Annotated in this window: 110 protein-coding genes and 2 tRNA genes (2 of these 112 cut by a window edge); 50 read left to right on the top strand and 62 right to left on the bottom strand. The window is 40.5% G+C overall.

What is annotated here, in order from left to right; translation table 11 throughout:
* Positions 1-50 carry the 5' portion of a 7-carboxy-7-deazaguanine synthase QueE gene (queE, locus tag MMO42_RS04300; RefSeq protein ID WP_241319441.1) on the bottom strand. The gene continues 661 nt to the left of window position 1, outside the view, so 50 of the gene's 711 nt are visible here — the first part of the coding sequence; its start codon is at positions 48-50; its stop codon lies off the left edge, out of view.
* Positions 51-186: 136 nt separating this feature from the next.
* Positions 187-1008, bottom strand: a complete 822-nt coding sequence (dapD, locus tag MMO42_RS04295; RefSeq protein ID WP_004654550.1) for a 2,3,4,5-tetrahydropyridine-2,6-dicarboxylate N-succinyltransferase — start codon at positions 1006-1008, stop codon at positions 187-189.
* 574 nt (positions 1009-1582) lie between these two features.
* Between dapD and carO the strand changes: the two genes are divergently transcribed.
* Complete coding sequence (gene carO / locus MMO42_RS04290; RefSeq protein WP_241319440.1) at positions 1583-2332, top strand: ornithine uptake porin CarO; 750 nt, start codon at positions 1583-1585, stop codon at positions 2330-2332.
* Positions 2333-2435: 103 nt separating this feature from the next.
* On the opposite strand, the gene MMO42_RS04285 is transcribed toward carO, so the two are convergent.
* The 6 genes from MMO42_RS04285 to MMO42_RS04260 form a co-directional block, all read right to left on the bottom strand.
* Positions 2436-3359, bottom strand: coding sequence for a CysB family HTH-type transcriptional regulator (locus MMO42_RS04285; RefSeq protein WP_241319439.1), 924 nt, complete (start codon positions 3357-3359; stop codon positions 2436-2438).
* 76 nt (positions 3360-3435) lie between these two features.
* The gene (locus MMO42_RS04280; RefSeq protein WP_241319438.1) at positions 3436-4506 is read right to left on the bottom strand and encodes a TOBE-like domain-containing protein; all 1071 of its coding nucleotides are present in this window, start codon (positions 4504-4506) and stop codon (positions 3436-3438) included.
* Positions 4507-4518: 12 nt separating this feature from the next.
* The gene (gene cysW / locus MMO42_RS04275) at positions 4519-5403 is read right to left on the bottom strand and encodes a sulfate ABC transporter permease subunit CysW (protein ID WP_241319437.1); all 885 of its coding nucleotides are present in this window, start codon (positions 5401-5403) and stop codon (positions 4519-4521) included.
* Positions 5400-6233, bottom strand: coding sequence for a sulfate ABC transporter permease subunit CysT (cysT, locus tag MMO42_RS04270; RefSeq protein ID WP_241319436.1), 834 nt, complete (start codon positions 6231-6233; stop codon positions 5400-5402). Before cysT ends, cysW begins: the two co-directional genes overlap by 4 nt.
* A 75-nt stretch (positions 6234-6308) precedes the next feature.
* Positions 6309-6911 carry an alpha/beta hydrolase gene (locus MMO42_RS04265; protein ID WP_241319435.1) on the bottom strand — a complete coding sequence of 201 codons (603 nt, stop codon included), beginning with the start codon at positions 6909-6911 and terminating at the stop codon, positions 6309-6311.
* Between the two features lie 31 nt (positions 6912-6942).
* On the bottom strand, positions 6943-7950 hold the full coding sequence (locus MMO42_RS04260; RefSeq protein WP_241319434.1) for a sulfate ABC transporter substrate-binding protein: 1008 nt from the start codon (positions 7948-7950) through the stop codon (positions 6943-6945).
* 251 nt (positions 7951-8201) lie between these two features.
* Here MMO42_RS04260 and pabC point away from each other — a divergent pair, with 251 nt between their 5' ends.
* From pabC to MMO42_RS04240, 4 genes are all read left to right on the top strand, one after another.
* Complete coding sequence (gene pabC, locus MMO42_RS04255) at positions 8202-9014, top strand: aminodeoxychorismate lyase (protein WP_241319433.1); 813 nt, start codon at positions 8202-8204, stop codon at positions 9012-9014.
* Position 9015: 1 nt separating this feature from the next.
* Positions 9016-10095: an endolytic transglycosylase MltG gene (gene mltG / locus MMO42_RS04250; protein WP_241319432.1), complete on the top strand. Its 1080-nt coding sequence runs from the start codon at positions 9016-9018 to the stop codon at positions 10093-10095.
* The gene (tmk, locus tag MMO42_RS04245) at positions 10095-10700 is read left to right on the top strand and encodes a dTMP kinase (protein ID WP_241319431.1); all 606 of its coding nucleotides are present in this window, start codon (positions 10095-10097) and stop codon (positions 10698-10700) included. Before mltG ends, tmk begins: the two co-directional genes overlap by 1 nt.
* A gap of 104 nt (positions 10701-10804) precedes the next feature.
* Positions 10805-11209 (top strand): hypothetical protein, encoded by a 405-nt coding sequence (locus MMO42_RS04240; RefSeq protein ID WP_241319430.1) that lies wholly within the window; start codon positions 10805-10807, stop codon positions 11207-11209.
* A 103-nt stretch (positions 11210-11312) separates the two neighbouring features.
* On the opposite strand, the gene nadB is transcribed toward MMO42_RS04240, so the two are convergent.
* Positions 11313-12944, bottom strand: a complete 1632-nt coding sequence (gene nadB / locus MMO42_RS04235; RefSeq protein ID WP_241319429.1) for an L-aspartate oxidase — start codon at positions 12942-12944, stop codon at positions 11313-11315.
* A 381-nt stretch (positions 12945-13325) separates the two neighbouring features.
* Between nadB and MMO42_RS04230 the strand changes: the two genes are divergently transcribed.
* From MMO42_RS04230 to MMO42_RS04180, 11 genes are all read left to right on the top strand, one after another.
* On the top strand, positions 13326-14702 hold the full coding sequence (locus MMO42_RS04230) for a Do family serine endopeptidase (protein WP_005151869.1): 1377 nt from the start codon (positions 13326-13328) through the stop codon (positions 14700-14702).
* A 125-nt stretch (positions 14703-14827) separates the two neighbouring features.
* The gene (locus MMO42_RS04225) at positions 14828-15283 is read left to right on the top strand and encodes a thioesterase family protein (protein ID WP_241319588.1); all 456 of its coding nucleotides are present in this window, start codon (positions 14828-14830) and stop codon (positions 15281-15283) included.
* A 162-nt stretch (positions 15284-15445) separates the two neighbouring features.
* Entirely contained in the window at positions 15446-17263 is a 1818-nt protein-coding gene (gene lepA, locus MMO42_RS04220; protein ID WP_241319428.1) for a translation elongation factor 4, read from the top strand.
* Positions 17264-17336: 73 nt separating this feature from the next.
* Complete coding sequence (lepB, locus tag MMO42_RS04215; RefSeq protein ID WP_241319427.1) at positions 17337-18200, top strand: signal peptidase I; 864 nt, start codon at positions 17337-17339, stop codon at positions 18198-18200.
* A 28-nt stretch (positions 18201-18228) separates the two neighbouring features.
* The gene (locus MMO42_RS04210) at positions 18229-18606 is read left to right on the top strand and encodes a DUF4845 domain-containing protein (protein ID WP_005151873.1); all 378 of its coding nucleotides are present in this window, start codon (positions 18229-18231) and stop codon (positions 18604-18606) included.
* The gene (gene rnc / locus MMO42_RS04205; protein WP_005151874.1) at positions 18575-19270 is read left to right on the top strand and encodes a ribonuclease III; all 696 of its coding nucleotides are present in this window, start codon (positions 18575-18577) and stop codon (positions 19268-19270) included. The genes MMO42_RS04210 and rnc overlap by 32 nt, the downstream gene beginning before the upstream one ends.
* A 4-nt stretch (positions 19271-19274) precedes the next feature.
* On the top strand, positions 19275-20300 hold the full coding sequence (gene era, locus MMO42_RS04200) for a GTPase Era (protein ID WP_005161120.1): 1026 nt from the start codon (positions 19275-19277) through the stop codon (positions 20298-20300).
* A 26-nt stretch (positions 20301-20326) separates the two neighbouring features.
* Positions 20327-20524, top strand: coding sequence for an NF038104 family lipoprotein (locus tag MMO42_RS04195; protein ID WP_005292893.1), 198 nt, complete (start codon positions 20327-20329; stop codon positions 20522-20524).
* 9 nt (positions 20525-20533) lie between these two features.
* Positions 20534-21241: a DNA repair protein RecO C-terminal domain-containing protein gene (locus MMO42_RS04190; protein WP_005292896.1), complete on the top strand. Its 708-nt coding sequence runs from the start codon at positions 20534-20536 to the stop codon at positions 21239-21241.
* 55 nt (positions 21242-21296) lie between these two features.
* Positions 21297-22025: a pyridoxine 5'-phosphate synthase gene (gene pdxJ / locus MMO42_RS04185; protein ID WP_241319426.1), complete on the top strand. Its 729-nt coding sequence runs from the start codon at positions 21297-21299 to the stop codon at positions 22023-22025.
* A 4-nt stretch (positions 22026-22029) separates the two neighbouring features.
* Entirely contained in the window at positions 22030-22686 is a 657-nt protein-coding gene (locus MMO42_RS04180; RefSeq protein ID WP_241319425.1) for a tRNA-(ms[2]io[6]A)-hydroxylase, read from the top strand.
* A gap of 109 nt (positions 22687-22795) precedes the next feature.
* Here MMO42_RS04180 and MMO42_RS04175 read toward each other — a convergent pair.
* The 10 genes from MMO42_RS04175 to gloB form a co-directional block, all read right to left on the bottom strand.
* Positions 22796-22871, bottom strand: a tRNA-Asn gene (locus MMO42_RS04175).
* A 9-nt stretch (positions 22872-22880) separates the two neighbouring features.
* Positions 22881-22956, bottom strand: a tRNA-Asn gene (locus MMO42_RS04170).
* Positions 22957-23102: 146 nt separating this feature from the next.
* Positions 23103-24326, bottom strand: coding sequence for a multifunctional CCA addition/repair protein (locus MMO42_RS04165; RefSeq protein WP_241319424.1), 1224 nt, complete (start codon positions 24324-24326; stop codon positions 23103-23105).
* 96 nt (positions 24327-24422) lie between these two features.
* On the bottom strand, positions 24423-26693 hold the full coding sequence (locus MMO42_RS04160) for an NADP-dependent malic enzyme (protein WP_241319423.1): 2271 nt from the start codon (positions 26691-26693) through the stop codon (positions 24423-24425).
* A 191-nt stretch (positions 26694-26884) separates the two neighbouring features.
* Positions 26885-29761: an EAL domain-containing protein gene (locus tag MMO42_RS04155; RefSeq protein ID WP_241319422.1), complete on the bottom strand. Its 2877-nt coding sequence runs from the start codon at positions 29759-29761 to the stop codon at positions 26885-26887.
* 116 nt (positions 29762-29877) lie between these two features.
* Entirely contained in the window at positions 29878-30597 is a 720-nt protein-coding gene (locus MMO42_RS04150; RefSeq protein WP_241319421.1) for a 16S rRNA (uracil(1498)-N(3))-methyltransferase, read from the bottom strand.
* Between the two features lie 22 nt (positions 30598-30619).
* Entirely contained in the window at positions 30620-31456 is an 837-nt protein-coding gene (gene metF / locus MMO42_RS04145) for a methylenetetrahydrofolate reductase [NAD(P)H] (RefSeq protein WP_241319420.1), read from the bottom strand.
* Positions 31457-31529: 73 nt separating this feature from the next.
* Entirely contained in the window at positions 31530-32912 is a 1383-nt protein-coding gene (gene ahcY / locus MMO42_RS04140; RefSeq protein WP_241319419.1) for an adenosylhomocysteinase, read from the bottom strand.
* 561 nt (positions 32913-33473) lie between these two features.
* On the bottom strand, positions 33474-33680 hold the full coding sequence (locus MMO42_RS04135) for a hypothetical protein (protein WP_241319418.1): 207 nt from the start codon (positions 33678-33680) through the stop codon (positions 33474-33476).
* A 298-nt stretch (positions 33681-33978) separates the two neighbouring features.
* Positions 33979-34710 (bottom strand): hydroxyacylglutathione hydrolase, encoded by a 732-nt coding sequence (gloB, locus tag MMO42_RS04130; protein WP_241319417.1) that lies wholly within the window; start codon positions 34708-34710, stop codon positions 33979-33981.
* Positions 34711-35078: 368 nt separating this feature from the next.
* On the opposite strand from gloB, the gene MMO42_RS04125 reads away from it, so the two are divergent.
* The gene (locus tag MMO42_RS04125) at positions 35079-36065 is read left to right on the top strand and encodes a hypothetical protein (RefSeq protein WP_241319416.1); all 987 of its coding nucleotides are present in this window, start codon (positions 35079-35081) and stop codon (positions 36063-36065) included.
* Positions 36059-36928 carry a histone deacetylase gene (locus MMO42_RS04120; protein ID WP_241319415.1) on the top strand — a complete coding sequence of 290 codons (870 nt, stop codon included), beginning with the start codon at positions 36059-36061 and terminating at the stop codon, positions 36926-36928. The genes MMO42_RS04125 and MMO42_RS04120 overlap by 7 nt, the downstream gene beginning before the upstream one ends.
* A gap of 51 nt (positions 36929-36979) precedes the next feature.
* Here the strand turns inward: MMO42_RS04120 and MMO42_RS04115 are convergent, their stop codons facing one another.
* The 9 genes from MMO42_RS04115 to MMO42_RS04075 form a co-directional block, all read right to left on the bottom strand.
* On the bottom strand, positions 36980-37675 hold the full coding sequence (locus tag MMO42_RS04115) for a methionine ABC transporter permease (RefSeq protein ID WP_241319414.1): 696 nt from the start codon (positions 37673-37675) through the stop codon (positions 36980-36982).
* A complete protein-coding gene (locus tag MMO42_RS04110; protein WP_241319413.1) occupies positions 37672-38700 on the bottom strand; it encodes an ATP-binding cassette domain-containing protein in 1029 nt (342 codons plus the stop codon). Before MMO42_RS04110 ends, MMO42_RS04115 begins: the two co-directional genes overlap by 4 nt.
* 71 nt (positions 38701-38771) lie before the next feature.
* On the bottom strand, positions 38772-39647 hold the full coding sequence (locus MMO42_RS04105) for a MetQ/NlpA family ABC transporter substrate-binding protein (protein ID WP_005292925.1): 876 nt from the start codon (positions 39645-39647) through the stop codon (positions 38772-38774).
* 608 nt (positions 39648-40255) lie between these two features.
* Complete coding sequence (purD, locus tag MMO42_RS04100) at positions 40256-41542, bottom strand: phosphoribosylamine--glycine ligase (RefSeq protein WP_241319412.1); 1287 nt, start codon at positions 41540-41542, stop codon at positions 40256-40258.
* A gap of 185 nt (positions 41543-41727) precedes the next feature.
* Positions 41728-43302 carry a bifunctional phosphoribosylaminoimidazolecarboxamide formyltransferase/IMP cyclohydrolase gene (purH, locus tag MMO42_RS04095; RefSeq protein ID WP_005151921.1) on the bottom strand — a complete coding sequence of 525 codons (1575 nt, stop codon included), beginning with the start codon at positions 43300-43302 and terminating at the stop codon, positions 41728-41730.
* An 82-nt stretch (positions 43303-43384) separates the two neighbouring features.
* Positions 43385-43654: a DNA-binding transcriptional regulator Fis gene (gene fis / locus MMO42_RS04090; RefSeq protein WP_001086304.1), complete on the bottom strand. Its 270-nt coding sequence runs from the start codon at positions 43652-43654 to the stop codon at positions 43385-43387.
* Between the two features lie 375 nt (positions 43655-44029).
* Positions 44030-44890, bottom strand: coding sequence for a DUF3426 domain-containing protein (locus tag MMO42_RS04085; RefSeq protein WP_241319411.1), 861 nt, complete (start codon positions 44888-44890; stop codon positions 44030-44032).
* A gap of 14 nt (positions 44891-44904) precedes the next feature.
* Entirely contained in the window at positions 44905-45810 is a 906-nt protein-coding gene (gene prmA / locus MMO42_RS04080; RefSeq protein WP_005151926.1) for a 50S ribosomal protein L11 methyltransferase, read from the bottom strand.
* A 185-nt stretch (positions 45811-45995) separates the two neighbouring features.
* A complete protein-coding gene (locus tag MMO42_RS04075; protein ID WP_005292937.1) occupies positions 45996-46364 on the bottom strand; it encodes a hypothetical protein in 369 nt (122 codons plus the stop codon).
* A gap of 251 nt (positions 46365-46615) precedes the next feature.
* Between MMO42_RS04075 and mnmG the strand changes: the two genes are divergently transcribed.
* On the top strand, positions 46616-48496 hold the full coding sequence (mnmG, locus tag MMO42_RS04070) for a tRNA uridine-5-carboxymethylaminomethyl(34) synthesis enzyme MnmG (protein WP_241319410.1): 1881 nt from the start codon (positions 46616-46618) through the stop codon (positions 48494-48496).
* Between the two features lie 107 nt (positions 48497-48603).
* Positions 48604-48936, top strand: a complete 333-nt coding sequence (locus MMO42_RS04065; RefSeq protein ID WP_241319409.1) for a multidrug efflux SMR transporter — start codon at positions 48604-48606, stop codon at positions 48934-48936.
* Between the two features lie 66 nt (positions 48937-49002).
* Here the strand turns inward: MMO42_RS04065 and MMO42_RS04060 are convergent, their stop codons facing one another.
* From MMO42_RS04060 to MMO42_RS04050, 3 genes are all read right to left on the bottom strand, one after another.
* On the bottom strand, positions 49003-49626 hold the full coding sequence (locus MMO42_RS04060) for a sterol desaturase family protein (RefSeq protein WP_241319408.1): 624 nt from the start codon (positions 49624-49626) through the stop codon (positions 49003-49005).
* Positions 49627-49722: 96 nt separating this feature from the next.
* Positions 49723-50724, bottom strand: coding sequence for an AraC family transcriptional regulator (locus MMO42_RS04055; protein WP_241319407.1), 1002 nt, complete (start codon positions 50722-50724; stop codon positions 49723-49725).
* Between the two features lie 122 nt (positions 50725-50846).
* Positions 50847-51734 (bottom strand): DUF4198 domain-containing protein, encoded by an 888-nt coding sequence (locus MMO42_RS04050; RefSeq protein WP_241319406.1) that lies wholly within the window; start codon positions 51732-51734, stop codon positions 50847-50849.
* A gap of 314 nt (positions 51735-52048) precedes the next feature.
* Here MMO42_RS04050 and MMO42_RS04045 point away from each other — a divergent pair, with 314 nt between their 5' ends.
* Genes MMO42_RS04045 through MMO42_RS04035 form a run of 3 tightly spaced genes read left to right on the top strand, consistent with a single transcriptional unit; the run spans position 52049 to position 55723 of the window.
* Positions 52049-53620 (top strand): DUF2271 domain-containing protein, encoded by a 1572-nt coding sequence (locus MMO42_RS04045; protein WP_241319405.1) that lies wholly within the window; start codon positions 52049-52051, stop codon positions 53618-53620.
* Positions 53621-53653: 33 nt separating this feature from the next.
* Entirely contained in the window at positions 53654-54244 is a 591-nt protein-coding gene (locus tag MMO42_RS04040; RefSeq protein WP_241319404.1) for a PepSY-associated TM helix domain-containing protein, read from the top strand.
* 9 nt (positions 54245-54253) lie between these two features.
* Entirely contained in the window at positions 54254-55723 is a 1470-nt protein-coding gene (locus tag MMO42_RS04035; protein ID WP_241319403.1) for a sulfite reductase flavoprotein subunit alpha, read from the top strand.
* Between the two features lie 9 nt (positions 55724-55732).
* On the opposite strand, the gene MMO42_RS04030 is transcribed toward MMO42_RS04035, so the two are convergent.
* The gene (locus MMO42_RS04030; RefSeq protein WP_241319402.1) at positions 55733-55954 is read right to left on the bottom strand and encodes a DUF6500 family protein; all 222 of its coding nucleotides are present in this window, start codon (positions 55952-55954) and stop codon (positions 55733-55735) included.
* Between the two features lie 170 nt (positions 55955-56124).
* Complete coding sequence (locus MMO42_RS04025; protein WP_241319401.1) at positions 56125-58197, bottom strand: TonB-dependent receptor; 2073 nt, start codon at positions 58195-58197, stop codon at positions 56125-56127.
* A gap of 282 nt (positions 58198-58479) precedes the next feature.
* Here MMO42_RS04025 and MMO42_RS04020 point away from each other — a divergent pair, with 282 nt between their 5' ends.
* The 4 genes from MMO42_RS04020 (at position 58480) to MMO42_RS04005 (ending at position 63973) form a co-directional block, all read left to right on the top strand.
* Positions 58480-60711, top strand: a complete 2232-nt coding sequence (locus MMO42_RS04020; protein ID WP_241319400.1) for a TonB-dependent receptor — start codon at positions 58480-58482, stop codon at positions 60709-60711.
* Between the two features lie 316 nt (positions 60712-61027).
* Positions 61028-61213 (top strand): hypothetical protein, encoded by a 186-nt coding sequence (locus tag MMO42_RS04015; protein ID WP_005151956.1) that lies wholly within the window; start codon positions 61028-61030, stop codon positions 61211-61213.
* 326 nt (positions 61214-61539) lie between these two features.
* Positions 61540-62859 carry an NCS2 family permease gene (locus MMO42_RS04010; protein ID WP_004805960.1) on the top strand — a complete coding sequence of 440 codons (1320 nt, stop codon included), beginning with the start codon at positions 61540-61542 and terminating at the stop codon, positions 62857-62859.
* Between the two features lie 115 nt (positions 62860-62974).
* The gene (locus MMO42_RS04005; protein WP_241319399.1) at positions 62975-63973 is read left to right on the top strand and encodes an adenosine deaminase; all 999 of its coding nucleotides are present in this window, start codon (positions 62975-62977) and stop codon (positions 63971-63973) included.
* 42 nt (positions 63974-64015) lie between these two features.
* Here MMO42_RS04005 and MMO42_RS04000 read toward each other — a convergent pair whose 3' ends face one another.
* Positions 64016-64570: a cytochrome b gene (locus MMO42_RS04000; RefSeq protein WP_005211622.1), complete on the bottom strand. Its 555-nt coding sequence runs from the start codon at positions 64568-64570 to the stop codon at positions 64016-64018.
* A 224-nt stretch (positions 64571-64794) separates the two neighbouring features.
* On the opposite strand from MMO42_RS04000, the gene MMO42_RS03995 reads away from it, so the two are divergent.
* Together MMO42_RS03995 and rnhB are read left to right on the top strand one after the other, a co-directional pair.
* A complete protein-coding gene (locus MMO42_RS03995; RefSeq protein WP_005292968.1) occupies positions 64795-65178 on the top strand; it encodes a hypothetical protein in 384 nt (127 codons plus the stop codon).
* A gap of 38 nt (positions 65179-65216) precedes the next feature.
* A complete protein-coding gene (gene rnhB, locus MMO42_RS03990) occupies positions 65217-65783 on the top strand; it encodes a ribonuclease HII (RefSeq protein ID WP_241319398.1) in 567 nt (188 codons plus the stop codon).
* Between the two features lie 57 nt (positions 65784-65840).
* On the opposite strand, the gene csrA is transcribed toward rnhB, so the two are convergent.
* The 3 genes from csrA to alaS all read right to left on the bottom strand — a co-directional run bounded on the left by csrA (position 65841) and on the right by alaS (position 70380).
* A complete protein-coding gene (gene csrA, locus MMO42_RS03985; protein ID WP_005151969.1) occupies positions 65841-66104 on the bottom strand; it encodes a carbon storage regulator CsrA in 264 nt (87 codons plus the stop codon).
* Positions 66105-66342: 238 nt separating this feature from the next.
* Positions 66343-67623, bottom strand: coding sequence for an aspartate kinase (locus tag MMO42_RS03980; protein WP_005151971.1), 1281 nt, complete (start codon positions 67621-67623; stop codon positions 66343-66345).
* A gap of 66 nt (positions 67624-67689) precedes the next feature.
* Positions 67690-70380 carry an alanine--tRNA ligase gene (alaS, locus tag MMO42_RS03975; protein ID WP_241319397.1) on the bottom strand — a complete coding sequence of 897 codons (2691 nt, stop codon included), beginning with the start codon at positions 70378-70380 and terminating at the stop codon, positions 67690-67692.
* 257 nt (positions 70381-70637) lie between these two features.
* On the opposite strand from alaS, the gene MMO42_RS03970 reads away from it, so the two are divergent.
* From MMO42_RS03970 to MMO42_RS03945, 6 genes are all read left to right on the top strand, one after another.
* Positions 70638-71663 (top strand): glyceraldehyde-3-phosphate dehydrogenase, encoded by a 1026-nt coding sequence (locus tag MMO42_RS03970; RefSeq protein WP_241319396.1) that lies wholly within the window; start codon positions 70638-70640, stop codon positions 71661-71663.
* 41 nt (positions 71664-71704) lie between these two features.
* Entirely contained in the window at positions 71705-72010 is a 306-nt protein-coding gene (locus MMO42_RS03965) for a hypothetical protein (RefSeq protein ID WP_241319395.1), read from the top strand.
* An 85-nt stretch (positions 72011-72095) separates the two neighbouring features.
* Positions 72096-73160, top strand: coding sequence for a hypothetical protein (locus tag MMO42_RS03960; RefSeq protein ID WP_241319394.1), 1065 nt, complete (start codon positions 72096-72098; stop codon positions 73158-73160).
* 204 nt (positions 73161-73364) lie between these two features.
* Positions 73365-74531, top strand: a complete 1167-nt coding sequence (locus MMO42_RS03955) for an ATP phosphoribosyltransferase regulatory subunit (RefSeq protein ID WP_241319393.1) — start codon at positions 73365-73367, stop codon at positions 74529-74531.
* A 60-nt stretch (positions 74532-74591) separates the two neighbouring features.
* Positions 74592-75911, top strand: coding sequence for an adenylosuccinate synthase (locus MMO42_RS03950; protein WP_005292983.1), 1320 nt, complete (start codon positions 74592-74594; stop codon positions 75909-75911).
* Positions 75912-75991: 80 nt separating this feature from the next.
* Positions 75992-76309 carry a putative quinol monooxygenase gene (locus tag MMO42_RS03945; RefSeq protein WP_241319392.1) on the top strand — a complete coding sequence of 106 codons (318 nt, stop codon included), beginning with the start codon at positions 75992-75994 and terminating at the stop codon, positions 76307-76309.
* Positions 76310-76634: 325 nt separating this feature from the next.
* Here the strand turns inward: MMO42_RS03945 and MMO42_RS03940 are convergent, their stop codons facing one another.
* Entirely contained in the window at positions 76635-77645 is a 1011-nt protein-coding gene (locus MMO42_RS03940) for a WYL domain-containing protein (protein WP_241319391.1), read from the bottom strand.
* Positions 77646-77857: 212 nt separating this feature from the next.
* Between MMO42_RS03940 and MMO42_RS03935 the strand changes: the two genes are divergently transcribed.
* The 4 genes from MMO42_RS03935 (at position 77858) to MMO42_RS03920 (ending at position 81605) form a co-directional block, all read left to right on the top strand.
* Positions 77858-79408, top strand: coding sequence for a circularly permuted type 2 ATP-grasp protein (locus tag MMO42_RS03935; protein WP_241319390.1), 1551 nt, complete (start codon positions 77858-77860; stop codon positions 79406-79408).
* Between the two features lie 67 nt (positions 79409-79475).
* Positions 79476-80078, top strand: coding sequence for an alpha-E domain-containing protein (locus tag MMO42_RS03930; RefSeq protein ID WP_241319389.1), 603 nt, complete (start codon positions 79476-79478; stop codon positions 80076-80078).
* On the top strand, positions 80075-80854 hold the full coding sequence (locus MMO42_RS03925) for a transglutaminase family protein (protein ID WP_241319388.1): 780 nt from the start codon (positions 80075-80077) through the stop codon (positions 80852-80854). The genes MMO42_RS03930 and MMO42_RS03925 overlap by 4 nt, the downstream gene beginning before the upstream one ends.
* Positions 80855-80870: 16 nt before the next feature.
* Positions 80871-81605 carry a proteasome-type protease gene (locus MMO42_RS03920; RefSeq protein WP_241319387.1) on the top strand — a complete coding sequence of 245 codons (735 nt, stop codon included), beginning with the start codon at positions 80871-80873 and terminating at the stop codon, positions 81603-81605.
* A gap of 59 nt (positions 81606-81664) precedes the next feature.
* On the opposite strand, the gene MMO42_RS03915 is transcribed toward MMO42_RS03920, so the two are convergent.
* The 7 genes from MMO42_RS03915 to rpsF all read right to left on the bottom strand — a co-directional run bounded on the left by MMO42_RS03915 (position 81665) and on the right by rpsF (position 86447).
* Positions 81665-82129 carry a DoxX family protein gene (locus MMO42_RS03915; protein WP_241319386.1) on the bottom strand — a complete coding sequence of 155 codons (465 nt, stop codon included), beginning with the start codon at positions 82127-82129 and terminating at the stop codon, positions 81665-81667.
* A 61-nt stretch (positions 82130-82190) separates the two neighbouring features.
* Positions 82191-83264 carry an alanine racemase gene (alr, locus tag MMO42_RS03910; protein ID WP_241319385.1) on the bottom strand — a complete coding sequence of 358 codons (1074 nt, stop codon included), beginning with the start codon at positions 83262-83264 and terminating at the stop codon, positions 82191-82193.
* A 57-nt stretch (positions 83265-83321) separates the two neighbouring features.
* Positions 83322-84767, bottom strand: a complete 1446-nt coding sequence (dnaB, locus tag MMO42_RS03905; protein ID WP_005152008.1) for a replicative DNA helicase — start codon at positions 84765-84767, stop codon at positions 83322-83324.
* A 183-nt stretch (positions 84768-84950) separates the two neighbouring features.
* Complete coding sequence (locus MMO42_RS03900) at positions 84951-85250, bottom strand: TM2 domain-containing protein (protein ID WP_241319384.1); 300 nt, start codon at positions 85248-85250, stop codon at positions 84951-84953.
* A 115-nt stretch (positions 85251-85365) separates the two neighbouring features.
* The gene (gene rplI, locus MMO42_RS03895) at positions 85366-85812 is read right to left on the bottom strand and encodes a 50S ribosomal protein L9 (RefSeq protein WP_005152015.1); all 447 of its coding nucleotides are present in this window, start codon (positions 85810-85812) and stop codon (positions 85366-85368) included.
* Positions 85813-85824: 12 nt separating this feature from the next.
* The gene (gene rpsR, locus MMO42_RS03890) at positions 85825-86052 is read right to left on the bottom strand and encodes a 30S ribosomal protein S18 (RefSeq protein WP_004278792.1); all 228 of its coding nucleotides are present in this window, start codon (positions 86050-86052) and stop codon (positions 85825-85827) included.
* An 11-nt stretch (positions 86053-86063) separates the two neighbouring features.
* Positions 86064-86447, bottom strand: a complete 384-nt coding sequence (gene rpsF / locus MMO42_RS03885) for a 30S ribosomal protein S6 (protein ID WP_005293014.1) — start codon at positions 86445-86447, stop codon at positions 86064-86066.
* A gap of 174 nt (positions 86448-86621) precedes the next feature.
* On the opposite strand from rpsF, the gene MMO42_RS03880 reads away from it, so the two are divergent.
* Positions 86622-87116, top strand: coding sequence for a hypothetical protein (locus tag MMO42_RS03880; protein ID WP_241319383.1), 495 nt, complete (start codon positions 86622-86624; stop codon positions 87114-87116).
* Between the two features lie 143 nt (positions 87117-87259).
* On the opposite strand, the gene cyoE is transcribed toward MMO42_RS03880, so the two are convergent.
* The 7 genes from cyoE to ppsA all read right to left on the bottom strand — a co-directional run bounded on the left by cyoE (position 87260) and on the right by ppsA (position 95652).
* Positions 87260-88138, bottom strand: a complete 879-nt coding sequence (cyoE, locus tag MMO42_RS03875; protein ID WP_241319382.1) for a heme o synthase — start codon at positions 88136-88138, stop codon at positions 87260-87262.
* Positions 88139-88148: 10 nt separating this feature from the next.
* Complete coding sequence (locus MMO42_RS03870) at positions 88149-88478, bottom strand: cytochrome o ubiquinol oxidase subunit IV (protein WP_005293023.1); 330 nt, start codon at positions 88476-88478, stop codon at positions 88149-88151.
* The gene (cyoC, locus tag MMO42_RS03865; RefSeq protein ID WP_005293026.1) at positions 88478-89098 is read right to left on the bottom strand and encodes a cytochrome o ubiquinol oxidase subunit III; all 621 of its coding nucleotides are present in this window, start codon (positions 89096-89098) and stop codon (positions 88478-88480) included. The genes MMO42_RS03870 and cyoC overlap by 1 nt, the downstream gene beginning before the upstream one ends.
* Positions 89099-89102: 4 nt before the next feature.
* Positions 89103-91094 (bottom strand): cytochrome o ubiquinol oxidase subunit I, encoded by a 1992-nt coding sequence (cyoB, locus tag MMO42_RS03860; RefSeq protein WP_241319381.1) that lies wholly within the window; start codon positions 91092-91094, stop codon positions 89103-89105.
* Positions 91095-91097: 3 nt separating this feature from the next.
* Positions 91098-92144, bottom strand: a complete 1047-nt coding sequence (gene cyoA, locus MMO42_RS03855; protein WP_005293031.1) for a ubiquinol oxidase subunit II — start codon at positions 92142-92144, stop codon at positions 91098-91100.
* 299 nt (positions 92145-92443) lie between these two features.
* A complete protein-coding gene (locus MMO42_RS03850; RefSeq protein WP_241319380.1) occupies positions 92444-93205 on the bottom strand; it encodes an RDD family protein in 762 nt (253 codons plus the stop codon).
* A gap of 68 nt (positions 93206-93273) precedes the next feature.
* Entirely contained in the window at positions 93274-95652 is a 2379-nt protein-coding gene (ppsA, locus tag MMO42_RS03845) for a phosphoenolpyruvate synthase (RefSeq protein WP_241319379.1), read from the bottom strand.
* Between the two features lie 158 nt (positions 95653-95810).
* Between ppsA and MMO42_RS03840 the strand changes: the two genes are divergently transcribed.
* Together MMO42_RS03840 and MMO42_RS03835 are read left to right on the top strand one after the other, a co-directional pair.
* Positions 95811-96647, top strand: coding sequence for a pyruvate, water dikinase regulatory protein (locus MMO42_RS03840; RefSeq protein WP_005152027.1), 837 nt, complete (start codon positions 95811-95813; stop codon positions 96645-96647).
* A 277-nt stretch (positions 96648-96924) separates the two neighbouring features.
* Positions 96925-99009: an EAL domain-containing protein gene (locus MMO42_RS03835; RefSeq protein ID WP_241319587.1), complete on the top strand. Its 2085-nt coding sequence runs from the start codon at positions 96925-96927 to the stop codon at positions 99007-99009.
* Between the two features lie 60 nt (positions 99010-99069).
* On the opposite strand, the gene MMO42_RS03830 is transcribed toward MMO42_RS03835, so the two are convergent.
* Both MMO42_RS03830 and MMO42_RS03825 read right to left on the bottom strand, forming a co-directional pair.
* Entirely contained in the window at positions 99070-100071 is a 1002-nt protein-coding gene (locus tag MMO42_RS03830; protein WP_241319378.1) for an LLM class flavin-dependent oxidoreductase, read from the bottom strand.
* A 136-nt stretch (positions 100072-100207) separates the two neighbouring features.
* Positions 100208-100720, bottom strand: a complete 513-nt coding sequence (locus MMO42_RS03825; protein WP_005293046.1) for a glycine zipper 2TM domain-containing protein — start codon at positions 100718-100720, stop codon at positions 100208-100210.
* A 246-nt stretch (positions 100721-100966) separates the two neighbouring features.
* Here MMO42_RS03825 and MMO42_RS03820 point away from each other — a divergent pair, with 246 nt between their 5' ends.
* On the top strand, positions 100967-101680 hold the full coding sequence (locus MMO42_RS03820) for a pseudouridine synthase (RefSeq protein WP_241319377.1): 714 nt from the start codon (positions 100967-100969) through the stop codon (positions 101678-101680).
* Here the strand turns inward: MMO42_RS03820 and MMO42_RS03815 are convergent, their stop codons facing one another.
* From MMO42_RS03815 to MMO42_RS03805, 3 genes are all read right to left on the bottom strand, one after another.
* Positions 101681-102124, bottom strand: a complete 444-nt coding sequence (locus MMO42_RS03815; RefSeq protein WP_005152043.1) for a GNAT family N-acetyltransferase — start codon at positions 102122-102124, stop codon at positions 101681-101683.
* Between the two features lie 99 nt (positions 102125-102223).
* Complete coding sequence (locus MMO42_RS03810) at positions 102224-102532, bottom strand: type II toxin-antitoxin system RelB/DinJ family antitoxin (protein WP_005152044.1); 309 nt, start codon at positions 102530-102532, stop codon at positions 102224-102226.
* 67 nt (positions 102533-102599) lie between these two features.
* Positions 102600-103550 (bottom strand): pseudouridine synthase, encoded by a 951-nt coding sequence (locus MMO42_RS03805; protein WP_241319376.1) that lies wholly within the window; start codon positions 103548-103550, stop codon positions 102600-102602.
* A gap of 117 nt (positions 103551-103667) precedes the next feature.
* On the opposite strand from MMO42_RS03805, the gene tsaE reads away from it, so the two are divergent.
* The 5 genes from tsaE to MMO42_RS03780 all read left to right on the top strand — a co-directional run bounded on the left by tsaE (position 103668) and on the right by MMO42_RS03780 (position 108574).
* Complete coding sequence (tsaE, locus tag MMO42_RS03800) at positions 103668-104144, top strand: tRNA (adenosine(37)-N6)-threonylcarbamoyltransferase complex ATPase subunit type 1 TsaE (protein WP_016164161.1); 477 nt, start codon at positions 103668-103670, stop codon at positions 104142-104144.
* The gene (gene mutL / locus MMO42_RS03795; RefSeq protein WP_241319375.1) at positions 104134-106074 is read left to right on the top strand and encodes a DNA mismatch repair endonuclease MutL; all 1941 of its coding nucleotides are present in this window, start codon (positions 104134-104136) and stop codon (positions 106072-106074) included. The genes tsaE and mutL overlap by 11 nt, the downstream gene beginning before the upstream one ends.
* A gap of 6 nt (positions 106075-106080) precedes the next feature.
* Positions 106081-107025: a tRNA (adenosine(37)-N6)-dimethylallyltransferase MiaA gene (miaA, locus tag MMO42_RS03790; protein WP_241319374.1), complete on the top strand. Its 945-nt coding sequence runs from the start codon at positions 106081-106083 to the stop codon at positions 107023-107025.
* Between the two features lie 91 nt (positions 107026-107116).
* Positions 107117-107635 (top strand): RNA chaperone Hfq, encoded by a 519-nt coding sequence (gene hfq / locus MMO42_RS03785; protein ID WP_005211687.1) that lies wholly within the window; start codon positions 107117-107119, stop codon positions 107633-107635.
* A gap of 81 nt (positions 107636-107716) precedes the next feature.
* Complete coding sequence (locus MMO42_RS03780; protein ID WP_241319373.1) at positions 107717-108574, top strand: EamA family transporter; 858 nt, start codon at positions 107717-107719, stop codon at positions 108572-108574.
* Between the two features lie 41 nt (positions 108575-108615).
* Here the strand turns inward: MMO42_RS03780 and MMO42_RS03775 are convergent, their stop codons facing one another.
* The 3 genes from MMO42_RS03775 to MMO42_RS03765 form a co-directional block, all read right to left on the bottom strand.
* Positions 108616-109269 carry an oxygen-insensitive NAD(P)H-dependent nitroreductase NfsB gene (locus MMO42_RS03775; RefSeq protein WP_005293069.1) on the bottom strand — a complete coding sequence of 218 codons (654 nt, stop codon included), beginning with the start codon at positions 109267-109269 and terminating at the stop codon, positions 108616-108618.
* Positions 109270-109484: 215 nt separating this feature from the next.
* Entirely contained in the window at positions 109485-110201 is a 717-nt protein-coding gene (locus MMO42_RS03770; protein ID WP_241319372.1) for a UDP-2,3-diacylglucosamine diphosphatase, read from the bottom strand.
* 88 nt (positions 110202-110289) lie between these two features.
* The gene (locus MMO42_RS03765) at positions 110290-110799 is read right to left on the bottom strand and encodes a peptidylprolyl isomerase (RefSeq protein WP_004661403.1); all 510 of its coding nucleotides are present in this window, start codon (positions 110797-110799) and stop codon (positions 110290-110292) included.
* A gap of 167 nt (positions 110800-110966) precedes the next feature.
* Here MMO42_RS03765 and MMO42_RS03760 point away from each other — a divergent pair, with 167 nt between their 5' ends.
* Complete coding sequence (locus MMO42_RS03760; protein ID WP_241319371.1) at positions 110967-112694, top strand: glutamine--tRNA ligase/YqeY domain fusion protein; 1728 nt, start codon at positions 110967-110969, stop codon at positions 112692-112694.
* A gap of 99 nt (positions 112695-112793) precedes the next feature.
* On the opposite strand, the gene MMO42_RS03755 is transcribed toward MMO42_RS03760, so the two are convergent.
* Positions 112794-113510 (bottom strand): glutamine amidotransferase, encoded by a 717-nt coding sequence (locus MMO42_RS03755; protein WP_241319586.1) that lies wholly within the window; start codon positions 113508-113510, stop codon positions 112794-112796.
* 30 nt (positions 113511-113540) lie between these two features.
* Positions 113541-114506 carry an alpha/beta hydrolase gene (locus MMO42_RS03750; RefSeq protein WP_241319370.1) on the bottom strand — a complete coding sequence of 322 codons (966 nt, stop codon included), beginning with the start codon at positions 114504-114506 and terminating at the stop codon, positions 113541-113543.
* A 195-nt stretch (positions 114507-114701) separates the two neighbouring features.
* Here MMO42_RS03750 and MMO42_RS03745 point away from each other — a divergent pair, with 195 nt between their 5' ends.
* On the top strand, positions 114702-115343 hold the beginning of the coding sequence (locus MMO42_RS03745; protein ID WP_241319369.1) for an AAA family ATPase. Its footprint extends 1071 nt past the window's final position; 642 of the gene's 1713 nt are visible here — the first part of the coding sequence; its start codon is at positions 114702-114704; the stop codon falls past the right edge of the window.

Raw genomic sequence — 115343 nt, 5'->3', positions numbered from 1 at the left:
CCCGCTGCAGGATCGGAAACAGGAATTGCAGAAGAACGTAAGGAAGCCATAAACAGTTACCACAAACAGGTGCCACACAAGCAGCATGCTATATAAAAAAACAAAATCTCTACGACCATGACTGATCGTAGAGACGAGGAGCGACAGAAGCTCCGAGGAACCATCAAGTTCCGTATATATTACAAATTAGTCAGCGCGTAATAAATCGTTCAAGCTGGTTTTTGCACGTGTTTTTGCATCAACTTTTTTCACGATGATTGCAGCGTAAAGGCTGTAAGTACCGCATTTTGAAGGAAGGCTACCTGCAACAACCACAGAACCTGCTGGTACGCGGCCATAATGCACTTCACCTGTTTCACGATCAAAGATTTTGGTTGATTGACCAATGAAAACACCCATTGAAATCACAGAACCTTCTTCAACAATCACGCCTTCAACGATTTCAGAACGCGCACCGATGAAACAGTTGTCTTCAATAATGGTTGGGTTCGCTTGTAATGGCTCTAAAACACCACCGATACCTACACCACCCGATAAATGAACGTTTTTACCGATTTGTGCACATGAACCGACTGTTGCCCATGTATCAACCATGGTGCCTTCATCTACATAAGCACCGATGTTGACATACGAAGGCATCAAAATCACATTTTTTGCTTGGAAGCTACCGCGACGAGCGACAGCAGGAGGTACAACTCGTACACCTGCGGCTTTAAATTGCTCTTCAGTCCAACCTGCATATTTCGTATCTACTTTGTCATAGAAACGGAGATCACAAGCTTCAATCGGCTTATTGTCATTGAGTTTGAATGAAAGTAAAACTGCTTTTTTTAACCATTGGTGAACAACCCACTCACCATCGATTTTTTCCGCTACACGAAGTGTACCGTTGTCTAATCCAGTCAATGCTTCTTCTACAGCTTGACGGATTTCTGTTGGGCAGTCCGTTGCGCTATAGTTGGCACGGTCTTCAAATGCTTGCTCAATGATTGTAGAAAGCTGAGACATGATCTTCGTTCTTCCAAAAAAATTTTGAAGATTTTACACTAATTTTGTAGGGTCTGTTGCCATTTTATAAATAGGTTGCGTTATAAGCTAAAATTTTATCAGACGAGGCATGAAACGTAGGGAATGGCTATTCCCTTGCCAAGTTTCATAACGAAGTATGAGGAAATTTTAGTCATAACCCTTGGGGATAAGGAATTTTTTTGTCGCTATATCGTTATGTCTTGTTCATTTAGAAAGCCTAAATTTCGCAAGCTATGCCTTGTATCGCCTAAAAATCTTTCGCCGTATACGGCTCATGTCGCAACCATAGATAAAGTGGCAGCAGACCCTCAGAATCTTTGAAAAAAGTAGTTACAATATATTGTTTTAAATTTAAGCAATAAAAATGTAATAAAAACGGAGCCTATTGTTTTTTATCTATAATTTAGGAATACATAATTCCTTCGAATTTGTATCAAAAAATAACAAAAAGTAATCAGTTTCTGTATAAAAAGTTGGCGATCATTCTTTTATGCTTATTCCACAAGCAACAATTATATTTATTTAAATAAAAGCGTTTTGTGAGGAGACTTCAATGAAAGCTTTGCGTGTTATGTTAGCAGCAGGTGCTTTAACAGCGATTGCAGGTACTGCATTTGCAGCAGATGAGCAAGTTGTGAAGGAATCAGTTTATGCATTCCCTTCATACTTGGATCCAGTTTCAGTTCGTGCTGAAGTAGGTACAACAGGCTACGGTGGTGCAATTTCATATCGAGTTAACCCATACGTGAGCTTGAGTCTTGGTTATAATGGTGGCGACATTTCTTGGTCAGATGACCTTAAAGTAAATGGCTCTAAATATGACGTTGATATGGACAATAAAACAGCATATTTAAATGCTGAGATTCGTCCTTGGGGTACAAGCGCAAATAACTTTGCAAACTCAGTTTACGTGGCAACAGGTGTTGGTTATTTAGATAACGATTACGCACTTGATCGTCGTGTAAGTCAAGGTCGTAACTTCTCTGTAAACAATACTGACTTCAATGCAACTTCTGAGGTTCATATCGCAGGTAAAATGCGTTATAAAGATGATATCGCGCCATATTTAGGTGTTGGTATCGCGCCACAAGTGTATAAAAACATTGGTGTATTCGGTGAAGTCGGAGCTTACTATACAGGTAATCCAACTGCGACATTGCAAAATGTGAATGGTGGTACTGCTTCTAATGGTAGTGGTGCTAACCTCAACGATGAAATTGCAAAAGAGCAAGGCAAAATTCAAGACAAGAGTCGTTACGAGTGGATGCCAGTTGCAAAAGTGGGTGTAAGCTTTAACTTCTAAGCCATGCATTCAACATAAAAAAACGAGTGTCACGCTCGTTTTTTTATGCCTGAAAATAGGCAAAATAAAAGGCTCTTGATGAGCCTTTTATTTTCTCGAGGATTTATTCGTCAGGGTACGCGACTCTTTTTAGCGCTTTGATATCTGTTTCAGGAGAGCATAGCGAAATAAATTCGTAACCATAGCCGCGGAGTAGGTGTCCTTTACGCACCGCGATCCATGTGGTGTTGACCCCAAATACATCGGTTTTGATTTGCTGTAAACGGTAATCACGCTCTGCATCGTAAGCGACATCATTGACAATCCCAACTCCCATGTTTAGTTCAACATAGGTTTTAATCACATCGGCATCTAGGGCTGACATCACAATATCAGCATGTAATTGTGCATCTTCAAATGCTTTGTCAATTTTCGAACGTCCTGTAAAGCCACCATGATAGGTAATCAATGGATATTCAGCTAATACGTCTAGATTGATTTTATCTAGTTTTGCTAAAGGGTGGTCTTTGGGCGTGATAATGCTATGGTGCCATTCATAGTACGGCACGCTTGCCAAGTTATCTTCTGTTGTTAAAGACTCGGTTGCAATACCGATGTCCGCTTCACCTTGCAGCAACATTTCTGCAATTTCGACAGGGCTTGCTTGTTGTAAAACCAAATGCACTTTTGGAAATAATTTTTTAAACTGATTCACAATCGGTGGCAGTACATAACGTGCCTGAGTGTGGGTTGTTGCAATGGTCAGTGTACCTTCATCAACTTTATTAAAATCATCGGCGAGACGTTTAATATTGTCAGCATCGACCAACATACGCTCAACAATGCTTAATAATGATTGACCCGGTTCAGTCAAGCCTAATAGGCGTTTCCCTTTACGCACAAATAGTTGCACGCCTAATTCATCTTCTAAATCTTTGATATGTTTACTGACACCTGATTGGGAGGTATAAAGTGCAGCAGATGCTTCGGTTAAATTAAAGTTTTGGCGAACAGTTTCTCGAATAATTCTGAGTTGTTGAAAGTTCATAATCGTTTTTCCACATAAAAAGTGAGCAACGGCTAAATTTTCACGAGGATATTTTAGCCGTCCTCAAGATATTATTCTAAGCAACTTGCGTTGTTTGATCTGCAAATAAATGAAGTTGAGCCGCACTAATCCAAACCGTTTGATTGGGTTTGAATTGATGTAAGTTCGCCTCTTCTACACTTAATAAAATTTCAATCGTTCGTCCACTACGATCTTGTAATTCAGCTACAACTCGACCTGCAATCCATACCTCACGTAAGAACGTTGCCTCAATGGTATTGGCTTGAGGTTGAGTATGAATATGTAATTCATTTGGTCGTGCAAATGCAATCACTTTACCCTGTGGTGCATTTAATAGACTTGGTAGCTGAATACGATCATCACCGATACGGATAATACCGCCAGTATGCTCGCCTTCAAAACGATTTGCTTGACCAAGGAAATCAAAAACGAATGGTGTCGCCGGTTTTTCATACACTTGACGCGGTGAACCAATTTGTTCGACATCACCTTTGTTCATGACAATGATTTGATCTGCGACTTCCAATGCTTCTTCTTGGTCATGGGTGACAAAGATCGAAGTGATATGCAGCTCATCATGCAAGGTACGTAGCCAACGACGTAATTCTTTACGGACTTTCGCATCAAGCGCACCAAATGGTTCATCCAGTAACAAAACACGTGGTTCAACTGCGAGCGCACGAGCTAATGCAATACGTTGACGTTGGCCACCAGAAAGCTGAGCAGGATAACGATCCGCCAAGAAACCAAGTTGTACCAGATCAAGCAGACGCGTCACACGCTTCTTGATTTCAGCTTCAGAAGGGCGCGTTGCACGTGGGCGAACGCGTAAACCAAAGGCAATGTTGTCAAAAACAGTCATGTGGCGGAACAGGGCATAGTGCTGGAATACAAAACCGACTTGACGTTCACGCACGTGGATGTCAGTTGCATCTTCACCTTCAAGTAAAACCTGACCACCATCTGCAGATTCTAAACCTGCAATGATGCGTAATAATGTTGTTTTCCCACAACCTGAAGGACCAAGTAGCGCAACCAATTCACCTTCAGGAAAGTCCAAAGAGATATTTTTCAGCGCGTGGAATGCACCAAAGTGTTTTTCAATATTTTTAACTTGAATACTCATTTTGTTTATTCCTTAGTGATTCGGCTGATGTTTATTTGCTTGGTCTTGGCGCACTTCGAGCCAAGTTTTCAAAATCAAAGTGATGATCGCTAAAAATGCCAGTAATGAAGACACAGCAAATGCAGCACTAAAGGTATATTCGTTATAAAGAATCTCAACATGTAACGGTAGCGTATTGGTTTGGCCGCGAATATGACCTGAAACCACGGATACCGCACCGAATTCACCCATTGCACGGGCATTACACAGAATCACGCCGTAAATCAGACCCCATTTGATATTAGGTAAAGTCACTCTCCAGAAGGTTTGCCAACCTGAGGCACCGAGTACAATGGCAGCTTCTTCTTCCTCAGTCCCTTGTGCTTCCATTAAAGGAATTAACTCACGTGCTACGAAGGGAACAGTAATAAAAATGGTAGCTAATACAATCGCAGGTACGGCATACAAGATTTTGATGTCATGGTCCATTAACCAACTGCCCATCCAACCTTGCGTACCAAAAATCAGAACCAACATTAAACCTGCAATTACTGGTGATACCGAGAAAGGCATATCAATAATCGTGGTTAAAATGGCTTTACCGCGAAACTGGAATTTCGCAACGGCCCATGCGGCTGCAACACCAAACACGACATTAATGGGCACGGCAATCGCTGCTGTAAGTAAGGTTAACTTCACTGCCGATAACGTATCTGAATCGGTTAAAGCGTTGATATAAACGGTCAGACCTTGTTTGAAGGCTTCAACAAAAACCAAAATCAGCGGTAGGATTAAGCAGCTTAGGAAAAAGATCAATGCAACACTAATCAAGGTATAACGGACCCAAGTCGGTTCGCGAGTCGCATCTCTGGCTTGTAATTTGAGTGCTAAAGCATTGCTGTTGGTGTTTAAGCTCATTGTGCAACTCTCCCTGTACGGCGGCTTGCCCATGCTTGTACTAAGTTAATTAAAAATAGAATGGCAAAAGATAGAACAAGCATGACAACAGCAATGGTGGTTGCACCTGCGTAATCATATTCCTCTAAGCGAGAGATGATCATCAACGGCGCAATTTCTGTTTTATAAGGCTGGTTACCTGCAATGAAAATCACCGAACCATATTCACCGACACCGCGTGCAAATGCTAAAGCAAAACCTGTCAGCAAGGCTGGGAATAAAATTGGCAAAATGATTTTAGTAATGGTCTGCCAGCGATTGGCGCCTAGTGCAGAAGCCGCCTCTTCCAGTTCAGTTTCAATATCACTCAGTACAGGTTGTACGGTACGAACCACGAAGGGTAAACCAATAAAGATTAAAGCCAGTGTGATACCAATCGGGGTATAAGCCACTTCAATTCCAAGAGGAGTCAGATATTGTCCGATCCAACCTGTTGGTGCATACAAAGAGGTTAGTGCGATACCTGCAACGGCAGTGGGTAATGCAAAAGGCAAATCAACTAATGCATCGACAATGCGTTTACCTGGAAAGGTATAACGAACCAAGCACCATGCAAGCAAGAGACCAAAGACAACGTTGACCAACGCGGCAATCAATGCGGCACTAAAGCTCAGTTGTAAGGACTTTAAAATTCGTTCTGAAGTTAAGATTTCCCATAAACCATCCCATCCAATCCCTAAAGATTTGATAAAGACAGCAGATAAAGGAATAAGCACAATCAAAGACACGTAAGCGAGGGTGAAGCCTAATGAGAGACCAAACCCAGGCAGCACTCGGGAACGCTGCGACATGATATTTCCTCAAAGAGAAATGTTTGCTAAAACAAGCAAATAAATAATGCGAATACTAAAAATACGGGGGTGGTGTTAGGCAAATTTTAGATTAAAATTTGCCTGACTCATTCGGGCGACGAGCTGAGTCTTTTTTTCAGGCAGCAAGTAGTTCAGGATTTCTGGGAAAGGACCAAATCCCGAAGCAACATTAATATGGCCAACAGGACCTAAATTGATGGGTGTCAATTTCCAAGCCTGTGCCAGTTGTAATGCATCGACATAACCTAACCAAGGATCATTTTCACTGATCAATAATGTGGTTGGCACGTCAATTTTGAGTTGTTGAAAATACTGTTTATAGTCTGTCAAGCTGTGGCGGGCAAAGCCTGCTTCACCAAACCGTGCAGGATTTGCAGGGGCAACCAAGACCAGATTTTTCACTTTAGCTCTGAGTTCAGAATGTTCCGCGAGCGCAGCAACACTGGTTAAGCAACCAAAGCTATGAGCAACGATTTGAACAGGCGCTGGGGCAGCAGCAACAGTTTTTACAAATTGGGCAATCCATTCACTCAGCACAGGGCGATCCCAATGTTTCTGTTGAACGCGAGAGCTAGACACGAGTTGCTGTTGTAACCAAGACTGCCAATGCTGCGCTTCGCTACCGCCTACACCTGGAACAATTACAGTATGAATCATGTCCGCTCTCCCTATTTACCCGCTGAGTAAATTATTTCGCTGAGTTGTTGAGCTTGACGATCTGGTCAAACACACCGCCATTATCAAAGTGAGTTTTTTGTACTTTGGTCCAGCCACCGAACTCTTGGTCAATCGTGACCAATTTAAGTGGTTTAAATACATTGCTATATTTTTTTAATACTGCTGCATTACGTGGACGGTAGAAGTTACGTGCGGCAATTTCTTGGCCTGCTGGTGAATACAGATAGTTCAAGTAACCACGAGCAATTTGTAAGTTACCTTTTTTCTCAGCATTCTTTTCAACCACAGCAACTGGTGGCTCTGCAAGAATTGACAGAGAAGGAGTTACGATTTCGAATTTACCTGGTTGTTCACGTACAGCAAGATAAGCTTCATTTTCCCAAGCCAGTAATACGTCACCAATACCGCGCTCAGCAAATGTCGTCGTTGCACCACGTGCGCCAGAATCAAGTACTTTGGTTTGCTTGTAAATTTGACGAACAAACTCTTGAGCTTTAGCGTCGTTACCACCTTTTTGATGTTTTGCCCACGCCCATGCACCTAAGTAGTTCCAACGCGCGCCGCCTGATGTTTTCGGGTTTGGCGTAATAATTTCTACACCTGGTTTTACTAAATCACCCCAATCTTTGATTTGTTTTGGGTTGCCTTTACGAACTAGAAATACAATTGTTGATGTATATGGCGTAGAGTTGTTCGGTAATTTCTTTTGCCAGTCAACTGGAAGTAATTTTGCATTTTCAGCAATTTCATCAATATCTGCTGCAAGTGCAAGTGTTACCACGTCTGCATTTAAGCCATCAATCACGGCACGCGCTTGTTTACCCGAGCCGCCGTGTGATTGTTTAAAGTCGATGTCTTGACCAGTACGCTGTTTCCAGAATGTACCAAATTGTTTGTTGAAATCTGTATATAACTCACGAGTCGGATCATAAGAAACGTTTAAGAATTCTTGTGCCGCAAATGAAGAAACTGAGAGCAATGCGGCAATGACACCGACTTTAACTTGAGAAAAACGCATGAGAAACCCCTTAAAACTAAATCACTGTTTGGAATATGTACGCAGCATAACGCCAGTTTTTTTGCAAAAAAAATAATTAAAATCGAATTTGTTATGAAAAAAATAGAAATAGATAAAACAGATAAGCTTTGCTGAATTATTGATAAATAAGAAATTTTTAATTCTCGGTTTAAGTTGCTATACTTATTTAAAATCAATGGCTTATTTGTTTTGATGGTAGGTCTTATACAGAGTGGGTAGGTGCTTAAATCATGCAGTGTTATAAAAATGGACAGTTGATTGACTCCATTCCTTTATTAGACCGAGCTTTTCACTATGGAGATGGTTGCTTTACCACCGCACGTATTTTTCACGGAAATTTTGAGCTAAAAGAACTTCACTTTGCACGTTTAAAATTGGCGTGTAATAGCCTCAGTCTCGATGCGGATTTATCCTTTATTGAAAAGTCTTTTGTGCACTTACAACAGCAACATCCAAATCTGAATGGCACTTTAAAAGTTGTGATTAGCCGTGGTGAAGGCGATCGAGGTTATAGCCTGCCTTTGCATGCTGCTGACGTCTACGTCTGGTATTACCCAAGAGTGACACAGGCATTTCAACCTGAATGGATTGAAAGTGGTATGTTAAATCATGCGTTAGGGTTGAACATGCCACATCTGGTTGGATTAAAAACATTAAATAGATTAGAACAAGTATTGCTTAAGCAAGAGGCAGATCAACAAGGCTGGCTGGAAGCATTGGTCAGTGATGTACAGGGCGCTATTGTTGAAGGGGTGAGCAGTAATTGTTTTATTCGTATAAATGATCGGTGGATTACGCCAGAACTTCGCTATAATGGCGTCCACGGTGTGATGCGTGCCAAAATTTTATCGAGAATGCAGCAATATCAGGTGGAATGTGAGGAGCGTTGTATTGATATGAGTGAGATTGGGCGTATTCAGAGTTTATTTTTCTGCAATGCGTTACACCCAATGAAAGCGGTGATTCGATTTCATGAACGTTGTTTAGAGCAACAACCTTATCTTGATTTATTTGAAACTTTAAAACTTAGCCAGATTGATTAATATGCCAAAGCCGCCTAGTTCCAGCAAAAGTAAGAAAAAGCCAAAAGCTAAACCGAAATCTAGATTTTCTTTTTTTAAAGCCTTTTTGATCGCCATTGTTATTTTTGTTTTGGTGATCTTTGGCATTGTATGGTCGAGTTTATTTAAAAATTATCCTGTAGAAAGTAAAAAACAACTTTTGGTGATTTCTTCTGGTGATACGTACTCACGATTTATTGATCGTTTAGCCAAAGAAAATAAGGTGAACTTTCCAATTATTTTAAAGCTCTATCAGAAGTTTATGATTCACGACACCATGAAAGCAGGTGTTTACGAAGTAACTGAAGGTATGAGTATCCGTCAAGTGATGGATATGTTGTCTGATGCAGATAATGCACAGATGAATCGTATTTTGGTGATTGAAGGAACCACTTTTTCACAATTGATTCAGAGTTTGCGAAAAGATTCGAATGTCACCAATACATTGCTTGATCTTCCTCAAACTGAATTGTTAAAACAATTAGATATTCCTTATACGCATCCAGAAGGTTTGTTTGCGCCTGATACGTATTTCTTTGCCAAAGGTGAAACGGATAAAAAAATCTTAACTGATTTGTATCGCAGTCAAATGAAATCTTTAGATGACGCTTGGGCCAAAAAAGCACCGAACTTACCGTATAAAGATAAGTATGAAGCGTTAATCATGGCTTCGATTATCGAGAAAGAAACTAGTCTTGATAGCGAGTTAGAACAGGTTTCAGGTGTATTTGTGCGTCGTTTGAAAATGGGGATGCGTTTGCAAACTGATCCAACTGTGATTTATGGTATGGGTGAAAGTTACAAAGGCAATATCACCCGTAATGATTTACGTACGCCGACTGCGTATAACACCTACACCATTAATGGTTTACCACCGACACCAATCGCTTTGCCAAGTAAGAAGGCAATTGAAGCAGCGATGCATCCTGATGATGCTAAAAATATCTATTTTGTTGCCACAGGTAATGGTGGGCATAAGTTTACCGCGTCTTTAGAAGACCATAACCGTGCAGTGCAAGAATATTTAACTGTGCTACGTTCAAAGAAAAAGCAGGGCGAATAATGTTTATTAGTTTTGAAGGGACGGAAGGCGTTGGGAAGACCACGCTGATTCGTAAAATTCATCAGTACTTTGAACAGCAAGGTAAAGAAGTGGTGTTAACCCGTGAACCGGGTGGAACACCATTGGCTGAGCAGATTCGTTCACTACTATTGGCCGTGAATCATGAAGAGCAAATGAGTCATGATACTGAGCTGTTATTGATATATGCTGCGCGTGCACAGCATTTACAGCAAGTCATTTTACCTGCATTAGCGGCTGGGAAAATTGTGTTGAGCGACCGTTTTACCGATGCCAGTTTTGCGTATCAATGTTCTGGACGCGGTTTAAGTGAGGAAAAGCTTCAACTCTTGAATCAAACTTTTGTCGCGAAAATGCCGAATATTACATTTTGGTTAGATGCACCGATTGAGTTGGGCATGACCCGTGCGCGAGAGCGTGGTGCACTGGATCGTTTTGAGCAAGAGAAGTTGAGTTTCTTTGCCAAAGTGCGTGCGGGTTATGAAACTTTATGGCAGGCAGAGCCTGAACGGATGAAGCGATTGGATGCAACACAGAATGCGGATGTAGTGTTTGAAGAGGCATTGAATTATATAAAACAGCTCTAAGAGCTGTTTTATATAATTCAAATCTAACAAAATATAATGGTTAAGGGGAAAAAGTAATCATTGATGAGTTGTAAAAACTTAAAAAAACCTAAAGGATAAATAATTTGAATTTTTTAAAAAAGTCGGAATTTCTAAATATTATTGCTCAGGAGTTGGCTTATGTAGCCCCAGCAAGTTGGAAACGGATTGTATATTACACAGAAAGATTACCTGATTTAGAAATTGGTTTGCGCAATGCTTCTATCAGTAAATGTTGGGTTGGAGTTGAAGAAAAACTTTTTGATACTTCTAATGGCCCTGCTTTAAGAGTTTCTGTTGAGCTAGGTGATGCGATAGATGAGTTATACAAATTGAGCGAAAGCATGACTGATCAATGGTGTGGTTTCGGTATCATAATGACAAATGATGGTAAATTTACGACAAATTTTTATTATGACACCACACCATTGATTCATAATATTTTTGAAGACTATACTCAGAGAATGGAAATTTTAACAAAGATGCGTTGAGTATTTAATAGAATTTTTTAATTAAATATATGATTCTATTAGGCTGCATTACATATATTTAGTAATGCAGCCTAATTATTAATATTTATATCGAGTTATTTTATTACTCATTCACCAGCGGTTGTTCCACTTTAAAATTAGGTGGTGTTAAAACTGTCTTGCGAATTTCATTTGAGAGTTCTGGATAATCCAGCGTGTAATGCAAACCACGTGATTCTTTACGCTCCATCGCACAACGTACAATCATTTCCGAAACCAGAACGAGGTTACGCAATTCAATCAAGTTCTTACTGACACGATAATCCTGATAGTACTCAGTGATTTCACGCTTCAACATTTCAATGCGATGTAGAGCACGTTGCAAACGCTTAGTGGTACGTACAATACCGACATAGTTCCACATGGTCGAACGAAGTTCATCCCAGTTTTGTAAGATGACGACATCTTCATCTGCATCTGTCACTTGTGTTTCATCCCAAGAAGGGACGTCTGGCAGTTTAAAATCTGCATCAAACTTTTGTTCGATATCTTCTGCTGCACTCATACCGTAAACGAAGCATTCGAGTAATGAGTTACTTGCCATACGGTTAGCGCCGTGTAGGCCTGTATAAGAGGTCTCACCAATCGCATATAAACCGTCTAAATCAGTTTGGCTATGCTCATCGACGACTACACCGCCACAGGTATAGTGCGCCGCAGGCACAACAGGGATCATATCTTTGGTGATATCAATGCCGAGTTCGAGCAAACGTGCATAGAGTGTCGGGAAATGTTCAATAATAAATTCTGGGGATTTATGCGTGATGTCTAACCAGACATGGCGAATCCCCAAGCGTTTGATTTCATGATCGATGGTGCGTGCCACAATATCTCGTGGCGCAAGTTCAGCGCGTTCATCAAAACGCAGCATAAAACGTTCACCATCTGGTAGGCGTAAATAAGCACCTTCACCACGCATTGCTTCGGTAATTAAGAATGAGCGTGCTTTGGGATGATATAAACAAGTTGGATGGAATTGGTTAAATTCCATATTGGCGACACGACAACCTGCACGATAGGCCATGGCAATCCCGTCACCTGTTGCGATGTCTGGATTTGATGTATAGAGATAGGCTTTCATTGCACCACCACAGGCAAGGGCAGTGAATGGAGCCAAGAAAGTATGAACCTGTTCGGTGGATTCATCTAAAGCATAAAGACCAATTGAACGATTAGCTTGGTTTTGATGCCCCAGCTTGTGTAGGGTAATTAGATCAATCGCAATATAATTTTCAAAAATCGTAATATTTTTTCGTTCTTTAGCACGTTCAACCAAAGTGGTTGAAATGGCTTTTCCTGTTGCATCGGCAGAGTGAATGATACGACGTTGTGAGTGACCACCTTCACGAGTGAGATGGAGTTGTTCATCATCATCCAGCGTAAATTGCACGCCTTGCTTAAGCAGGAAGTCAACTGAAGGTTTACCACCTTCAACAGTATGTTTTACCGCATCCAACTCACAAAGATGACCGCCTGCAATCATAGTGTCATTAATGTGTTGTTGAATAGAATCTGTTTCGTCTAATACTGCAGCAACACCGCCTTGCGCATAGTAGGTACTCGCCTCTGTCAATGCTGCTTTGGCTAAAATTGCAATGTTGTAATGACTTGGTAAAGAGAGTGCGAGGCTTAAACCTGCACCACCACTGCCCACAATAATCACATCAAAATGGTGAATTGTTTTTAAATCAGGCATGTCGTCGATCTGCTTCAGTTTTAAACGTTCGCTAATGACACCGCTTTTTTATCAAAAAGGCAAGGGCTAATCTGCCTAGAATTGAGTGAATTTTTAGCGAATGCGATTTATTTACCGATTATTTTTTGCCTAATCTGTACGAATGAGAAAACGATTACGTTTCAGTACATTGTTTTAATCTATGTTTAAGCTACTCAAGATAAAACCATAGCTACAGCATAATTCGTGAAGAATATCTCCATAATTTGTTCACAATTCATCATTCTAGTTCGTTGTATGCATTGAAAATATAAACATATTTTTACGAAAAGAATGGTTGGGTTATGCTAAAAACATAGATCTAAATTTCATTTTAATCATCAGTATGTGGGTTCTTGCTTCATGAAAAGTCGCTATTTACAACAAGGAATGTATGCTGCGGTATTTACGATAGCAGCATCTCAAGTCAATGCTGCTGCGCCAGTAGATTTTTCAAATCTCGTTGAGCAGGTGAGTCCTGCTGTTGTGAGTGTCAATGTTGTAAAGAAAATGACTCAGGAAGAGTTGTTGCAACAACAAGTTCCTGAAATTTTACGACGCTTTTTTGGTAATCAAGTGATTATCCCACAACAGCAAGGGCCACAAGAAAAAACTGCGTTCGGAAGTGCATTCTTTATCGGTAAAGATGGTTATTTGCTTACCAATCGCCATGTGATTGCTGATGCTTCGCGTATTAGTATTACCTTGAATGACCGTCGTGAGTTGGACGCAACTTTGGTGGGCAGTGATGAGCGTACTGATATTGCCTTACTTAAGGTAAATGGAAATAATTTCCCTGAATTAAAAGTGGGTGATGTAAATCAATTGAGAGTGGGTGAGCCTGTACTTGCAATTGGTTCACCATTCGGTTTTGACTATTCTGCTTCGGCAGGGATTGTTAGTGCAAAATCACGTAATATGAGTGGCGAAACGTCTGTTCCGTTTATTCAAACTGACGCAGCACTGAACCCAGGTAACTCTGGTGGTCCATTGTTTAACCAACGTGGTGAAGTGGTTGGTGTTAACTCGCGTATCTTTAGTGGTACGGGTGGTTATATGGGCCTATCGTTCTCGATTCCAATTGATGTGGCGATGGATGTCGTGCAACAGTTGAAAACCACAGGCAAGGTGACCCGTTCTTATCTTGGTATCATGATGCAAGATATTGATCGTAACTTGGCTGAAGCATATAAATTGCCGAAACCTGAAGGTTCGTTGATTACTCAAGTTGCACCGAAATCACCGGCTGAAAAAGCAGGTCTCAAATCGGGTGATGTGATTTTGAAAGCCAATGGTGCTCCAATTTCACGTACCAGCGATTTACTTTATTCACTCAACCGTATTGCTCCGAACCAAACAGTTCAGCTCGAAATTCTTCGTGATGATAAAACACGTTCGATTTCGGCAACCTTAGGTACTGCACCAGATGATACGGCTGCCGATGCAGAGAAAAACAACCCAACCAGTGGTTTGGGCATGAGCATCCGTGATTTAACCGCAGCTGAACAAGCGCGTTTGGAAGTTCGTGGTGGTATTTTGATTCAAGATGTGAAGCGCGGTGGCACAGCATCTTTATCTAATTTGGTTGCAGGTGATGTGATTGTACAAGTGAATGGTACAGCAATTACCAACAGTCAAATGTTTGCCAAAACAGTGTCGGCCTTGCCAAAAAATAGCGTTGCGCGTGTGACGATTATTCGTCAAGGTCAACGTGCAATTCTTGGCTTACGCTTACCTTAAGTTTGAATTGACCTTATATCGACTAAATAAAACCACTCTAAAATAGGGTGGTTTTTGTTTTGTAATGCTGTTGTGTTTAGACTAGTGTAGCTAGCTGAACTTTGATGAATGAAATACCTGAGATTATGAGTACGATTTTTGATTTAAGAATACAAGTTCAGCCTGAGCATATTGATGTACTTGGGCATGTCAATAACGTCATCTACGTGCAGTGGATGCAAGATGTCGCTGCAGCCCATATTGAAACCTTGGGTTTGGGGCTGGCTCAATATTTAGAACTCAAACATGCAATGGTGGCGGTTGAGCATCATGTTCAATATCGTAAGGCCGCACTTGAAGGTGAAGAAGTCATCTTACGGACATGGTTAGATGATATTAATGCGCTTTATTCATTTCGCCAGTATGCCTTTTATCGACCTAAAGACCAAAGCATACTCTTTGTTGGCAATACCAAATGGGCCTGTATTGAAATTGAGACAGGTCGGCCAAAGCGAATGTCGCCGAGTTTTACCCAAGCGTATCAGCCGATTGCTGCTGATTTAAACCCAATGGATTTCTCCATTTCATATGAAGTAGTTTGATTGGTTTAAATATAGATAAATTGTTCAGTTGTTCATATCAAAGGGTTTATTATTTTGAATACTTTGAAAGCCTGTTCTGTTATAATCCCGAGCAATTTTATTAAACCATTTGGCTCATTACTTTTTTAAAGTACGGGGCGTTCTATTTTCTTAAGGTAACCCATGGCGCAAGCTAAAAAATCCGTAGATATCAAAAATATACGCAATTTCTCGATCATTGCTCATATTGACCATGGTAAGTCAACTTTGGCTGACCGCTTTATTCAAATGTGCGGTGGTTTGCAAGATCGCGAGATGCAAGCTCAAGTATTAGACTCTATGGAGCTTGAGCGTGAACGTGGGATTACCATCAAAGCCGCGTCAGTCACCCTGTATTACACGCATCCAAATGGTCAAGAATATCAATTGAACTTCATTGATACTCCGGGACACGTTGACTTCTCTTATGAAGTATCACGTTCTTTGGCGGCGTGTGAAGGTGCATTGTTGGTTGTTGATGCTGCACAAGGTGTCGAAGCACAGTCGGTTGCAAACTGTTATACCGCAATTGAGCAGGGCTTAGAAGTTTTACCTATCTTGAATAAGATTGATTTACCTCAAGCTGAGCCTGAGCGTGTGATTCATGAAATTGAAGAGATTATCGGGATCGAAGCAACAGATGCACCAACCTGTTCAGCAAAAACTGGTTTAGGTGTTGAAGGTGTTTTAGAACGTCTGGTTGATGTGATTCCTGCTCCAGAAGGTGATCGTGATGCACCTTTACAAGCCTTAATTATTGACTCATGGTTCGATAACTATCTTGGTGTAGTGTCATTAGTTCGTATCAAGCAAGGTCGTATCCGCAAGGGCGACAAGATGTTGGTGAAATCTACAGGTCAAACGCATCCTGTAACTTCAGTCGGTGTATTCAACCCGAAGCATACAGAAACTGACATTCTTGAAGCGGGTGAAGTTGGCTTTGTGATCGCAGGGATTAAAGATATTTTTGGTGCGCCAGTCGGCGATACCATTACATTATCTAATACACCTGATGTTGCGACTTTACCGGGTTTTAAAAAGGTCAAACCACAGGTCTATGCCGGTTTGTTCCCGATTGATTCAAGTGACTTTGAACCATTCCGTGAAGCATTACAAAAATTACAGATCAATGACTCTGCTTTATTCTTTGAACCAGAAAGTTCAGATGCATTAGGTTTTGGTTTCCGTTGTGGTTTCTTAGGGATGCTGCACATGGAAATCGTACAAGAGCGTTTAGAGCGTGAATATGATCTTGATCTAATCAGTTCTGCGCCAACGGTAATTTATGAAGCGTTAACCAAAAAAGGCGACATCATTTATATCGACAGTCCGTCAAAAATGCCAGATGGCTCGACGGTTGAAGATCTACGTGAGCCAATTGCTGAATGTCATATCCTCGTGCCACAAGAATACTTGGGTAATGTAATGACCTTGTGTATCGAGCGCCGTGGTGTGCAAAAGGATATGAAGTTCTTGGGTAACCAAGTTTCGGTAAGCTTTGAAATTCCAATGGCAGAAGTGGTGATGGATTTCTTTGATAAGTTGAAATCATGTTCACGTGGTTTCGCATCACTGGATTATAACTTCGTGCGTTTCGAGAGTTCATCTTTGGTTAAGGTTGACGTGTTAATTAATAGTGAAAAGGTTGATGCCTTGGCTATGATTTGCCACCGTCAAGATGCACGTCATCGTGGTATTGCATTGGTTGAGAAGATGAAAGATTTGATTCCTCGTCAAATGTATGATGTTGCGATTCAAGCTGCGATTGGTGCACAAATCATTGCCCGTTCTACTGTAAAAGCAATGCGTAAAAACGTATTGGCAAAATGTTATGGTGGTGACGTTTCGCGTAAGAAGAAACTTCTTTCGAAACAAAAAGAAGGTAAGAAACGTATGAAGCAAGTGGGAAGTGTTGAGATTCCACAAGAAGCGTTCTTAGCTGTATTAAAAGTTGATAGATAAAGAAAGATGAGGCTGGGGAAGCGTTGGTTTTACCCAGTCGAACGACAGGCAGTGAAACTGCAAGAGAGGGTTTGTGGATTTTGATTTTAACTTGATTCTGGTACCAGCAACACTGATTTTCTTTTTGGTGTGGTTACTGGATAAGTTGGTATTGAAACAGCGTGCAACACGTGGGCGTAATCAAGAGAACTTTGTCATTACATGGGCCTATGATTTTTGGCCAGTATTAGCTGTTGTGTTGGTGCTTCGTTCTTTCTTATATGAACCATTTAATATTCCATCAGATTCTATGGTCCCGACCTTAGAAACGGGTGATTTTATCTTGGTGAATAAGTTTGATTATGGTGTGCGTCTGCCAATCGTAAACTCGAAAATCATTGATGTCGGTGAGCCAAAACGTGGTGAAGTCATCGTATTCCGTTATCCACCACAACCAACCATTAGTTATATCAAACGTGTGGTTGGTTTGCCTGGCGATCATATTCAGTTTAAAGCGGGTGAGTTGACCATCAATGGTCAGCAAATTGCAAAAGTTGCAACCCAATTCACGCGTGCGAAAGATCAGCAAGATACACCGACTGCACTCTATTTTAAAGAAACTTTGGGTGAGCATCAGCACTTAATTCGCTACTTGGAAGGACGCAATCCACTTGCTGAACAATTCCAATTTGCGCAATTAAGAGGTACTGAAGCTTTGGTACCTTTCGTCGCAAAAGCGAATGATGTATTTATCCAAAGTAATGGTCAAGATTGGGAAGTAACTGTACCGAAGGGACAATACTTCGCAATGGGTGATAACCGTGATCAAAGTGCTGATAGTCGTTTTTGGGGTTTTGTACCTGAAGCGAATTTAACCGGTCGTGCTTTTTATGTATGGATGCATAAAGAACCTGGTTTAAATCTTCCAAGTTTCAACCGAAATGGTAAGATTGACTAATAAATAAAAACACATAGGAAATAGACAGATGCGTAAATCTCAACAAGGGACTTCGTATATTGCAATTTTATTTGGGGTGGTCTTATTTGCAGTTGCTGTAAAAGCAGCAATTGCGATTTGGCCAGCATATTGGGATGACAAACTGATTAATACTCAAATTGAGGATCTATTAAAAGAGAGTCCTCAAAATGTTACACCGAGTAAGTTTGCCTCTCAGATGGATCAGCGTTTTGATATGAATGGGATCCGTGATTTACATTTTAAAGATATTGCGCAAGTGACCTATAAAGATGATCTTGTGGTAATGAAGAAGTATGAAATACGTAAGCCTTTCATGCTAAATATCAGTTTAGTGATGACTTTTGAGAAGACTTTTGACCAAAAATCTGCAAAACAAGCTCAATGATACACGGCTGCAAGGGCGAATAGGTCACCAGTTTAAGCAAATTGACTTGTTAAAACTGGCTTTGACCCATCGCTCTGTGAGTCATAAGCAGAATTATGAACGCCTAGAATTTCTAGGCGATGCTTTATTAGGAATGATCGTTGCGAATTATTTGTACAATGCTTATCCGCTTGAAAATGAAGGTCGTTTAACGCGTATGCGTGCGACTTTGGTTCGACAGGAAGCATTAGGAAAAATTGCAAATGATTTACAACTCAGTCGGTCATTAATTTTAAGCACAGGCGAGTTAAAATCAGGTGGACACCACCGAGAGTCAATTCTGGCGGATACCGTTGAAGCAATCATTGGTGCTATTTATTTAGACAGCAATGATCTCAACTTGCTAGAACGCATTGTGCTAAAATGGTATGAACCATATCTTGATCATATCGAACCGACAGATCAACTGAAAGACCCTAAATCACGTTTGCAAGAGTATTTACAAGCACGTAAAAAACCTCTCCCAGTTTACGAGGTTGTAGATATTCAGGGCGATGCCCCTAATCAACATTTCAAAGTGGAATGTGATGTAGCGGGATTGCCAAAAATTATAGGCGAGGGCTCAAGTCGTCGTTTTGCCGAACAAACGGCAGCGGCAGAGATTTTAAAATTATTGGAGCAATAACCTGATGTCTCATTCAGAAGAAAATAAGCCAGAAGCAACTGAACAGCAAGATGGCAATAATCTAGTTGATCAATTTTTTAGTTCTCAAGGAACGACCATTCCTTCAGATTTCAAAAGCGGTTTTGTTGCCATTGTTGGTCGTCCAAATGTGGGCAAATCAACCTTGATGAACCATATCTTGGGTCAAAAATTATCGATTACCTCACGTAAGCCACAAACCACACGCCATAAGATCGTGGGGATCGATTCACGTGAGAAATCACAGGCGGTATTTGTAGATACGCCTGGGATGCATAAAAAAGAAGTACGTGCCATCAATAAGATGATGAACCGTGCTGCACACTCAGCATTGCGTGATGTGAACTTGGTTTTATTTGTGGTTGATGCACAAAAGTGGACTCAAAACGATGAATTGGTTTTGGAAAAACTTAAAAATGCCGATATGCCAGTGATTCTGGTGATCAATAAGCTCGATACATTTGAAAATAAAAATGAAGCTTTACCGCTGATTCGAGAGCGTGCCAAGTTAATGAATTTTGCTGAAATTGTGCCAGTATCAGCATTACGTGGTGCAAATCTAGATCATTTGCGTGACACGATTGAAAAATATCTGCCATATCAGCCGCCTTTGTATTCATTGGATCAGATTACCGATCGTTCTGAGCGTTTCCTTGCGAGTGAAATCATTCGTGAGAAAATTATGCGTCAGTTAGGTGAAGAGCTTCCATATGATTTAACGGTTCAAATTGAATCATTTAAAACTGAAGAAGCAGCAGTAAATGAAAAAACAGGTCGCTTAAAGCCACCTTGTACGTATATTGATGCGACCATTTTTGTAGAACGCCAAGGCCAAAAAGCCATTGTGATTGGCGATAAAGGTGCGAAGCTGAAAAGCATCGGCATGGATGCACGTACAGACATGGAAAAAATGTTTGAGCAAAAAATTATGCTAACGCTTTGGGTGAAAGTCAAAGGTGGTTGGTCTGATGATGAGCGTGCACTCAAAAGCTTGGGTTATAGCGATATTTAATCGCATTTAAGATAACGGAAACAGGTATGAAAACAACAATTCGTATACTCGCGATCGTGACATGTGTATTCATGTTGCAAGGCTGTATTCACAAGCTTGTGACTGTACCTGTTAAAGTTGCTTATAAGACCACCAAAGGTGTTGTTAAAGGAACTGCTGCGGTTGTTGGCGCAGTAATTCCCGATGGCGATGATGAAGAAAAGGATGAGAAAAAGAAGGACTAGTCTCGTACTATGATGCGCAATGAAGTCCTACATGGTTATTTGATTCATCATCGTAAATATCGTGAAAAAAGTCATATTGTGCACTTATTTACACAAGAATATGGTCGGGTGGATGGGATTCTAAGACAAACCCCACCGCCGCAATATCAGCCTATTCGTCTGCAAGCCACAGGCAAATCTGAACTAAAAAACTTCACAAAACTGGAAATTCTGAATCAACCTGTATTCTTTCATGGTGATGCATTTTTTGCTGGTTTTTATTTAAATGAAATTCTATTGCGACTATGTCCTTTAGAAGAGATGATGCCGCAAACATTTGAACAATATCAGTTAATTTTAGTGCTGTTACAGCAATTGGCGACACATGAACAAGCTGCTGTATTTCTTCGGCAGATTTTACGTCAATTTGAGCATGTGCTCTTGCCAGAACTTGGCTATGCCATTGATTTCTCAATAGATGCGAGTCAACAAGACATTCAGGTCAATCAGCATTATCAATTTCAGCTCAATGATGGCTTTTTGCCAGTTTCACAAGCCTCGCGTTCAACACTTGATGGCGCGTTGATTGCTTCAATGCAAAGTTATGAAGATGGACGGGATTTTTCTCACGAACAGTTGCAATTATTGGGTAAACTATACCGTCAAATGATTAGCTCCTTGTTGGGTGATCGACCGCTGAAAAGCCGTCAACTTTGGATTCAAAGTACACAAACTTGATATTCCTGATGTATTGAAAATAATTATTCAGGGCTAAACCGATAGGATATTTTTTATGGCTGCAATCTTAGGTGTAAACATTGATCATGTTGCGACATTAAGACAAGCACGTGGTACAACTTACCCTGATCCAGTTCAGGCTGCTTTGGTGTGTGAACAGGCAGGTGCTGAGGGGATTACGTTACATTTGCGTGAAGATCGCCGCCATATACAAGATGATGATGTACGCCGTATGCGTCCATTATTAAAAACACGTATGAATCTGGAATTGGCGGTAACCGATGAAATGGTTGCGTTTGCAAAAGAGATTCAACCTCAGCATGTTTGCTTTGTACCTGAGCGTCGTCAAGAAGTGACCACGGAAGGTGGATTGGATGTGGTTGGGCATTTTGAAAAAGTAAAGGCAGCAACACAAGCATTGACTGCAATTGGCAGTGATGTGTCTTTGTTTATCGATGCAGATTTGGCGCAAATTGATGCAGCTGTTGCCTGTGGTGCACCGACCATTGAGATTCACACGGGTGCATTTGCAGATGCCGAGACTACAGAGCAGCAGCAAGCTGAATTAGCACGGATTATTCAAGGTGCAGAGTACGCGGCAGCCAAAGGTTTGGTGGTGAATGCAGGGCATGGCTTGAATTTAGATAACGTTGCTGCAATTGCTGCGATCCCTCAAATTCATGAACTCAACATTGGTCATTCGATTATTGCTGATAGCGTATTTGTTGGTCTGACTCAAGCGGTAACGGATATGAAAGCAGCAATTCAGGCTGCTGCGAGATAAGTTGATGAGTAGTATAAATTATGACGAGTTAATGCAGCCTGTCATTGGGTTTTTAGGTTGTATAACTCCTCAGGCGTGGTTGGGCGAAGCTGTTAATAATCTTGATATCTTGATGCAAGACCATGCTAACTGCGAGAAAAAAGCGGCAAGTACGGCCATGAATTTGATGTTCCGCTATAGCTTTTTTACAGATCTGCAAGTGAAATTGGCGCAATTGGTGCGTGAAGAAATGCTGCATTATGAGCAGGTTTTGGAATTCATGAACAAACGTGGCCAAGAGTGGAAGGGTTTGAGTGCAGGACGATATGCAGGTGGATTACGTAAAGAAATCCGTACCTATGAGCCTGAGGCTTTAATTGATGTGATGATTATTGGCGCATTTGTCGAAGCGCGCTCGTGTGAGCGCTTCTATGCGCTGGCACCAATTGTTGATGATGAGCTGGGGCGTTACTACCGCTATCTGCTTAAATCAGAATCGCGTCATTTTGAGGACTATTTAGCACTGGCTTTGGATGTTGCAAAAACTGCAAAACTCAAAGATCCAGAAGAGACGATCCAGCAACGTATTGAGTATATTCGTGAAGTGGAAAAGAATCTGATTTTAAGCCCAGATGATACGTTCCGTTTTCATAGTGGTGTGCCAGCACAGGTCGCTGCCTAAGTTGAATTAAAAGAAAAAGCTTCTGTTGATCAGGAGCTTTTTTATGGGGCATTCTTATTGTTGAGTAATAAAAAAAGCCCTGATCAATGATCAGGGCTTTTTAGAATCTTGGCTCTCCCACCTGGGCTCGAACCAGGGACCTGCGGATTAACAGTCCGTCGCTCTACCGACTGAGCTATGGGAGAATAGTAGATTGGCTCTCCAACCTGGGCTCGAACCAGGGACCTGCGGATTAACAGTCCGTCGCTCTACCGACTGAGCTATTGGAGAATCTGATGCGCATTTTAGGCATGAAAAGCAGATGCGTCAACAACAATAGTAAATAAAATTAACCGTTTGCTTGATTAATAATCTTTTTGCTCTATAAACAAGAAAAATTGCAAAAAATTAACTTTATTTACTTAAAAATTAATCAGTTATTGTGCATTTTCTTTAAATTTGGCTAAGGCATCAATTCGATATTGAATCAGCATTTCACCAATTTCTGGGCCAGTGACATGTTCAGGCAAATCTTGTGCACGTATATTTCTGACGATTTGCATCGCATCTAACATAAATTGTGCTTGGGGATAGGGACGTTGCTCTAAACCTAAACGCCCTTTGGCATCACATTCACAGGCCTGAACAAAAGCTTCCACTTTTTCAGGTCGACGTAATACATCTAAACGTTGTAATAGACGCCATAAAGTACCTGGTTTCAGGTTCTTGACTTGGTGACATTTCAAATGTTCTTTACACACAATTAAGGCTAAGCTTTTTAAATGTGTAGGTACTTTTAACCGGTCACAAAAATCTGTCACCGGCTTAATACCGCGTTCTTCATGCAAGATATGTCTTGGTAACTCATCAATAGGGGTGAGTGCCTTGCCAAGATCATGGACAAGCACTGCAAAGCGCACATCAAGCGCATATTCTGCTAAACAGGCTTGTTTGAGCGCCATGAGGGTATGAATACCACAATCAATCTCAGGGTGATACTCAGGGCGTTGTGGTACACCAAATAACGCATCAATCTCTGGAAATAAGATTTTTAAGGCATCACACTCTTTGAGTGTTTGGAAGTAGACATCTGCATGGTCTTCGAGCAAAGCACGCGAGGTTTCTTTCCATACCCGTTCAGGTGTTAATGCATCAAGCTCACCAGATTTGGCAATCTCCTGCATTAATTGCAGAGTTTCATCTGCGATTTTAAAGCCGTAGCTCGCGTAACGGGCAGCAAAGCGTGCTACACGGAGTACACGCAGTGGATCTTCGGTAAATGCATCAGAAACGTGGCGTAGAATTTTTTGATCTAAATCGTGCTGTCCACCATAGGGATCATACAGTGTACCTGCGTCATCCATCGCCATTGCATTAATTGTTAAATCACGACGTATCAGATCTTCTTCTAGTTTAACTGTAGTGTCAGTAAAAAATTGAAAGCCGTGGTAACCCACACCAGATTTACGTTCTGTGCGAGCAAGGGCGTATTCTTCTTTTGTTTTTGGATGTAAAAATACAGGAAAATCTTTGCCAACGGGTTGATAACCTTCAGCCAATAATTGCTCGGGCGTTGCTCCAACCACCACATAATCTTTTTCGTGATAGGGATGGCCGAGCAAATGATCTCGAACAGCACCGCCTACTAAATAAACTTGCATGAAAAAACCTCTATTCTTCACACAATCATGCTACAGAATAGAGGTTTTCTCAAGCGTTAAGCGAAGCTTTTCAAGAAAAGCGAGGCTTAAGTCGAATTAGTTTTGACTTTGCTGAATTTCGGCAACCGTTAATGCTGTCATATTCACCAAACGACGAGTCGTTGCTGTAGGTGTAAGAATATGAACAGGTTTTGCAGCACCTAATAAAATAGGACCAATGGTCACATTATTACCAGATGTCGCTTTTAACAAGTTGAATGAAATATTCGCTGAATCTAGGTTAGGCATAATCAATAAGTTTGCTGAACCTTTGAAACGTGAGTTCGGGAATGCGAAGTGACGAATATTTTCATCTAATGCCGCATCACCATGCATTTCACCTTCCACTTCTAACTCAGGTGCTTGTTCTGAAAGTAAACGATAGACTTCGCGCATTTTTTGTGCGCTTGCGTCAGTCTGGTCGCTACCAAAGCTTGAGTGAGAAAGTAGGGCAACACGTGGTGTAATACCGAAACGACGAACTTCTTCAGCCGCTAAAATGGTCATTTCAGCAAGTTGAGCCGCTGTTGGGTTGGTATTTACATAAGTATCAGCAATAAATAAATTGCGATCTTCAAGCATCAAGGCATTCAGCGTGAAGAAGGTACTGCGGCCTTCTTTTAAGCCAATGATGTTTTTCACGAAATCTAAATGAATGTCATAGCTTGAGTAAGTACCACACAACATACCATCAGCTTTGCCAAATTTAACCAACATTGCTGCGATGAGTGTAGAGCGACGACGTGCTTCACGTTGCGCATATTCAACTGTCACGCCTTTACGTTGCATGATCTGGTGATATTCTTTCCAGAAATCATCATACGACGGATTTTTTTCCTGATCGACGATTTCAATGTTTACACCATGTTGTAAACGTAAGCCTAGCTTTTTGATATTGTCTTCAATCACGGCAGTACGACCAATCAGAATTGGTTTCGCTAAGCCTTCATCAACCACAATCTGAACAGCACGTAATACACGTTGGTCTTCGCCTTCAGCATAAGCAATGCGTTTTGGATCTGTCTTCGCTTGAGAGAAAATCGGTTTCATCAAGAATGCTGAGTTATAAACAAACTCAGAAAGACGTTGACGGTACGCAGAGAAGTCTTCGATTGGACGTGTTGCGACACCAGAATCCATTGCAGCTTTCGCTACAGCAGGCGCGATTTCTAAAATCAAACGTTGATCAAGTGGGCGAGGGATGAGGTAATCACGACCAAATGAAGCAGATTTTTCACCATAGGTTGCAGCATCTGCTTCAACATGTGCCATGCGTGCGATTGCATGTACGCATGCAATCTTCATTTCTTCATTAATGGTGGTTGCACCAACATCCAATGCACCACGGAAGATGTAAGGGAAGCAAAGCGCATTGTTTACTTGGTTTGGATAATCAGAACGTCCTGTTGCCATAATGACATCTGGGCGAACTTCATGCGCATGTTCAGGTAAAATCTCAGGATCTGGGTTTGCAAGTGCAAAAATAATTGGATTTGCAGCCATTTCTTTAACCATTTCTTTGGTTAAGATGCCTGCTGCTGAAAGACCCAAGAACATATCAGCGCCTGCCATCACTTCATGTAATTGGCTGACTTGAATGTCTTGAACATAACGTTTTTTCGAATCATCCAATCCTTCACGAGATGTTGTGAGAAGACCGCGAGAGTCGGCAACGAAGATATTGGCTTTGTTTACGCCTAAAGCACAAAGTAAATCTAAGCACGAAAGTGCGGCTGCACCAGCGCCTGATGCAACGATTTTGATTTCATCAATCTTTTTATTCACCAGTTGCAAAGCATTGAGCAATGCTGAACCGACAATAATACTGGTACCATGTTGGTCATCATGGAACACTGGAATTTTCATGCGTTCGCGAAGTTTCTTCTCGATATAGAAACATTCTGGTGCCTTGATATCTTCAAGGTTGATACCACCAAAGGTTGGCTCTAGAGAAGCAACGATATCAACGATCTTATCTGGATCATTTTCAGCAATTTCGATATCAAATACATCTACGCCAGCGAATTTCTTGAACAGAACGCCTTTACCTTCCATTACTGGCTTAGAAGCAAGCGGACCAATATTTCCTAAACCAAGCACGGCTGTACCATTACTCACAACCGCGACCAGATTACCGCGAGCTGTATATTTCGCAGCAGCAGAAGGGTCACGTTCGATTTCCAAACATGGAGCAGCAACACCTGGGGAATACGCAAGCGCTAAATCTCGTTGGTTAACGAGCTGCTTGCTAGGTGTCACACTGATTTTGCCTGGTGTTGGAAATTCATGGTAATACAAAGCGGCTTGTTTTAAAGATTGATCGTCCATCTGAGTCTCGTTTGTTCCGATAATAATCAGACATATAGAAGTCTAATTACTATATTAAGATAAGTGCACAAGAATATAGCACTAGTTCATGCTTTCGCACAGTCAAAAAAGCTTATTTTCACTGAACTTCGAGCTTATTGACAATCGATGTGGCGCGTAAAATAAACTGCCAAAAAGCTCAAAATTAGCTGTTAAATGGAATATTTTACAGTTGACTGCTGAATCTGATTTTGTAGATATTCCGTTGCATGGGCAGAAGTAAGTGGTTGTGAAAATAAGTAACCCTGTAATATGTCGCAATTTTGTCGTTTCAAATATTCGTATTGCTGTTCAGTCTCAACGCCTTCTGCTACAACTTTTAGGCCAATGGTTTTGCCCATGGCAATCATGGCATTAACTATCGCATCTTGTTTGGCATTGCCAATTTTTGAAATAAACGCGCGATCAATTTTTAAAATGTCAATTGGATATTCGGTTAGGTAGGCGAGTGAAGAATAGCCTGTTCCAAAGTCATCTAGTGCGATTGAAATCTGACGTTCTTTAATGGCATGTAATACCGTTTTGACGCTTTCAGTATTTTCAATAAAGGCTGATTCGGTAATTTCCAGTTCCAGATTTTTTCCTGAAATGGCATAGGTATTTAACACCGCATCGATATCATGCAGTAGTTGACCACGTAAAATTTGTTGCGCCACAATATTGACCGCAATGTTGATATTGTTAAAACCAAGCTTTTGCCATGTTTGTAATTGTTTAGCAGCTTCATGCAAAACGAACTGACCAATATCAGAAATCAAGCTGGTACTTTCCGCCAAAGGAATGAAAATGCTTGGCATGATCAAACCCTTGGTTGGATGTTTCCAGCGAATCAGGGCTTCAAAACCATTAATGTGACTATTGTGCGCATTGATTTTCGGTTGATAGTAAACAACCAGTTCATTGTTTTGAATGGCTTTTCTGAGGTCGAGTTCTAAATCTGTATATTTCGCAACAAAATTGGCTCTTTCATTTGAATAGTAGCGAATGGTATTGCCACCCAAACGCTTGGCTTCAGTCAGTGCTTGTTCCGCATGGGTATTTAAATTATCGACTTGGCGACCATGTTCAGGATAGATGGCAACACCAATTGAAATACTGACGAAGTACTCTTGATCAGCCAGATAAAATGGTTTGCTGAAGGCTTCAACGATGTTATTACAGAGTTGATGAATCGGCGGATGCAGCGGCGACATTTCGTAAATAATTGCAAAGTCATCTGCGCTTAAGTGTGCGACCAACAGGGCATCAATATTACTAATGCGCAAACGCTGCGCGACCTGTTTCAGCAGTTCATTACCTGCTTGGTTACTGATAATTTCATTCAATGCACGGAAACGATCGATATTTAAACGGATCACTGCTAAATGCTGAATCGAAGCTTCATTCACCAAATACTGATGTAATTGTTGCTGATAATAAAAACGGTTTGGCAGATCAGTAAGGGTGTCGTAATTGGTGAGATAAGATAAGCGTTGTTCCTGGTGTTTGCGTTCGGTCTGGTCTGAGACAATACCAATATAATTGATGACGCGATCTTGCTCATTTTTCACAGCATTGATATGGATCCATAAAAAACATGATTTTTCAGAATTATAAGTTTCTTGAAATTCGCCTTCATACTCATGCTCTTCACGCAGGGTATCAAGAATAGACAAATGGAAATTATGATGATGCTGTTTATTTTGTTTGGTAATTTCAAATAACTGTTTATTGACGATCGCTTGCTTATCAATGCCCGTAAGTTGCTCGTATTTCGGATTCACTTCAATGTAGTTGAAGTTTTCATCTAAAATAAAAATGCCTTCAGAGGCTTGTTCGAACACACTGGCAGCGAGTTTTAAGCGTTCCTGATCTTTCTTTTCCTGATTGATATCACGATGAATACCTACCATTCTTAAAGGTGTATCATCTTTAGGATCTCTCAAAATCACCTGACCGACATCGTGAATCCATGTCCATTCGCCATTTTGACGCTTGATCCTGAATGTTTCTTCATAGCGTTTAGTTTGGCCACAGAGGTGATTGTATAAGGTATTTTTTACCCGCTCGATATCTTCTGGGTGAATGATTTTATGTAATAGGGTGTAGTGATTTTCAGAATTACGGGTGACTGCGTTGCTGTGCGCATTGGTCACACCAACGGTATGATTTTCAAGATTCCAGTCCCAAGGACGAATTCCCGCAGTTTCATGAGCAAAGGTTAAATTCTGACGATGTTCTTCTAAACTTTCGTTCATCTGTGTCAGGTCAAATGTACGCTCACGAACTTTCTGTTCCAATAAGTGATTATTAAACTGGAGTTGTGCTTCAATATCTTTGGATTTATTGACTTCACGTTGTAATTGTTGGCACAGCTCTTCTGTCCATTGATTGTGCTGTTCAGCGACATCAATCAATTGCTTATTCTTATCTAGTACCAAGGCCAAACGTTTGTGAATTTTGAAGGTGGCTTGAGCACATAGGACTGTTGCAAAAAATGATGAATAGTAAGCAAGATAGAACAGGGTATGATCATGATCTCGATGCAATAACTGAGATACGATGAGCGGTGTAATACTTGGGATAAAAAATAAAAAGAAATAGCGAATATGTTGAGTTAAGAAGGTCAGCGCAATGATATGAGATGCTGTGAGTAACAATGCAGTCAAGGTTAAAACATGCGATCCAACCAGATGTGGGACGTCTACCATTAAATAATGATTAATTACAATGGTATTGACCCCGATCAATAAGCCGGTAAAGAAACAAATCAACTGAAAAATAATATTGGTTTGCTTGGTGAAGCGAACGGATGAATAACGTTTAAGTAAAAAATGGCAAATGCAGGAAAAACTAAACAAAATGACGAGAGTGATACTCATCCATGTTGTGAAGATATTCGATTCAAAAGAATAAAAAATACCGAATAGGGCATAATCTAACAGACAAATACAGAATACGCTTAATACGAATAGGCGCACATGGTTTGGATAATCGATTTGATCCGTGTAGATAAACTGTGGCAAATTTTTTTCCTGAACCCCTAACATACAAAGAATAATCCTTTTCATTTTTTATCTATATTTACAGTCTTTGTTTTTTTGTAAACAGAGCAGAGTTTTATTTTAAATTAACGCTAAACATAACAGAAAGCAATGCCACTGCTTTAGTTCGATGCAAAGTGATAATTTAAAATAGATAAGGCAACAACGGGCGCAGTTTCCGTTCTGAGTACACGGTCACCAATACACCAGTTTTGGAATTGGTGTTGATTGGCAGTGTTAATTTCTGCTTCACTTAAGCCACCTTCAGGACCAATGAGCAAGGCTAAATCAGGGGAACTATTCAGCAATACATTGTTCTGGTCTTTATTTGGCGCGAGTACCAAACGAGATGCAGGTAGCTCAGAATTCAGCCATTCTGTTAAGGAAATTGGAGCGAGTACTTGAGGAACGCGATTCATACCACATTGTTCGCAGGCCGCAATTGCAACGGATTGCCAGTGGTCTAGTTTTTTCTGGTCACGATCATATTTTAAACGCATTTCACAACGTTCACTGGTTAACAGTTGAATGGTCGTAACACCCAATTCTGTGGCTTTTTGAATCGCATAATCCATGCGATCACCTTTACTCATCACTTGACCTAAAACAACGGTGAAGGGTGCGATACGATCAGCTGCTTCAAATTGATCAACAGAAACAAAAGCATTTTTCTTGTTGATTTGCGTCAGTGTTACGACATATTCACCACCTTTTCCATTGAAAAAGATGGCTTGTTCTTGTTCTTTTGCACGTAGCACGCGTACCCAGTGATGAAATACCGCTTCGGTCAATTCAACAGTATTGCCAGTATTTAATTCGGTTTCGATATAAAAACGATTCATGCTTGGGTCGTGCTCGTACAGATTAGTTTAAACCAAGATCAACAACGAGTTGTCGAGTCGGTTCAGTTTGGTTCATTGAATAAAAATGTAGTGTCGGTGCGCCACCTACGATCAGGCGTTCGCAAAGATTTACAATCACTTCGTGACCGAATGCTTTGATACTTGCACTGTCATCACCATAAGCAGCCAGTTGTTTGCGGATCCAACGTGGAACTTCTGCACCTGTGCCGTCTGCAAAGCGGATTAAATTGCTTGCATTGGTAATCGGCATGATACCTGGTGCAACTGGAATATCCACACCAGCTTTGGCAATACGTTCGATGAAATAGAAATAAGCATCTGGATTGAAGAAAAATTGGGTGATCCCTGCGTTCGCGCCTGCATTCACTTTTTCAACAAAACGTTGAATGTCACCATCAAATGTATCTGCTTGAGGGTGCATTTCAGGATACGCAGCCACTTCAATATGGAAGTGATCGCCTGAATGTTGACGGATAAAGCGCACGAGGTCTTGAGCGTAGGGTAATTCACCTAGACCAACCTGACCTGACGGTAAGTCACCACGTAATGCGACAATGCGATCAATCCCTTGAGATTTGTATAAATCTAAAAGTTCAGCAATACGTGTTTTGTTATCCCCAATACAAGACAAGTGAGGTGCAACAGGCGTGCCTTTGCCATTGAAATCATGGATGGCAGCTAAAGTACGTTCACGCGTCGAACCACCCGCACCATAAGTAATCGAGAAAAACTCTGGATTTAACAGTTGTAATTCTTGGTGAACAGTTTTTAATTTTTCCGCACCTGCATCAGTTTTTGGCGGGAAAAACTCAAAAGAAATAGGAACACGTTTTGTCATTTCAAATCCTTTTTAAAATCGCTTGGAATTTTTAGAAAAAAGGGCAGTCCGTAAAACGTCTGCCCTAGTTTTCTTAGTATTTATAAGCGTCAGATTTGAACGGACCTTCAACAGGAACGCCTAAGTAATCTGCTTGTACTTGCGTTAACTGGGTTAACACACCACCAAAACCAAGTACCATTGCAGCAGCAACTTCTTCATCTAATTTCTTAGGAAGTACTTCTACACGAATAGCAGCTTGTTTTTGATCAGCAGGTAAGTCGGCAAATTTTTCTGCGAATAAATGCATTTGACCTAAAACTTGGTTGGCGAAAGAACCATCCATGACACGTGAAGGGTGGCCAGTTGCATTACCAAGATTCACTAAACGACCTTCAGAAAGAAGGATCAGGTAGTTGTTTTCATCTTCTGAACGATACACTTGGTGTACTTGTGGTTTTACTTCAACCCACTTGTAACCACGTAAGTATGCAGTGTCGATCTCTGTATCGAAGTGACCGATGTTACAAACTACCGCACCTGCTTTTAAGCTATCTAACATTGCAGAATCACACACGTGGTAGTTACCCGTAGTTGTGACAACAAGATCAGTATTGCCCAATAAGTCTTGGTTGATGTCTTCTTTCTTGCCAGTTTGTACGCCATTTTTGTATGGAGATACAACTTCGTAGCCGTCCATACAAGCTTGCATTGCACAAATTGGATCAATTTCAGTCACACGAACGATCATGCCTTCCTGACGTAAAGATTGTGCAGAACCTTTACCAACGTCACCATAGCCAATCACAAGCGCACGACGGCCAGAAAGCAACATGTCAGTTGCACGTTTGATCGCATCGTTTAATGAATGGCGGCAACCGTATTTGTTGTCGTTTTTCGATTTAGTGATCGAGTCATTCACATTGATCGCAGGAACTTTAAGCGAACCGTCTTTCCACATTTCTAATAGACGTTGAACGCCTGTTGTGGTTTCTTCGGTAATGCCGTGGATACGTTCTAAAAGCACAGGGTATTTGTCATGAACAAGTGCAGTTAAGTCACCGCCATCGTCCAAGATCATGTTGGCATCCCAAGGCTGACCGTTGACATTGATCTGCTGTTCTAAACACCATACGTATTCTTCTTCAGTTTCGCCTTTCCAAGCAAAAACTGGAACACCGCTTGCAGCAATTGCAGCAGCAGCATGGTCTTGAGTTGAGAAAATATTACATGAGGTCCAACGCACTTCTGCGCCGAGTTCAACTAATGTTTCGATTAAAACAGCAGTTTGGATTGTCATGTGGATACAACCCAAGATTTTTGCACCAGCAAGTGGTTTTGCAGCTGCATAACGCTTACGTAAACCAATCAAAGCTGGCATTTCTGCTTCAGCGAGTTTGATCTCTTTACGACCGTAGTCAGCAAGGGAAATATCAGCAACTTTATAATCTGTAAATGAAGCATTCACCGCGTTCATCAGGATCTCCTAGAAAAAATAGTATGGATCGTTCTGTTCGCGGATGCCGTTGTCTTGCGAAGCGTTGCTTCTCACATCGAGCCTGGCAAATTGATCTTTAGTGCCGATCAATCGTCGCAGCATCCCTCGACTGGGCATAATGATACTTGGAAATCAGTTTTGTTCCAATAGGGGCTGTTGACATTTCACAGATACTTGCGACAGAGGATATTTTTTAGGCGGTACAAGGAGAGTTTTGCGAAACTTAGTACTCTAAGTAAGCAAAACATAACGTAGTAACGGCAAAAAATAGCCCTGTCCCAGAGGGTTATAGCTAAAACTCCCCTAAACTACGTTATGAAACTTGGCAAGGGGCTGCAATTGCCTGCTTTTCATGCCTCGTTGATGTGGTTTTAGCGAATAACGCAATGTATGGCTGAAATGTCACCAGACCCTAATATTTTGTTTGAAATGGTTAGAAAATGAAGAATTAAAAGGGAGGAAAAGTTTGAAATATTCTTATCTTGATTAATCAAGGACTCCAAATCCCTTTGGAATCCTTTTGTTTAGAAAAAGTTGTCATTAGGCTTTTAAATGATCTTCGAATTCTTCACCCAACTGCATTGCTAAAGCATTACCAGAAAGATCATAAGTAACCAAACCATATTCTTTTTTAAAACTAAATGTAAAACCACGGTTATCTGTCAGATTTTTAACTGAATACCCCAATTTTTCTAACCAAATACGGAAAGCCAATACGTTTTTTGCTTTAACAACTCTGTTTTTCATGACAGATCTCCTTGTGAACATGTATTTATTAATAAGGGTCAGTTAAATTTTTTTAAAGGGGCATTGCATAGATTTATTTTTCCACATGTAAGTAATGTAAATTTAGCGTAATTTTTATAGATAGAATTTTATTTGTGCTTTTGTTATTTAATTGAATTTATTATATAAAATATTTTGTCTTTACTTGGAGGAAAGCAAATTTTTTTAAAAATTTTCTTGGGTCAAATGTAAAAAATGATTTCATTTTCCACTTTATTGAACAAGCAGAAAATGAATCAATGGAGACGCTGGGGTTTAATTAAAATTGATCTTTCAAACTGCGAATGCGCGCAAAGTCTTCAGCGCTTTCGGTACGCAGAAAAGGATTGGTTTCAAGCTCTAATTCAATGGTACTTGGGAGGGTAATTTGATTTGCTTCTCTGAGTGCTCTAACGTGTTGCATACGCTCTTGTAAAGCAACATTATGAGGTTCAACAGTTAAGGCAAATTCTGCATTGGCAAGTGTGTATTCATGGGTACAGTACACCTTGGTTTGAATAGGCAGGGCAGCCAGTCGATTCAATGAATGGTACATTTGCTCCGCTGTCCCTTCGAACAGACGACCGCAACCCATTGCGAATAAGGTGTCACCGCTAAACAGCGTTTCAATTTTTTCAATGAAATAGGTAATATGACCAAGGGTATGGCCTGGCGTTGCAATAATTTCAACTTTGAGATCATTAAAATGAAAATGATCGTCATTTTGCAAAGGGTTTGAGATCAGTGAAATTTTACTGAGTTCATCACGAGGTCCATAGACCATAATATTCTGATCTGCGAGTAGTCCTTCAACACCACCTGTGTGATCACGATGCCAATGGGTCAGCCAGATTTGTTTGAGTTGTAGGCCATGCTGTTCGCAAAAATCTGTGACCAAACCAGCTTCTGTTGGATCAATGGCAACAACTTCGTGTGTAGTTGTATCTTCCAATAACCAAATATAGTTTTTTAAGGCATTTTTTACGTCAATTGCATGAATCTTATAATGCATAGCCGAATCCTAAAGCTTTGTTTCGTGTGGTTATTGCGATTTGGGTGCTCATAATGAGTGCCTGTTTCTAGTGTAAGTGGAAATCTACTCCAGTGCAAAACTCCTGCTAATTTTTAGTGCTGAATAATGACTTTTTCGGGCATATTCTGACAGCCACTCTCCATGAATATCTTTATCGTTGACAAGTGTCATTTTTTCGATAAAGATGAGATAAAAGTTTTATAAGTTAATGGCTTATATTCATCTTTATTTCTATAAAAATATTGAATCAAAGCTAAATAATTTAAATGATTAGGCTGAACAAGATAACTACAGTTCATTTTTTAAAGACAAAGTTGTTATAAATCACAACAACAAGAGAGGGAGCTATGTCTGATATACCCGATCATGAAGTGGTCGTTATCTTTAAAAAGTATTTATATCCACTCTCTGCCAAACTTACAGAAATGCTGAATGAGCATTTTAGTCATCAAACTGAACGACGGGGCTGTGGCTACACCCAAGCAACACGTGTGATTGCGGAATTCGTTTCGCAGCCAAGGGATGCCATTGGTTTACAAGATTTACGCATTTTTGAAGAGTATGACAGCAAGGGCTTAAAGAATATTCTGAGTCAAAGTGCTTCCTATGGATTACAACTTGAGTCGTGGCGTAACTTAGATATCAATCCAGCAGTTCAACAATGTCTGCAACGTCTAGATCCACAAGAAAGCTTCGCACAAAATCTGCAACAGGAAGTCGATTTTCAAGCCAAGTTAAGAACGATTCATCAATATGCAGAGCTTGAAGAGAGCCAATTAATTTGTCAGCTACTGAGCGATATTATCCTGCCACAGGATGCCGAGCAGATTGGCATGATTGAGTGTCAGGCTTTGGCAGAAAAGCCCAAAGTGGGTTCTTGTCCGATGGCGGAAAAGTTTTTCTTGCGCATTGCACATCACCGTTTATTACGGCAGGGTGAAATCAATATTTTCGTGAATGCGCATGATCAACCGATCATGATGGAAAAATTGAATATGGGGGATAACCATTCCTGTATTAGTTTAGTACCCCTGATGATGAATGGTGTTCGTTTACCTGCGGGAAGTTTATTTTCTGCCAATTATGAAATCGAACAGCTCGAAAAACATAAAAATAAACAATATAAAGGCTATGTGATCCCGATTGCCGAAATGAATGGTTTCTGGTTTTTACGCTTAACAACTTTGGCTGTTTCGCCAAAAAATCGTGCTCGGGCATTTGGGTATCACTTTAAACAACAGGTGGATAATGGATTATTTCGACCAGATACAACTGAATTAAGTCAGCTGATGGACATTGCACATGATCAAATTTACGTAGGACATCCATGCTAAAAGCTTGTTACTCTCCACGCTATTTTGCACAAACGCATACCAATAGTATGGAAAAACTCACAGCCGTTGCAGATGTGTTGCGTACCCATCAAATGGTCGAGTTGGTTGATCCAGGGCTGATTGATATTGAAATATTAAAGAAATTACATCATCCACAATATGTGAATGCTTTTATATCAGGGCAATCCGCATTTGCAACCATCCAAGGGTTTAAGCCATGGAATGAACAACTGAGAGATGCGATTTTATCGGTTCAGGCAGGGCAATTATTGGGGGCTGAAATTGCCATGAACGAAGGGGTTGCTGCAAATATTGCACAAGGATTTCATCATGCCAGTTATGAATCGGGTGCAGCCTATTGTACTTTTAATGGTCTAGCACTGGTCGCTAAGCAATATCCAGAAAAACGTATTTTCGTTTTAGACTGTGACCAACATGGGGGTGATGGCACTGCTATTTTTACCAATCGAATGAGCAATCTGATTAATTTTGGAATTTTTGGAATTCGCTTTGGCTGCAAAGCCAGTGAACGCAGTTTGACCCGTTATATCCATCCCAAACAAGGTAATTTTGATTTATACCGTGAAGCAATCTTTGAGGCGTTTCAATATGCTTCGCGTTGGGAGGCTGATTTAATCATTTATCAGGCAGGCATGGACTGTCATCAACATGATAAATATGGCTCTAAATGGTTTACGACGGAGTTGTTATTTGAACGTGATCGTATTGTCTTTGAAATGGCCAAGAAAATGAAAATTCCGATGCTGTTCGTTTTAGCAGGGGGATATCAGGCACTGGATGATTTGGTCCCGTTGCATGTCAATACCTTCAAAGCAGCGAATGAAATCTACTTTCCCAAGTAAAACAAGACATAAAAAACGCCCAAGTTGAGCGTTTGTTTATGAAGTAATGGATTAGCGCAATTTTGCTAGCCAGTCACCCAACATTTGCACCATCTGAACCAACAGTAATAACACGATCACGGTTAAAATCACCACGCTGGTATCAAAACGCTGGTAGCCATATGAAATGGCTAAGTCACCAATACCGCCAGCACCGACAGCACCGGCCATCGCTGTTGCTCCGATGAGGGAAATTGTACCTGTAGTTAGGTTTAAAATCAGAGAGCTGCGCGCTTCTGGAATAATAAACTTAAAGATAATTTGCCAAGGTGAAGCACCCATTGCCTGAGCAGATTCAACAATCCCTTCATTCACTTCAAGTAATGAAGTTTCAATTAAACGACCAAGATATGGGCCAACATAAATGGTTAACGGCACAATTGCAGCCCACGTTCCAATCGAAGTTCCAACCAGCATTTTGGTTAGTGGAATAACAGCGATCAATAGAATAATGAAGGGAAGTGAACGCAGTGCATTGACAATAGGGTTTAGGAAATAATAAATCGCGCGATTTTGTAAAATACCACCACTACGGGTAACCAATAAGGTAATGCCTTGGATGAGTCCCCAAATACAGCCAAACAGCAGCGAAAAGAATACCATTTGGAAGGTTTCTTGTAGTGCTGTAACAAATTGGTCGATAGACAGTGAGCTATGCCAAAACGGAGCGGTGACTTGTGTCAGCCATTGTACGATTAAATCTCTCATTGGCTGACCACTCCAGACTGTTCAACTTTCACCCCTTGAAGTTCAAGGAATTTCACCGTTTCCTGAATCGTTAGCGGATCACCTAAAAGTTGAATAAACATTTGCCCGATTACCGTGCCATTAATCTCGGTCATATTGGCAAACAAAATATTTAAACTCACATCAAACTGCTTAATCGCTGCTTGAATCACGGTTTCTTGTGCTGAAGTACCCAAGAATTGCAAGCTGTAGATACTATTGTGATGCTTATGTTCGAGATTATTCAAAATGTTGACTGGTAATTGTTGTTGCAATACGGTTTGAATAAAGGTCTTGGTGGTTGGATGTTGTGGTTGACTGAAAATATCCAGTGTCGGACCAGTTTCAATGACATGACCAGCTTCCATCACAGCAACATAATCACACACCGATTCGATCACATCCATTTCATGGGTGACCATAACAATGGTGATGTTTTGTTCTTGGTTAATCTTTTTTAACAGCGCCAAAACGGATTTGGTGGTTTGTGGGTCGAGTGCCGAAGTTGCTTCATCACACAGTAAAATTTTAGGATGATTTGCCAGCGCACGTGCGATGCCAACACGTTGTTTTTGACCACCTGACAGCTCATCAGGGTAGGCATCTTTTTTATGTTTGAGATCAATAAAATCAAGTAATTCGGCGAGACGCTTTTCTCGCTCTGTTTTGCTATGACCGAGTAATTTTAATGGCATTTCAATATTCTCAGACACAGTTTTGGTCTGAAGTAAATTGAAGTGCTGAAAGATCATACCGATATTTGCACGTTCTTGACGAAGTGTACGTGCATCCATTGCAGTAAAGTCTTTTTGGTTAATAATCACTTGTCCCTGAGAAGGGCGCTCAAGTAAATTCACCAAACGGATGAGCGTACTTTTACCTGCACCACTATAGCCAATAATGCCAAAGATACTGCCTTCTGGGATCTCTAAGTTGATCTGATCCAGTGCGTTAATCGTTTGACCTTTCAACTGATAGTGTTTCGAAATGTTTTTAAATTGGATCATGTTCGTCAATACTATGCAAAAAAGAAAAAACAGGCAAAATCACTTTGCCTGTTTTATTTGAGGGTATTATATTACGAATTCGCTTCTGTGAGGTAGCTCGTTGGTTTATTTACGTCAACTTTCGTACCAGCAAAGTGTTCTTCAACATATTTCTTTACTGCTTCCGTATGATAAAGCGCGCCAACTTTTTGCAGCACAGCATCATCTTTACGTGATTCAGCAGTTGCCAATACATTGACATTTAACTTGGTGCTTTGATCAACAGGCTCATAGTAGATGGCATCTTTAAGAACGTTCAAACCGCCTTCCATTGCAAGCGTATTACCCAATAAAATCGCATCAACTTCGTCTTTCACACGTACAGCTGTTGCCATTTGGATTGGTTTGATCACGATTTTTTTGCTGTTTTCGATAATGTCAGCAGGAGTGCCTTTTACAGGATCGAAGTCAGCTTTTAATTTAATCAAGCCAGCACTTTGTAAAAGTAATAAAGCACGTGACTCATTCGCACCATCATTTGGAATCGCAATCGTAGCGCCTTCAGCAAACTCTTCAACTTTCTTTACTTTGCTTGAGTAAATACCCATTGGCTCTAAGTAAGTTGTTGAAACAGGAGCAATCTTGTCTTTATTTGCAGCATTGAACGCGACAAGGTAAGCGTAAGATTGGAACGCATTTAAATCAACTTCTTTATTCGCTGCAGCAGTGTTCATTGCAACGTAGTCAGTGAAGTTTTTAATTTCGAGTTTAAGGCCAGCTGCTTTGGTTTCTGGCAATGTTGCGATATAACGCCAAATATCAGCGTCTGAACCTGTAGAAGCGATTACAACAGTTTGTAATGCAGCAGCATCACCTTTTTGTTCGGTAGATGCGGTATCAGGTTGTTTACTGCAGGCTGCAAGTAATAACACCGATACACTTAAAAAAAGACTAATCAGCTTTTTCATGTATAAATCCTAATCGGAAAAATGTCGAGAAAATCATTATTTCTCTAGCATTCATGATTGCAATAGGTTTGTATGTTGTAAATTGACATCGCACTCAAAACAATCCCTGGATTATTGTTAAAGTTTGAACAAGTGTGATATCTACAACATCCGAAAAGTAGATGAATATTCATGTTCCAATTCAGTATATACAGATAGGAAGCAACTATTCATCTCATTTTCAAATCAAATTTGGATTTAGCTGCAATTTGTTTTGTTAGGTGCAATATTCCAGTCATTTGAAAATAATGAAAAAGAATATGTAGTTAACATAAAAACAACATCTAAAATTTCGGCAATCATAGCAACAATTTAGAGGAGGTTATAGTGGAACCGCCTGTACTTAGGAGACCAATCGTCTGATGAGTAAAAGAAAATCATCGACTAAGTAAATATAAATAAATGATAGTTTTATAGTTTTTTCAAAAAATATAGAGAAATGAATCAATTGAATAATAAATATATATTTTTCTGAATTTTATATTTAAATAATGAATATAGAATTCATATTTATGCAGTTTATGGAATAAAAAAGCCTTCCGAAGAAGGCTTTTATTTGCTTAAAAAACTTATTCAGCTTTTTCACGCGCAATCGCGCGGTAGCCGATATCACTACGGTATTGCATACCCGTGAAGGTGACTTGACCACACACTTCTAAAGCATTGATTTGTGCTTCAAGAACGGTATCACCCAGTGCAGTTACACACAGTACACGACCACCTGCTGTAATCACATGACCATCAGCACTCATTGCAGTGCCTGCATGGAAAATCTTGGTATCTTCTGGAGATTGGCCAAGACCTGAAATCACATCGCCGTTACGTACGGTTTCTGGATAACCTTCAGCTGCGAGTACGATACCAATTGATTTACGTTCATCCCATTCAGCTTCACTTGGTAAGTTACCTGCAATACCTGCTTCAACTAAATCGACTAAAGATGATTTTAAACGCATCATAATCGGTTGAGTTTCTGGATCACCAAAACGACAGTTGAATTCGATCACACGGGGTTGACCTTGTTCATCAATCATCAAACCTGCGTATAAGAAACCTGTATAAACATGACCATCTGCTGCCATACCATCAACAGTTGGGCGCATTACTTCGTTCATAACACGTTCAAAGACTTCTGCTGTCACTACAGGAGCAGGAGAGTAAGCTCCCATACCACCAGTGTTCGGACCTTCATCACCTTCGAAAATACGTTTATGGTCTTGTGACGTTGCCATTGGCAAGATGTTATTGCCATCGATCATGCAAATGAAGCTTGCTTCTTCACCATCAAGGAACTGTTCAATCACGACACGTGAACCGGCATCACCAAATTTGTTGCCTGCAAGCATGTCATCAATGGCAGCAAAAGCTTCTTCATTGGTCATGGCTACAATGACGCCTTTACCCGCAGCCAAGCCATCAGCCTTGATTACGATTGGTGCACCATTTTTCTCAACGTAGGCTTTAGCCGCATCAACTTCAGTGAATACGTCATAAAAAGCCGTTGGAATGTTGTGACGTTTTAAGAAGTGTTTAGCAAATGCTTTAGAACCTTCAAGCTGTGCAGCGTATTGAGTTGGGCCCCAGATTTTTAAACCTGCTTCACGTGCTGCATCTACCACACCATTTACTAATGGTGCTTCTGGACCAACAATGACCAAAGCAACATCATTCTCTTGTGCAAATTTGATGATGGCTGGATTGTCTAAAATATTCAGATCAATATTTTTACATTTGTCTTCCGTTGCTGTACCTGCATTACCTGGTGCAACGAAAACTTGAGTGACTTTTGCATCTTGTGCGATTTTCCATGCAAGTGCATGTTCACGGCCACCGCTACCCAAAACTAAAATATTCATTATAAAGTTATTTCCCTTTTTTCAGTATCTAAGAATATACCTGTTCAGAATAAAAAAGTCCCCTCTGAATCTCCCTAAACCCCTCTTTGAAAAAGAGGGCAACATGCTTTTTAGTTTGGATAAAAGTAAGTCCCCCTTTTTTATAAAGGGGGATTTAGGGGGATTGGGCTAGAGACTTATATTATTTAGTGACGGAAGTGACGCATGCCTGTGAAGACCATCGCAATGCCAGCTTCATCAGCTGCTGCAATGGTTTCTTCATCACGCATTGAACCGCCTGGTTGGATAATGCATTTAATGCCAGCTTTTGCAGCATTATCAATACCATCACGGAATGGGAAGAATGCATCAGATGCCATGACCGCACCTTCAACCACTAAACCTGCATGTTCTGCTTTGATTGCAGCGATACGTGCCGAGTTGACGCGGCTCATTTGACCAGCACCAATACCAACGGTTTGACGATCTTTAGCATAAACAATCGCATTTGACTTGACGTATTTTGCTACTTTCCAAGCAAAGATCAAATCATCGATCTCTTGTTCAGTCGGTGCACGCTTTGTCACAACTTTTAAGTCGTCTTTAGTGATCATGCCTAAGTCTTGGTCTTGAACCAATAAGCCGCCATTGACGCGTTTGTAGTCAAGCTGTGGTGCGCGTGCATCAATTGCAGGAAGTTCACCGCAAACCATGACACGAACATTTTTCTTCGCGCCTGTGATTTCAAGTACGCCATCTGCAAGACTTGGAGCAATAATCACTTCAACGAATTGACGATCAACAATCGCTTGAGCAGTTGCGACATCTAATTCACGGTTGAATGCAATGATGCCGCCGAAAGCAGACTCAGGATCGGTTGCATAAGCAAGATCATAAGCAGCTTGAATACCATCTAGAGAAACAGCAACACCACAAGGGTTGGCATGTTTAACGATCACACACGCTGGCTTCACAAAAGATTTCACACATTCAAGTGCGGCATCTGTATCTGCAATATTGTTATAAGAAAGTTCTTTACCTTGTAATTGCTTCGCAGTAGAAACTGATGCTTCCTGAGCAGTCGCTTCAACATAGAAAGCCGCATTTTGATGCGGGTTCTCACCATAACGTAAATCTTGTGCTTTATTCAGTTGGGTATTGAAGGTACGAGGGAATAGATCCGCTTCGCCTTCAGTTTTACCAACGCGCGCACCTAAATAAGATGCAATCATGCCATCGTATTGTGCCGTGTGCTCAAATGCTTTTACTGCTAAGTCGAAACGAGTTTCGTAAGACAGCGCACCATTTGTTTTTAATTCAGCAACCACTGTGTCGTAGTCAGCTGCATTTACGATAATACCCACTGATGCATGGTTCTTTGCTGCGGCACGAACCATTGTTGGGCCACCGATATCGATATTCTCGATTGCATCTGCAAGTGAACAGTTTGGTTTTGCTACTGTTGCTGCAAATGGATACAGGTTAACAATCACCAGATCAATCGGATCGATGTTGTGTTCTTGCATCACTGCTTCGTCCAGACCACGACGCGCTAAGATGCCTCCATGAATTTTTGGATGTAGTGTTTTTACACGACCATCCATCATTTCAGGAAAACCTGTATGTTCAGAAACCTCTACTACGGCGATATTGTTGTCTTTAAGCAACTTATATGTACCGCCCGTAGATAAAATTTCTACCCCTAGCGCTGCAAGATTTTGAGCAAATTCAACGATTCCAGTTTTATCGGAAACAGAGATTAAAGCACGTTTGATAGTCATGATTTTAGTCAACAGTTTGAAGTCTACAGATTGAAAATAAAAGGCAAAAAAAATGCCCACGAGAACGTGAGCATTTTATCAATTATTCACTCATTAAACCGTGAGCTTTTAACTTTTTGCGTAAAGTTCCGCGGTTAAGGCCTAAAATCTCAGCGGCACGTGTTTGGTTACCGCGAGTATATTCTAAGACCACAGATAAAAGAGGTTTCTCCATTTCTGCTAAAACCATGTCATAAACTTGAGATGGTTGCTCACCTTGCAATTGTGCAAAATAATGACGAACTGCGCGATCAACATGGATGCGAAGAGCGACATCAGATTGAGCCGTAAAAATAGGAGATTTGCTATTCATGCGTTTTAATCCGAAAATTCAAAATATCTACTTGGGTAAAGTGATATAAATGTGGTCTAAATTACTGAGTCCTGTTTTAGATCCTAAAACAGTGACTCTAAAACAATGGGACTATTAGCTTGCCACAAATCCTCGAATTGTGTAAAAAATAAGCGTAACAATAGTTAAATATTTGTTACAGCCTACTTTTAAAAACAAAAAAACCAACAATGCGCTTATGGGATAGAAGCACAGTTCGTTTAACGATTTTATTGTCTATAAATAACGAGGAGTAAGTAGGTCAAAGCATTCGTGGCGCGTATCATACCACTGTCAGCGAAAAAGTGAGCAATTTAACTTCACTTTTTTTTGTTTTTTTGTCACTTTTTTGAGCTTTTAGGGCTGTACAAATTCTAAACTATAGTCATTAAAGCTATTTTTGCTTTTTGGAAGGGTAAATTCGAAGCGAAAAGGGCTGTTGGTTGGAATGCGTTGAATCGTTTTTAAACTGTCGACTAAATAGTCTTGTGGTTTAAGCATTACATTAAAAACGGCTTCGTCATTTTGTTTGAGCACAACCTTAATAGGAGGGAGTGCTACGCTATTCTCATGATGATTCAAAAGTACGCCTGAAAAAACAGAGCTATCTTGTTCGCCCCGCTTAATTTTTACTTTTTCAAAGCTAAGGTATTTGTATTGTTCATTGCTGGTTTTGCATGAAAAAATGCCGCATGCATAATTAAACATCTGATTCAGTGCTGGGCTTTCATGCATCAGTTTCGGGTTGAACCATAAAATTTGAAATGCAAACACTAAAATGAGAGCAATATTACCTAAACCCCACAAGGTGTAATACAGCCAGCCATGCTGTTTGTCATTGGCCTCATGATCAATTAACAGGGTATCTTCTGACAGATTTAAGTTGGGTAGGGCTGTAACAGGTTCGGTATTAAAGTAATTCAGGTTATTGAGATACGTTAATAAATCAATATTTGAGTTTTCAATTTTCTGATCAAAGATGCGCAAAATCTGCATTTGCTTTTCTGCAAACGAGCTGTCAGGTTGAATTGAAGAAAAAAGCGAGCGATTGGTCGGGGTCGGGATATCTTCGCTTTCTGATTCTAATAAATTGGTGAGTGCATTAAAGTTAATCACGCATTTCGGACAACAAACCATGCCCTGTGCAACACTGAGTTGTGAAAGGGTCACTTTGTACACAGTAGAACATTTAGGGCAGCGGGTTTGTTTTTCACTCATAAGTAACAGTGTTCTCAAATTGTTGTTTTACGTTTTCCTGAAATGCGACACCAGTTTTCTTCACGCTTTTCAATCTCTAATATATCAAAAAACTGCGAGTAAACACTAGAAACATCAGCAACTTGCTCTTCGATTACACCAGCAAGTGCGAACTCACCCTCATTTTTTAATAAAGTTGAGAATTCAGGCGCAAGCGCCATTAACGGTGCCGCTAAAATATTTGCGACAAGGACGTCTGCTTGTTGTGGTTTAAATTCTTGATCAAACTCTTCAGGTAATCCTACATAAAGACGATCCAGTACACCATTCAAATCTGCGTTTTGTTTTGTAGCAAGTACCGCTTGAGGGTCGATATCGGTTGCATAAACTTTTTTCGCACCCAACAGAAGTGCTGCAACACCTAAAATTCCTGAACCACAACCGTAGTCGATCACGATTTTATCTTTTACATCGGTTTTACCTAACCACTGTAAGCATAAGAAGGTACTGGCATGGTTGCCTGTACCAAATGCAAGACCTGGATCAAGCTTGATATTGGTTGCATCTGCTTCAGGTGGCTCTAACCATTCAGGAACAATCCAGTATTTCTCACCAATTTGAATTGGCTCGTAATAATCCATCCATGCACGTTCCCAAACTTGGTTTTCCAAATATTGGTGACGCATAGGCACATCTGGGAGTTGAACTTTTAAGAATGCTTCTAAAGTATCGACATCAATTGGATCATCTTCTTCCTGTTGGTAAATCCCTGTAACGATGACTTTATTCCAAAGTGGCGTTTCTCCTGGTAATGGCTCTAACAAGGCTTGATCTTCTGCATCATCCAAGGTAACACTCACCGCACCTAATGACAGGAGTAATGTTTCGGTCAGTTCAACTTGATTTTGATCAACAGTAATATGAATTTGTAGCCAGTTCACAGGAAAACCTAAATAAATGTATTTGCGAGTATTGTAATAGATTAAAACTTATTAAAGGGATTATAAAATAGACAGATTACAATTTTAAGGGCAAATATTTAAGCGAGATGGGCTTATCGCATCGTTTTTATCACAGATAAATAAAAAAAGAAGGTCTACAGAGACCTTCTTTATAATGACTGCAATTAAGGCGCAGTTTGTTCTACATCGGGTGTAGCTGGAGGAGCAGGAGCTACGGGTGGCGCTTCTACAGGTTCACTTACAGGACGCGGTGCAGATTGTGTTTCTGCAAGACGACTTTGAGTCTCAGGCGCTGCATTATTTGCAGGTGTTGGTGGCTGGAACGCTAATTTACCTGCTTCATTCGGTTCACATGAACCATTGAAAACAACGCCTTTATAGGCAAAAGAAACTGGGTCACCTTGTTTTTTGCCTTTACAAACCTGCTGATACTTTTTGGTTTGCTGATCTTGGGTCGCCTTGGTATCTGCATGCGCAGCTACGCTAAAACATAGGCCACAAATAAGAGATGAAAATAAAAGCTTTGTGTTCATGTCATTTTCCTAAGTATTTGTTATGCACTTTTTAGGATAAGAAATTGAACAGATAAAACAGTGGTGTTCAAGTTAATAGTGATGATTCGCTGTGTGAAGTATAAGAGGGAAATGCAACATAAGGTTTCTTTTTGTGTATTCTGTAGCCAGAACAGTGGCTTGGAACCTATAAGAATATTGATGGTTTTTGCCAATTTAATAGAAAACTCCTGTATAATACTCTGTCATTTTTTGAATACACATTTACCACTATGCACTATCCTAAAGTTTACGACGTTATCGTAATTGGTGGCGGTCACGCTGGTACGGAAGCGGCGCTTGCTGCTGCACGTATGGGAAGACAAACATTATTGTTGACGCATAATATTGAGACTTTGGGGCAGATGAGCTGTAACCCAGCAATCGGTGGTATTGGTAAATCACATCTTGTCCGCGAGATTGATGCACTTGGCGGTGCAATGGCACTTGCGGCAGATAAAGGTGGTATTCAATTCCGTATTCTAAACTCACGTAAAGGTGCTGCTGTACGTGCAACGCGTGCGCAAGCAGACCGTGTACGTTATAAAGCTGCAATTCGTCATACTTTAGAAAATCAAGCCAATTTGGATATTTTCCAACAAGCGGCGGATGACTTAATTGTTGAAGGCGATACAGTTAAAGGTGTTGTCACCCAAATGGGTATTCGTTTTGATACCAAAACCGTGGTCTTGACAACAGGAACATTCTTGGGTGGTGTGATCCACGTTGGTCTGCAAAACACAAGTGGTGGTCGTGCTGGTGATCCTCCATCAATTGCATTGGCACATCGTTTACGCGAGCTTGATTTACCTGTTGGTCGTTTAAAAACTGGTACGCCACCACGTATTGATGCGCGTACAGTCGATTTCTCTGTCATGACACCACAACCAGGTGATTTCCCATCTCCCGTGATGTCGTTCATGGGTGATGTTTCGATGCATCCCGAACAAGTCAATTGCTATATCACGCATACCAGCGAAAAAACCCACGAAATTATTCGTGGTGGTTTAGATCGCTCACCAATGTATACCGGTGTGATTGAAGGTGTTGGCCCACGTTATTGCCCATCGATTGAAGATAAAATTCACCGTTTTGCAGATAAAGATTCACATCAAGTGTTCTTGGAGCCTGAAGGCTTAGATACGCATGAGCTTTATCCAAATGGTATCTCGACTTCATTGCCATTTGATGTGCAGTTCAATTTGGTTCGTTCGATTCGCGGTATGGAAAATGCGCATATCTTGCGTCCAGGCTATGCAATTGAATATGACTATTTCAATCCTCAAGCGTTGAAATTCACACTTGAAACCAAAGCGATTCAAAACTTGTACTTTGCTGGTCAAATTAACGGTACGACAGGTTATGAAGAAGCGGGTGCACAAGGTTTACTTGCAGGCTTAAATGCCGCACGCCGTGCTTGGGAACAAGAAGAGTGGACACCAAAACGTGATCAAGCCTATATGGGTGTACTGGTAGACGACTTGATTACGCTTGGAACCAAAGAACCGTACCGTATGTTTACTTCGCGTGCGGAATACCGTTTGATGTTGCGTGAAGACAATGCGGATCAGCGTTTAACTGCGGTTGGTCGTGAACTTGGTCTGGTTGATGATGAACGCTGGGCTGCGTATAGCGAAAAAATGGAAGCAGTTGAGCGTGAAACCTCTCGCTTACAGCATTTATGGGCTGCGCCAAATAACCCAATGGGTAAAAAATTCGTTGAAATGACGGGTGCAGATCTCAGTAAAGAGTGTAGTGCGATCGATTTGTTGAAACGTCCGAATATTAATTTTAGCCAAATTGCTGAATTAACGGGTTCGGAAGTATCTGAACATGTGGGTGAGCAGATTGAGATTGCGGTGAAATATGAAGGTTATATTAACCGCCAGCACGAAGATGTAGCGCAATTAAAGCGTCTTGAAGAAACCAAGATTCCTGCTGATTTTGTTTACGATGGTATTTCAGGTTTATCACGTGAAATCACTTTGAAGCTAAATACTGTTCGTCCAGAGACCTTGGCACAAGCGAGTCGTATCCCTGGCGTTACGCCAGCGGCAGTGCAATTGGTCATGATTACGATCCGTAAAAACAATATGGCGAAAAAAACGGCTTAAGTTGTCACTAGATTAATTCTAAGTCATATGAAAACACCCTTTTTATAAAGGGTGTTTTTTCTTGTAGATATTCTAATAGGTCGTATTTGATGATGGGAGATGGGTAAATGAACAACTGGATTATTTTATTCATTGCGATTGCTGCGGAAGTGATTGCAACATCAGCCCTGAAAAGCAGCGAAGGTTTTACCAAGCCAATTGCATCCATTGTGGTGGTTGTGGGTTATATGATTGCATTTTATTGTTTGTCTTTAACCTTGAAAACGATCCCCGTAGGGATTGCTTATGCGATTTGGTCTGGTGTTGGGATAGTCTTGATTACCACAGTTGCTTGGTTTGTGTTTGATCAAAAACTGGATCTTTGGGGAATTATTGGCATTGTGTTGATTATGAGTGGTGTGCTGATTTTAAATTTATTGTCTAAAACCAGTTCACATTAACGTTCTCATAATAAAAAACCGAGCTATTTTAGCTCGGTTATATCAAAAGAATAAGCGCCTCATATTTTATAAAGCCACTTCAATTCCTTGCCTTAAATTCTGTTGATCAAATTGGGTATTGGCATCAATTTGAGCATATGCTTTAGGCAATAAACGACGTGCTACACGATTTACTCTTTTTTCCAACCACTTTGGCATGTTCATTGCCAAGGGATTGGTTTCGGTAACAGATACATCGGTCATGACTCGGGTTCCCATAATATAGTCGAACCATGGACGGGTCACACACCAATTCGCATTTTGATTGCTAGTCATGTGATGATCATAGTGCCAAGGAATCCGCTTTTTGGCGTACTCTGGGTCTAAGTGTGATTTGGCATGAACTTTCCAATAATTCCAAATGCCATAGTACAAGCCCGCGGTAAAGAAAGGGGCAACGGGTAGAAAAATCGTAGATGTGGCAGCTAAGCCGATTAATGCTGATTTTTCATTATACATTTCAGAATTTTTAAACATGGATTCTGCATAACCTTCATCATGGAAGCCATTTAAACGTGCACGTTTGTGATGGGCAATATGCGTAAAGAAGGGGCTATTTCTATTTTTACTAGGGAATTCATGCAACCATACTTTGTGGAAATACCATTCCATACCATTTGCAACAAAAACACCTACTGGAAAACCGATCATGCTGGATTACCTCGTCTAACATGGATCTGATTTTAAAAAGAGATGAACAAAATATTTTGACTGATCTGACAGTTTGGAGCTGCCTACCCAATCAATTTAAGCCTGCTTACGTTGTCGGTATGCAGTTGGTGTCTCCCCAGTCCAGCGTTTAAAGGCTCTTGAAAAAGCAGAGGGTTCAGAGAAGCCTGTAAGATAAACGATCTGATCGATACTTTCTTGTGTATGGGATAGCAAACGCCGTGCAAGGCGTTCGCGATAGTGGGCAATCACTTTTTCATAAGTGGTATTTAAAAGTTGTAAGTCTGCTCTTAAGCTACGGGCACTGCGTCCTAAATATTGGGCCACGATGTTCTGGTCAAAATCTCCAGACTCTAATAATCCACTAGCCAAGATCTTTTCGATTTCATTGATGAGCTGATGTTTGTTTAATAGCTCAAGCTGTGAAGCAGCATGATGTTCATGTACTTTTAAAAGTTCAGGTTCATGTGCAGGAGAAGCAGTTGTTAATTGTGTTGCATCAAAGCAAATGTAGCCATTCTCTTGACCAAGTCTAACAGGACATCCCCATATTTTCTGATATTCATTTGGGTGTGCACCTTCATGATAGGGCAAGCCAATTTCAAGCGGTATAAATGTTTCGTCACTAATGTATTTAAAAAAATTAAGCAGAATGCCAATCGCACATTCCAGATAATGCCGAACAGGATGATTTAGGCCTGAAATCATGACCGTATCTTCATTTATCATGTCTAAGTTAAATGACATGGCATCGGTGAGTAAGGCTTGATAGCGCATGGTCCGTTTGAGGCCTTCACCAAATGTTGGGCTACTCAGAAAAAGGTATTCAATAACTTGTCCACGAAACGCTGGGACATTTGCACCGATATGCAAGCCAATGTCATGATCTTTACTAATTTCTACAGCGGCTTTCCAAAAACGCTGCTGAGTAGAGTTGTCACGACGCACAAATTTATCAGGTGGTTGATCTGGAAGGTGCACCTGGGCAAAGATGGCGGCAGCATCTATATCCATCTTTTGCATGGTTTGATAGACCATCCACAAAAAGATACCTGCATCACTGGTTTTTTTTGAAGTCATAAAACAGGCTAAGTACGAGTTTTAAAACAATATACGCTGTTATTTTTAAGATAGAAATGGATAGGGATTAAATCAGGTGGGGAAAGGTACTTATACGCTGATAAGTACCTTCATTAAAAGGCTTATTCAGTCACTTCAACCGTGACGCTATAAGTATAAGATTGTGCGATAGGTTGTTTGGTGTTATCTGTATTTGCTTCTGGATAAGCGGTTGTAATCAGATAAATACCTGCTTCACTGAATTTAACTTCAACTTCACCCTTGGCATTGGTTTTTACATGCGGCTGATCACGCTTTGCATTGGGTTGATAGCTACTTGCACCTTTAAATACATCAACTTCCAAGTTTGGCACAGGTTTGCCATCGATTAAAACTTGCGCCTTAAATGATTCGCCAGCATAGAGTTCATTCGGATGAGTTAAGAATTTGAACTCGAAGCCTTTATTACTCACAGCTGGGACAGCACTAGGTTTGCCCTTGGTGACAAAACTTTCTGCGATATAGTGATTGACCGTCTGTGCAGTTTTTGCATTTGCAGGGATTTGGTCTTCAGCAATAAAACGAGGTGGTTGATTTGCAGGCGCTTGAGGTGCTTTTTGTGCTGCATTATTATTTTGCGGTGGCATTGGATTGACATTTGCTGGACGCTGAGGACGAACGCGTAACCAACGACCATCAACCAAGGCATATTTGGTCGGAGTGCCCGTCGCATTTTGTGTGCGAATACGATACGTCCCTTCGGTACTTAAGTTGACTTCAGCAATATTGAATTTTTTTAATTCTGCTGCTGCTTTAATTGTTTCGGTTTTACCCTCTGGTGTTGTCACTTGATAATCTGTTTTAAAGTTACGGCCTGGGACAAAGAATTTTTCTACAGTGATTGCGCTTTGGAAACTTACGCTATCTGCTTTACTATCAAATACGTCTGGCAATAAAAAAGGACTTGCTGTGTGAGCAAAGCTGAATGTTGGCAGCGCTGAAAAAAGGGCAACAGTGAGCAGATGACGCATGAAGAATTCCTTAAAAGAGAAATAAACAAAAATGCAAAAGAATTGCTACAATCTACTTGATAACGAGTATCAGTTGCAATATTATTTCGATAAATTTTTAATCGTTTTTATGCCATTGTACATATAAAGATAAACACGTTATTTTTCTCCCTAATGTGTGTCTTAAGTGAATAGAATGTTTTTGATTTTATTGAAAATAAAATGATTTCACTTTCATGTTCTTTTGGCTGTAATTCATGCGTGAGACCAAGCTATTTGCTTTTGATAAAGCTCATGTATTGGCTTAGGTAAATCTGAGAAAAGGAACCTTAACGATGTCATCAACGCAACACGTTTTTCGCCCAGTTCAAATCATATTTCGTTTATCACCGTTGATGGCCGCACTGGCTGTATTTATGTCGCCAATTACTGTAACTCAGGCCAATGAAAGTAGCGCAAAAGATGTACCTATATTGCAAGCTCCAGTGCAGATTCCAAGTTATAGTTTTCATCAAGATCATATTTTGGGCACATCTTTGGATGTTGTTGTTACGACAGCACATCAACACGATGCAGAAAAGGCATTACAGGCGATTCAGACAGAAGTTGCACGTTTAGATAAGATTCTATCGGTTTGGCGTGATGACAGTGAAATCAGTCAGTTGAATCGTGAGCAACAAATAGCAGCATCTCCTGAACTTTATGAGGTCATTGCTGCTTGTGAACAATGGCGTAGTGCGACCTGTGGTGGTTTTGATGCGCGTTTAGGCCAGTTAATTCAACTTTGGGAACACAGCAATCAGGTGCAAAGTCTGGATGATCAAACCCAAGAAGCATTACTGCGCCAGTTAAAGACACAAAGTATTGAGCTAAACCCAAAAACCAAACAGATTAAAATTGCGTCTGCGGTTCAAGTCGCACCAGATGCCTATGCAAAAGGTTATGTGATTGACCGTGCCTTGATTGCCGCGAAACAAGCTGTGCCACATTTACAGGGAATTTTGGTTGATATTGGGGGCGATATGCGTGTTTGGGGACAATCACCTCAACAGGCAGGTTGGAAAGTCGGTATTCAAGATCCAAATGAACGCTTTGATAATGCAGCACCAAACCAAATTTTAAATATCAAAGATCAAGCAGTAGCTTTTAGTGGACAAGGTTATCGTTCATTGGCAGGGCAATCACATTTGCTTAACCCTCAAACGGGAATGCCAATTCAAACCGTAGAGCAATGTGTAGTGGTCGGGCAGTGTGCTGCAGATGCAGATGCTTTAGCAACGGCTTTAACAGCAATGTCACCGCATGAAGGCATGCAACTGATTGAGCAACTGGTTGGTTTCGAAGCACAATTGGTTGCCAGTGATGGCAGCAGCTATCAAAGTTCAGGCTGGTCAACTTTGTTAGATGCCAATCAGCCTGCGATCCTTCGACATGTGGCTGCAAATGCTGCTGCAACAGCTTGGCCTAAAGGTTATCAGGCTCAAATTGAAGTGAATATTCCAAAACTTGCTGTTGATAATTACCGTGCGCCTTATGTTTCAGTTTGGGTGACGGATAGTGATAAAAAACTGGTTCGTACCCTTGCAGTTTGGGGTAAAGATGAGAAGTGGCTTAACTCAAACTATGTGTGGTGGCGCCGTTATGGTCGTCAAATGCCAAACTTGGATGCTGTTGCAAAACCATCACGCCAACCAGGACAGTATCGTTTAGCTTGGGATGGTAAAGATGAAGCTGGCAAAGCTGTCGATGCAGGTAAATATTTAATCCATATTGAAACCTCTCGTGAGCATGGTGACCATTCATATCAAAGCTTTGAGTTAGAGGTTGGGCCAAAAGCGGTCACAAAAACACTTCCAGCACAGGCAGAAATTGGTACGCTGAAATTAAACTTCCAACGTGGCGCTTAATAAAAAGTCCCACTTATTTTCGAGGCTTGTCTTTTGTATCAACGCCGTGATTTTTACCGCCATGCACGCTATGTGCATGGCTGGCTTTCTGCATTCGCTTTTATCGCACTGATTTTTTTTGCTGCGACAGGATTGTTACTCAATAACCCAGATTGGTTTAAATCATCCAATGATGAACAAATAGCGAAAATTACTTTGCCACCTGCTTTTATCAGTGCAATTCAGAAACAAGAAAATCCAAGTCAGGCGATTTTGGATTTTGTTCGTGACAAGCATTCATTAATTGGTCGCTATAAAAGTAGTGAAGTGATGGATGGCGAGGTGATGATCCGTTTGGAGAGTCCCGCAGGTTCAACAGATCTGTGGCTACAGATGGATCAAGGTGAAGTTGAAATTACCCAAAAACCAGCCACCACGGTTTCATTGCTCAATGATTTGCATCGCGGTAAAAATGTTGGTGCAACATGGCATTGGTTAATCGATATCAGTGCGATCATCATCATTTTATTGTCTTTGGCGGGCTATATTTTATTTCTCACGATTAAAACCCGTTTAATCACACATTTGCTTCTTACAGCAGCAAGTTTGGCAGCGATTATTTTACTCATTTGGTTTGCCATTTAAGGTGGAGTCATGACACAGGCTGTGCTGATCGTTATTGCGATTTTGGCAATATTATTGGGTCTGCATCTTTTTATTGTGGTGTACTTGCTTTGGCAGCAAAAACGTTCAAAGTCATCTTCGCAATTGCATCCTTCATATTTGGTCATCTATGCGAGCCAATCTGGACATGCAGAAATCTGGGCGAGACATACCGCTGAACAACTACGTTTAGTTGATGATCAGATCGTAGTCAAAACTATTCAAGATCTCAGTATTGATGATCTCACTGAACAACAAAGAATTTTATGGGTGGTCAGTACCTATGGTGAAGGGGATGCACCTGATAGCGCACAATCTTTTATCAATAAAGCATTTGCTCAGGACTTAGATTTATCCCATTTATCATTTGCAATATTGGCATTGGGAGATCGGCGTTATGCGAACTTCTGTCAGTTTGGACAGCGATTAGAACAATGGTTGCTTCAACATCAGGCACAAATTTTATTTCATACGGTTTTGGTTGATCAACTGAATAGTCGTGATTTGGAACAATGGTTGAGTGGTTTAGAGCAACTGACATCGGTGAGCTTGGGTGACTTAGCAAATTCCCAACAGATGTTGCCATTAAAATTTGCCCATCGTCAGTGTTTAAATAAAGGCAGTGTCGGTGAGCCAATTTATAAAGTTCAATTGATTGGCGATGAAGAGCTGGTCTGGTCATCAGGGGATATTCTGGAAATCCAATGTGAGAACAATCTGAAAGAAATTCAGGAGTTTTTGGTCTTACATCAGCGCAATCAAAATGCGGAGATTTCCACTAAATTAAGAACGTTAAATTTAAGAAAACTCCCAGCCAGACGAGATCAAATATTTGAACAATGGATAGATCAATTTGAAGCTTTAGCAAAGCGCGAGTATTCAATTGCAAGCCTACCTGAAAATGGTTTACTCGAATTGGTGGTTAGACAGCAGCAAACAGAAGCTGGATTAGGTTTAGGTTCTGGTTGGCTGACTGAGGGGTTGCAACCTGATCAATGCGTACAAGCACATATTCGGCATAATCCAAATTTTCATTTGCCACATGATGCAAGACCTCTGATTTTAATTGGCAACGGGACTGGGATTGCTGGTTTATTGGCGCATTTGCGTCAACGAGAGCACTGGGGTTATAAACAAAATTGGCTGATTTTTGGTGAAAGACAGCAGCAGTTTGATCATCTTTATCAGGCAGAAATTAACTACTGGCAGCAGCATGGCTATCTAGATCAGGTGGATTATGCATTTTCTCGCGATCAAGCTGAAAAAGTGTATGTGCAAGACTGTTTAAGAAGCCAGTCCATTCGATTACAGGCTTGGATTCAACAAGGTGCAGCTATTTATGTCTGTGGTAGCTTGAAAGGCATGGCGAGTGGTGTTGATCAAGCTTTAAAAGAACTTTTGGGTGTTGAATGGGTTGAGCAACTCAAGCTTGAACAGCGTTATCAGCGAGATGTGTATTAAGTCTAGTCGTTAATCGGCTTGTGCCAAGATCAATGCTTTAATTTTAGTGGCTTTTTCAAAATGATCGAGTTGATGCTGCATAATCCACCAGTGTGCAGCTTCCATGAGGCGTTCAGGATCATCATTTTTATTGGCGAAGAAAGCATAAAATGAAAGTCCTACGTTATCGCCTTTTTTGGCAATTTTTTCATCGCAGACTTGTAATATCTTCGCTTTTAGTTCAGTTCTCATTTTATTCAGAGCATAGGTGGATCAATTGCTGGGATCATAACATGCTCAGTTAAAGTATTGTCATTATTCAGTTTTAGCACATCTTGCATCGCTTTGGGCATCTAAAATATAAAAGCCAACAAGTAAATCGCTGGCTTTGATTAGTTAAATGATTTGCTGCTAGGTACTGATTAAAACTTTTTCTCAAGGTTAAACTGCAATGAAGGAATACTTTCATTGGTTCTCGCTTGATATAAGCTACCATCTGTTTGGTTCGTCAGGCGTTCTTTATAGTGGGTGCTCAAGACATTGTTAAGGTTAAGACTCGCAGCCCAGCCATGTGCAAAACGTTTGGTTGCACTCAGGTCTAAACTAAAACGCTGATTGGTAGTACGATCATAAGGCTGGCCATCTAGGGCACGGGTAAACTCTGGGGTATAACTGATATTGGCACTGGTTGAAAGTTGCCATGGTTTAAAACTATAAGATACGCCCGTACTTGCATTGTAAGGGGCAACATCACTTACCAAACGTTCATTATGCTGTCCATCTTCAATCTTGGCTCGAATCGTCGATACTTGACTATTGAGCATAAATGAATGCCCAGCATCAGTTTGTTTTAAAGCATAACGTCCTGAGAATTCAACACCATAGGTGGTCGCTTGATCTTGGTTTTGTGGTCGTTCCACATAGCGCGTACCTTCCAGTGTAATGACTTTTTCGATGTAATCTTTAATTTCACGATGATAGGCAGTCAGGCTGACCCCGCCGCTAGCAGAGTCATAGGCAAGGGTAGATTCAGCCGCACGAATTTTTTCAGGTTTTAGATTTGGATTTCCACCACGATCTGGATTATTCAAACTTCCTGCATCGCTGTCTGTGGAAACGGTGACATTGGGAATCAGACGATCTGTATTTGGGCTTTTAAACGCTTGACTTAAGTTGGTCTGAATTGACCACTGTTCAGTAAGGTCGAAACGATATGCTAGAACAGGGCTTAAATGTTGATCTTGATAATCGACTAAGCCTGAGCGGTTAAGCCATTCTTGACGCGCCCCTAACGTCACAGTTTGACGGTCGGTAAAGCGCCAGCTACCTTCGCCATACACAGCATAGCGCTGCTCATCTAGGCTTTTGCTCACATTGCTATCGAGTTCGTTACTGCGCGTATCAAAACCGAATTTGATCTGACGGTCTTTATCTAGTTTTCGTACGCCATCATAGGCAAGACCATACTCATTTACAGTTTCATCGGTATAAATTGTATTTTGAGGTGAGCGCGTCAGTTGTGTTTCAGTTTGACGTTCGACTGACAAACGGATTTTATCACTCAGATCTTTGTCTTTACGTTCATAACGGGTGTTTAATCGAATACTGTCGTTCTTGTCATCCTGAGTTTGATTCGATGAATAACCATCCATTTTGACATTGCGATAGAACAATTCTGCAATCAATTTCTGTTGATCGTCCAAATCGTACTGCAAACGTGGTGAAAACATTTGCATGGTACGGTTTACCGTGCGAAGTTGTTCACGTGTTCCGGTGGCTGTTTCTGTTTTGGTGATCGAAGTATTGTCCATCCACATCTGATTGGCTGAAACACTATATGACCATTGGTTTTCACGACCATCTGCTTGAACGTTAATCTGTTTACGTTCAGATTGTTGCTCACCACTATCACGTAAACCATAGCCGAGTTTCACTGAGCCACTTAGACCCGTGTTTAGAGGCTCTTTTAAAATAATATTAATTACGGCTGAGGAAGCAACCGAAGCTTGCGCAACGCTAGGCTGCTTGATCACTTCGATACGTTCAATCATTTCAGGAGTAATGGTGTCAATAACTGACATGCCACCACGTGGGCCACCTTGTACAGGTTCGCCATTCACTAAAAATGTTGGTGCGCCGCCACCGCGAAAGCGCATACCTGATGCACCGCCACCACCGCGAGGGCCTTGGCCAAAACTTGGAATTTGGAATCCAGCCGCACGTCGCAATGCATCCATGACGGATTGATCACCATACTGCAGCATTTCTTCTTGGGTAATGATGGTTTTAGGTACAGCACTAATATCATCATCTTTCTTTTTCTGCGGTTCAGCACTGGCTTTAAAAGATAAGGTTGGTAAAACCTGTGTGCTCTGTTCAGATGGGGGAGTTGGTGAGGTCTCAATTTGGGGTTCCGCTGCAAAAATTGAAGCGCTTATACCGAGTAACGCTGAGCTAAGTACACTCAGTTTTCCACAATAAACTGGATATTTCACTGTAAACCCCAAAAAAAGATAAAATTATTTTGTATGTAGCCTAATGTAAAATTGTGTAGAAAAATGGAATTTACATCTCACAATATCAAAATTTAGATAAATACCTTTATCGTTTTATTGAATAGGTAAATTAATCTAAACATATTTAAAAGAATAACTAATCAAAATTAGAGATAAAAAAGAAGAAATATAGTGAAAATGAGAATTATTTTTATTAAAATTGTATCGTTTTATTATTTTTAATATTTTTTTAATTTTTGTCTGAGTTTTTTGAGAAATTTTATGAGTTCTTTACCTTTGAATATGGATCACAAGCCTATTTTTAAATTTAGCTTGTTAACCATGATGCTTCTACAAGCGCAATATGCGTTTGCCAATGAGGCGACTGGGCCAACAGCCGTCATGCCAACCATTAAAATTGAAGCAATGAGTGAGCTTGATCCAATCAAAAGTTATATTGATTATGATCAGGCAAGTGTGACTCGTAATGGTCTTAAGAAAAAAGATATCCCACAGACGATTGATACGATTGATGTGCAGAAATATAAAATTTATGGGGCAAATGACCTAAGTGTGATGTTGCAGGGGACACCAGGCGTATCAACAAGTTATGACATGCGTGGTGATGGTATTAGCCTGCGTGGCTTCAATGCAGATACAGGCGATATTTATCGTGATGGTATTCGTGAAAGTGGTCAAGTTCGCCGCAGTACTGCAAATATTGAACGTATCGAGATTTTAAAAGGTCCAGCCTCTGTACTTTATGGTCGTAGTTCAGGTGGTGGTGTAATCAATATGGTGAGTAAATTCGCCAACTTTGATTCAAAAAGCTCGGTTGGTATCTATGGTGGTTCATATGATAACTATGGAACAACTGTAGATTTAAACCAAGTCCTCACAGATAACGTTGCTGTGCGTTTAACTGGGGAATATGGAGAATCTGATAGTTTCCGTTCAGGTATTGAAAACAAAATTGAGATGTTGTCTCCAAGTTTTACCTATAAAAATGATGAGGGTTTAACTTGGACGATGCAATATACCTATGACAAATTGCACCGTGTACCTGATCGTGGGCCATCATTCACTTCGCTTCCAAAGGGAACATCGATTAAAACTGGTTTTGCTCAAGATGGTGACTACGTCAATGATGTTCTACAAGTTGCACGTTCTGACTTGAATTATGAGTTTGCACCTAACTGGAATTTTCATTGGGCTGTAAGTTACCGCCAAACTGAACAAAATTTTGATCATTTTTATGCTGGTACATATTGTGCAACTGGGGCGACAACTAGTAATGGTGAAAGTAGTAAAGAAGGTGATAGCAGCTATGTTCCTGTAGAACAACGTCGTTGTTATAATAATGTTGGAAAAATCTCTCAAATATATTATTGGCAGAAAACCAATAATAAAACGACTAGTAATACCTTTGATATTCGTGGTGAGTTTAATACAGGTCGTTTAAAGCATAATCTATTGGTAGGGGGGGATTGGACTTATGAGCAACGTGAACCATTCTTAGCCAATAAAAATGTCGATGGTTCAAGAATTGATGGATTCTATGATCCTGTAACTGGTGCACTTACACAGCAGAATCGTGGCGGTGAAAAGTTAATTAATCAACATAACTATAACCAAGGTGAAGGTTATGGCTTATTTATTCAGGACTTAATCAGTTTTAATGATTATTTTAAAGTCATGCTAGGTGGTCGCTATGACTACTATGATACTGCAACGACCAATCGTCTGACGACACCTGACGATATTAATCACAAACGCCGTATTGATGGCGAAAGCTTTAGCCCAAATATTGGCTTCGTTTGGCAGCCAACTGAACACCAAAGTCTTTATGCATCTTATAGCAAAAGTTTTGCACCCTTTGGCGGTCGTGTTGGGTTGAGTGTTGTTTCTGCCAATACTAAATTAAATACTTTTGATGCAGAACCTCAATACAATGAACAATATGAAGTGGGTATTAAAAGCGATTGGTTGAATGATCGTCTAAATACACAACTTTCTGTTTATGATATCCGTAAAAATAATATTCGTTATTTACCTGATGCTGAAAAACCTGATGATTGGGCCGTTGCTGGTCAACATGAATCTAAAGGGATTGAGTTTAGTTTTATTGGGCGTGTATTGGATAATGTCTTTATTCGCGGTGGTTATGGATATACAGACGCTAAAGTGAAAAAAGATGTCAGAACCCCTGCAAATGTAGATCATCAATTAGCACTTAATTCAAAAAATACTGGTAATCTATTTGTTCGTTATCTACCAACAGAACAATTGTATGGTGAAGTTGGTGTGACTCATGTGGGTTCATACTATACAAATGTAAATAACCAGACTGCTGTTGATGGGTTTAACCGCGTTGATGCTGCAATTGGTTACAGTGCTAATCCTTGGAACATTACGATAGCGGTCAATAACTTAACCAATAAAGAATACTGGCGTTCAGAATCTATGCCTGGTACACCACGCAACTTCTTGGTGCGTTTGAACTACCAGTTCTAATATAAATATTTGATTGTGACTTTAAGCACTTTTCCTTCGGGAAAAGTGCTTTTTATTTTTTAGATGCTGAAAATGAAGGATTTTTTCGACTATAAAGATGTAATTTTTATCTATCTTATTGAATTATATAAAATGTCATTGCTAAAAAAACTGGAATATTCTATTATTTGATTGAACGAAAATTGAGCAAAAAACTTGTTAGAATAACTATATAATTGTGATGTGGTTATCATTTGTGATTTTAATATGTGTTTTTGTTCTCGTTTGCCTTGTTTTTTGTTAATATCAAAGAAAACTTATAATAGAGATAATAATAATGAAGATTAAAATTGCGATCGTCTTGGCTTTCTCTATATTTATTTTGGGTTATGTGGCTTATGTCGATGCCCAAGCAAAGAAACGTCAAGAGTTGATGAAGATTGTTCAAGATGCTGAAAATAGCCTGAACACGATACAGCATAATCCGCATACGCATTTGTCGTCCTATCAGCGGAGTAACTAGTTTCTAGGGCTGTAATGCATTCATTATTGCGCCAATCATCCGAGATTGGATATCAAATGCGCTTTTTTTGTATTGTGGTACTCAAGTTTTGAATAGAATCTGTTAAAATATTTACCATTAAATAAAAAGCTGCATGTTGATATGCGGCTTTTTACGTTTTGATATCGGAATCGAATTTATACATATCCTCTGTATCACAAGGGCAAAGCTGGCATATAGATTGCTTTTAGCCTTGTATACCTTTTTGTGTACATTCAAAAAAGATTGCAAACACAAACGTATAGATTTCACATTCTACGATCTTAGATTTCAACAGGTGCTATGTTATGACAACGCCTAATGCTTCGGCTGGTTTGTTAGAACGCTTATTTAAGCTGAGCGAGAACAAAACCAACTTTAGAACAGAAGTTCTAGCAGGTGTAACCACATTTTTAACGATGTGTTACATCATCATTGTAAACCCACTCATTCTCTCTGAAACTGGCATGGATCATGGTGCTGTTTTTGTTGCAACCTGTTTGGCTGCGGCAATTGGGTGTTTGGTCATGGGGATTATTGCGAACTATCCAATCGCACTTGCACCTGGTATGGGCTTAAATGCTTATTTCACCTATTCTGTCTGTTTAGGTATGGGCGTACCTTGGCAAACTGCACTCGCTGCAGTCTTTGTGTCAGGTTTGGTTTTCCTTGCGATTAGTTTCTTTAAAATTCGTGAAGCGATTGTCAATGCGATTCCAATGTCACTTAAATTTGCAATTGGCGGTGGTATTGGTTTATTCCTCGCATTAATTGCACTTAAAAATGCAGGTATTATTGTTGATAATCCAGCGACCTTGGTTGGTTTAGGGGATATCAAGCAACCAACGGTATTGTTGGCACTATTCGGCTTTTTAATGATTGTGGTTTTGCACCAATTTAAAGTTCGTGGTGCGATTATTCTCAGTATTCTTGTTGTGACTGCTATTGCAACAGCAATGGGCTTGAATGAATTTAAAGGTGTTGTCGGTCAAGTTCCTTCTTTAGCACCCACCTTTATGCAAATGGACTTCGAAGGTCTATTTACAGCCAGTATGGTTGGGGTGATTTTTGTCTTCTTTATTGTTGATCTATTTGATAGTACAGGGACATTGGTTGGTGTTTCGCACCGTGCAGGCCTCTTGCAAGATGGTAAATTACCCCGGTTGAAGAAAGCATTATTCGCTGATTCAACGGCAATTGTTGCAGGCGCAGCATTAGGTACATCTTCAACCACGCCTTATATTGAATCAGCTTCAGGCGTTGCTGCTGGTGGTCGTACTGGTTTAACAGCAGTTGTGGTTGCTTTCTTGTTCATTGGCTGCTTGTTCTTGGCACCATTGGCTCAATCTGTTCCCGGTTTTGCAACAGCACCAGCGTTGTTATTCATTGGTGTGTTGATGATTCAGGGAATCACTCATATCGATTGGGATGATATCACTGAAGCTGTTCCTGCATTTTTAACCATCGTATTTATGCCATTTACCTACTCAATTGCAGATGGTATTGCGATGGGCTTTATCAGCTATGCATTGGTTAAATTACTGACAGGCAAAGCAAAGACAGTGCCTTATATGGTCTGGATTATTGCAGCGCTGTGGGTATTTAAGTTTGTTGCATTTGGTGGTTAAGCAAATTCTTTTATCATTTTCTTCTTGAGCAGTATGTGTTTACAGCTCATTGTGAAGAGAGCCTAAAAGGGCGTTATTTCGGTAACACCCTTTTTTCTTTAGACCTGGAGTTAATATGAATCAAATCGAGCTGATTCGTGCTTTACCCAAAGCCGAATTGCATGTGCATATTGAAGGGACTTTTGAACCAGAACTGATGTTTGCAATTGCACAGCGTAATCAGATTCAGATTCCTTATCAATCAGTTGAAGAAGTGAAACAAGCGTATAACTTTCATAATCTTCAATCTTTCTTAGATATTTATTATGCAGGCGCGAATGTGCTTGTGCATGAGCAGGATTTTTATGACCTTGCTTGGGCTTATTTTGAGAAATGTGCCGAAGATCGTGTGGTGCACACAGAAATGTTCTTTGACCCGCAAACACATACCGAGCGTGGTGTTGAGTTTGCAACAGTACTTGCGGGTTTAAAACGTGCCTGTACGGATGCACAAACCAAGTTGGGCATTAGTTCTCAGTTAATTATGTGTTTCTTGCGTCATTTGAGCGAAGAAAAAGCATTTGAAACGCTTGAGCAAGCTTTGCCATTTAAAGATGACATTATTGCAATTGGTTTGGATTCAAGTGAAGTTGGACATCCTCCTGCAAAATTTGAACGTGTTTTTGCCAAAGCACGTGAAGCAGGCTTTTTGATTGTTGCGCATGCAGGTGAAGAAGGTCCACCAGAATACATTTGGGAAGCTTTGGATTTATTAAAAGTAAATCGTATTGATCATGGTGTACGTTCTGAGGAAGATGAGCGTCTAATGGCGCGTTTAATCGCTGAGAAAATGCCATTAACGGTTTGTCCTTTGAGTAATTTAAAGCTTTGTGTGGTCAATGATATGGGCGAACACAATATTCGCCGTTTATTGCAAAAGGGCTTACTGGTAACGGTCAATTCAGATGATCCTTCATATTTCGGTGGTTATATGAATGATAACTTTGTTGCGATTCAGCAGGCTTTGGATTTAAGCAATGATGAATTAAAGCAATTGGCAATTAACTCTTTTGAAGCTTCATTTATTTCTGATGAAGAAAAACAAAAGTGGATTGCAGAAGTGAAAAAGATCTAAATTAAAAAAACCGCGTAAAGCGGTTTTTTTATGTCTTAAGTATTATTTAGGCTGACGCAACATGCTGAGCAAGACATTATCTTTATCGATCAGATGGTGTTTAATGGCGGCCAAAGCATGTCCAGCAACCAATAAGCCCGCAAACCAAGAAAGATAAATGTGTAAGGGTTTAACAATTGCCAGTAATTCTGGATTGTCTTGTACTAAACGTGGAATTTCGAATAAATATAAAACTGGAGCGGGGTGTCCAGCACTCCAACTAAATAAACAGCCCGTAATTGGCAGAGCGAGTAGCATTAAGTACAGGAATAAATGTCCAACATGTGCCAACATTTTCATTGTCGGTGACATGGTGTCTGGTAATTCTGGTGCAGGGTGGGTGTAGCGCCAAAAAATACGGATCACCACTAAGAAAATAATGGTTGTAGCTATATTTTTATGTAGGGTAATCACGGTTCCCTTGAAGCTACCATCAACGTCATAGCTGAGAAAGTTGCCACTGTAAAAGCCAATCAGCCAAGCAGTGATAAAAATTGCAGCCATGAGCCAATGTATAACTTGTGCCGTACGCGTGTAATATTGTGCTGAGGTTGGCATTGCAACATCCTGGCTTTGTTATAGATGGGTGTTTTTAATTCTAGTTAGCCCTTGTTCTTTCTCATATATCGGAAGTGTAACGGAGCGTTTTATGCGTAGAACGGTCATTGTTGTCTAAATCATTTATCATTGTTTAATTATGTAAATATGAAGCTGAGTCATATCATAAAAGCCGTCATTTAGGCACAATACGCCTGCCAAAATTTAGATACAGGATAGAAATTATGAAAAAGTTGGTACTTATTGTTGCCCCTGTCGTTTTAGCTTTGAGTGGTTGTGTTACCCCAGATGGAAATAACTCAGCGGGTACAACTTCACAGCAGTTAGGTATGGCAGCGTTAAAAGTTGCTGTAAATGCGAAATGTATTAATGAGATTAATACACTACCAGCGTGGAAAACAGCGACACGTGTAATGACAGCAGAGCAGCGTGACAATATCCAAACTGAAGTGTGTGGTTGTGTCAGTGAAAAAGCGCCAAACAGCGTTACAGCAGTTGAATTAGCAACCGCTGCGATTGATCCAACAGCACGTGCGACGATTGTGACTCAAGTCGTTTCTCAAACTGTAAATGCATGCGTAGCTGAAACGTTCAAGAAAGCCGGTTAATAAGATAAGGCTGAGTCATCAGCCTTTAGAGATTTTATATGAAAGTTGCTGGTGTAGATGAGGCAGGGCGTGGGCCTTTAGTGGGTTCCGTTGTTGCTGCTGCAGTTATTTTAGATCCGAATAATCCGATTGAGGGTTTAAATGATTCTAAAAAGCTGACTGAAAAAAAACGGGAAAAACTGTTCTTAGAGATTCAGGAAAAAGCTTTGGCTTGGTCCATTGCCGAAGCAACACATGCTGAAATTGATGAGTTTAATATTTTACAAGCGACTTTTCTTGCGATGCGTCGTGCAGTTGAAGCATTAAATACTCAGCCTGTCAAAGTGATTGTGGATGGCAATCAGATTCCAAAGGGAATCACCATTCCTTGTGAAGCAATTGTCGGTGGTGATGCCAGCCATGCAGAGATTAGTGCTGCCAGTATTTTGGCGAAAGTCACACGTGATCGGCAAATGTATGAGTTGGATCAGCAATACCCAGACTATGGTTTTGCTAAACATAAGGGATATCCAACCAAAGCACATTTTGAAGCGATTTCGGCTCATGGTGTGATTGATCAACACCGTCGTAGCTATGGACCTGTAAAGAAAGTTTTAGGTCTATAAAAACAATTAAAGCGACTAAGAATAGTCGCTTTAATTTTTGGAGAAGCACACAGGGTATTAACGATTGAAGTTATTATTTCGAGGAAAATCGTTATTATCTTCTTCAAAAGAATGTTGAAAATCTTGATCAAGATGTTGCAGATGCTCATGCATGGCACGTTCATGTTGGATACGTTGGTAAATTTCCTCACGATGCACAGAAACTTCTTTTGGAGCATTTACACCAATACGCACCTGATTGCCTTTTACGCCAAGCACAGTAACACTGACTTGATCCCCAATCATTAATGTTTCTCCGACACGACGGGTCAGAATCAGCATGTTTATCTCCTTGCTAAACGCTTAAACTTGCGACAGGGAATTCATTGTTCGAAAGCACAGCTTAATATACAGAAAATTCTAACAGAAATATGTAAAAAACATTTTTTTTCGTAAGTTCTGTGAGAATCATCTTTACAACCTCAAGGCCTAATATAACAGAGCCACTATAAAAAAAACTATAGTGGCTCTGTTTTTTTTCTTATTTACTTGCGAGTAAATATGTTTAAGCAGCTATTAATTAAGCACGTACACTGCTTTCGCCATGTTCACGATCTAAACCAAAAGCTGTATGTAAACAACGAACTGCTAGCTCTAAGTAATTTTCTTCGATGATCACAGAAATCTTAATTTCTGATGTAGAAATCATGAGAATATTAATGCTTTCTTCAGCCAATGCAGTAAACATTTTGCTTGCTACACCCGCATGAGAACGCATACCTACACCAACGATAGACACTTTTACGATGTCATCACGCGTCACAACTTCACAACCTTCAATACTGTTGGCTGTTTGATCTAAAATTGCTTTTGCTTTTGCTAAGTCATTACGATTTACAGTAAAAGTAAAATCAGTTGTGCCATCTTCTTCAACATTTTGGATTATCATATCCACTTCAATGTTTGCATCACTGATTGGTGACAAGATTTTAGAGGCAATACCTGGTTCGTCAGGAACACCCAAAATTGTTAATTTTGCTTCGTCACGGTTAAATGCAATACCTGCGATGATTGGTTGTTCCATGTCGTCTTCTGCCTCAGTCGTAATTAGTGTGCCTACGTTTTGTTTGAAATCTTCATCAAATGCACCATCGTCATCATTATCAAAGCTTGATAACACGCGTAATGGAACTTGATATTTGCCTGCGAATTCAACAGAGCGAATTTGTAAAACTTTTGAACCTAAAGATGCCATTTCAAGCATTTCTTCAAAAGAAATGCGATCAATTTTCTTCGCTTTTGGTGCAACACGCGGGTCAGTGGTGTAAACACCATCAACATCTGTATAAATTTGGCACTCATCTGCTTTTAACGCTGCTGCAAGTGCAACACCAGATGTATCAGAACCGCCACGACCTAAAGTTGTGATATTGCCATTGGCATCAAAACCTTGGAAACCAGCAACAACAATGACACGACCAGCATCTAAATCATTGCTCATCACATCAGTATCAATCGATTCGATACGTGCTTTGGTAAACGCGCTGTCCGTTTTAATACCAACTTGACGACCTGTATATGATTTAGCTTCTACACCAATAGAATTCAGTGCCATCGCTAACATGGAAATCGTTACTTGTTCACCCGTTGACACCATTTGATCTAATTCACGTGGGTCAGGGGTGCTGGTAATGGCTTTGGCAAGCGCAAGTAAGCGGTTAGTTTCACCACTCATTGCTGATACAACCACGACCACTTTGTGACCATGATCATGCCAACGCTTGACACGATGAGCAACATTTAAAATGCGCTCAGGAGTACCCATAGAGGTACCGCCATATTTTTGAACGATTAATGCCATAGTTGTTCCATATAAGCCATGACCCTGAGAGGCATCAGGGTCAGTTACACAAAAGTGAAGTCTTTATTATTGCTCAAGCCAAGCAGGTAATGCTGCGATGACTTGATCAAACTTCTCGTTAAGTGGCGCGCCACCTTGTGCTAAGTCAGGTTTACCACCACCTTTACCACCAAGCTCTTGAGCTAAATGTTTGATGATGTCACCTGCTTTTAGAGTTGCAGCGTATTGTTTAGCGACGGAAGCGATTAAACTCACTTTATCACCTTCAACACCAGCTAAAATAATGACTGCATCTTCTAATTTTGATTTTACGCTGTCATGAAGATTGCGTAATGATTTGGCATCTAAACCTTTTACCGATGTGATAAGCGTTTGACGGCCAGCAATTTCTTTCACTTGATCTAAAAGTTCAGCTGCTTGGAAGCTCGCTAACTTTTGATTCAATTGTTCGATTTGCTTTTGTAAGCTAGAAGCAGTTTCAACAATGGCTTCCACTTTCTCTACAGTTTGGTCTTTTTGCGCTTTCAACAAACCGTTGATGGTTTGGATATCAGTTTCTGTTTTTTGAACAACTTCAAGCGCCTTGGTGCCAGTCACAGCTTCAATACGACGAACGCCCGCAGCGACACCACCTTCAGAGGTGATTTTGAAGAGACCAATATCACCAGTACGCTTAACGTGAATACCGCCACACAGTTCGATAGAGAAGTTTTTCTCTTCAATCACAGAACCCATAGACAGGACGCGAACTTCTTCACCATACTTTTCACCAAACAGCATCATTGCGCCTTTGGCTTTTGCAGATTCAATATCCAACAATTCAGTCGTTACAGGGCTGTTGGCAATCACTTCAGCATTGACTAAACGCTCGATCTGTTGCAACTGTTCAAACGAAACAGGTTGGTCATTGGCAAAGTCGAAACGTAAAATATCACTCGCAACCAAAGAACCTTTCTGTTGAACATGTTCACCCAGAATTTGGCGCAAAGCAGCATGTAGAAGGTGAGTCGCAGAGTGATTACGTGCCGTTGCTGCACGAATGTCTACTTTTACTGTCGCTTCAACGTTTTGAGTTGCTTTCAGGCTACCCATGGTCACGATACCTTGATGAACAAAAGCACCACCAGATTTTTTAGTATCTTGTACTTCAAAGATACCTGTATCGTTTTTGAATAGACCTGTATCGCCGATTTGACCACCGCTTTCCGCGTAGAAAGGGGTTTGGTTCAAGACAATAAGGGCTTCATCACCTTCATTGATTTCATCAACTTGAACGCCATCTTTGTAGATTGCAACAATTTGACCGTGGCCTTGAGTTGCATCATAGCCATCAAATTGAGTTTCGCCTTCAACTTTTACGATGCTGTTATAGTCAACTGCAAATTTACCTGCATCACGTGCGCGCTGACGTTGTGCCGCCATTTCAACTTCGAAGCCAGCTTCATCAATCGTAAGGTCACGTTCACGCGCGATATCAGCCGTTAAATCTGTTGGGAAGCCGTAAGTATCATAAAGTTTAAATACAGTTTCACCTGGGATGACATTGCCTTTCAGTTGAGCCAATTCACCTTCGAGTAATTTCAAGCCTTGCTCAAGTGTTTTAGCAAATTGCTCTTCTTCTTTAAGCAGTTGCGCTTCGATGCGTGCTTGCTGTGCTGCTAGTTCAGGATAGGCTTCACCCATCACTTCAATCAGCGGTTGTAACATCTTGTAGAAGAACGAACCTGTTGCGCCCAATTTGTTGCCATGACGTACTGCACGACGAATGATACGACGCAACACATAGCCACGACCTTCATTTGAAGGGTTTACACCATCGGCAATCAAGAATGAACATGAGCGAGCATGGTCTGCAATGACTTTTAAAGATGCTGGATATTCAACAGGTTTATTTTGTGCTTTCGCTTCAGCTTCAATTACAGTGGTATCTAGACCAATGATGTCAGCTGCTGCTTTTAATAAGTGCTGGAACAGGTCAATTTCGTAGTTTGAATTAACGTGTTGTAAAACAGCAGAAATACGCTCCAAGCCCATACCTGTATCAACAGAAGGTGCTGGAAGAGGGTGCATAACACCATCTGCAGTACGGTTGAACTGCATGAATACGTTGTTCCAGATTTCGATGAAACGATCGCCATCTTCTTCTGGTGTACCTGGTAAACCACCCCAAATGTGATCGCCATGGTCAAAGAAAATTTCAGAACATGGACCACAAGGGCCTGTATCGCCCATTGCCCAGAAGTTATCTGATGCGTATTTTCCGCCTTTGTTATCGCCGATACGGATAATACGATCTGCGTCTAAGCCAATTTCTTTATTCCAAATTTCAAACGCTTCATCATCGGTATGATAAACCGTTGCATATAAACGATCTTTTGGCAGTGCTAACCATTGCTCACTGGTCAAGAAATCCCAAGCAAATTTCAACGCATCGCGTTTGAAGTAATCACCAAAAGAGAAGTTACCCAACATTTCAAAGAAAGTGTGGTGACGTGCGGTATAACCGACATTGTCGAGGTCGTTGTGCTTACCGCCTGCACGGACACATTTTTGTGATGAAACTGCGCGGACATAGTCGCGTTTTTCTAAACCTAAGAAACAATCTTTAAACTGGTTCATACCAGCATTGGTAAACAGCAAAGTTGGGTCGTTGGCAGGAACGAGAGAACTCGAAGCAACACGTGTATGGCCTTGCGATTCGAAATAACGCAAAAAGGCTTCACGGATTTCAGCTGATGTCATAAAGCGAGTACTCACAACCAAGACACTCCATAATTTTGAATTTGGCTATATGCAACAAAGTCCGTTGTTTTTGATGTTCTACAATCGAACCCATTGCGTGGCATAGATTTTAAAGGTGCTAAATTATAACGGAAAATACGCCCCTCACCAACGATTTTGCAAGCAATATCATATAAAACTGTGTTTAAGCTAAAAATCTATATTCAACAACGCGCTTGATGTTTTACCATATAGCATAGAAAAGATGATGTTTTTATGAATAAGGACCCTACATGCAACGTATCGCTATCAATGGATTTGGTCGAATTGGTCGAAATGTATTACGTGCATGGTTTGAAAGTCCAAAACAGTTTCAATTTGAAATCGTTGCCATCAATGACATTGCCGATGTGCAAACTTTGGTGCACCTGTTCAAGTACGACACCACACATGGGCGTTTTGCAGGACAAGTTCAAATTTTGATTGAAAATGAACATATTTTTCTCAGTATTCAGTCCAATCAACGTCAATTAAAGCTACAGGTTTTTAAGCAGGCGCAACCTGAGTTATTGCCTTGGGCAGACTTAAACATAGATGTGGTGCTGGAATGTACAGGTTTATTCCGCTCACGTGTTGATGCGACTCGCCATGTTGAGGCAGGCGCGAAGCGTGTCATTATCGGTGCTGCGCCTTTTGACTCAGTTGATGCTGCCATTGTCTACGGTGTCAATCATGCTGAGGTAAAAGCCACAGATCAAATTATTTCCAGTGTGTCTTGTACTACTCAGGCTTTGGTTCCCTTGGTCAAAATCATTGATGATGCTTTTGGTATTGATACTGCATTAATGACAGAAATCCATGCAGTCACAGCGGATCAATCAGTATTAGACCATGCACATCGAGATTTACGTCGCGCACGCGCGTCAGGTCAAAATATTATTCCAACCACATCGAGTGCATTAGGTGCATTAAAACAAGTCATGCCAAAAATGGAAGATCGTATCGATGGTTATTCGATTCGTGTACCGACCATTAATGTGGCCGCGATTGATTTAAGCTTTGTTTCGCATTCACCCATTACCGTGCATAAAGTGAATGAAGTTTTGAGCAAAGCAGCTCAGTTTGATTATGCACAGATTATGCAGGTGACGGATGAAGATCTGGTTTCAAGTGATTTTAATCATTCGCCATATTCATTGATCGTCGATTTAACGCAAACCATGGTAGTGGGACATCAAGCGAAAGTATTTGCGTGGTATGATAATGAATGGGGATATGCAAATCGTTTACTGGATTTGTGTGAATCGTTTTGTGATTAATTGTTTAATAAAATATAAAAAATAATGTGGAGTAATAGTTGATGTTGATTTGGGGATTTATTGCTGTTTTATTGGCGGCGGTTGTGTTTTTATTTTGGTTGCAGTTTAAAAATGTAGAAGTACAAAACCAAGATGTTCAAGTTTTGCAACTTGAGGAAAAAGTTGTACATTTAGAACTACATCTGAAAAAGAGTTTGGAAATCATGCAGGATTTGGCAAAGAAAATGCATGTGCAACAGGAAGTGCTTGATAGAACCGTGGCCAATATTGCGGCTTTAGAAAAGCAAAATGTTGAATTAGTGAATGTGTTGGAGATTATCGTGAAGGGCGGAGATAAAAACCTTTAAGATTTTTAATTTTTTTTGTATTAAATGAAGCTAATTTATATAATATGATTTCCAAAATAACTAATATTAGTATTACAGTGATTGTATGAACATTAATTTTAAGAAACGTAATTTTTTGCTTATTTCGACCTCTATGGTTTTGACAGCATGTGGTGGTGGATCAGGTCAGAATAATGATGCAAGTGTGGTGGAAAAGCCAACTCAAGAGGATATTCTTTATCAAGTTTATTATCAATCTCCTAATATTTCTTTAAATATTTATTCGGATTATTTCGAAATTACCTCGTATTCAATTTTAAAAAATGAGTTTAATTTCAGCAAATCACATAATCAACCTTTAGAGCAGCAGATACTGACTGAGACTAAAATTTTAGAAAAAGGAACGCCACAGACGAACATCGTTAAACGAATATCTTCTACCCAATGGCTGTATGAACGTACTGCAGATCTTAAACAGAACCTGAATTTTGAGGTAGTGAAATTAGACGGAGAAAATATATTCGATCGTATGTTGCCTGGTTATAGAGAAAACTTTGATTTAATTGCGACGCCAACTCGACTTGATCAAGATTTAATTAAGTTTTATCAAAATTATAAAGATTCAGTATTTCCCAAAGACAGTTATTGCTATCGTTTAAAAGAAACTCAATGGAGTCAGTCTTTTCTAGAGTCTGGGTTGGTATTTTCTCCTTTCTCATTTTTTAATGAGCAAAAGCAGCAAATGCTTTCTAGGTATAATAATTTAGGTGAAGACAAAAAGTATTTTAAGTTTTTAGATACTCAATGGCATGGTTATAACTTAATTTCATTAGATAATTTAGAAACAGGCCAAACACAGAGTTTATTGGGAAATCGAGACAATCAGGCAGCAGATATTCAATTTGTTTCAAGTACTTTATGGAATGTGGATAAAAATTTGAACTATGAGAAAAGTCATCTCTATTCGGGTGGAGACACTCCAATAGATTTATGGATGATGCAAAATCAACGTTTAAATATCGCCAAACTAGAAAAAGGCTGTTTTGCATTCAATACACAGGCAATCAGTGCAGTAAAAAAATTAAACTTGATCAACTGGAAGCAGGGTGATAGTTCAGATGTTGGGCAGTTCTTAGGGGCAAGAACATGGACTTATCGTCTTAGTGAATAGTTTTAATTTGTTGAATCTATTCGTTAATTTTTCCTGTTTAATTAAGTTGGTTGATCATTAATCCCGAAAGATTTATTCAAATTCGAAGGTGCATCGCATAAATCTTCGTGCTACACTACGCTGAATCGGGCATTCACCCGATTTTTTTATGTGGTTGCTTTTTGTGTGGATGCTTCCACATTGAACAGATTTTAGGTTTGGAACATGGCCATTTCAGAGACATGGTTGCTCCCTGACGGGGTAGCAGATGTATTGCCAGAACAAGCGCAAGTTGTTGAAACATTGCGTCGAGAAGCTTTAGATTTCCTCGCAGTTCGAGGTTATCAATTGGTGTATACGCCATTTATTGAATACATCGAATCGCTCTCTCTACTTTCAGAATCTAATCAAGATTTAGATTTAGTTACCTTCAAAGTGATTGATCAACTTTCTGGTCGTTTACTCGGTGTACGTGCGGATATGACACCGCAAGTGGCACGTATTGATGCCCATGTTCGACCAATTGAAGGCGTGGCACGTTATTGCTATGCAGGTTCAGTTTTACATACTAAACCACAGAATTTTAATGCAACACGCGCACCGTTACAGTTAGGTGCAGAGTTGTATGGTCATGACAGCATTGAAGCTGATGTCGAAATGATCAATGTCATGTTGGCATTAATTGAACATACCCATACTTTAGATGGTGTTCATTTAGATTTAGGCCATGTCGGTTTATTCCGTAGTCTGGTTAAACGCGCTGGTCTAAATAAAAATACCGAAAGCGAACTTTCTGATTTATATCAGCGTAAGGCTTTCCCTGAGTTAGAAGAATTCACTCAAGATTTAGTGATGGGTGCGGATTTTTATGCTTTAGGTCGTTATGCAAGTGACTTGAATGCATTAGAAACACATTTAAGCCAAGATATTTTAAATGATGCTGATTTCAAAAATGCATTAGATGCGTTGAAATCTACATTCGTGCAAATTCAATCTCGTTGGTCGAATCTGAACATTGGGATAGATGTGGTTGAATTACGCAGCTATCACTATCATACAGGTTTGATGTATGCCATTTATGCACCAAATCGTGCAGCGCCACTGGCTCAAGGTGGGCGTTATGATGGAATTGGTGAGCATTTTGGACGTGCACGTCCAGCAACAGGATTTAGTTGTGATTTATATGCTTTAGGCGCAACACAGTTTGTTGAAATTAACACTGTAGTTGCTCCTAGAGGGAATGACCAAGATTTATTCAATGCAATTGCAGAGGCACGTAGCAAAGGTTTGCGTGTCGTGCAGTTGTTAGGTCATGACGATTTAAGCTCAGTGCCTTATGCGACCCATAAAATGGTGTCTCAAAACGGCCAATGGGTGATTGAAAAGATTTAATTGCTAAGTTGCTTAACGACTTAGTTTCCAATTTTAACAGCATGATGTAATGAGGCTATTATGGGCAAAAATGTTGTGGTACTTGGTACCCAATGGGGCGACGAAGGAAAAGGTAAAATCGTCGACCTGCTCACAGATCAAGCGGCAGCGGTAGTTCGCTATCAAGGCGGACACAACGCAGGTCATACGCTTGTCGTAGGTGGTAAGAAGACTGTATTACACCTCATTCCATCAGGTATTTTACGTGAAAACGTATTGTGCTTAATCGGGAATGGTGTTGTTCTTTCTCCTGAAGCCCTAATTAAAGAAATGGCGATCTTGGAAAGTGAAGGCGTACCTGTTAAAGAGCGTTTACGTATTTCTCCAAACTGCCCACTTATTTTGCCAAACCACATCGCGCTTGACCAAGCACGTGAGAAAAAACGTGGCAATGCAAAAATTGGTACAACAGGTCGTGGTATTGGACCAGCTTACGAAGATAAAGTTGCACGTCGTGCTGTACGCGTAGCAGACTTGATTCGTGGCGGTGCGTTACTTGAAGCACAACTCAAAGAAATGCTTGAGCTTCATAACTTCCAATTGTCTCAATTTTATGGCGTTGAAGAAGTTAAGTTTGAAGATGTGCTTGCGCTTTGCAATGAATGGCGTGAAGTCCTTGCACCTTTAGTCATTGACGTGACTAAAGTGTTACATGATTACCGTAAAGAAGGTAAGGCAATCATGTTTGAAGGTGCGCAAGGTTCATTGCTTGACATCGATCATGGTACTTATCCATTCGTAACAAGCTCAAATACCACTGCTGGTGGTGTGAGCTCTGGTTCAGGTATGGGGCCACTTCATTTGGACTATGTGTTGGGTATTACCAAAGCCTATACAACACGTGTAGGTGCGGGTCCATTCCCAACTGAGTTGCACTATGATGCTGCGACAGATACAGGTGATGCAATTGGTCGCCATTTAGGTACTGTGGGTCACGAGTTTGGTGCATCTACTGGTCGTCAACGTCGTTGTGGTTGGTTCGATGCTGAAATCTTGCGCCGTTCTGTTGAAGTGAACTCGTTGTCTGGTATCTGCTTAACTAAGCTTGATGTATTAGATGGCCTAGAAGAAGTTAAAATCTGTGTGGGCTATGAAGATGTCGATTCAGGCTGTGCAGGTTCTTCTGATGCTATTTCATTCGAAAGCTTGAAGCCAATTTATGAAACCATGCCTGGTTGGAGTGATTCTACTGTTGGTTTAACTCAAATTGATCAACTTCCTGCAAATGCGTTGGCTTATGTACGTCGTATTGAAACTTTAATTGGTTGCCCAATTGATATCGTTTCAACAGGTCCTGACCGTGCAGAAACAATTGTATTGCGTCATCCATTTTCAGCATAAGCTGAGTCGATGACAAGAAAGCTCTCAAATTTGATTTGGGAGCTTTTTTTATGGCGGTTATTTAGAAAAAGAGTTGAGAGATGACTTTAAAATTGATTGCTGAAGACTTTATCCAGCCAGACTGTATCGACATCGTTTTACCGCTTTATCAGGAGCTTGTCGAAAAAACTCGGACTGAAGCTGGATGTATTGCTTATGATCTTTATCATGATCATAAACAGATAGGCCATTTTGTTTTTATTGAAGAATGGGTTGATCGTTCAGCATTAGAGCGACATGTGCAGTCTGAGCATTTTCAGTGCTTAGTGCCTCAAATTGATCAGTATCAAACTCAGGCTGGACGTTTTACCTATCTACATGGTTTCGAGACATTATTGTCAAAGAAAGAAGATCAATAATTTAATTTGCGAGCACTGAACAGTAATAGCAAAAAAACAGCTTTTGATTCCAATCTTTGTTATTTCACAGCCTAAAAAATCCTCGTTATATTGGCTTTACGTTCAAACAAAGAGGGTTTAACCATGACGAAAAAGAGAATCCGCTACAATGGCTATGAATTGGCGTGCCGATGTTAATTTAAATCGAAGCGCTTAAAAAGGTACAAACCAATTTTGATCAAGGCGGGGAGAGAGGTTGGTTTGAACATTTAAAGAATAAAAATAAATCTGAGTGTTTGATAATAAAATATATAAAAAGTCGAAGAGAACCGAAAGGTTCTCTTTTTTATTGAGGTGTTTCCTCAATCTCTCTCACTGCATTGTAAGCCGCAGCAGGTTCAATATTCAGCATTTTCTTACCAAAGCTTCTGAGCCACCATACCAGTTGTGAGGTAAATGGGACAGTTGCAGACACTTCAACAATATTTTCTTCCAGATGTTGGATGATTTGATCCTTACTCAATTGGCTTTCGTAAAAGCTTTTTGCTGTACTTTCCGTCATGGTGAGCTTTAAATGAATCTGTTCAGTTGGTTTGTTATAGTCAACGCGGAAACCAAGAGCCCCTGATTCAATATAATTATCAATTTCAAAGTTCACAGGATGTAAGGCGCGACTATCCAAGACTGTTGCTGCTTTAAAGCGGTGCAAAGCAAAGGTTTGTACTTCGGTTTTATCGTTTCGGGTACAGATTAAATAAATCACTGCACCTTTTTGAACCAAAGCCAGTGGATTGAGGATATAGGTCTTATCTTCGCCTTGGTGGGTTCTGGCGCGGTAAATACATTCGATTTGTTTGTCTTGTAATAACCCTTCGTAAATCGCTTGCTGCGCATGTTTGTCTACGACTGGCGGAATCAATGGTTGTGTGGCAGGCACTATACGAACACGGTTAATCCATTGTCGAACATTGTTCTGAGTCGATAGGCTGCGTTTGGCAAGATCAAACCAAGGCGTCATTTCCTCTAATAAGCTTGGTGGGAGCAAGTGACGTAAATGCTCTTCAACCATCATAAAGGTGACTGCTTGCGAGCTGGTCATGTGCGGCAAGCTTTGAATGGGTGCGTCTGAACGCCAACGCCAACCTTGCGGTACGGTCTTATTACTCTCAATCGGGAAACGTTGTGCAATCTGGTTTAAATCACGCTGGATGGTACGCAGACTGATATCAATGCCTTCGCGTTCTAATATTTCTTGTAATTCACGGGTACCCATCCATTTCCCAGTCGAAAGGCGGGATAAAATTTGCCATTGGCGATAAAGGCTATTGGATGTTTCTTTTTCTTGTACGGATGACATAAGCGAAATACGTAATTCAATGGTCTAAAGCAGACACAATAAAAAAACTATACTTAATTATCAAGTCCATCCTATCCAGATTACGTATTTACGACTGAAATGACGCTAATTTTGCTTAAATATTTGAAGTCTGGTTGAAATTTGATCATTTTGTATAAGTGGCATTGAAATTGCTTTTATTAGATATAAATAAATGATGAGACGAGGTTTCTATGTCAGAACAAGAACACAACCTACATGTCAGCACAGATTATTATGCGCCAGAACAAAATGCAGCGGTCTCCGTTCATACGTCTACATTTATTCCACAGCTCGAGGTGACGACAAATTTATTTGAGCAGCTTAAATCTCAATTTTTCAATGAAATGCTGGATGACAAAAGTTTTAACGGTGAAGCTTCGAAAAAAATTGAACAATGGTTGAGTATTCGTAGTCTTGATGATTTAAAAACACTGGAAGCACAAGCGAAACAGCATTTTCTTTATCAAGGGATTACTTTTAATGTTTACGGTGATCAAGAGGGCGCGGAACGAACCATTCCTTATGACCTTATTCCACGAGTGATTGAAAAGAAACAATGGGAAAAGATCGCGACAGGTTGTGCTCAACGGGTCAAAGCACTGAATTTATTTTTAGATGATATTTATCATGGGCAACATATTTTAAAAGAAGGCCTCATTCCCGCTGAACAAGTGATTGCGCATGAAGCATTTCAGCCACATATGTTGAAACATCAGCTTAAAGGAAAAATCTATTCACAAATTAGTGGCATTGATATTATTCGCGATGGTCAAGGGGATTTCTTTGTACTGGAAGATAATTTACGTACACCCTCTGGTGTGTCTTATATGCTGGAAAGCCGAAAAATCAGCCAGAAATTGATGCCTGATTTATGTAGCAGCAATAATTTACAAGGGATTGAACAATATCCAAGTCTGTTAAGAGCAATTCTTGAAGAAAATGCTTATGTGGATCAGCCTTTGATTGTGGTGTTAACGCCTGGACGTTTTAACAGTGCCTATTATGAGCATTCCTTTTTAGCACGTGAAATGGATGTACCGCTCGTGACCAGCCGCGATCTATTTGTCGAGGACGATAAAGTTTTTGTCAAAACCATCCGTGGTCGTCAGCAGGTTGATGTGATTTATCGTCGTGTGGATGATGAGTTTTTAGATCCGCTTAGCTTTAGACCTGACAGTACTTTGGGTGTGCCTGGACTGATGTCTGCATATTTACAGCATAATGTTGTGATTGCCAATGCACCGGGAACTGGTGTGGCGGATGACAAGTCTATTTACCCTTATGTCGATCAAATGATTCAATTCTATTTGGGCGAAGCGCCAATTTTAAATAATGTGCCGACCTATCAATGTCGAGATGCCGAGCAACTCGATTATGTGCTCAGTCATCTGGAAAAATTGGTGGTCAAAGAAGCTCAAGGCTCTGGTGGTTATGGCATGCTGATTGGACCGCAAGCAGACCAAGAGCAAATTGATAGTTTTAGACAAAAATTGATTGAGACACCGCATTTATATATCGCACAACCGACTTTGGCACTATCGGTTGCACCAACTTTGACCACAGAGGGTGTTGCGGAGCGACATATTGATCTGCGTCCTTTTGTTTTAAGCTCACCCTACCGTACTGAAATTGTGCCAGGCGGTTTAACACGTGTCGCCATGCAAGCGGGTTCACTTGTGGTTAACTCTTCTCAAGGTGGAGGAATTAAAGATACTTGGGTCGTCGAGAGCTTACGTTCTTAAACCATATTTCTCGGCCCTCCAGTGAGGGTGGGGAATGATGTTGATATAAAGAAAAGGGAGGAGATTTATGCTTTTACTGAGTTCAAGTGCTCAACATATTTATTGGTTAGGACGTTATCTATTTCGTATTGCGCATGTCGCAGGGCAACTACCTTTTGACGATGATCAGCAAGCTTCCAAGTTCGCTCAGGCGCTTTGTTTGCATATTGAGGATGCGGAGAGCTTAAATCAATTTATGTTAGATCGGCAGCAGCCCTATTCGCTGTTGAGTCAGCTTGAGATTGCTCGGGACAATATTCAGGAACTACGAGGACTATTGACTGCCCAAGGCTATGCAGAACTGAATTATTTGATTAAAAATACAGCATCGGACGGAATGGCGATTCAAGAGGTGGTGCAAAACTGTTGTGATATTCTAAAAACTGAGCAGGAAGATGTCTTTCTATTTTTTCATATCGGGCAATGTGTTGAGCAAATTGATACTTATTTTCGGTTTCAGCACAATACGCATGCGGTGTTTGATGCAATCGATCCAACCATTGAGCGCTTATATCATTTGGGATGGCAAGACTTGCAACCGTGTTGGGAGACATTAAAACAGCAGCCTTATTTAAATCAGTTTTATGCATTTACCTATAAATTGGAAAATCAATTTGAGGCATCCTCATGAAACTTATGGTGAATCACCAAACGCATTATCAATATACTGAGATTGCGCGAAATAGTGTTCAATCCATCAAAATGATGCCACAGAGTTCGAGGCATCAAAGTGTTGAAAATTGGCATATCAGTGTTCCTGGGCAATATTCATGTCAGCGAGATGCGTTTAACAACTTATGGATTACCGCCACGCAACGCCATGATTATCGTTATTTGACGATCATGGCTCAGGGTGTGGTCGATTTATATGCAACTGAATTGGGGCATGTCGAAACTGATGTTTCGCCGCTGTTATTTTTACAGCGTACCGCAATGACCTGTTGTGATCTGACTATGACTGATTTTGCACAGTCTATTGTCAGGGTGAAAGATCGACAACATTTGATTGTTTTAGCAGAAAAAATTCTCCAACAAGTACCTTATTTACCAGAAAGTACCTCTGTGACAACCTCGGCGATTGATGCCTTTTATGCGGGTCAAGGGGTGTGCCAAGACCATGCACATATATTAATTGCCATGTGTCGTGCGTTACAATTACCAGCACGTTACGTTTCGGGCTATATCTACGATGAAAATCAGCCACACCTCGCCAGTCATGCATGGGCAGAGGTTTTTGTGGATAATGAGTGGTATTGTTTCGATGTAAGTAACCAGATATTTACACCTCAAAATCATATATACGTTGCAGTTGGCCGTGATTATTTAGATGTGGCACCTGTAAGAGGTATCCGTGAGCAAGGTGGGGTGGAAAGTATGATGTCTGTGGTGCAGGTTTTGGCGTGTTGAATGTAAAGAGAGAAAGATGACCTATTGTTGCGCATTACGATTAGAGCAGGGGTTGGTATTGATTAGTGATACCAGAACCAATGCAGGGGTCGATCATATTTCTGTATTTCGTAAGTTGCATACCTTTGGTGTTGAAGGTGAGCGTTTTATTGCTTTGCAAACAGCAGGCAATCTGGCCACGACTCAGGCCGTGATCGGGCATTTGCAGAATGCTTTGGCGTTACATCAGGAGCCAAACTTATACAGTGCCAATACCATGTTTGAAGTGGCTGAATTGGTGGGTAAGACTTTACGCAAAGTGCTAGAAGATATTACCAGTGACACCCAAGAGCAGATGAATTATTCATGCAGCATCTTGGTGGGTGGGCAAATTCAAGGCGAAGAAATGCAGCTTTATAATGTTTACCCACAAGGGAACTTTATTTGTGCAACGACTGATACGCCGTACTTTCAAATTGGTGAGAGCAAGTATGGTAAACCGATTCTAGACCGTGCTTTACATTACGATATGCCTTTGGATGATGCATTGCGCTGTTCACTGATTTCTTTTGATTCTACTTTACGCTCCAATGTTTCGGTGGGTTTGCCTTTAGATGCGTTGGTTTATCATAAAGACAGTTTTATCATCCCAGCAGGGAAACGAATTGGTGATGATGATCCTTATTTTACCCAAATCAGTAAGCAATGGTCTGAAACCTTGCGTCGTGGTTTGCAAGAGCTGCCAAAGCCAACTGCTGACTATGGTTTGTAAATCGTAATTAACCTTCAAAGCCACTGAAAGTAGGTTTTGAAGGTTTAAAATTTATGCAGTTAGCGGATTTTTCTACTCAGAATGCGATCCAGTGACAGGATTGTTGGTCTGGATGTAATGAGGACTGCCAAAAGAAACATGTACAGCAAATCGTGAATATAGAACAACCAACTCAACCAGCTAATGGGATCTAAGCCGCTTGGAATGGTATGAATACCAACAGTGTATAACGCTGTCAGACAAATCATCCACAAGAAAATACTGCTGATCTGAGTCAATAATCCGAGAATTAGAAATAAACCCGCAAGCATTTCAGTGGTTGAAACAAACGTACTCATGATTTCAGGAAATGGAATGCCTGCATCGATGATTGTTTCCAGCATAATCAATTTATTTTTTTCAACGAAAAGCTTGTTGAAGCCTGTGGTGAAGAAAAAAATGCCGATCGAAACGCGTATCAGAAAAAGTACGAATTGCTGGATCGGCATTTTATAAAGTGGATTATCATAAATCAGTTTTAACATGCTGAATTTAAATTGTTAAAACGATATTAGAGATAAAACATACCCGTTGATCAAGTCGTGTTTAGTTATCTAGCTGCCGTGTAGGGCGTTGTGTCAGGCGGCAAAGCAATTCATAGCCAATGGTTCCATTCGCCGCAGCAACATCATCGACTAAGCGAGATTGGCCCCAAAGCTCAACCTTTGTACCAATTTCAGCTTGTACATGACTGACATCAATCGCAATCATGTCCATACTGACGCGACCAACGACTGGAACAAGTTGTTGGTCAATGGCAACGAAGTTTGGCTTCACATACGCACGTGGATAGCCATCACCATAGCCAATTGAAACAATTGCGATTTTTGCCGAGTCTTGTGCAGTATAAGTTGAACCATAACCAACATATTCACCTTGCTGGATCTGATTGAGCGCAATGATTTCTGCGCTGAAGGTCATGACTGGCTTTAGATCGAGTTCATGTACATTTTTATCAGCAAATGGGGATGCGCCGTAAAGCATGATGCCTGGACGAACAAAATCAAAATGCAGTTCAGGATATTTATAAATTGCGGCAGAATTACAGCATGATACTAAAATAGGTTCGCAGGCCTGTTTTACCTGTAAAAACTGTTGTTTCTGCTGTCCATTCAACGGATGCTCTACATCGGCATTGGCAAAGTGCATGGCGAGGACACAGGTAAAACCTTCAGCTTTTAAACGTTGAATCACACTGATAATTTCAGTCACTTTAAAGCCTAAACGGTTCATTCCGCTATTCAGTTTGACCCAGACCTTTAAACCTAAAGCGTTGTAAGCTTGTTTATGCTGAATCAGCCATTCGACTTGCTGCGCATGATGAACGATACATTCAAGCTTTTGCTCAATTACATCGGTCATTTCATCTACAGAAAAAACACCTTCAATCAGCGTAATTGGTTGAGTATAGCCCAGTCGCCTGATTTCTAAAGCTTCTTCTAAACAGGCGACACCAAAAGCATCCGTGGCCTCTAAGGCGGCTAAACAGTTTTTAACTCCATGTCCGTAAGCATTGGCTTTGACCATACTGACGATTTTTGAATGTGGAGCCAGTTGTTTAACACGGTTTAAATTATATTGCAGTGCTTTACTGTCAATATAAACTGTAGCTTGGCGCACCCTGAGTTCTCCTTTGGGTCGACTTGAAACATATATAAAGCAGGAATCTTTTAGAGATTATTCGTCATCTTCATACTGAGCGTAGAACTCAGGTGACAGATTACTAAAACGGGTATATTGACCTTCAAATGCGAGGCGTACGCTACCAATCGGTCCGTTACGCTGCTTACCGATAATGATTTCAGCAGTACCGGCTTCTTTAGATTCTTTGTTATAGACTTCATCGCGGTAAATAAACATGATTAAGTCGGCATCCTGCTCGATCGCACCTGATTCACGTAAGTCTGACATAACAGGACGTTTATTTGGTCTGTTCTCCAAACTACGGTTAAGCTGCGAGAGTGCAATGACAGGACACTGCATTTCTTTGGCCAAAGCTTTTAAGCTTCGTGAAATTTCCGAGATTTCACCGACACGGTTATCACCCATGCCCGGTACTTTCATGAGCTGCAAGTAGTCGACCATGATACAGCCAATTTTCCCATCATGCATTTTGGCCACACGACGTGCACGTGCACGAAGTTCGGTTGGTGGCAGGGCAGATGAGTCATCGATATAGAGATGCATTTCTTGTAGCTGGAGAATGGTCCCCGTAACTTTGGTCCATTCGTCTGCATCGAGATTACCTGAACGTAGATGCCCTTGATGGACTTTACCCATGGCCGAGATCAAACGCATGGCAATCGAGTCTGCTGGCATCTCCATCGAGAATACAAGAGCAGGTAAGCGGTTATATTGTAGTACACTTTCAACCAAATTCATGGCGAACGTGGTTTTACCCATCGAGGGACGTGCTGCAACAATAATCAAATCTCCAGCCTGCATCCCTGAAGTTTTATTGTCGAGTTCCAAGAAGCCTGTGGTTAAACCAGTAATGTTGCCATCTAATTTAGAAAGCTCATCCAGCTTGGTAATAACATCTGCGGTGACTGAGCTGATGGATTTAGGCCCTGAATCTTTTTTATTGTTATTGTGCTGCTCTGCCAGCGAAAAAATTTGGGTTTCGGCCAAGTCTAGAATTTCACTAACAGGACGGCCTTTGGTGTCATAAGCATTTTGTAAAATATCACTGCTGACTTTGATCATGGTACGCAGTGTAGAAAACTCTTTGATTTTATTCGCATAGGTTTCAAGGTTGTAGAAGCTTGATGGTGAATCAGCCATCAATTGCATCAAGTATTCTTCACCACCAATTGCATCTAGTAGGTTTTGTTTAAGTAACCAGTCATTGACCAAAACGGCATCATAAGGTGAGTTTTCTTGTGCCAGTTTTTCGATGGCACGATAAATATATTTGTGACGTGTCGCATAAAAATCATTTTCTTTGAGTAAGTCACTGACCTGCTCAAATGATTCAGCAACTGTCATTAACGCGGCCAAAACTGCTTGCTCAATGGCAAGGTTATGAGGTGGGGTGCGGAATTCTTTTAGTTGACCTGAGTCACTCACTTTACTCTCTGTGTTTGGAGAATTTTTTGTAAAATTGGCATTCGCCTGTGACATAACAAGACCTAATAAAAAGATGGAACAAAACCGAGTGACTATCTTAATCCAAATGGAGGCCATCGGGACAATTTAATTCAGTGAAAATTGTGTAAGTGATGCAATAGCATAATAGGTAGTCATTTCTGCTATTACATCTGGCATGCTCAGGTTTGTGTAAAGATAAAAATCAGCAATTTTACTTTAAGGTTTCACAAACCAGTCCTGTACGAATTTTCCATTTTTTAAACGGTAGGCCGAAAGGCCGTAGCGAAGATCGTTCTTTTGGGCATCTTTCACGAAGCCAGTGTCCTTACCCAAGGAGTAGAGGAAGGCATCAAGCAGGAGTAGGGTTGTATCAATAAACCACCAGAAACCTAAGCCACCAAAAGTGATTAATTTTAAAATACCAGTGGTCTTTTTGCCGAGATAGAAACGGTCTATTCCGAAGAAACCTAAAAACATTGCAAGTACCAAAGCGATGATACGATTTTTCTTTTGCATATATAGCCCTATAGAGATGAAATTATAAAATTTAAAATAACTTAGATGTGTTTTTTGTATTTTTTAAGCATAAAAAAAAAGAGCATGTAAAACATGCTCTTTTTCTTTGCAGAAATTACTCAGATACGATAGTAACGAGAACTTCAGCAACAACATCATGATGCAATTGGATTGCGATGTTGAATTCACCAGTGTGACGAAGCGCACCGTTTGGTAAACGAACTTCTGCACGGTCTACAGTAAGACCAGCATGAGTTAAAGCGTCAGCGATGTCACGAGTACCGATTGAACCGAAAAGTTTACCTTCGTCACCAGCTTTCGCAGTGATTACGATGTTAACTTCGTTCAATTGTTCAGCACGTGCAGTTGCAGCAGCTAAGATGTCAGCTTCTTGTTTCTCAAGTTCAGCACGACGAGCTTCAAAAGCTGAAGTGTTAGCTTCAGTTGCAGCTACTGCTTTACCTTGAGGAATCAAAAAGTTACGACCATAACCAGCTTTAACTGATACTTTATCGCCTAATTTACCAAGATTTTTAATGCGTTGTAATAAGATAACGTCCACAGCTCACCTCACTTACTTATGGTTGTCAGTGTACGGAATCAAAGACAAATAGCGAGCTTGTTTAATAGCTAACGCTAATTGACGTTGATAACGAGCTTTAGTACCTGTAATACGGCTAGGAACAATCTTGCCGTTTTCAGTGATGTACTGTTTCAAAGTGTCGATATCTTTGTAGTCGATGTACGTAACGTTCTCAGCTGTAAAGCGGCAGAACTTGCGACGACGGTAAAAACGTGCCATTGATGTTCTCCTTATTCAGCTTCTTGAACTACGTGTTGTGCTTCTTCACGTTGAGCTTTACGCGCACGTTTTTCTTCAGCACTTTTAGCAAGCAAAGATTCTTCAGTGATTGCATTTTCACGGCGAATAATGATGTTACGAATAATTGCATCGTTATAACGGAACAATTCTTCTAGCTCATCAAGAGTCGTTTGACCACATTCAACATTCATAAGAATGTAGTGTGCTTTGTGAATTTTGTTAATCGGGTAAGCCAATTGGCGGCGGCCCCAATCTTCTAAACGGTGAATTTGACCTTCAGCTTCTTTGATCTGAGAGATATAGCGTTCAACCATACCTACAACTTGATCGCTTTGGTCTGGATGTACCAGTAGTACGATTTCGTAGTGACGCATTGTCAGCTCCTTACGGTTTAAGCAGCCCCTAATTAAAAATAATTAGAAGCAAGGAGTCATAACTAAAAAGTTATGTCGCAAATTGCGAAGCGGGGATTATATGCAAATTGACGCTATAAAGCAAATTTGCCATAGTCTTTACGAAATATTCTTAAAATAAAACAGGGGATAAAGATGCAACAACAATTTTTAGAAACAGTGGCTTTGATTGAGACGATTTTACAGTCAAGCAGCGAGGACGCATATTCAGACGTTTTTGAGCAGTATGATGGCGATATTTATCAGGTATTAATGATTATTGACTGGCGTGAAGAAGACGAGGCGATTATTGAATATTGTGAAAATATATTACGAACAGATCATTTGCGTGCAGAGACGCTCTGTGCAGAGAATCAGCAAGGCTTTACGATTAGCATTTATTATCAAGATAAAACATTGATTATTCCTTATCAGGGCAAGGGGGCTGATCGAGATACGACCTTGAAGGCACTCAACCAAATTTTGCAGCCTGATTATGAAATCCGTTTTTGTGCACCTTCAGATGGTTCGGATACATTGGAATTTTTACCTTTGCCAACATCATTGTGGCAAACGTTAGATCAGAAATATACCAATAAGATGAATCAAATATTTAGAAGCTTTGAGCAAGATAGTGAGTTTTTTGGTTAGGAAAAACTGTATCTCAAATTTATCTTGGTTTTAAAATAGATGGATGATGATGTGTCATTTAGGCAATAAAGAACTGAATGTTTTTATTGCACGAAATGATAAAAATTGGGAGAGCATAAAAAGATAGAGCATTCTCTATCTTTTTAAAAAATAGGGAAGAATGGTGCAGGACTTTTAAAGGTAAAGCTAAAGCTTAAACTGATGACAGTAATGAGAATTACTGAGAAAAGGAAAAAGCGTTTGGCCCAAAGCTGATCATCTTCGGCCTTGAATCCTAAAATAGCAATGTAGAACCAGTAAATGCAAAGTACATTACAGATGACCAAGAAAACAATATTGGTGTATCCATAGATATATAAAGCATTCATCGCTAGAGTAAATAAAACCACATAAATTAGTGATTCGATTTTTGTTCTAAGGATGGAACGGGCTACAGGTAAAATAGGAACGCCTGCATTTTTGTAGTCGTCAAAACGATAAATTGCGATTGCCCATGAATGTGGCATTTGCCATAAAGCATATGCAACAAAGATCAATAAAGCCGCCATATCGAACTGATGACTTGCAGCCACATAACCAATAACAGGTGGACTCGCTCCAGAAATACTACCAATGACGGTTTGATGGATTGTAGTGCGTTTGCTCCACAAACTATAAAAACCGACATAGACCACAAAACCAATGACCGCGAATAAAAATGCATAGGCATTGACATAGAACCAGAGAATGCTAAAGCCCATCACACCTAAAACCAGTGCATAGCACATAGCCACTGTCGGGGAGATGGTTTTTGTCACAAGTGCACGGTTCATGGTGCGTTGCATTTTTTGATCGATGTCTTGATCAATAACGTTATTGACTACACAACCAGAGGCAACTACTAAAGTTGTTCCGAGTAGGGTAAGCAATAATAAGAGGTAGTCTATAGAGCCTTGGGCGGCTAAGAAGAAGCCGCCCAAGGTGGTAATAAAATTACCGAAGAGAATTCCTGGTTTAGTCAGGAATAAGTACTTTTTCCACATGACAATCAGTTTAGATCATCATGTTGTAGTGTAGGTAATTCATAATCCACACAGAGCCGACTAAAAGTACAGCGATACATAAGATTGTGTAGATAAATGCAATAAGATTCCAACGCTGTTCAGATGATGTATTCATGTGCAAGAAGTACACAAGTTGTACAAGTACCTGAGCAACAGCAGTAATTGCAATTACTGTAACTAAAATGCCACGACTGAAACCACCCGCCATCACCATCCCGAAGGGGATGATGGTGAGGATAACAGAAAGGATGAATCCAATTGTGTACTGTTTAAAGTTACCGTGTGACGCACCTGCAGCATTATGGTCATGACTACTCATTAGAGAACTCCCAGTAAGTAAACGACGCTGAATACACAGATCCAAACGATGTCAAGGAAGTGCCAGAACAAGCTTAAGCAAGCAAGACGACGTGTATTCGGTAAGGTCAAACCATTCTTTTTGATTTGGTAAATCAATACCAACATCCACACTAAACCAGAAGTTACGTGGATACCGTGTGTACCAACCAAAGTAAAGAATGCTGATAAGAAAGCACTGTGAGTTGGACCATGGCCTTCATGTACAAGGTGATGGAACTCATAGATTTCCATACCAATGAACGATGCACCAAAAAGGAATGTAATGAATAACCAAGTGATCACTTGATTTACATTCTTTTTATACGATGCAAGTACAGCAAAACCAAATGTTACCGATGAGATCAATAAGGCAAATGTTTCAGTTAACACGAAGCCTAATGAATCATGGAACAGGTCATATGCACTTGGAGTTCCTGGTGGAATATGACTGCTTAATACAGCGAACGCAATGAAGAGTGATCCGAAAAGAATCAAGTCACTCATCAAGTATGTCCAGAAACCAAAGACCGTTAAGTCCGTATCATCATGTTCATGATGACCATCGTGGCCGTGGTTGTCGTGATGAAGTACTTCAGCCATTTCCTTAGTCCTTCTTCAAGTGTTTTTCAAGTAAAGCATAGCGTTCGTTTTCAATACGCTCAACTTCAGCAGCAGGAACGTAGTAGTCAACATTCTTAGTGAATGAGCTTACGATCAAGCTAACAACAGCTGAAACGAATGAAACAACAACTAGCCACCAAATATGCCAGATGAGTGCAAAGCCAAGTACAGTAATGAACATTGCAATGACAAAACCAGCAGCACGATCAGTCGGCATGTGGATGTCTTCATATTTAGTGTCACGTGCGTATGCTACACCATTTTCTTTGTCAGTCCAGAAACGGTCTACACCGCTAGCTTCTGGTACATGTGCAAAGTTATAGAATGGAGCAGGAGATGACGTTGCCCATTCAAGGGTACGGCTATCCCATGGATCGCCAGTGTGATCCATATTGTCCTTACGTTGTAAGAAACCAACAATGATTTGCATTAAGAAACATGCAATACCGATTGCGATAAGAACAGCACCAAATAACGCAATGGCTAAGTACGGATCCCATTCAGGGTTGTCATATGTATTCAAACGACGTGTCATACCCATGAAACCAAGGATATAAAGTGGCATGAATGCAAAATAGAAACCGATGAACCAGAACCAGAACGCAGCTTTACCCCATGCTTCATTGAGCTTCCAACCAAACATTTTCGGCCAGTAGAAGATGATGCCGGCAAACATACCAAACACCACACCACCGATAATTACGTTATGGAAGTGAGCGATCAAGAATAATGAGTTGTGTACTAGGAAGTCCGCAGGTGGAACAGCCATAAGTACACCAGTTAAACCACCGATACCGAATGTTACAAGGAAGCCAAGCGTCCATAACATAGGTGTTGTATAGGTGATGCGACCTTTATACATTGTGAATAACCAAGAGAAGATTTTCACACCTGTAGGAATCGCAATAACCATGGTCATGATACCGAAGAACGCGTTAACGTTCGCACCAGCACCCATGGTGAAGAAGTGGTGAAGCCATACAACGAATGCAAGTACAGTAATTGCAATTGTCGCATACACCATAGACTTGTAACCGAACAACGCTTTACGAGAGAAGGTTGCAACGATTTCTGAGTATAGACCAAATGCTGGCAATACCAAGATATATACTTCAGGGTGACCCCATGTCCAGATCAAGTTCACGTAAAGCATTGGGCTACCGCCAAGCTCATTGGTGAAGAAATGGAAACCGAAGTAACGGTCTAAAGTAAGCATTGCAAGCGTACCTGTTAATACAGGGAATGATGCAATGATTAATACAGCCGTACAAAGTGAAGTCCACGTAAAGATCGGCATGTCCATCAATTTCATGCCAGGTGCACGCATTTTGATGATGGTAACAAAGAAGTTAACACCAGATAAAAGCGTACCTAGACCAGAAACCTGAAGTGCCCAGATATAGTAGTCAACACCTACACCAGGAGAATATTGAATGCCAGATAGAGGAGGGTAAGCCATCCAACCAGTCGCAGCAAATTCACCTAATACAAGTGAAAGCATCATCAAACCAGCAGCACCAGCAAATAACCAGAAGCTTAAAGAGTTCAATAATGGGAAAGCAACGTCACGAGCACCAATCTGTAAAGGTACAGAGATGTTCATCATACCGACAACAAGACCCATTGCTACGAAGAAGATCATGATCACACCGTGTGCGGTGAAGATCTGGTCGTAGTGGTCTGGATGTAAGTAACCTTCGCCGCCGCCTTTCGCGAGGAAAAGTTGTAGACGCATCATGATCGCATCGGCGAAACCACGCAACAGCATGACTACAGATACGATGATATACATGATACCAATCTTTTTATGGTCTACAGATGTAAACCACTCATTCCACAAATATCCCCATTTTTTAAAATAGGTGACACCTGCAAGAACAGCAATCGCACCAAGTGCCATAAAGACCATGGTGACAAGTACAAGGGGTTCTGTCGGGATCGAATCCCACCCTAGTTTACCAAAAATCATATCCATGTCTTATTCCCCTTGAGCAGCGTGTTCTGCTGCAGCATGAGTTTCTGCATTTGCAGCAGAATGGTCAGCACCGTGATAGTTACTCATATAGTGGTTGATGATTGTTTCAAACAATTTTGGCTCAACTGATGAGTAATAAGTCACAGGGTGTGGCTTAGTCGGGAACGGTTTCATTGCTTCAGCTTTAGCAAGTGCTTGTTCATCACCAGCAGCTTTAGCACGATTGACTAAATGCTCGATCTGATGCTTAGAACGATCACCATCTTTAAGCGTTGCTAACTCAGCTTGGTCAAGTGTGCCTTTTTGAATTGCTTCAGGGTTGATACTTGTACCATTGCCAGCTTTAACTGCTTCTACCCATTGTGCAAATTCTGGCTCAGTCACGCTATGTGCTTTAAAGCGCATTTGTGAGAAACCGTAGCCTGAATAGTTTGCTGAGAAACCACGGAAAATACCTGGTTCATCTGCTAACAGGTGAAGGTGAGTTTGCATACCAGCCATCGCATAGATCTGACCGCCTAACTGAGGGATGAAGAACGAGTTCATCGTGAAGTTAGAAGTGATCTTAAAGCTTACTGGTGTTTGTTCTGGGAAGCGTACTTCGTTTACCGTTGCAATGTTTTGCTCAGGATAGATAAAGATCCATTTAAACTGTTCAGCGACAGCTTGAATGGTTAATGGTGCTTTATCAGATTCTAACGGACGGTAAGGGTCGTACTTGTGGGAACCCCACCAAGTTAACCAAGCTAAAATACCAATAATAATGACAGGTACACCCCATACAACGATCTCAATTGTCGTAGAGTGTGCCCAAGTAGGTTTATAGTCTGCATCTTTATTCGACGCGCGATATTTCCAACCAAACCACAATGCCATAATGATTGATGGAATTACCACCAATAGCATTAAATAGATCGCAGTCATCATCAAGTTACTTTGACCTTGACCAACTGGACCTTTATTGTTTAGTAGTACCATATCACCGCCACACCCAGTTAAGAGTGCAGCCATCGTTGATAAAGACAATACAGCTAAAATCGTTTGTCTCATTTTACAACCTCGGTGAAGAGTCCCATTCCCTAATTAAAATTATGGGATAGCGATTAAAGTGTCGCGTGATTGATAAGAATTGATTAAAAAGTACTTAGCAATCACGCGACACCGCAACGTTGTTGGGCATTATGCCTCATATTGAAAAACTAAGCTACTGATAAAGTGGTCTGAACTGCTTGTTTTAAAACCCGATTTATCTTGTAGGGATTATTGTTTCGGTGCATTCTTTTTCTATAGATATCAATTTAATATATAAAAAAAGAGGAATAAATCCTCTTTTGTTTATTGATTTGTGATTACTGCTTAATGACCTTAGTTTTTGCCAATTTATCGTGCAAAGTCTGGCGATTTTTTGTAAATGCGAATAAAGCGTAATCGATCACAGTAATGATTGGTACAAGAATAATGTTGAGAAAGATAAAGAACACACTTCTCAACCAAAAGGCACGAATTGTGCTCACAGGTGCAGAAGTTTCAGCATCTACAATTTTAATCTTGGCGATTTTTTTACCGATACTTTGACCCGATTTAGCAATAAAGAAAGCTTGGATCATAAGCATGATAATCAGGTAAGCAAAAATCATCATCCATGCTTCATTTGGGATGAGCTGCATGAGTTGCTGCTGTAATTCTACTGCTTTATCAGAGGCAATCTGAGTTGCTTGCATTTGCTTTTGAATTTCAAATAATTCTTGATATTGGCTTTCATTAAAAAAGAAAGATGGAATAGATGCCATCGGTAGCCAAAGGATTAAATCGAAAATTTTAGCAAGCGCACGAGAATGAAAAGGAGCTAATGCAGGAGCCTTTTGCTCAACTTTGACGGTGTAAGTTGGTTCGTTCGTTTCAGTTTTAATTTGAGTACTAAAAGGAGAGTAACCTACAGGTTCGTAGACAAGTTTACCTTGAGTCAATTCGCCAAGTGTTTTCCATTCGGCCATACCTTCGTGCCAAGCCAAATCTGTTAATAAAACTTGTTGACTGGCAAGCATTTGGTTCACTTGTTCTAAACTATAAGGTCCTGCTTGTTGATTATTACGAGCCAAGTAAATTTGCATAATTTAAAAATCTCAATTACGAAAGATGAAAAAAGACCCTGCGAAAGAGGGTCTTTTTCTAAAAAAGACTAGGCTTTCTTGATTTGTTCTTCAGCAAGGAAGAACCACGTATCAAGCACTGAGTCAGGGTTAAGTGACACAGATTCAATACCTTGTTCCATGAGCCATTTAGCAAGGTCAGGGTGATCCGAAGGACCTTGACCACAAATACCAACGTATTTTCCTGCTTTGCGGCATGCATGAATTGCCATAGACAGAAGTGCTTTAACAGCTGGATCACGTTCGTCAAATAAGTGAGATACGATACCAGAGTCACGGTCAAGACCGAGTGTTAATTGTGTTAAGTCATTTGAACCAATAGAGAAGCCATCGAAATGTTCAAGGAACTGTTCAGCCAATAATGCGTTGGTTGGAAGTTCACACATCATAATGACTTTAAGACCATTCTCACCGCGTTTTAAGCCGTTCTGAGCAAGGAGCTCAATCACACGTTTTGCTTCAGACACTGTACGCACGAATGGGATCATGATTTGAATATTGGTTAAACCCATTTCATCACGGGCTTTTTTCAAAGCACGACACTCAAGCTCGAAACAGTCACGGAAGTTGTCAGATACATAACGACTCGCGCCACGGAAGCCCAACATTGGGTTTTCTTCTTCTGGCTCGTATAACTTACCGCCAATTAAGTTTGCATATTCATTTGACTTAAAGTCAGACATACGAACGATGACTGGTTTTCCTGCAAAAGCAGCAGCAAGCGTCGAAATACCTTCAACTAACTTTTCTACATAGAATTCGATTGGAGAAGAGTAGCCTGCGGTACGTGCCATAACTGCAGCACGTGTTTCACGTGGTAAGCTTTCAATATTCAATAGTGCTTTTGGATGCACACCAATCATACGGTTAATGATGAACTCAAGACGTGCCAGGCCAATCCCTTCGTTTGGAATTTGAGCGAAATCAAAGGCACGGTCAGGGTTACCGACGTTCATCATGATTTTAAACGGTAGTGATGGCATTGAATGAATCGAGTTACGTTGAACTTCAAAGTCTAACGAACCTTCATAAATAAAGCCTGTATCACCTTCAGCACATGAAACAGTCACTTCTTGACCATCGGTCAGTACTTCAGTGGCATTACCACAACCAACGATTGCAGGTACACCCAATTCACGCGCAATAATTGCTGCGTGGCAAGTACGACCACCACGATTGGTCACAATCGCTGCTGCACGCTTCATCACAGGTTCCCAATCTGGGTCAGTCATGTCAGAGACAAGTACATCACCATCTTGGACTTTATCCATTTCTTTAATCGAGGTTACAACACGAACTTTACCAGAACCAATACGTTGACCAATTGAACGACCTTCGCAGATAACTGTACCGCGTTGCTTTAACAAGTAGCGTTCCATGGTACCGACATTTTGACGGCTTTTTACGGTTTCTGGACGCGCTTGAACGATATAGATTTGACCATCATCACCATCTTTCGCCCATTCGATATCCATTGGCGAGCCGTAATGTTGCTCAATGATCAATGCTTGTTTTGCAAGTTCGTGAAGTTCATGATCATTTAATGCAAATTGTTGACGCTCTGGTTTTTCAACATCAACCACAACAACTGATTTACCAGCAGCACCTTCTTCACCATAAATCATTTTTTGGTGTTTTGAACCAAGGTTACGACGTAAAACTGAGTGTTTACCTGCATTTAAAAGTGGTTTAGATAAGTAGAATTCGTCAGGGTTTACCGCGCCTTGAACAACCATTTCACCTAAACCGTAAGATGCTGTAATAAACACCACATCACGGAAACCTGATTCTGTATCAAGCGTAAACATAACGCCAGCAGCACCCGTTTCAGAGCGAACCATACGTTGTACACCAGCAGAAAGTGCGACAACACTATGTTCAAAGCCTTGGTGTACGCGGTAAGCAATTGCACGGTCATTATAAAGTGAAGCAAAAACTTCTTTAATCGCGATCAGAACGTTATCAATTCCGCGAATGTTTAAGAAGGTTTCTTGTTGACCAGCAAAAGACGCATCTGGTAAATCTTCAGCAGTCGCAGAAGAGCGTACTGCAACAGCAATGTCTGGGTTACTGTTTGAAAGTGCAGCAAATGCTTCACGAATTTCTTGTTCTAATGTCGCAGTAAGCGGAGTTTCAACAATCCAGTTACGGATTTTTGCACCCGTTTCAGCAAGTGCATTTACATCTTCTACATTGAGCTGAACAAGTTCAGCCTGAATACGAGCGTTTAAGCCGCTTTGATCCAAGAACTCACGATAGGCAGCAGCAGTAGTTGCAAAGCCACCAGGTACCGATACACCAGCATTGGATAAATGGCTGATCATTTCACCCAGAGATGAGTTTTTCCCACCTACGAGCTCGACATCGTGTTTTCCTAATTTTTCCAGACCGATTACGCGCGCTTCCAAAGTATTTACTCCACTTTTTTTGCAGTATGAATGACCATCATTGGTATGAAATTATACGAAAGTGCTTAGAATTAGTGTTTTACTAAGCGACAGTCATGTTAGATGAGTTTACTATAAAGATTATAGAGCACTAAGACAAATGTTTGAGGAGAATTTTGATGCCCGAAAGTAAACAAATTAAACGGAGCGTATTTTTTATTTCAGATGGCACCGCAATCACCGCAGAAACCCTTGGACATTCACTACTTGCGCAATTTCCGAACGTTGATTTTGACATCCATATTATGCCTTATATCACGACGGAAGAGGCGGCCATGAATGTGGCTGTAGAGATTAATGCATGCCAAAGTCGAGATGGGTCGTTACCCTTGGTTTTTGATACTTTGGTTGACCCACATGTCCGTGAAATTATCAATACTGCGAAAGCCGTAAATTTGGATGTATTTGAGGGCTTGATTAGTAAACTTGAACAAGAAATTGGGGTCCCACCGACCACTTTGGTTGGACAAACGCATGCGGTAACCGATTCTGAATATTATAAAGCACGTATCGATGCAGTGCATTTCGCTCTGGATAATGATGATGGGGCAAGAACTCGTCATTATGATAAAGCCGACATCATTTTAATTGGCGTATCACGTTCAGGGAAAACCCCAACCTCAATTTATTTGTCATTACAATTCGGTATTCGTGTTGCAAACTATCCGTTGACCGAAGAAGACTTGGATGATAACCGGTTGCCAAAAGTGCTGCGCGAACATAAAAACAAATTGTTTGGTTTAATGATTGATGCTGAACGTTTGGTGGCGATCCGTAACGAACGCAAAGCGAATAGTCGCTATTCAAGTTTCAGTCAGTGTCAAATGGAATTACGTGCGATTGAAGGGATTTATATTTCAGAAGGGATTAAATATTTAAATGTCACTGAAATGTCGATTGAAGAAATCTCAACACGTGTTTTACAAATGACTGGTTTAAAACGTCGTATTGGCTAGATGGAACCAGACTACCTCTGTCATCCTGATGGGGGTATTCTGTAATTTTTTGGATCATTTTTATAAGAAAATTTTGACATAGATCTTTAATTAAAAATAAATAATTGATATTAAATAATAAAGTAAACCTAACTGATCAGTGCTGTAATTGGTGATAATTTTATTGCATTTCTGCTACAATATTGTGACTTAAATCTCACTTTTATTTTTGGTGATCTATGACTTTCATTGCAACTGAATATCTTGCTAGAAAGAGTTCTGTTTGGAACAGAAGTCTGTGAACTTGGCTATCCCCTTTCACTCTAATCACCAAATGAATATGAGTGAGGCCCAACAAAACATTTTTAATCGTATTCCGAGTCTGGTTTGGCTGCTCTCCGAGCACGGAGATGCCTATTTTTTCAATAGTGTAAGCCAAGAATATATTGGTTTTAATGACCTAGAACATTTTGCAAAAGACTGGATCGATTTAATCCATTCAGAAGATAGAGCAATCTTCCAAAGTGAGTGGCAGCAAGCATTTACCTATAAATCTCCCTTTCAAATTGAATGTCGATTAAAGCATCAGTCTGGTGCATATCGCTGGTTTTTATTGTCAGCAAAATTTGTAGAGGCAAATTCGGAAGAAAAGGCACATTGGTTTATAAACAGCGTCGATATTCACGAAACCAAGCAGTATCAACAGAACTTAGTCCAGTGTATTAATGCTCAAACCAACATGCTGGATAATAGTGTTGATTGCATAAAATTATTAGAAGCAGATGGTTCTTTACTCCATGTAAATAAAACGGGATGCATCGCGCTGAATATCCCTCAAAGCCAAAATAGCTTTGGCATGAAGTGGGCCGAGCTGTTGCCTGTGGAAATAAGATCAAAGGCGAGCTACGCCTTGAAAACGGCACTTAAAGGTAAAGCCGCACGTTTCCGTGGCATGAGTGGCGAAGGGGCTGAAAGGCAATATTGGGATAATTTGCTTACGCCTATATTGAATGATAAAGGGCAGACCGTGCAGGTATTGTGTCTGTCCCGCGATGTGACTACACAAAGACAAACTGAAATCCAATTACAGCTATCGAGTGAATTGGATGATTTAACAGGATTGTATAATCGTCGTTTCTTCAAACTACAACTCAAGCGCTCACTACATCGACATAAAAAAGGCGAAAAGTTACTAGGCTTGATGCTGTTGGATTTAGACTACTTTAAACATGTGAATGATACGCTTGGCCATGCAGCAGGAGATCATTTACTTCGTGTCCTGTCTAAACGCATCGAAAATATTTTGCCTGAACATACTTTTGTCGCTCGTTTAGGTGGTGATGAGTTTGCGATCGTTGTAAATGGAATCGAGACACAAGTAGAGCTGGAAAAAATTGCAGTCGATGTAAGCCGCCAGTTAGAAGCTCCAATTACCTATGCGGGTAATTTGATTAATGGCAGTATGAGTATTGGTTGTGCGATTTATCCACGCGATGCCAAAGATTCAGCGAATTTAATGAAGTGTGCAGATACCGCACTCAATGATTTAAAGGCGACTGGGCGTGGAGGTTTTCGCATGTTTAACCATCAGATGCAAGTTGCAGCTCAAAACATTGCGATTCAATTAAATGACGCACGTCATATTATTCGTGATGATCTTATTGTTCCATTCTATCAGCCTAAGGTGCGTCTGGCGGATGCGAAGGTGGTTGGTTTCGAGGCATTATTGCGTTGGCAGACGGAAGATCAGCATATTCATTCACCTTGTAATATTGAACAGGCGTTTCAAGACTATATTCTGGCGACAAAAATCAGCGATGCGATGCAGAATAAGGTTTTTAAAAATATCGCAGCGTGGATTGCGCAGGGATTGGATGTTGTGCCTGTCTCAATCAATGCAGCACCAGTCGAATTTCTGAAAGATAATTATGCGGAGCGTTTACTGCAGCGTTTAAATGCCTACAAAATTCCGCATCATTTGGTGGAAATAGAAATTACGGAACATATATTGGATGATCGTGGCTCTGATTATGTGATCAGGGCATTGAATTTACTGAAACAACAAGGCGTGAAAATTTCATTGGATGATTTTGGTACAGGGCATTCGTCGTTAACCCGTTTACGAGACTATCCTGTAGATTGCTTGAAGATTGACTGTGATTTTATTCGTCAAATGAATGATGATGAGGCGATTTTAGCGATTGTACAGGCGATCATCGCATTAGGACCAAAACTGTCGTTGGATATTGTTGCGGAAGGGATCGAGAACACTGAACAATTAGAATTATTAAAATCTTCTGGATGCTCCATCGGACAAGGCTTTTTGTTTAGTCGCGCAGTGAACGCACAACAAGCCACACAGATGCTCCAAGCTGGACTTTAAATGGACCATGAATCTACAAGGTTGATCGGGAAATAAACCTTGTAGACCCCAGCAATGACCTTAGTTGCCTTTTATGTCCATCAATAAACTAAAATTTTCCAAGCGTTTTTGCGTGTCATAAATATCGCAAGTGAAGATAAATTCATCGACATGATATTGTGCAGCGATTTTATTTAAGCCCGCTTGAACGGTTGCTTGGGAACCAATTTGCGCCATGGCATAAAAATTCTGAATCGCCATTTGTTCAGCGCTATTGGCAAGACCTTCAGTAGAGTCAATCGGTGGTTTTAGCTTCAAGCTATGGCCACGGATCAGATTCAAAATACGCTGATATGAACTGGTTGCCAAATACTGGGCTTCTTCATCGCTTGCAGCAACGACTGTTGGGACACCCATCGAGACATAAGGCTTATCCAGATATTCAGAAGCTTGGAAATTATCACGATAAATGTCGATTGCCTGACCTAACATTCTTGGGGCAAAATGAGAGGCAAAAGAATAAGGCAGTCCAAGTTTTGCGGCCAATTGGGCACTGAATAAACTTGAGCCGAGTAACCAAACTGGAACATGTGTATTTTGACCAGGTGTCGCAATAATTCTCTGATTAGGTTGTGGTGCTTTGAAATATTGTAAAATTTCCATCACATCTTGAGGAAATTGGTCCTCCGTTTCCTGACGGCCACGACGCAGTGCACGCATCGTCATTTGATCTGTTCCGGGTGCGCGGCCCAAACCGAGTTCAAAACGATTTGGGTAGAGTGTGGCGAGTGTTCCAAACTGTTCTGCAACCACTAATGGCGCATGGTTGGGCAGCATGATACCGCCAGAACCCAAACGGATATGCTGCGTATTTGCGGCAATAAATCCTAATAAAACTGCCGTAGCCGAACTGGCAATCCCGTCCATATTATGATGTTCAGCCAACCAAAAACGCTCATAACCTAATTTTTCCGCATGTTGCGCAAGTTCTAATGCATGACGGAGAGAAAATTCAATACTCTTGCCATCTCGGACGGGAGCGAGTTCTAGGATAGAGAACTTTATATCTTGTAGTGATTTCATTGTGGTGTCTCAAAACTATATATCGAAATAATACGATATAAGTTGGACTTTGTATATCGTTTTAGATCGATATATTGTTGTTTTGATCAAACAAAAAAAAGCACCCGAAGGTGCTAAAGGGATAAACCTGACTGAATTAACGATTTTTGTACCAACCACGGTGACGGCCATTGTCATGACGATAGCTTTCACGAGAATTGTAATAACGACGGTCATTATAAGAACGACGGTTATCGTAACGGCGGTCATAGCGACGATCATCATAACGTCTATCGGCATCGCGATCCTGACCGACTTTCTGACCTAAAGCGGCACCACCAGCTGCACCGAGTGCTGCACCGATATAGCCACCATTGCTTCCGCCCATATTACGGCCAACGGTATAACCACCCACACCACCTAAACCACCACCAATGGCAGCTTCAGTACGGTCACGTCGATTGCTAGATGCAGCGGCACCACCAGCACCACCGATTGCAGAGCCAATCATTGCACCTGTGTCACCACCCAGTTGTTTACCTAAGGCAGTACCCACCACACTTCCTAAAGCAGAGGTTGCTGCTACGCGAGTTGTATTGTCTGCATGTGCAACGGTCATCATTGAAGACGCCGCTAAGATCACGCTACATAACCACATATTCGATTTCATGCTGAAACTCCTTATCCATTCTTTTGGACAGTATTCTTTTTGCTTGAGACAAATGTAACAAGACTTTTGAGCGAAAATATGGAGTGCAATATCTAGATTGAGAGTGTTTGACGAGGGTTTTGTTGGTGTTCTATAACAAATGAAGAAATTGTGAATAAATTATAAAAATAAAGAATGAATAGGCAATGAGCAACAGCCTGCGGTGTAATCGAGTACAATGAGCGCAGTTTCAATTAGGACTTATTTATGCTGCTGGAAAAAATTTTGCAATCACAAGGCTTTGGTTCACGTAAGTATTGTCAGCAGTTAATTAAGAATGGTTCTGTTCAGATTGAAAATCAGGTCTGTGGTAACCCAAAACAGAATATCAATACAGATCAACTGCTCTTTCAGGTCTTTGGTGAAGAATACCAATTTCGAGAGCATGTCTATATTGTTTTGAATAAACCGCAAGGTTATGAATGTTCACATCAGGCCACATATCACAAAAGCGTGTTCAGTCTTTTTCCTGAAATTTTGCTACATCGTGGAATTCAATGTGTAGGGCGTCTAGATCAAGATACCACCGGTCTATTATTGCTGACCGATGATGGACAATATCTACAGGCATTAACACATCCACGTAAACACGTACCCAAAGTTTATCATGTGACTACTACAGATCCAGTTACGGCTGAACAGCGACAGGATTTAGAGCAAGGTGTTGAACTGCGTAATGAGAAAGGCATCTATGCTGCTACGGATGTGCAATTATTCTCAGAACATCAAATTGCAATGACCATTCACCAAGGTGTTTACCATCAAGTGAAACGGATGCTAGCTGCTGTTGGAAATAAAGTTGAAGTCCTGCATCGTCATCAAGTGGGTTTGCTCGAACTTCCTGATTTGGCGGAGGGAGAATGGGCGTACTTAAGCCCTGCGCAAAAACAGTTAACTCAAAACATCGCTTTAGATGAATGATTACTTTAAAAAACAATGAAAGGTTTTGAACTCACTGTCTTGAATAAAGCCCATTTGCTCGTATAGACGGTGAGATTGGTAATTGTTTTTTTGGGTTTCCAAGCTGATACGCTGCGCATTTTCATGACGTGCAAATAAAATTGCAGTATCGATCAGCTGCTTTGCCGCACCTTGTTTTCGATAAGAGGGAGTGACATAGACATCATCGAGAATATAGTAGGTTTCACAAGCCACAGAAGAAAAGGCAAGATAGAGTAAAACAAAGCCCGTAAATACATCGTCTTTAACATGAATAAAAATGACGCTGTCTTTATTGTCGAAGCGATGTTTTAAAAACTGATACGATTGTTCAATATTTGAGGATGCACCGTAGAACTGACGGTATTCGTCAAACAAGACAGCAAGTTGATGAAGATCTTCCTTTGTTGCTCGCTTAACAATCATTCCTGTCCATCCTTATGCTTATTCATTTTATTAGGACTGTCAGGATAGCGAAAAAAATTCAGCTTAAAAAATAAAAACTTGTTTATAAATGCAACATTGTTAAGTTTTGTCACTTTCGCCAAGAAGTGCATTCAACTCTTCAAACAGGTCTTCATGATCATCTTCAATTTCGACAGAAGATGGATTTTCAGTACTGGCCGCTGCTTTTGATTTGCGCAGTTTCAGTAACTGTTCCATGTTGATGTTCTGATTCTCAATTGCGAACGGAATCGACTTGGTGAGTACCACTTGTTTAAAGAAAAGACGAACGGCTTGAGCAGGGGAGATACCCAACTGTTTAAACACTGCAAAAGCTTGCTTCTTTTCCTGTGAATCGAGGCGAACCTGATAAACTTCTGTTTTTCGCATGAAGAATAAGACCAAATATTTTTAGTTATCGTCATGTATTTTAAACCATTGCAATGTAATTTCAATATTATTGAAGTGAAAAAATAGAATTTTTGTCATTACGTTGTGTTGGCAATGCAAGTTCAAAGTTAGAACTAAAGTGCATTTCCTTATGAGAAATTGGATCAATAAAGCAAATTTCTTTGGCAAGTAGCTGTAAGGGCTGACTAAAATCATCTTCTGCTTTATGTTCAATGTGTGGATAAAAAGAGTCGTTAAGTATTGGAATATTCAGATAATTTAGATGCACACGTAACTGATGTTGTTTTCCAGTTTTAGGGATTAATTTGTACTTGGCATGCTGCTGATCATGCATTAATAATTCAATTCGTGTTTCGGTATTATTGGGTTTTTCGGGATTAATTTGCATGGTGTAAAAAGGCTGACCTTTTTCTAAATGCAGCTGCAAAATGTGTGGAAAATCCAGTTCAGATCGATATTCTGCAACCGCATGATAGATTTTTTGCACTTTTCTTTCGGCAAAAAGCTGTTGATATGCACCTCTTGAGGCCGCTTTTTTACAGAATAAAACCACACCTGCCGTTTCCCGATCAAGACGGTGGATCGGTGTTAAATCCGAATAGCCCGTTTGTTTTTTTAATCTAACCAAAAGCGTTTCCTGAACATATTGTCCAGTCGGTGTCATGGTCAGAAAATGTGGCTTATCAACTACAAGTAAATCGTCATTTTCAAATAGGATCTGATGTTGAAATGGCACATGTACTTCATGAGCGAGAAAACGATAATAAAAAATATGAGTATTGGGTGTATATCGACTTTCTAATGTCAGCTTGCTGCCATCTGCAGCATAAATCAGTCCATCTGCAAAGCGTTGCCGCCATTCACTGCTTTGAATATGTGGAAAATGTTGGCAAAGGTATTCAAAAATTGTAGGTGCAGAGACATCGTGAGGCAAAAAGACTTTACTGGCACTGACGCCATTGATGAGCGGAGGCGTAAATTCAATGATTGATGACATACAGCGATATCGACTCGGTATAAACGATGTAAAAAAAGCCAGTTTAAAGGGAGTTTATTAGGCTTTAAAGCAGGGCAATGTTATCATAGCTGCCATTCCAATTTTGTTTTATTTGCCATGTCGTATTCAGTGAAATTTACTTTAAATCATGAACAAGACACTCAGCGTTTTGCACATATCCTTTCTGAGCAGGTGCGCTCTGGCATTATTTATTTAATTGGCGATTTAGGCGCTGGCAAGACCACTTTTACCCGTTATTTCCTACAAAATCTAGGACATCAAGGTTCGGTAAAAAGTCCAACCTATACCTTGGTTGAACCCTATTCAATTCAAGGTAAAGAAATTTTTCACTTCGATTTATATCGTTTGGATGATCCGTATGAATTGGAGCTGATGGGGATTCGTGATTATTTAGAAACACCGGATGCTTTATTTTTGTTTGAATGGCCATCGAAAGGTGGGGATGAAATTCCAAAACCTGATGTGGTGATTGATATTCAAAAATCGGATGATGAATTGACACGGTTTGTCACGCTAAGCACTGAATCCGAATCTTTATCTCAAACTTTGCAGGAACAATTGAATGGCGCATGATTCAACTCGTCGTATTCATACCCTTGATGCTGCCTTAGCCAACCAGATTGCTGCGGGTGAGGTGATTGAGCGTCCATCATCAGTGGTTAAAGAATTATTAGAAAACTCAATTGATGCAGGCGCAACAGAACTGATTATTCGAGTGGCGCAGGGTGGTTCAACCCTGATTGAAATCATTGACAATGGTAATGGTATTCATGCAGAAGATTTACCATTGGCGGTAATGCGCCATGCCACCAGCAAAATTCAAACTGCTGATGATTTACATGCGATTGTCAGTTTGGGATTTCGGGGTGAGGCTTTAGCTTCGATTGCAGCAGTATCACGTTTAACCCTCACCAGTAGTCAGGATGAGCAGGGGGTTGGCTATCAGGTTGAAGTGAATGGTACGGCGTTTGACCATCAACAAATTCAGGCAGTCGCTGCGCAAAAAGGCACACATATTCGGGTACAGGATTTATTTTTTAATGTGCCTGCACGTCGTAAATTCTTAAAAAAACCAACAACTGAATTTAATCATATTGAAGAAATTGTTCGCCGTTTGGCATTAACGCATTTCGATATTCGTTTCGTACTTGAACATAACGATAACATTCGTTTAAACCTGCCTGTTGCCGATAGTGGTGAATTGCGTTATCAGCGTGTGCAACAATTGTTGGGTCAGCAATTTATCCAAAATGCTTACTGGATCGATTCAGATAGTATCAATATGCGTTTGTCTGGGTGGTTGGGACATCCTTCTGATGCACGAGCTCAAGCCGATTTGCAATATGTGTATGTGAATGGCCGTATTGTAAAAGATAAAACCATTTCACATGCGTTGCGTATGGCTTATGACGGGATTTTGCATGGACATCAACATTCATCGTATTTGCTATTTTTAGAAGTCGACCCTGAAAATATCGATGTGAATGTGCATCCAACCAAGCATGAAATTCGCTTTTTGAATCAACGTGAAGTGCATGAGTTTGTACGTCACTACGCCAAAGCAACGTTATCGCAATTTCAGACCGCGAGTGCAGATTTAGCGCAAGCGATGAAAACGGATGAGGCGGACAATAATTTTAATTATCAACCGCAGCCGAAATATCAAGAGCAATTCAATTTACATCGTGCGGCGGTAGAAGCTGAACCTCAATCAAACCTATCTGCTGAAGTATCGACAGATTTGTTGACAGAGTTTAATCAAAGTCGACCACAAGCTGTGCAATACAATTCAGCGCAAGCACAACAGCCTCGATATAATGGCTCGGCACAGCTGAATAATGCGTTAAAAAGTTATTTAGCGCCTTTGCGTGAAGAAGCAGAGGATGGAAATGATCAAGGTCCATCACGAGTAGATGAGTTTCCACTCGGTATTGCGATTGCGCAGCTGCATGGTATTTATATTTTGGCGCAAAATACCGAAGGTCTGATTATTGTAGATATGCATGCAGCGCATGAACGTATCTTGCTTCAACAAATGAAATCGGCTTGGGATAAACCTGAATTTTGGACATCTCAACAGTTATTGATTCCAAAAATTGTATCCATCACGCGTATGCAGGCGACACGGATCGAAGATTTACAATCACAATTACAACGTCTCGGCTTAGAAGTCGATCAATATGGCGATGATCAAGTGATTGTGCGAGGCGTGCCTGCGATTTTGCATAAAGCTGATTTTAGCAACCTTATTCCAGAGTTGCTGAATGATCTCGATCCCAACGATGAGGCCAGAGGTTTATTACAAAAACGTGATGAATTGCTCGCAGGGATGGCTTGTCACGGTGCTGTGCGTGCGCATCGCCAATTAAGTCTTTCTGAGATGAATGCTTTATTACGTCAAATGGAACAAACCGAATTTGCCAGCCAATGTAATCATGGTCGTCCAACTTGGCGCGCATTTCCATTGCATCAATTAGATAAATTATTTGCTCGAGGAGAGTAGTTTTACATGTCAAATCAATTGCCCGTCATCAATTTAATGGGGCCTACCGCTAGCGGTAAAACAGCATTGGCATGTGAACTTTATGAACGCGGAAATTTCGAACTGATTTCAGTCGATTCAGCTTTAGTTTATAAAGATATGGATATCGGCACAGCGAAACCAACCAAAGCAGAGCAGCAGCAATATCCACATCATTTGATTGATATTATTACCCCTTTAGAGGTGTATTCGGCAGCACAATTTGTCGAAGATGTTTGCCCATTGATTGACGATATGCATGCTCGTGGTAAAACCCCAATCCTAGTGGGTGGTACCATGTTGTATTTTAAAGCCTTGCTTGAAGGGCTGGCAGGTAATTTACCCAATGCTGATCAAACAATACGTGATGCCATTATTCAAAAAGCTGAACAGGAAGGATGGCAATCCGTCTATGAAGAGTTGGTTGCGGTTGATCCTGTTGCTGGGGAAAAGTTTAAGGTATCCGATAAGCAGCGCATAATTCGTGCACTTGAAGTGTTTCGAATCACGGGCGAGCCGATAACAAAATTACAAGCCGAACAACCTAAAAATCAACCATATCGTTACATATTTCATAACTACGCATTGATGCCAGATCGTTTAGAATTACATCAACGCATTGAGCAAAGATTGAGCAAAATGTGGAATATTGGTTTTTTGAATGAAGTAGAGGAATTGATTAAAAAATACGATTTAAATGATGATTTACCGTCTATGCGGTCTGTGGGTTATCGTCAAGCTTTGGATTTTTTACTAAAAAGTGACTTAAGTCTCAAAAATAAAGTAGAAATGGAGAATAAAGCCCTTTTTGCGACTAGGCAATTAGCTAAACGTCAATACACATGGTTACGTTCTTTGCAAGAAATACACGATTTTAAAACTTACGTGACGATAATGCAGGCGAAAGAAGACTTGCGAAACTTCTTTGGATAAAGCAAAATTCGCAGGCTGTCTTTTTATAATTTTTAGTTTAAAAATAAAGATAGTTTTTTTGCGCTGATTTAAAAATTTTTTGGAGTTAAAAATGTCTAAAGGTCAAACTTTACAAGATCCGTTCTTAAATTCTCTCCGTAAAGAACGTATTCCAGTTTCTATTTTCCTTGTAAACGGTATCAAATTGCAGGGCCATATTGAGTCTTTTGACCAATATGTTGTTTTGTTAAAAAACACTGTAAGCCAAATGGTTTACAAACACGCGATTTCTACAGTTGTTCCTGCGCGTAACCCACGTCCTGCTGGTGCTCAAGGTACTGCTGGTGGCTTCCCTGCACAAGGCGCTACTGGTGGCTTCGGTGGTCAAGGTGCTGCTGGTGGCTTCGGTGGTCAAGGTGGCGGCTTTGGCGGTCAAGGCGGCTTCGGTGGTCAAGGTGGCGGCTTCGGCGGTCAAGGTGGCTTCGGTGGTCAAGGTGGCGGCTTCGGTGGTCAAGGTGGCTTCGGTGGTCAAGGTGGCGGCTTCGGTGGTCAAGGTGGCTTTGGTCATCAAGGTGGCTTCGATGGCGAAACTAAATTTGAAGATGGTCAAGAAGACGAAAATAATCGTTAATTAATTGATGATCTTTAAGAAAATGCCAGTCTCACGCTAGACTGGCATTTTTTTGTCTATTACAAAGCTAGAATAAATACTATGGAAATGATTGTTGCTGCGGCATGTTGTAGTGTACTGGTCTCGATTTTGCTGAAATATTTAAAGGCAAAGGGTTTTGATGTTTTTCAAATGATCGCGTGGAATTATTTGAGCGCCAGTCTTTTATGCTTTTATTGGTTTAAAACCGATATTACCCATATCTCATTCAATCATACCCCTTGGTGGTTAATTCTCATTTTAGCGGTGTTATTACCTAGCATATTTTTATGCTTGGCAAAGTCTTTGCAATTTGCAGGAATTTTGAAAACAGAAATTGCTCAGCGCCTTGCAGTCATCCTGTCTTTATTGGCTGCTTATTTTATTTTTGGGGAGCAATTTAGCCAATTAAAACTAATTGGTGTTGTGCTGGGTATCATTGCGATTCTAGCTATTATTGTGGGACAAGCGACGGAACAAGCCAGTAAAGGCCTAAATTTAAAGTCAGCTTTGTTTTTGTTTAGTGTATGGGCAGGTTATGCTGCAGTAGATATCTTACTTAAATATAGTAGTAGCTTAGGTTTACAGTTTGCGGTCACACTGAATTTAACTTTTATTGCAGCTTTTATTCTGTCCATCGCTTATATCGCAATTACTCAACCGAATTGGCAACCTAAAAATATTTTTACAGGTTTATTTCTGGGCGTACTGAATTTTGCCAATATTGCCTTATATGTCAAAGCTCATATGATTTTCAAAGAAACGCCTGCCATTGTATTTGCAGGGATGAATATTCTAGTGGTGGTATTAGGTGTACTCAGTGGCGTTGTGCTATTCAAAGAGCGATTAAAAGCATATACATGGATTGGATTGATTTGTGGTGTGGTTGCGGTGCTGTGTTTGGCCAAAGCGATGATGTAGAAGAGAGTAGAGCTTGTTCTACTCTCTTGAGATTGATGTGATTATAAGCGAGTAAAAACCACTTCATCTGGGAGTCGTGATTTGGGTAGTTTGGCATTGAAATCACTGTCACTACGATAGCCGAGTGAAACAATAACAGATGCTTTTAGGCCTTTTTCAGTCAGTCCAAACTCTTCATTAATCAGTGTTCTGTCAAAGCCTTCCATTGGTGTGGCATCAATTCCCTCTAAACCTGCTGCAAAAAGTAATTGTCCGAGTGCAAGGTAGGTTTGATTCTCCATCCATGCAGGAAGGTTTTTAAGTTCATTGCGATAGAATTCGACATAACCAGAACGGGTGTCACGCTGACCTTGTTTTGCAGCTGCATCTTTAAAGCGACCGCTGGCATCATCTTGCTGTAGCAATTGTTCTAAGTATTCTGCTGAGATATCAGTACGCGTACAAAAGACCAAGGTATGTGAAGAGTTTAGAACTTTAGCTGCGTTATAGATGTAATTGCCTGTCAATGCTGATGCGATACGTTGTTTGGCTTCATCTGTTTCAGCAATTAAAAAATGCCAAGGTTGAATATTTACCGAAGAAGGGCTGAAACGTAAAATTTCGAGTAGTTTTTCAAATTGTGCTTGAGGAATTTTTTTCTCTGCATCATAAGCTTTTGTGGCATAACGTGTTTTTGCTGTGGCTAAAGTATCCATCCGTCATTAACTCGATTTAAAAATTTAATTTATTCTACTTGATCTAAATTTCACTGAAAGTAGCTAAATGTGATTTCTATATAGATTTAAGTCGTATGTGAGTGAGTTAGAGCGTCTAAAGCTCTGATAACGTGTAAGGAGTTAAAGCTGATAAATGTTTTATAAAAATTACTGGATGAAAAGAAGGTAAGGAATGAGTAGAACTGCAAAAATGATTAATAAAACCACTGTTTAAAATCTAATTGATAATCTTCTTGCTCATTCAGTTCTAAAATCCAAGCTGAATCTTCTCGCCAATCACCTAAAACAATACGTTGTTTATTCAATACTTGATGAATTTCAGGGCGATGGGTATGACCATGAATTAAATAATCGACTTGAGTAATGACATTTTCGACTGCTTTTGCATTTACATCCATGATGTCATAATTTTTCAGTTGTTTGGTTTCACTACTCTTTTTACGGAAGCCATTGGCGAGCTTTTGTCTAACGTTGAGCGGTAGGCTTTTTAGAAAACCCAGTAATAGCGGGTTTCGAATCACTTTGCGAAAACGTTGATAGGCAACATCATCGGTGCAGAGCGCGTCGCCATGTTCCAGTCGGAAGGTATGCTGTTGAATATTCAGGCTATAGACATCGGGTAATAAAATACCATTGAATTGATTCAGGAATTTTTGACCCAAAGCGAAATCTCGGTTCCCAACTTGGAAATAAACTTGGTTGTTTGCAGCAGTAAATGTTTGTAATGCACTGACAATTTCATCTAACCAAGGCGCGGTGTAATCGTCACCAATCCAAGCATTAAACCAATCACCTAAAATATAGAGTTGAGTGTTTTTATCTTGGTATTGTTTCAATAAAGCCAAAAACCCTCGAACGAGTCGAGGGTGATCAGGTGACAAGTGTAAATCTGAGATAAACAGGTAGGTCACACTTTTATCCTATTTTATAATCCCTCCCAACCTCCCTTTACAAAGGGAGGAGTTCCCCTCTTTTTTAAAGAGGGGTTAGGGGAGATTCTTATTCAGAGATAATTTTAGCAGATTCGATGACAACGTTCTCTAATGGAACATCTGCATGGTAACCACGGTTACCCGTACGTACGCCTTTGATCGCTTCTACAATATCAAGGCCTTCAACAACTTTACCAAATACTGCATAACCCCAACCTTGAGCTGTTTTACCAGTGTGGTTCAAGAAAGAGTTGTTTTTAACGTTGATAAAGAATTGAGCAGATGCAGAGTGTGGAGCTTGAGTACGCGCCATTGCAATTGTGCCTTCATCGTTGCTTAAGCCGTTATCAGCTTCGTTTTCGATTGAATCACGTGTTGCTTTTTCTTTGAAGTTTTCGTCCATGCCACCGCCTTGGATCATAAAACCATCAATCACACGGTGAAAAATTACGCCGTCATAGAAACCGTCACGTACATATTCTAAGAAATTTGCAACCGTTTTTGGTGCTTTTTCAGCGTTAAGCTCAAGAACAATACGACCTTTGTTGGTGTTTAATTCGACTTGAGGAAAACTCATTACATTAATCTCCTAAACATGGGCAAATTGACCATGGGTTTTTGGTTGAGAGAAGCATAAGCAAACTGTAAACTACAAGGCAAGTAAAAAACGTTAAAATCTTTCAGAAAAAGCAAAGATTGCGTTTTTATTTCCCATTTTTAACTGTAAGAAGTGATTTACACCCTATGAAGCCAAATGATGTTGTTTCTGAACTGCCAAAGACCCCGACGCCGAATACCCATGCCTCTGTCGATGCCGCGCAGCAAGAACAACAGGCAGGCTTAGACTTTGTTCGTCAAGTAATTACCGAAGATCTGAAAGAAGGTCGTACTCAAAAAGTAGTCACCCGATTCCCGCCTGAGCCGAATGGTTATCTACATATTGGTCACGTAAAAGCAATTTGTTTGAACTTTGGTATTGCCGAAGAGTTTGAAGGTTTGTGTAATTTACGTTTTGACGATACAAACCCAGATGCTGAAGAACAAGAATATGTTGATGGTATTGCCAACGATGTGAAATGGTTAGGCTTTAACTGGAATGGTGAGCCTCGCTACGCTTCTGGTTATTTCGATCAGCTTTATGCATGGGCTGTTCAGTTGATTGAACAAGGTGATGCTTATGTTGATTTGCAAACCCCAGAAGAAATTAAGCTGAACCGTGGTAATTTCGTTGAACCTGGTAAAAATTCACCGTACCGTGATGCAACCGTTGCCGAGAACTTGGCACGTTTTGAGCAAATGCGTAATGGTGAAATTCAGGAAGGCGGTGCTGTACTCCGTGCCAAAATTGATATGGCCAGCCCGAACGTGCATATGCGTGATCCGATTCTTTATCGTGTATTGCATTCAGAGCATCACCAAACGGGCGATAAATGGAAAATGTATCCAATGTATGACTATGCTCATCCATTGTCGGATGCAATCGAAGGCATTACCCATTCACTCTGTACTTTAGAATTTCAAGATCACCGTCCATTCTATGACTGGATTGTAGAGAAAGTTCACTCACAAGCTGTACCACGTCAGTACGAGTCTTCACGTTTAAATATCGATTACACCATTACCTCTAAACGTAAGTTACGTAAATTGGTAGAAGGTCATCATGTACAGGGTTGGGATGATCCACGTATGCCAACTGTAGTGGGTATGCGTCGCCGTGGTTTTACCGCAGAAGGCTTGCGTGATTTCTGTAAGCGTGTCGGTGTGTCGAAAACGGATGGTATTGTTGATGTGGCAATGCTTGAGTTCTGTATTCGCCAGTCTTTGGAAAATACAGCGGCACGTGGTATGGCAGTACTGAATCCATTGAAAGTGACCTTAACCAATTTACCTGAAGAATTAGACTTAACACATGCACGTCATCCAAATGTGGATATGGGCGAACGCATTATTCCTTTAACACGTGAACTTTATATTGATCGTAAAGACTTTGAAGAAGTGCCGCCTAAAGGCTTTAAGCGTTTAATCCCAGAGGGTGAGGTTCGTTTACGTCATGCCTATGTGATCAAGTGTGATGAAGTAATCAAAGATGCAAATGGTGAAGTGATTGAGCTTAAATGTTCAATTGATCCTGAAACTTTAGGTAAAAATCCTGAAGGGCGTAAAGTAAAAGGCGTTGTGCATTGGGTATCGGCAAGCAAAGGTGTAGCTGCGGAAGTTCGTATTTACGATCGTTTATTTAGCGAAGCTGCGCCAGATGCAGATGATGATTTCCTTGCACACCTGAATCCTGAATCATTAAAAGTCGTTCAAGCGGTGATTGAACCTGCTTTGGCTCAAGCAAAACCTGAAGATCGTTTCCAGTTTGAACGTGAAGGGTATTTTGTTGCGGATCAACATGATCATCAAACGGATAAGCCCGTGTTTAACCGTATTCTTGATCTGAAAGACAGCTTCAAAGCAGACAAGAAATAAGTTTGAAGTTATTTCTTCTGAGTGGAAGATTGAATTAAGACTAAAAAAGCCCAATTTTTAAATTGGGCTTTTTTATTGTGACTCTAAAAGAATGAAGTATTAAATATTCAGATTGTCTAAGAACGTTTGAATTACCAGTCGACACTGCTGCTCTAATTGTGCCGCATAAGCTTGATTATCTTGACGCAATTGAGGAATGGATAAGCCCGCATGGCGTATTTCACAGGTATGGCCAATGAGCCATTTTTCAAAACTTTCTTCAGCAATTTCAAGATGGAACTGCAAGGCCAAGATATTATTTCTCACAGAAAAAGCTTGGTTTGGATAGATCGCTGAACTTGCCAATAGCGTGCTATTTTCAGGTAAATCGAAGGTATCGCCATGCCAGTGCAGGACTTCGATATTTTCTAATGCGGCTAAGGGATTCGTCTCAAGCACTTTAATGTCTAATTTGCTCCAACCAATCTCTTTTTGGTGTCCAGCATAGACTTTCGCACCCAGTGCATGTGCAATGAGCTGTGCACCCAAACAAATGCCAATGGTGGGTTTGTTGGCTTTTAAACGTTGTTTCAAGCCTTCAATTTCATCGATGAGAAACGGGTAGTCTTCAGTTTCATAAACGCCGATTGGGCCACCGAGAATCACCGTCAATCCATCATAGTTGAGTGCAGGGGTTAAATCATCGACACCCGCCTCAAAATAACGGACGCGAAAACCCAACTGATAAAAAATATCTTCTAATGAACCTAAATCTTCAAAAGCAAGATGTTGAATGGCGTAGATTGTTTTAGGCAATGATGCTGCAATGGTATTCATGATATTTAAAGTCACTGATTCATTCGTCAATTAAGGCATTTTTTGTTCAAGCCACGCAAACAGATCTTTGTAAACCTGTGCGCGTACAGGTGCAGCAGACAGCACAAGATCATGCAAGCCATTGTGAATTGCCAGCGTTTGCACATCACCTTTCATTTTCTTGGCATTATGAGTCATGTCTTTCACATCAAGAATGACATCACTCTGTTGAGCAGCTATACCCCATTTTCTAGGGTTGTTTGACTGGTGTGAATGCATAATCAAGGTTGGAACATTTAAGGTTACGCCTCGATGGATTTCTTTTTGCGCCTCATGAATGGCACGAACGAAACACAAATGCACAAAAGGCATGGTTTTAGGTTTCCAATCTAGGTTGAAATCCCATTCACCGTAGAAATCTTTATGTAAGCTTGGAGTATACCATTGATTTAAACCACTTGGAAATTTTCCATTGGGTAAGCGTTTTCCAACTTCACTGAGTAGCGGAATGCCTACTTTTTTCTCAATCATACTCTTATAAAAATCATAAAAGGGACTATTTGCCCATACTGCCTTGATTAAGCGGTGATCTGGATAGTGAGCTGCATACAAAGTGGCAATTAAACCACCCGTTGAATGTCCGGACAGGAGCACTTGATTGTGGTTTTCTTGACCAATAATTTCGAGTGCTTTGCTAATCTCGGCATCGTATTCACGTAAATCAAGCACATAGTAAAATTTTTGATGCGGAAGCCTTGAACGGCCATATTTTCTGAGATCGAGCGCATAAAAATCGTAACCATGTTGATTAAATTGTTCAGCCATTTCCTTTTGAAAAAAATAGTCTGCAAAACCATGGATATATAAAACAGCCTTTTTGGTCGCTTCAGCAGCCTTCTTGCGAACCAAGGTGGCAACAACTTTTCCATCATAATCATCAGCGAAATTCATGGTGAGTTGCTGATAATCTTCACCTAGTATATCTGGTTGATATGTATAGAGATTTGAGGTAGTCATTTTTATATATCAAGTCTGAATTCATTAACAAACACATTAAATGAAAACCCTTGGAAGTCAATGTAAATATGCGATACCAACAGTTCAACAACAATAGGTTATCGAACCATCAAAGGTGATTTGGATGAGCTTTAGATTTTTATTTTTGGCAAAAAATCGGTAAGCTATGTGCTGTTGTTTTTGACTGAAGAAATTATGAAACAAGAGACTGCACTCAAGTTACTCAAAGCTGGGGAAAATGTTTTTTTAACGGGCTCAGCAGGTGCAGGAAAAACCTATACGCTTAATCAGTACATTCATTACCTCAAAGCACGGAAAGTGCCTGTGGCGATCACTGCATCGACAGGAATTGCGGCAACGCATATGAATGGCATGACTATTCATACCTGGGCTGGAATCGGCATTAAAGATCGTTTGACAGATGATGATCTTAAACGGATGAAAGAGCGTAAATATTTAAAAGAGCATTTAGAAAATGCCCAAGTATTGATTATTGATGAAATTTCAATGCTACACGCCAAGCAATTGAATCTTGTCAATCAGGTGCTGAAATACTTCAAAGAGAGTGATGAAGCATTTGGTGGGATCCAAGTTATTGTAGCGGGTGACTTCTTCCAGTTACCACCTGTGGGCAAAAAGGATGAAAGCAATCGTGATAAATTCTGCTTTATGTCAGATGCTTGGGTTGAAGCAAAATTCCGTGTTTGCTATTTAACCGAGCAACATCGTCAGGATGATGAAATTTTAAATCAGATTTTGAATGCCATCCGCGCACAAAATATTCAAAGCAATCATCTCACCGCATTGCAGCAATCTCGTCAGCACGACATTGGTGAA

Source organism: Acinetobacter sp. ANC 3882, from assembly GCF_022549545.1.
In the GTDB taxonomy this organism is placed as follows: domain Bacteria; phylum Pseudomonadota; class Gammaproteobacteria; order Pseudomonadales; family Moraxellaceae; genus Acinetobacter.
Note: the sequence above shows the minus strand (reverse complement) of the source record. Positions and strands in the feature narration are given on the sequence as shown.

Excerpts from the sequence above, each read along its gene's own strand:
- MMO42_RS03815 (WP_005152043.1), bottom strand. The coding sequence starts at position 102,124 with ATGATTGTTAAGCGAGCAACAAAGGAAGATCTTCATCAACTTGCTGTC.
- MMO42_RS04195 (WP_005292893.1), top strand. The coding sequence starts at position 20,327 with ATGAAAACAACAATTCGTATACTCGCGATCGTGACATGTGTATTCATG.
- MMO42_RS03830 (WP_241319378.1), bottom strand. The coding sequence starts at position 100,071 with ATGAAATCACTACAAGATATAAAGTTCTCTATCCTAGAACTCGCTCCC.
- cysT (WP_241319436.1), bottom strand. The coding sequence starts at position 6,233 with ATGTCGCAGCGTTCCCGAGTGCTGCCTGGGTTTGGTCTCTCATTAGGC.
- MMO42_RS03825 (WP_005293046.1), bottom strand. The coding sequence starts at position 100,720 with ATGAAATCGAATATGTGGTTATGTAGCGTGATCTTAGCGGCGTCTTCA.
- tsaE (WP_016164161.1), top strand. The coding sequence starts at position 103,668 with ATGTCGTATTCAGTGAAATTTACTTTAAATCATGAACAAGACACTCAG.
- MMO42_RS04280 (WP_241319438.1), bottom strand. The coding sequence starts at position 4,506 with ATGAGTATTCAAGTTAAAAATATTGAAAAACACTTTGGTGCATTCCAC.
- MMO42_RS03965 (WP_241319395.1), top strand. The coding sequence starts at position 71,705 with ATGTTGATTTGGGGATTTATTGCTGTTTTATTGGCGGCGGTTGTGTTT.
- MMO42_RS04045 (WP_241319405.1), top strand. The coding sequence starts at position 52,049 with ATGTCATCAACGCAACACGTTTTTCGCCCAGTTCAAATCATATTTCGT.
- MMO42_RS03935 (WP_241319390.1), top strand. The coding sequence starts at position 77,858 with ATGTCAGAACAAGAACACAACCTACATGTCAGCACAGATTATTATGCG.
- MMO42_RS04030 (WP_241319402.1), bottom strand. The coding sequence starts at position 55,954 with ATGAGAACTGAACTAAAAGCGAAGATATTACAAGTCTGCGATGAAAAA.
- MMO42_RS04035 (WP_241319403.1), top strand. The coding sequence starts at position 54,254 with ATGACACAGGCTGTGCTGATCGTTATTGCGATTTTGGCAATATTATTG.
- MMO42_RS04110 (WP_241319413.1), bottom strand. The coding sequence starts at position 38,700 with ATGATCCAATTTAAAAACATTTCGAAACACTATCAGTTGAAAGGTCAA.
- gloB (WP_241319417.1), bottom strand. The coding sequence starts at position 34,710 with ATGCATTATAAGATTCATGCAATTGACGTAAAAAATGCCTTAAAAAAC.
- rpsF (WP_005293014.1), bottom strand. The coding sequence starts at position 86,447 with ATGCGTCACTACGAAATCGTACTACTGGTACATCCAGACCAAAGCGAT.
- MMO42_RS04065 (WP_241319409.1), top strand. The coding sequence starts at position 48,604 with ATGAACAACTGGATTATTTTATTCATTGCGATTGCTGCGGAAGTGATT.
- MMO42_RS04180 (WP_241319425.1), top strand. The coding sequence starts at position 22,030 with ATGAGTAGTATAAATTATGACGAGTTAATGCAGCCTGTCATTGGGTTT.
- pabC (WP_241319433.1), top strand. The coding sequence starts at position 8,202 with ATGCAGTGTTATAAAAATGGACAGTTGATTGACTCCATTCCTTTATTA.
- MMO42_RS04225 (WP_241319588.1), top strand. The coding sequence starts at position 14,828 with ATGAGTACGATTTTTGATTTAAGAATACAAGTTCAGCCTGAGCATATT.
- mutL (WP_241319375.1), top strand. The coding sequence starts at position 104,134 with ATGGCGCATGATTCAACTCGTCGTATTCATACCCTTGATGCTGCCTTA.
- carO (WP_241319440.1), top strand. The coding sequence starts at position 1,583 with ATGAAAGCTTTGCGTGTTATGTTAGCAGCAGGTGCTTTAACAGCGATT.
- MMO42_RS04055 (WP_241319407.1), bottom strand. The coding sequence starts at position 50,724 with ATGACTTCAAAAAAAACCAGTGATGCAGGTATCTTTTTGTGGATGGTC.
- cyoE (WP_241319382.1), bottom strand. The coding sequence starts at position 88,138 with ATGTGGAAAAAGTACTTATTCCTGACTAAACCAGGAATTCTCTTCGGT.
- MMO42_RS03765 (WP_004661403.1), bottom strand. The coding sequence starts at position 110,799 with ATGAGTTTTCCTCAAGTCGAATTAAACACCAACAAAGGTCGTATTGTT.
- MMO42_RS04000 (WP_005211622.1), bottom strand. The coding sequence starts at position 64,570 with ATGCCAACCTCAGCACAATATTACACGCGTACGGCACAAGTTATACAT.
- MMO42_RS04010 (WP_004805960.1), top strand. The coding sequence starts at position 61,540 with ATGACAACGCCTAATGCTTCGGCTGGTTTGTTAGAACGCTTATTTAAG.
- cyoB (WP_241319381.1), bottom strand. The coding sequence starts at position 91,094 with ATGGATATGATTTTTGGTAAACTAGGGTGGGATTCGATCCCGACAGAA.
- MMO42_RS03870 (WP_005293023.1), bottom strand. The coding sequence starts at position 88,478 with ATGAGTAGTCATGACCATAATGCTGCAGGTGCGTCACACGGTAACTTT.
- MMO42_RS03955 (WP_241319393.1), top strand. The coding sequence starts at position 73,365 with ATGGCCATTTCAGAGACATGGTTGCTCCCTGACGGGGTAGCAGATGTA.
- MMO42_RS04060 (WP_241319408.1), bottom strand. The coding sequence starts at position 49,626 with ATGATCGGTTTTCCAGTAGGTGTTTTTGTTGCAAATGGTATGGAATGG.
- MMO42_RS04230 (WP_005151869.1), top strand. The coding sequence starts at position 13,326 with ATGAAAAGTCGCTATTTACAACAAGGAATGTATGCTGCGGTATTTACG.
- metF (WP_241319420.1), bottom strand. The coding sequence starts at position 31,456 with ATGACAAAACGTGTTCCTATTTCTTTTGAGTTTTTCCCGCCAAAAACT.
- ahcY (WP_241319419.1), bottom strand. The coding sequence starts at position 32,912 with ATGAACGCGGTGAATGCTTCATTTACAGATTATAAAGTTGCTGATATT.
- MMO42_RS03810 (WP_005152044.1), bottom strand. The coding sequence starts at position 102,532 with ATGCGAAAAACAGAAGTTTATCAGGTTCGCCTCGATTCACAGGAAAAG.
- MMO42_RS04135 (WP_241319418.1), bottom strand. The coding sequence starts at position 33,680 with ATGAAAAACAGAGTTGTTAAAGCAAAAAACGTATTGGCTTTCCGTATT.
- MMO42_RS04150 (WP_241319421.1), bottom strand. The coding sequence starts at position 30,597 with ATGAATCGTTTTTATATCGAAACCGAATTAAATACTGGCAATACTGTT.
- MMO42_RS04085 (WP_241319411.1), bottom strand. The coding sequence starts at position 44,890 with ATGAGTGAAAAACAAACCCGCTGCCCTAAATGTTCTACTGTGTACAAA.
- MMO42_RS03850 (WP_241319380.1), bottom strand. The coding sequence starts at position 93,205 with ATGCAAATTTACTTGGCTCGTAATAATCAACAAGCAGGACCTTATAGT.
- csrA (WP_005151969.1), bottom strand. The coding sequence starts at position 66,104 with ATGCTGATTCTGACCCGTCGTGTCGGAGAAACATTAATGATTGGGGAT.
- era (WP_005161120.1), top strand. The coding sequence starts at position 19,275 with ATGTCTCATTCAGAAGAAAATAAGCCAGAAGCAACTGAACAGCAAGAT.
- MMO42_RS03920 (WP_241319387.1), top strand. The coding sequence starts at position 80,871 with ATGACCTATTGTTGCGCATTACGATTAGAGCAGGGGTTGGTATTGATT.
- pdxJ (WP_241319426.1), top strand. The coding sequence starts at position 21,297 with ATGGCTGCAATCTTAGGTGTAAACATTGATCATGTTGCGACATTAAGA.
- hfq (WP_005211687.1), top strand. The coding sequence starts at position 107,117 with ATGTCTAAAGGTCAAACTTTACAAGATCCGTTCTTAAATTCTCTCCGT.
- MMO42_RS04265 (WP_241319435.1), bottom strand. The coding sequence starts at position 6,911 with ATGATTCATACTGTAATTGTTCCAGGTGTAGGCGGTAGCGAAGCGCAG.
- cysW (WP_241319437.1), bottom strand. The coding sequence starts at position 5,403 with ATGAGCTTAAACACCAACAGCAATGCTTTAGCACTCAAATTACAAGCC.
- MMO42_RS03775 (WP_005293069.1), bottom strand. The coding sequence starts at position 109,269 with ATGGATACTTTAGCCACAGCAAAAACACGTTATGCCACAAAAGCTTAT.
- MMO42_RS03925 (WP_241319388.1), top strand. The coding sequence starts at position 80,075 with ATGAAACTTATGGTGAATCACCAAACGCATTATCAATATACTGAGATT.
- MMO42_RS03880 (WP_241319383.1), top strand. The coding sequence starts at position 86,622 with ATGCAACAACAATTTTTAGAAACAGTGGCTTTGATTGAGACGATTTTA.
- MMO42_RS04155 (WP_241319422.1), bottom strand. The coding sequence starts at position 29,761 with ATGTTAGGGGTTCAGGAAAAAAATTTGCCACAGTTTATCTACACGGAT.
- rnhB (WP_241319398.1), top strand. The coding sequence starts at position 65,217 with ATGAAAGTTGCTGGTGTAGATGAGGCAGGGCGTGGGCCTTTAGTGGGT.
- MMO42_RS04125 (WP_241319416.1), top strand. The coding sequence starts at position 35,079 with ATGTCTGATATACCCGATCATGAAGTGGTCGTTATCTTTAAAAAGTAT.
- MMO42_RS04105 (WP_005292925.1), bottom strand. The coding sequence starts at position 39,647 with ATGAAAAAGCTGATTAGTCTTTTTTTAAGTGTATCGGTGTTATTACTT.
- MMO42_RS03780 (WP_241319373.1), top strand. The coding sequence starts at position 107,717 with ATGGAAATGATTGTTGCTGCGGCATGTTGTAGTGTACTGGTCTCGATT.
- MMO42_RS04115 (WP_241319414.1), bottom strand. The coding sequence starts at position 37,675 with ATGAGAGATTTAATCGTACAATGGCTGACACAAGTCACCGCTCCGTTT.
- mnmG (WP_241319410.1), top strand. The coding sequence starts at position 46,616 with ATGCACTATCCTAAAGTTTACGACGTTATCGTAATTGGTGGCGGTCAC.
- MMO42_RS03900 (WP_241319384.1), bottom strand. The coding sequence starts at position 85,250 with ATGCAAAAGAAAAATCGTATCATCGCTTTGGTACTTGCAATGTTTTTA.
- lepA (WP_241319428.1), top strand. The coding sequence starts at position 15,446 with ATGGCGCAAGCTAAAAAATCCGTAGATATCAAAAATATACGCAATTTC.
- MMO42_RS04015 (WP_005151956.1), top strand. The coding sequence starts at position 61,028 with ATGAAGATTAAAATTGCGATCGTCTTGGCTTTCTCTATATTTATTTTG.
- MMO42_RS03950 (WP_005292983.1), top strand. The coding sequence starts at position 74,592 with ATGGGCAAAAATGTTGTGGTACTTGGTACCCAATGGGGCGACGAAGGA.
- MMO42_RS03750 (WP_241319370.1), bottom strand. The coding sequence starts at position 114,506 with ATGACTACCTCAAATCTCTATACATATCAACCAGATATACTAGGTGAA.
- MMO42_RS04260 (WP_241319434.1), bottom strand. The coding sequence starts at position 7,950 with ATGCGTTTTTCTCAAGTTAAAGTCGGTGTCATTGCCGCATTGCTCTCA.
- MMO42_RS03805 (WP_241319376.1), bottom strand. The coding sequence starts at position 103,550 with ATGTCATCAATCATTGAATTTACGCCTCCGCTCATCAATGGCGTCAGT.
- MMO42_RS03945 (WP_241319392.1), top strand. The coding sequence starts at position 75,992 with ATGACTTTAAAATTGATTGCTGAAGACTTTATCCAGCCAGACTGTATC.
- MMO42_RS03995 (WP_005292968.1), top strand. The coding sequence starts at position 64,795 with ATGAAAAAGTTGGTACTTATTGTTGCCCCTGTCGTTTTAGCTTTGAGT.
- MMO42_RS04020 (WP_241319400.1), top strand. The coding sequence starts at position 58,480 with ATGAGTTCTTTACCTTTGAATATGGATCACAAGCCTATTTTTAAATTT.
- rpsR (WP_004278792.1), bottom strand. The coding sequence starts at position 86,052 with ATGGCACGTTTTTACCGTCGTCGCAAGTTCTGCCGCTTTACAGCTGAG.
- MMO42_RS03840 (WP_005152027.1), top strand. The coding sequence starts at position 95,811 with ATGCCCGAAAGTAAACAAATTAAACGGAGCGTATTTTTTATTTCAGAT.
- MMO42_RS04285 (WP_241319439.1), bottom strand. The coding sequence starts at position 3,359 with ATGAACTTTCAACAACTCAGAATTATTCGAGAAACTGTTCGCCAAAAC.
- MMO42_RS03960 (WP_241319394.1), top strand. The coding sequence starts at position 72,096 with ATGAACATTAATTTTAAGAAACGTAATTTTTTGCTTATTTCGACCTCT.
- MMO42_RS04190 (WP_005292896.1), top strand. The coding sequence starts at position 20,534 with ATGATGCGCAATGAAGTCCTACATGGTTATTTGATTCATCATCGTAAA.
- MMO42_RS04120 (WP_241319415.1), top strand. The coding sequence starts at position 36,059 with ATGCTAAAAGCTTGTTACTCTCCACGCTATTTTGCACAAACGCATACC.
- MMO42_RS03930 (WP_241319389.1), top strand. The coding sequence starts at position 79,476 with ATGCTTTTACTGAGTTCAAGTGCTCAACATATTTATTGGTTAGGACGT.
- MMO42_RS03755 (WP_241319586.1), bottom strand. The coding sequence starts at position 113,510 with ATGAATACCATTGCAGCATCATTGCCTAAAACAATCTACGCCATTCAA.
- MMO42_RS04075 (WP_005292937.1), bottom strand. The coding sequence starts at position 46,364 with ATGAACACAAAGCTTTTATTTTCATCTCTTATTTGTGGCCTATGTTTT.
- purD (WP_241319412.1), bottom strand. The coding sequence starts at position 41,542 with ATGAATATTTTAGTTTTGGGTAGCGGTGGCCGTGAACATGCACTTGCA.
- MMO42_RS03940 (WP_241319391.1), bottom strand. The coding sequence starts at position 77,645 with ATGTCATCCGTACAAGAAAAAGAAACATCCAATAGCCTTTATCGCCAA.
- MMO42_RS03980 (WP_005151971.1), bottom strand. The coding sequence starts at position 67,623 with ATGGCATTAATCGTTCAAAAATATGGCGGTACCTCTATGGGTACTCCT.
- dnaB (WP_005152008.1), bottom strand. The coding sequence starts at position 84,767 with ATGTCACAGGCGAATGCCAATTTTACAAAAAATTCTCCAAACACAGAG.
- nadB (WP_241319429.1), bottom strand. The coding sequence starts at position 12,944 with ATGCCTGATTTAAAAACAATTCACCATTTTGATGTGATTATTGTGGGC.
- MMO42_RS03820 (WP_241319377.1), top strand. The coding sequence starts at position 100,967 with ATGCTGCTGGAAAAAATTTTGCAATCACAAGGCTTTGGTTCACGTAAG.
- MMO42_RS03915 (WP_241319386.1), bottom strand. The coding sequence starts at position 82,129 with ATGTTAAAACTGATTTATGATAATCCACTTTATAAAATGCCGATCCAG.
- MMO42_RS03760 (WP_241319371.1), top strand. The coding sequence starts at position 110,967 with ATGAAGCCAAATGATGTTGTTTCTGAACTGCCAAAGACCCCGACGCCG.
- cyoA (WP_005293031.1), bottom strand. The coding sequence starts at position 92,144 with ATGAGACAAACGATTTTAGCTGTATTGTCTTTATCAACGATGGCTGCA.
- MMO42_RS04165 (WP_241319424.1), bottom strand. The coding sequence starts at position 24,326 with ATGCAAGTTTATTTAGTAGGCGGTGCTGTTCGAGATCATTTGCTCGGC.
- MMO42_RS04050 (WP_241319406.1), bottom strand. The coding sequence starts at position 51,734 with ATGCGTCATCTGCTCACTGTTGCCCTTTTTTCAGCGCTGCCAACATTC.
- MMO42_RS04210 (WP_005151873.1), top strand. The coding sequence starts at position 18,229 with ATGCGTAAATCTCAACAAGGGACTTCGTATATTGCAATTTTATTTGGG.
- cyoC (WP_005293026.1), bottom strand. The coding sequence starts at position 89,098 with ATGGCTGAAGTACTTCATCACGACAACCACGGCCACGATGGTCATCAT.
- miaA (WP_241319374.1), top strand. The coding sequence starts at position 106,081 with ATGTCAAATCAATTGCCCGTCATCAATTTAATGGGGCCTACCGCTAGC.
- purH (WP_005151921.1), bottom strand. The coding sequence starts at position 43,302 with ATGACTATCAAACGTGCTTTAATCTCTGTTTCCGATAAAACTGGAATC.
- tmk (WP_241319431.1), top strand. The coding sequence starts at position 10,095 with ATGTTTATTAGTTTTGAAGGGACGGAAGGCGTTGGGAAGACCACGCTG.
- MMO42_RS04005 (WP_241319399.1), top strand. The coding sequence starts at position 62,975 with ATGAATCAAATCGAGCTGATTCGTGCTTTACCCAAAGCCGAATTGCAT.
- MMO42_RS03970 (WP_241319396.1), top strand. The coding sequence starts at position 70,638 with ATGCAACGTATCGCTATCAATGGATTTGGTCGAATTGGTCGAAATGTA.
- mltG (WP_241319432.1), top strand. The coding sequence starts at position 9,016 with ATGCCAAAGCCGCCTAGTTCCAGCAAAAGTAAGAAAAAGCCAAAAGCT.
- MMO42_RS04160 (WP_241319423.1), bottom strand. The coding sequence starts at position 26,693 with ATGGACGATCAATCTTTAAAACAAGCCGCTTTGTATTACCATGAATTT.
- fis (WP_001086304.1), bottom strand. The coding sequence starts at position 43,654 with ATGAATAGCAAATCTCCTATTTTTACGGCTCAATCTGATGTCGCTCTT.
- dapD (WP_004654550.1), bottom strand. The coding sequence starts at position 1,008 with ATGTCTCAGCTTTCTACAATCATTGAGCAAGCATTTGAAGACCGTGCC.